Origin of the sequence: Pseudomonas oryzihabitans, assembly GCF_032027545.1 — a bacterium.
Classification (GTDB): domain Bacteria; phylum Pseudomonadota; class Gammaproteobacteria; order Pseudomonadales; family Pseudomonadaceae; genus Chryseomonas; species Chryseomonas oryzihabitans_F.
On record NZ_JAVSJB010000004.1, the window covers coordinates 227233 to 338726 of the forward strand.

Annotated in this window: 103 protein-coding genes, 1 other RNA gene and 6 pseudogenes (2 of these 110 only partly in view); 61 read left to right on the forward strand and 49 right to left on the reverse strand. The window is 66.5% G+C overall.

Features of this window, described 5'->3' with window-relative positions; genetic code table 11:
* A protein-coding gene (locus RND78_RS08380; RefSeq protein WP_312727671.1) for an MFS transporter crosses the window boundary here: on the forward strand, positions 1–773 show its 3' portion. The gene continues 571 nt to the left of window position 1, outside the view; the window shows 773 of its 1344 coding nt (coding positions 572–1344); its start codon lies beyond the left edge, outside the window; the stop codon is at positions 771–773.
* On the opposite strand, the gene RND78_RS08385 is transcribed toward RND78_RS08380, so the two are convergent.
* Complete coding sequence (locus tag RND78_RS08385; protein ID WP_312727674.1) at positions 770–1894, reverse strand: aminopeptidase; 1125 nt, start codon at positions 1892–1894, stop codon at positions 770–772. The genes RND78_RS08380 and RND78_RS08385 overlap by 4 nt on opposite strands.
* Here RND78_RS08385 and RND78_RS08390 point away from each other — a divergent pair.
* Both RND78_RS08390 and RND78_RS08395 read left to right on the forward strand, forming a co-directional pair.
* Positions 1893–2315 (forward strand): hypothetical protein, encoded by a 423-nt coding sequence (locus RND78_RS08390; RefSeq protein WP_312727677.1) that lies wholly within the window; start codon positions 1893–1895, stop codon positions 2313–2315. The two genes, RND78_RS08385 and RND78_RS08390, sit on opposite strands and share 2 nt — an antisense overlap.
* 35 nt (positions 2316–2350) lie before the next feature.
* Positions 2351–2782, forward strand: coding sequence for a hypothetical protein (locus RND78_RS08395; protein WP_312727679.1), 432 nt, complete (start codon positions 2351–2353; stop codon positions 2780–2782).
* A gap of 23 nt (positions 2783–2805) precedes the next feature.
* Here RND78_RS08395 and RND78_RS08400 read toward each other — a convergent pair whose 3' ends face one another.
* Positions 2806–2982: a hypothetical protein gene (locus RND78_RS08400; RefSeq protein ID WP_312727682.1), complete on the reverse strand. Its 177-nt coding sequence runs from the start codon at positions 2980–2982 to the stop codon at positions 2806–2808.
* Positions 2983–3085: 103 nt separating this feature from the next.
* Positions 3086–3316, reverse strand: a complete 231-nt coding sequence (locus tag RND78_RS08405; RefSeq protein WP_059228479.1) for a DUF1161 domain-containing protein — start codon at positions 3314–3316, stop codon at positions 3086–3088.
* 148 nt (positions 3317–3464) lie between these two features.
* Here RND78_RS08405 and RND78_RS08410 point away from each other — a divergent pair, with 148 nt between their 5' ends.
* The gene (locus RND78_RS08410) at positions 3465–4127 is read left to right on the forward strand and encodes a hypothetical protein (protein ID WP_059228482.1); all 663 of its coding nucleotides are present in this window, start codon (positions 3465–3467) and stop codon (positions 4125–4127) included.
* On the opposite strand, the gene RND78_RS08415 is transcribed toward RND78_RS08410, so the two are convergent.
* Both RND78_RS08415 and RND78_RS08420 read right to left on the reverse strand, forming a co-directional pair.
* A non-coding RNA gene (locus RND78_RS08415) (sX9 sRNA) lies at positions 4122–4213 on the reverse strand. The genes RND78_RS08410 and RND78_RS08415 overlap by 6 nt on opposite strands.
* A 61-nt stretch (positions 4214–4274) precedes the next feature.
* Positions 4275–5504: a nucleoside recognition domain-containing protein gene (locus RND78_RS08420; protein WP_312727689.1), complete on the reverse strand. Its 1230-nt coding sequence runs from the start codon at positions 5502–5504 to the stop codon at positions 4275–4277.
* 127 nt (positions 5505–5631) lie between these two features.
* Here RND78_RS08420 and RND78_RS08425 point away from each other — a divergent pair, with 127 nt between their 5' ends.
* From RND78_RS08425 to ubiA, 3 genes are all read left to right on the forward strand, one after another.
* Positions 5632–6201, forward strand: coding sequence for a DUF2780 domain-containing protein (locus RND78_RS08425; protein WP_312727691.1), 570 nt, complete (start codon positions 5632–5634; stop codon positions 6199–6201).
* The gene (locus RND78_RS08430) at positions 6185–6742 is read left to right on the forward strand and encodes a chorismate lyase (protein ID WP_312727692.1); all 558 of its coding nucleotides are present in this window, start codon (positions 6185–6187) and stop codon (positions 6740–6742) included. Before RND78_RS08425 ends, RND78_RS08430 begins: the two co-directional genes overlap by 17 nt.
* A 61-nt stretch (positions 6743–6803) precedes the next feature.
* Positions 6804–7751, forward strand: coding sequence for a 4-hydroxybenzoate octaprenyltransferase (gene ubiA / locus RND78_RS08435; protein ID WP_312727693.1), 948 nt, complete (start codon positions 6804–6806; stop codon positions 7749–7751).
* On the opposite strand, the gene RND78_RS08440 is transcribed toward ubiA, so the two are convergent.
* Together RND78_RS08440 and RND78_RS08445 are read right to left on the reverse strand one after the other, a co-directional pair.
* Complete coding sequence (locus RND78_RS08440) at positions 7736–8716, reverse strand: DMT family transporter (protein WP_312727694.1); 981 nt, start codon at positions 8714–8716, stop codon at positions 7736–7738. The two genes, ubiA and RND78_RS08440, sit on opposite strands and share 16 nt — an antisense overlap.
* A gap of 396 nt (positions 8717–9112) precedes the next feature.
* On the reverse strand, positions 9113–10054 hold the full coding sequence (locus RND78_RS08445; protein WP_312727696.1) for a LysR family transcriptional regulator: 942 nt from the start codon (positions 10052–10054) through the stop codon (positions 9113–9115).
* A 244-nt stretch (positions 10055–10298) separates the two neighbouring features.
* Between RND78_RS08445 and RND78_RS08450 the strand changes: the two genes are divergently transcribed.
* Genes RND78_RS08450 through RND78_RS08465 form a run of 4 tightly spaced genes read left to right on the forward strand, consistent with a single transcriptional unit; the run spans position 10299 to position 15054 of the window.
* Positions 10299–11801, forward strand: coding sequence for an efflux transporter outer membrane subunit (locus RND78_RS08450; protein WP_312727698.1), 1503 nt, complete (start codon positions 10299–10301; stop codon positions 11799–11801).
* Positions 11798–13954 (forward strand): FUSC family protein, encoded by a 2157-nt coding sequence (locus tag RND78_RS08455; RefSeq protein ID WP_312727701.1) that lies wholly within the window; start codon positions 11798–11800, stop codon positions 13952–13954. Before RND78_RS08450 ends, RND78_RS08455 begins: the two co-directional genes overlap by 4 nt.
* Positions 13944–14144 carry a DUF1656 domain-containing protein gene (locus RND78_RS08460; RefSeq protein WP_058761794.1) on the forward strand — a complete coding sequence of 67 codons (201 nt, stop codon included), beginning with the start codon at positions 13944–13946 and terminating at the stop codon, positions 14142–14144. The genes RND78_RS08455 and RND78_RS08460 overlap by 11 nt, the downstream gene beginning before the upstream one ends.
* A 10-nt stretch (positions 14145–14154) precedes the next feature.
* Positions 14155–15054: an HlyD family secretion protein gene (locus RND78_RS08465; protein WP_312727703.1), complete on the forward strand. Its 900-nt coding sequence runs from the start codon at positions 14155–14157 to the stop codon at positions 15052–15054.
* A 323-nt stretch (positions 15055–15377) separates the two neighbouring features.
* Here the strand turns inward: RND78_RS08465 and RND78_RS08470 are convergent, their stop codons facing one another.
* The 3 genes from RND78_RS08470 to RND78_RS08480 are packed head-to-tail and all read right to left on the reverse strand — an operon-like array spanning position 15378 to position 16058.
* A complete protein-coding gene (locus tag RND78_RS08470) occupies positions 15378–15539 on the reverse strand; it encodes a DUF1328 domain-containing protein (RefSeq protein ID WP_007160206.1) in 162 nt (53 codons plus the stop codon).
* A gap of 29 nt (positions 15540–15568) precedes the next feature.
* A complete protein-coding gene (locus RND78_RS08475) occupies positions 15569–15793 on the reverse strand; it encodes a hypothetical protein (protein WP_312727705.1) in 225 nt (74 codons plus the stop codon).
* A 10-nt stretch (positions 15794–15803) separates the two neighbouring features.
* Entirely contained in the window at positions 15804–16058 is a 255-nt protein-coding gene (locus RND78_RS08480; protein ID WP_059228505.1) for a hypothetical protein, read from the reverse strand.
* A 445-nt stretch (positions 16059–16503) separates the two neighbouring features.
* Between RND78_RS08480 and algB the strand changes: the two genes are divergently transcribed.
* Together algB and RND78_RS08490 are read left to right on the forward strand one after the other, a co-directional pair.
* Complete coding sequence (gene algB, locus RND78_RS08485) at positions 16504–17853, forward strand: sigma-54-dependent response regulator transcription factor AlgB (RefSeq protein ID WP_312727707.1); 1350 nt, start codon at positions 16504–16506, stop codon at positions 17851–17853.
* Positions 17850–19640: an ATP-binding protein gene (locus RND78_RS08490; RefSeq protein WP_312727709.1), complete on the forward strand. Its 1791-nt coding sequence runs from the start codon at positions 17850–17852 to the stop codon at positions 19638–19640. The genes algB and RND78_RS08490 overlap by 4 nt, the downstream gene beginning before the upstream one ends.
* A gap of 415 nt (positions 19641–20055) precedes the next feature.
* Here the strand turns inward: RND78_RS08490 and RND78_RS08495 are convergent, their stop codons facing one another.
* From RND78_RS08495 to RND78_RS08505, 3 genes are read right to left on the reverse strand one after another with little or no spacing between them, the layout of a single operon-like run.
* Positions 20056–21528, reverse strand: a complete 1473-nt coding sequence (locus tag RND78_RS08495; protein WP_312727711.1) for an FGGY-family carbohydrate kinase — start codon at positions 21526–21528, stop codon at positions 20056–20058.
* 38 nt (positions 21529–21566) lie between these two features.
* Positions 21567–22523 carry a transketolase C-terminal domain-containing protein gene (locus RND78_RS08500; RefSeq protein ID WP_312727714.1) on the reverse strand — a complete coding sequence of 319 codons (957 nt, stop codon included), beginning with the start codon at positions 22521–22523 and terminating at the stop codon, positions 21567–21569.
* On the reverse strand, positions 22513–23349 hold the full coding sequence (locus RND78_RS08505; protein ID WP_312727717.1) for a transketolase: 837 nt from the start codon (positions 23347–23349) through the stop codon (positions 22513–22515). Before RND78_RS08505 ends, RND78_RS08500 begins: the two co-directional genes overlap by 11 nt.
* Before the next feature lie 338 nt (positions 23350–23687).
* Between RND78_RS08505 and RND78_RS08510 the strand changes: the two genes are divergently transcribed.
* The 6 genes from RND78_RS08510 to RND78_RS08535 all read left to right on the forward strand — a co-directional run bounded on the left by RND78_RS08510 (position 23688) and on the right by RND78_RS08535 (position 30226).
* Positions 23688–24683, forward strand: coding sequence for an ABC transporter permease (locus RND78_RS08510; RefSeq protein ID WP_409457027.1), 996 nt, complete (start codon positions 23688–23690; stop codon positions 24681–24683).
* Between the two features lie 56 nt (positions 24684–24739).
* A complete protein-coding gene (locus tag RND78_RS08515) occupies positions 24740–25672 on the forward strand; it encodes a sugar ABC transporter substrate-binding protein (RefSeq protein WP_312727719.1) in 933 nt (310 codons plus the stop codon).
* A 101-nt stretch (positions 25673–25773) separates the two neighbouring features.
* On the forward strand, positions 25774–27279 hold the full coding sequence (locus RND78_RS08520) for a sugar ABC transporter ATP-binding protein (RefSeq protein WP_312727721.1): 1506 nt from the start codon (positions 25774–25776) through the stop codon (positions 27277–27279).
* A gap of 14 nt (positions 27280–27293) precedes the next feature.
* Positions 27294–28058, forward strand: a complete 765-nt coding sequence (locus tag RND78_RS08525) for an SDR family oxidoreductase (protein ID WP_312727723.1) — start codon at positions 27294–27296, stop codon at positions 28056–28058.
* 242 nt (positions 28059–28300) lie between these two features.
* Positions 28301–29101 (forward strand): SDR family oxidoreductase, encoded by an 801-nt coding sequence (locus RND78_RS08530; protein ID WP_312727726.1) that lies wholly within the window; start codon positions 28301–28303, stop codon positions 29099–29101.
* Between the two features lie 174 nt (positions 29102–29275).
* On the forward strand, positions 29276–30226 hold the full coding sequence (locus RND78_RS08535) for a sugar-binding transcriptional regulator (protein WP_312727729.1): 951 nt from the start codon (positions 29276–29278) through the stop codon (positions 30224–30226).
* 52 nt (positions 30227–30278) lie between these two features.
* Here RND78_RS08535 and RND78_RS28205 read toward each other — a convergent pair whose 3' ends face one another.
* The 3 genes and pseudogenes from RND78_RS28205 to RND78_RS08545 all read right to left on the reverse strand — a co-directional run bounded on the left by RND78_RS28205 (position 30279) and on the right by RND78_RS08545 (position 35477).
* Positions 30279–31151 carry a methyl-accepting chemotaxis protein gene (locus tag RND78_RS28205; RefSeq protein ID WP_409457030.1) on the reverse strand — a complete coding sequence of 291 codons (873 nt, stop codon included), beginning with the start codon at positions 31149–31151 and terminating at the stop codon, positions 30279–30281.
* A pseudogene (locus RND78_RS28210) lies at positions 31134–31910 on the reverse strand (MCP four helix bundle domain-containing protein); the annotation flags it as partial. The gene RND78_RS28205 and the pseudogene RND78_RS28210, both read right to left, overlap by 18 nt.
* 96 nt (positions 31911–32006) lie before the next feature.
* Positions 32007–35477: an acyl-[ACP]--phospholipid O-acyltransferase gene (locus tag RND78_RS08545; protein WP_312727734.1), complete on the reverse strand. Its 3471-nt coding sequence runs from the start codon at positions 35475–35477 to the stop codon at positions 32007–32009.
* A 270-nt stretch (positions 35478–35747) separates the two neighbouring features.
* On the opposite strand from RND78_RS08545, the gene RND78_RS08550 reads away from it, so the two are divergent.
* Entirely contained in the window at positions 35748–35957 is a 210-nt protein-coding gene (locus tag RND78_RS08550; protein WP_007160189.1) for a cold-shock protein, read from the forward strand.
* Positions 35958–36357: 400 nt separating this feature from the next.
* Here the strand turns inward: RND78_RS08550 and pap are convergent, their stop codons facing one another.
* A complete protein-coding gene (pap, locus tag RND78_RS08555; RefSeq protein WP_312727737.1) occupies positions 36358–37842 on the reverse strand; it encodes a polyphosphate:AMP phosphotransferase in 1485 nt (494 codons plus the stop codon).
* A gap of 200 nt (positions 37843–38042) precedes the next feature.
* On the opposite strand from pap, the gene RND78_RS08560 reads away from it, so the two are divergent.
* The 8 genes from RND78_RS08560 to RND78_RS08595 all read left to right on the forward strand — a co-directional run bounded on the left by RND78_RS08560 (position 38043) and on the right by RND78_RS08595 (position 44923).
* Positions 38043–39014 (forward strand): CHAD domain-containing protein, encoded by a 972-nt coding sequence (locus RND78_RS08560; RefSeq protein ID WP_312727740.1) that lies wholly within the window; start codon positions 38043–38045, stop codon positions 39012–39014.
* A 75-nt stretch (positions 39015–39089) separates the two neighbouring features.
* Positions 39090–39353, forward strand: a complete 264-nt coding sequence (locus RND78_RS08565; RefSeq protein WP_059228535.1) for a PepSY domain-containing protein — start codon at positions 39090–39092, stop codon at positions 39351–39353.
* Positions 39354–39458: 105 nt separating this feature from the next.
* Positions 39459–40298, forward strand: coding sequence for an STAS domain-containing protein (locus tag RND78_RS08570; RefSeq protein ID WP_312727749.1), 840 nt, complete (start codon positions 39459–39461; stop codon positions 40296–40298).
* Positions 40299–40310: 12 nt separating this feature from the next.
* Positions 40311–40733, forward strand: a complete 423-nt coding sequence (locus RND78_RS08575) for an STAS domain-containing protein (RefSeq protein ID WP_312728113.1) — start codon at positions 40311–40313, stop codon at positions 40731–40733.
* A gap of 4 nt (positions 40734–40737) precedes the next feature.
* Positions 40738–41091 carry an ATP-binding protein gene (locus tag RND78_RS08580; protein ID WP_312727752.1) on the forward strand — a complete coding sequence of 118 codons (354 nt, stop codon included), beginning with the start codon at positions 40738–40740 and terminating at the stop codon, positions 41089–41091.
* Positions 41082–42068, forward strand: a complete 987-nt coding sequence (locus RND78_RS08585) for a SpoIIE family protein phosphatase (protein ID WP_312727755.1) — start codon at positions 41082–41084, stop codon at positions 42066–42068. The genes RND78_RS08580 and RND78_RS08585 overlap by 10 nt, the downstream gene beginning before the upstream one ends.
* The gene (locus RND78_RS08590; RefSeq protein ID WP_312727757.1) at positions 42061–43818 is read left to right on the forward strand and encodes an ATP-binding protein; all 1758 of its coding nucleotides are present in this window, start codon (positions 42061–42063) and stop codon (positions 43816–43818) included. The genes RND78_RS08585 and RND78_RS08590 overlap by 8 nt, the downstream gene beginning before the upstream one ends.
* Entirely contained in the window at positions 43811–44923 is a 1113-nt protein-coding gene (locus tag RND78_RS08595) for a response regulator (RefSeq protein ID WP_312727760.1), read from the forward strand. Before RND78_RS08590 ends, RND78_RS08595 begins: the two co-directional genes overlap by 8 nt.
* On the opposite strand, the gene RND78_RS08600 is transcribed toward RND78_RS08595, so the two are convergent.
* Complete coding sequence (locus RND78_RS08600) at positions 44920–45537, reverse strand: TetR/AcrR family transcriptional regulator (protein ID WP_312727763.1); 618 nt, start codon at positions 45535–45537, stop codon at positions 44920–44922. The genes RND78_RS08595 and RND78_RS08600 overlap by 4 nt on opposite strands.
* 140 nt (positions 45538–45677) lie before the next feature.
* Here RND78_RS08600 and RND78_RS08605 point away from each other — a divergent pair, with 140 nt between their 5' ends.
* From RND78_RS08605 to RND78_RS08620, 4 genes are all read left to right on the forward strand, one after another.
* Complete coding sequence (locus tag RND78_RS08605; protein WP_312727766.1) at positions 45678–46895, forward strand: serine hydrolase; 1218 nt, start codon at positions 45678–45680, stop codon at positions 46893–46895.
* 101 nt (positions 46896–46996) lie between these two features.
* Entirely contained in the window at positions 46997–48295 is a 1299-nt protein-coding gene (locus RND78_RS08610) for an alginate export family protein (RefSeq protein WP_312727769.1), read from the forward strand.
* Positions 48296–48324: 29 nt separating this feature from the next.
* Positions 48325–49419: a polyamine ABC transporter substrate-binding protein gene (locus tag RND78_RS08615; protein ID WP_312727771.1), complete on the forward strand. Its 1095-nt coding sequence runs from the start codon at positions 48325–48327 to the stop codon at positions 49417–49419.
* Positions 49409–49933 carry a DUF3237 domain-containing protein gene (locus RND78_RS08620; RefSeq protein WP_312727773.1) on the forward strand — a complete coding sequence of 175 codons (525 nt, stop codon included), beginning with the start codon at positions 49409–49411 and terminating at the stop codon, positions 49931–49933. Before RND78_RS08615 ends, RND78_RS08620 begins: the two co-directional genes overlap by 11 nt.
* Before the next feature lie 264 nt (positions 49934–50197).
* Here the strand turns inward: RND78_RS08620 and RND78_RS08625 are convergent, their stop codons facing one another.
* Positions 50198–51295, reverse strand: coding sequence for a hybrid-cluster NAD(P)-dependent oxidoreductase (locus RND78_RS08625; protein WP_312727775.1), 1098 nt, complete (start codon positions 51293–51295; stop codon positions 50198–50200).
* 328 nt (positions 51296–51623) lie between these two features.
* On the opposite strand from RND78_RS08625, the gene gbcA reads away from it, so the two are divergent.
* The 5 genes from gbcA (at position 51624) to RND78_RS08650 (ending at position 57607) form a co-directional block, all read left to right on the forward strand.
* On the forward strand, positions 51624–52916 hold the full coding sequence (gene gbcA, locus RND78_RS08630; protein WP_312727777.1) for a glycine-betaine demethylase subunit GbcA: 1293 nt from the start codon (positions 51624–51626) through the stop codon (positions 52914–52916).
* Between the two features lie 175 nt (positions 52917–53091).
* The gene (locus RND78_RS08635; protein ID WP_312727779.1) at positions 53092–54717 is read left to right on the forward strand and encodes a methyl-accepting chemotaxis protein; all 1626 of its coding nucleotides are present in this window, start codon (positions 53092–53094) and stop codon (positions 54715–54717) included.
* A gap of 113 nt (positions 54718–54830) precedes the next feature.
* On the forward strand, positions 54831–56456 hold the full coding sequence (locus tag RND78_RS08640; protein ID WP_312727780.1) for a methyl-accepting chemotaxis protein: 1626 nt from the start codon (positions 54831–54833) through the stop codon (positions 56454–56456).
* 97 nt (positions 56457–56553) lie between these two features.
* The gene (locus RND78_RS08645) at positions 56554–57186 is read left to right on the forward strand and encodes an HAD hydrolase-like protein (protein ID WP_312727781.1); all 633 of its coding nucleotides are present in this window, start codon (positions 56554–56556) and stop codon (positions 57184–57186) included.
* Positions 57187–57196: 10 nt separating this feature from the next.
* The gene (locus tag RND78_RS08650) at positions 57197–57607 is read left to right on the forward strand and encodes a DUF2141 domain-containing protein (protein WP_312727782.1); all 411 of its coding nucleotides are present in this window, start codon (positions 57197–57199) and stop codon (positions 57605–57607) included.
* A 1109-nt stretch (positions 57608–58716) separates the two neighbouring features.
* Here the strand turns inward: RND78_RS08650 and trpA are convergent.
* Both trpA and trpB read right to left on the reverse strand, forming a co-directional pair.
* Positions 58717–59523: a tryptophan synthase subunit alpha gene (gene trpA, locus RND78_RS08655; protein ID WP_312727784.1), complete on the reverse strand. Its 807-nt coding sequence runs from the start codon at positions 59521–59523 to the stop codon at positions 58717–58719.
* Positions 59520–60728, reverse strand: coding sequence for a tryptophan synthase subunit beta (gene trpB / locus RND78_RS08660; protein WP_312727786.1), 1209 nt, complete (start codon positions 60726–60728; stop codon positions 59520–59522). Before trpB ends, trpA begins: the two co-directional genes overlap by 4 nt.
* Positions 60729–60820: 92 nt before the next feature.
* Between trpB and RND78_RS08665 the strand changes: the two genes are divergently transcribed.
* Positions 60821–61717: a LysR family transcriptional regulator gene (locus RND78_RS08665; RefSeq protein WP_312727789.1), complete on the forward strand. Its 897-nt coding sequence runs from the start codon at positions 60821–60823 to the stop codon at positions 61715–61717.
* A gap of 45 nt (positions 61718–61762) precedes the next feature.
* Here the strand turns inward: RND78_RS08665 and RND78_RS08670 are convergent, their stop codons facing one another.
* A complete protein-coding gene (locus RND78_RS08670) occupies positions 61763–62086 on the reverse strand; it encodes a DUF883 domain-containing protein (RefSeq protein WP_312727792.1) in 324 nt (107 codons plus the stop codon).
* Between the two features lie 219 nt (positions 62087–62305).
* Between RND78_RS08670 and RND78_RS08675 the strand changes: the two genes are divergently transcribed.
* Both RND78_RS08675 and RND78_RS08680 read left to right on the forward strand, forming a co-directional pair.
* Positions 62306–62521 carry a dodecin gene (locus RND78_RS08675; protein WP_007160169.1) on the forward strand — a complete coding sequence of 72 codons (216 nt, stop codon included), beginning with the start codon at positions 62306–62308 and terminating at the stop codon, positions 62519–62521.
* A gap of 37 nt (positions 62522–62558) precedes the next feature.
* On the forward strand, positions 62559–62786 hold the full coding sequence (locus RND78_RS08680; RefSeq protein ID WP_312727795.1) for a DUF1161 domain-containing protein: 228 nt from the start codon (positions 62559–62561) through the stop codon (positions 62784–62786).
* Between the two features lie 85 nt (positions 62787–62871).
* Here RND78_RS08680 and hmpA read toward each other — a convergent pair whose 3' ends face one another.
* Entirely contained in the window at positions 62872–64041 is a 1170-nt protein-coding gene (gene hmpA / locus RND78_RS08685; RefSeq protein ID WP_312727798.1) for an NO-inducible flavohemoprotein, read from the reverse strand.
* A gap of 131 nt (positions 64042–64172) precedes the next feature.
* Between hmpA and norR the strand changes: the two genes are divergently transcribed.
* Positions 64173–65711, forward strand: a complete 1539-nt coding sequence (gene norR / locus RND78_RS08690; protein ID WP_312727801.1) for a nitric oxide reductase transcriptional regulator NorR — start codon at positions 64173–64175, stop codon at positions 65709–65711.
* A 249-nt stretch (positions 65712–65960) separates the two neighbouring features.
* Here norR and RND78_RS28215 read toward each other — a convergent pair whose 3' ends face one another.
* From RND78_RS28215 to RND78_RS28230, 6 genes and pseudogenes are all read right to left on the reverse strand, one after another.
* Positions 65961–66824 carry a methyl-accepting chemotaxis protein gene (locus tag RND78_RS28215; RefSeq protein ID WP_409457031.1) on the reverse strand — a complete coding sequence of 288 codons (864 nt, stop codon included), beginning with the start codon at positions 66822–66824 and terminating at the stop codon, positions 65961–65963.
* Positions 66819–67601 (reverse strand): annotated as a pseudogene (locus RND78_RS28220) (Tar ligand binding domain-containing protein); the annotation flags it as partial. The gene RND78_RS28215 and the pseudogene RND78_RS28220, both read right to left, overlap by 6 nt.
* A 222-nt stretch (positions 67602–67823) precedes the next feature.
* Positions 67824–68747, reverse strand: a complete 924-nt coding sequence (choX, locus tag RND78_RS08700; protein ID WP_312727806.1) for a choline ABC transporter substrate-binding protein — start codon at positions 68745–68747, stop codon at positions 67824–67826.
* Between the two features lie 23 nt (positions 68748–68770).
* The gene (gene betC, locus RND78_RS08705) at positions 68771–70279 is read right to left on the reverse strand and encodes a choline-sulfatase (RefSeq protein WP_312727808.1); all 1509 of its coding nucleotides are present in this window, start codon (positions 70277–70279) and stop codon (positions 68771–68773) included.
* Positions 70280–70398: 119 nt separating this feature from the next.
* Positions 70399–71262 (reverse strand): methyl-accepting chemotaxis protein, encoded by an 864-nt coding sequence (locus RND78_RS28225; protein WP_409457032.1) that lies wholly within the window; start codon positions 71260–71262, stop codon positions 70399–70401.
* Positions 71254–72039: pseudogene (locus tag RND78_RS28230) on the reverse strand (MCP four helix bundle domain-containing protein); the annotation flags it as partial. The pseudogene RND78_RS28230 and the gene RND78_RS28225, both read right to left, overlap by 9 nt.
* Before the next feature lie 160 nt (positions 72040–72199).
* Here RND78_RS28230 and RND78_RS08715 point away from each other — a divergent pair.
* Positions 72200–73135, forward strand: a complete 936-nt coding sequence (locus RND78_RS08715; protein WP_312727813.1) for a choline sulfate utilization transcriptional regulator — start codon at positions 72200–72202, stop codon at positions 73133–73135.
* A 7-nt stretch (positions 73136–73142) separates the two neighbouring features.
* Here the strand turns inward: RND78_RS08715 and RND78_RS08720 are convergent, their stop codons facing one another.
* Together RND78_RS08720 and RND78_RS08725 are read right to left on the reverse strand one after the other, a co-directional pair.
* The gene (locus RND78_RS08720) at positions 73143–73532 is read right to left on the reverse strand and encodes a VOC family protein (RefSeq protein ID WP_312727814.1); all 390 of its coding nucleotides are present in this window, start codon (positions 73530–73532) and stop codon (positions 73143–73145) included.
* Between the two features lie 7 nt (positions 73533–73539).
* A complete protein-coding gene (locus tag RND78_RS08725) occupies positions 73540–74706 on the reverse strand; it encodes a lactonase family protein (RefSeq protein WP_312727817.1) in 1167 nt (388 codons plus the stop codon).
* 137 nt (positions 74707–74843) lie between these two features.
* Here RND78_RS08725 and RND78_RS08730 point away from each other — a divergent pair, with 137 nt between their 5' ends.
* A complete protein-coding gene (locus tag RND78_RS08730; protein ID WP_312727818.1) occupies positions 74844–75860 on the forward strand; it encodes an NAD(P)-dependent alcohol dehydrogenase in 1017 nt (338 codons plus the stop codon).
* Positions 75861–76049: 189 nt separating this feature from the next.
* Here RND78_RS08730 and RND78_RS08735 read toward each other — a convergent pair whose 3' ends face one another.
* The 3 genes from RND78_RS08735 to prlC form a co-directional block, all read right to left on the reverse strand.
* On the reverse strand, positions 76050–76514 hold the full coding sequence (locus tag RND78_RS08735) for an anti-virulence regulator CigR family protein (protein WP_312727819.1): 465 nt from the start codon (positions 76512–76514) through the stop codon (positions 76050–76052).
* 367 nt (positions 76515–76881) lie between these two features.
* On the reverse strand, positions 76882–77154 hold the full coding sequence (locus tag RND78_RS08740; RefSeq protein ID WP_312727820.1) for a YheV family putative zinc ribbon protein: 273 nt from the start codon (positions 77152–77154) through the stop codon (positions 76882–76884).
* Positions 77151–79199, reverse strand: coding sequence for an oligopeptidase A (prlC, locus tag RND78_RS08745; protein WP_312727821.1), 2049 nt, complete (start codon positions 79197–79199; stop codon positions 77151–77153). The genes RND78_RS08740 and prlC overlap by 4 nt, the downstream gene beginning before the upstream one ends.
* Positions 79200–79291: 92 nt before the next feature.
* Here prlC and RND78_RS08750 point away from each other — a divergent pair, with 92 nt between their 5' ends.
* The gene (locus RND78_RS08750) at positions 79292–79849 is read left to right on the forward strand and encodes a gamma carbonic anhydrase family protein (RefSeq protein ID WP_312727822.1); all 558 of its coding nucleotides are present in this window, start codon (positions 79292–79294) and stop codon (positions 79847–79849) included.
* Between the two features lie 123 nt (positions 79850–79972).
* Here RND78_RS08750 and aroE read toward each other — a convergent pair whose 3' ends face one another.
* Both aroE and hemF read right to left on the reverse strand, forming a co-directional pair.
* Complete coding sequence (gene aroE, locus RND78_RS08755; RefSeq protein ID WP_312727824.1) at positions 79973–80788, reverse strand: shikimate dehydrogenase; 816 nt, start codon at positions 80786–80788, stop codon at positions 79973–79975.
* Positions 80789–80793: 5 nt separating this feature from the next.
* Positions 80794–81723, reverse strand: a complete 930-nt coding sequence (hemF, locus tag RND78_RS08760) for an oxygen-dependent coproporphyrinogen oxidase (RefSeq protein WP_312727827.1) — start codon at positions 81721–81723, stop codon at positions 80794–80796.
* A 117-nt stretch (positions 81724–81840) separates the two neighbouring features.
* Here hemF and RND78_RS08765 point away from each other — a divergent pair, with 117 nt between their 5' ends.
* The 4 genes and pseudogenes from RND78_RS08765 to RND78_RS28245 all read left to right on the forward strand — a co-directional run.
* Positions 81841–82818: an NADPH:quinone reductase gene (locus RND78_RS08765; protein WP_312728115.1), complete on the forward strand. Its 978-nt coding sequence runs from the start codon at positions 81841–81843 to the stop codon at positions 82816–82818.
* A 1139-nt stretch (positions 82819–83957) separates the two neighbouring features.
* A pseudogene (locus tag RND78_RS28235) lies at positions 83958–85472 on the forward strand (PAS domain S-box protein); the annotation flags it as partial.
* A gap of 30 nt (positions 85473–85502) precedes the next feature.
* Positions 85503–85910: pseudogene (locus RND78_RS28240) on the forward strand (ATP-binding protein); the annotation flags it as partial.
* Between the two features lie 144 nt (positions 85911–86054).
* Positions 86055–86372 (forward strand): annotated as a pseudogene (locus RND78_RS28245) (response regulator); the annotation flags it as partial.
* Between the two features lie 3 nt (positions 86373–86375).
* Here RND78_RS28245 and RND78_RS08775 read toward each other — a convergent pair.
* From RND78_RS08775 to RND78_RS08785, 3 genes are all read right to left on the reverse strand, one after another.
* Entirely contained in the window at positions 86376–86930 is a 555-nt protein-coding gene (locus RND78_RS08775; protein ID WP_312727829.1) for a Sua5/YciO/YrdC/YwlC family protein, read from the reverse strand.
* A gap of 265 nt (positions 86931–87195) precedes the next feature.
* Positions 87196–88281, reverse strand: coding sequence for a DNA-processing protein DprA (dprA, locus tag RND78_RS08780; RefSeq protein WP_312727830.1), 1086 nt, complete (start codon positions 88279–88281; stop codon positions 87196–87198).
* A 56-nt stretch (positions 88282–88337) separates the two neighbouring features.
* The gene (locus RND78_RS08785; protein ID WP_312727832.1) at positions 88338–89369 is read right to left on the reverse strand and encodes a LysM peptidoglycan-binding domain-containing protein; all 1032 of its coding nucleotides are present in this window, start codon (positions 89367–89369) and stop codon (positions 88338–88340) included.
* Between the two features lie 232 nt (positions 89370–89601).
* On the opposite strand from RND78_RS08785, the gene def reads away from it, so the two are divergent.
* From def to rsmB, 3 genes are read left to right on the forward strand one after another with little or no spacing between them, the layout of a single operon-like run.
* Entirely contained in the window at positions 89602–90108 is a 507-nt protein-coding gene (gene def, locus RND78_RS08790) for a peptide deformylase (RefSeq protein ID WP_007160149.1), read from the forward strand.
* A gap of 58 nt (positions 90109–90166) precedes the next feature.
* Positions 90167–91111, forward strand: coding sequence for a methionyl-tRNA formyltransferase (fmt, locus tag RND78_RS08795; RefSeq protein ID WP_312727834.1), 945 nt, complete (start codon positions 90167–90169; stop codon positions 91109–91111).
* Positions 91108–92409: a 16S rRNA (cytosine(967)-C(5))-methyltransferase RsmB gene (gene rsmB / locus RND78_RS08800; protein WP_312727835.1), complete on the forward strand. Its 1302-nt coding sequence runs from the start codon at positions 91108–91110 to the stop codon at positions 92407–92409. The genes fmt and rsmB overlap by 4 nt, the downstream gene beginning before the upstream one ends.
* Here rsmB and RND78_RS08805 read toward each other — a convergent pair.
* The 3 genes from RND78_RS08805 to RND78_RS08815 are packed head-to-tail and all read right to left on the reverse strand — an operon-like array spanning position 92393 to position 94221.
* Positions 92393–92893, reverse strand: coding sequence for a polymer-forming cytoskeletal protein (locus tag RND78_RS08805; RefSeq protein ID WP_312727836.1), 501 nt, complete (start codon positions 92891–92893; stop codon positions 92393–92395). The genes rsmB and RND78_RS08805 overlap by 17 nt on opposite strands.
* A 16-nt stretch (positions 92894–92909) precedes the next feature.
* Complete coding sequence (locus RND78_RS08810) at positions 92910–93269, reverse strand: hypothetical protein (RefSeq protein WP_312727837.1); 360 nt, start codon at positions 93267–93269, stop codon at positions 92910–92912.
* Entirely contained in the window at positions 93250–94221 is a 972-nt protein-coding gene (locus RND78_RS08815; protein WP_312727839.1) for a M23 family metallopeptidase, read from the reverse strand. Before RND78_RS08815 ends, RND78_RS08810 begins: the two co-directional genes overlap by 20 nt.
* 473 nt (positions 94222–94694) lie before the next feature.
* Between RND78_RS08815 and RND78_RS08820 the strand changes: the two genes are divergently transcribed.
* A complete protein-coding gene (locus RND78_RS08820; RefSeq protein WP_312727841.1) occupies positions 94695–95012 on the forward strand; it encodes a tetratricopeptide repeat protein in 318 nt (105 codons plus the stop codon).
* Here RND78_RS08820 and RND78_RS08825 read toward each other — a convergent pair.
* The 3 genes from RND78_RS08825 to RND78_RS08835 form a co-directional block, all read right to left on the reverse strand.
* Positions 95003–95275: a PilZ domain-containing protein gene (locus RND78_RS08825; RefSeq protein WP_312727843.1), complete on the reverse strand. Its 273-nt coding sequence runs from the start codon at positions 95273–95275 to the stop codon at positions 95003–95005. The genes RND78_RS08820 and RND78_RS08825 overlap by 10 nt on opposite strands.
* 131 nt (positions 95276–95406) lie before the next feature.
* The gene (locus RND78_RS08830) at positions 95407–96294 is read right to left on the reverse strand and encodes a lysophospholipid acyltransferase (protein ID WP_312727845.1); all 888 of its coding nucleotides are present in this window, start codon (positions 96292–96294) and stop codon (positions 95407–95409) included.
* A gap of 114 nt (positions 96295–96408) precedes the next feature.
* Entirely contained in the window at positions 96409–96969 is a 561-nt protein-coding gene (locus RND78_RS08835) for a DNA-3-methyladenine glycosylase I (RefSeq protein ID WP_312727847.1), read from the reverse strand.
* Between the two features lie 290 nt (positions 96970–97259).
* Between RND78_RS08835 and glyQ the strand changes: the two genes are divergently transcribed.
* The 4 genes from glyQ to RND78_RS08855 are packed head-to-tail and all read left to right on the forward strand — an operon-like array spanning position 97260 to position 101577.
* Positions 97260–98225 carry a glycine--tRNA ligase subunit alpha gene (gene glyQ, locus RND78_RS08840; RefSeq protein ID WP_312727848.1) on the forward strand — a complete coding sequence of 322 codons (966 nt, stop codon included), beginning with the start codon at positions 97260–97262 and terminating at the stop codon, positions 98223–98225.
* On the forward strand, positions 98225–100282 hold the full coding sequence (gene glyS, locus RND78_RS08845) for a glycine--tRNA ligase subunit beta (RefSeq protein WP_312728117.1): 2058 nt from the start codon (positions 98225–98227) through the stop codon (positions 100280–100282). Before glyQ ends, glyS begins: the two co-directional genes overlap by 1 nt.
* Before the next feature lie 3 nt (positions 100283–100285).
* Complete coding sequence (gmhB, locus tag RND78_RS08850) at positions 100286–100828, forward strand: D-glycero-beta-D-manno-heptose 1,7-bisphosphate 7-phosphatase (protein ID WP_312727849.1); 543 nt, start codon at positions 100286–100288, stop codon at positions 100826–100828.
* Complete coding sequence (locus RND78_RS08855; protein ID WP_312727851.1) at positions 100828–101577, forward strand: lysophospholipid acyltransferase family protein; 750 nt, start codon at positions 100828–100830, stop codon at positions 101575–101577. Before gmhB ends, RND78_RS08855 begins: the two co-directional genes overlap by 1 nt.
* A gap of 385 nt (positions 101578–101962) precedes the next feature.
* On the opposite strand, the gene gyrB is transcribed toward RND78_RS08855, so the two are convergent.
* The 4 genes from gyrB to dnaA are packed head-to-tail and all read right to left on the reverse strand — an operon-like array spanning position 101963 to position 108101.
* Positions 101963–104383 carry a DNA topoisomerase (ATP-hydrolyzing) subunit B gene (gene gyrB, locus RND78_RS08860; protein ID WP_312727852.1) on the reverse strand — a complete coding sequence of 807 codons (2421 nt, stop codon included), beginning with the start codon at positions 104381–104383 and terminating at the stop codon, positions 101963–101965.
* Positions 104380–105489: a DNA replication/repair protein RecF gene (gene recF, locus RND78_RS08865; protein WP_312727853.1), complete on the reverse strand. Its 1110-nt coding sequence runs from the start codon at positions 105487–105489 to the stop codon at positions 104380–104382. The genes gyrB and recF overlap by 4 nt, the downstream gene beginning before the upstream one ends.
* 10 nt (positions 105490–105499) lie before the next feature.
* A complete protein-coding gene (gene dnaN / locus RND78_RS08870) occupies positions 105500–106603 on the reverse strand; it encodes a DNA polymerase III subunit beta (RefSeq protein WP_058761357.1) in 1104 nt (367 codons plus the stop codon).
* Positions 106604–106631: 28 nt separating this feature from the next.
* A complete protein-coding gene (gene dnaA, locus RND78_RS08875) occupies positions 106632–108101 on the reverse strand; it encodes a chromosomal replication initiator protein DnaA (protein ID WP_312727860.1) in 1470 nt (489 codons plus the stop codon).
* 525 nt (positions 108102–108626) lie between these two features.
* On the opposite strand from dnaA, the gene rpmH reads away from it, so the two are divergent.
* From rpmH to mnmE, 5 genes are all read left to right on the forward strand, one after another.
* Entirely contained in the window at positions 108627–108761 is a 135-nt protein-coding gene (gene rpmH / locus RND78_RS08880; RefSeq protein ID WP_007160134.1) for a 50S ribosomal protein L34, read from the forward strand.
* A 12-nt stretch (positions 108762–108773) separates the two neighbouring features.
* Positions 108774–109175 (forward strand): ribonuclease P protein component, encoded by a 402-nt coding sequence (rnpA, locus tag RND78_RS08885; RefSeq protein ID WP_312728118.1) that lies wholly within the window; start codon positions 108774–108776, stop codon positions 109173–109175.
* Complete coding sequence (gene yidD / locus RND78_RS08890) at positions 109168–109416, forward strand: membrane protein insertion efficiency factor YidD (protein ID WP_058761359.1); 249 nt, start codon at positions 109168–109170, stop codon at positions 109414–109416. The genes rnpA and yidD overlap by 8 nt, the downstream gene beginning before the upstream one ends.
* A gap of 2 nt (positions 109417–109418) precedes the next feature.
* On the forward strand, positions 109419–111134 hold the full coding sequence (yidC, locus tag RND78_RS08895; protein WP_312727863.1) for a membrane protein insertase YidC: 1716 nt from the start codon (positions 109419–109421) through the stop codon (positions 111132–111134).
* Positions 111135–111199: 65 nt separating this feature from the next.
* A protein-coding gene (mnmE, locus tag RND78_RS08900) for a tRNA uridine-5-carboxymethylaminomethyl(34) synthesis GTPase MnmE (RefSeq protein ID WP_312727864.1) crosses the window boundary here: on the forward strand, positions 111200–111494 show its beginning. 1070 nt of this gene lie beyond the right edge of the window; only the first 295 of its 1365 coding nucleotides appear in the window; its start codon is at positions 111200–111202; its stop codon lies beyond the right edge, outside the window.

Consider the following 111494-nt stretch of genomic DNA (forward strand, 5'->3'; position numbering starts at 1 on the left):
TGCCTGACAGCCCTCGCGCGCAACGTCGCCTCGATCCCCTCAGCGTGCTGCTCAACGCCCTGGTGTTCTGCGCCGGCATCGGTGGACTCGAACGCCTCGGCGCCGCGCCGCTGCAAGGGCTGGCCCTGTTGCTGCTGGCGGCCACCAGCCTGGTGCTGCTGGTGCGTCGCGAACGCGGCCTGCCAGCACCGCTGCTGCCGGTCGACCTGCTGGGACTGCCGGCCATGCGCCATGCCGTGCTGGCCTCGGTCTGCTCCTTCGCCGCGCAGATGCTCTGCTTCCTCGCCCTGCCCTTCTACCTGCAGCACCAGCTGGGGTTGGTGCCCCTGCAGATCGCCCTGCTGATGCTGAGCTGGCCGCTCACCGTGGCGGTGTCCGCGCAGGTGGCGGGGCGCCTCGCCGATCGCTATCCGCCGCAGCGCCTGTGCATGCTGGGCGGCCTGGGCATTACCCTGGGCCTGGCGGCCGCCGCCGGCATGCCGCTGGCATACTCCACCGCCCTGCTGATTCCCTGCCTGGTGATCGGTGGTATCGGCTTCGGCTTCTTCCAGGTGCCCAATAACAGGATCATGCTGACTGCCGCCCCGGCAGGGCGCAACGGCGCCACCGGCGGCGTCCAGGCCACCGCTCGCCAGACCGGCATGGCCCTGGGCGCCGCGGCCCTGGCGCTGCTGCTGCATCTGGATGGCAGCCTGGCGCCGCGGCTGGGCCTGACCCTGGCGGCGGCCCTGGGGCTGGTCGCGGCCTGGTCCAACTGGCGAGCGCCGCGCTAGGGCTTCGCCTTGTTCCCGGCTGCCAGCAGCGTCTTGAGCGCCTGCTCGCGCTCGGCCGCTGGGCGCTCGCCCAACAGCTGGACCCGATGGAAGAACGCCGGCCAGTTACCCGGATGTTGGGCATAGAGGGCAGCGAAGGCCGGCACCCACTGCTCGTAGAGACCGTAAGGCACCAGCCGGGCGTTGTTCAGCGGCTGGCTCATCCAGCCATCGAAGCGCCGATCCGCCCGCCAGGCCGGGGTGCCGCGCAGGCGCTGGTAGTCGGCGCGCAATCGCGCGAAACGTTCGGCCTTGGCCACGCGCTTGGCGGCCGGCGAGAGCGGCTGGGCATAGAGCCTGGCCAGGTCCGCGCGGGTGGTCAGCAGCAGGTCGCGGAATTGCTGGTAGCGCGCTTCCCGCCCCGGGTCCGGGGGCGGCAGGCTGCGACTGGCACGCCATTGCCGCAAGCCTTCCTGCTCGACGAAGGTAGCGTAGGACTCGTTGAAGGCCGTATCGCCCGGCAGGTAGAAGCGCTGGTGGGCCAGCTCATGGAAGATGGTCGCCGCCACCTGGTCGTCGTCCCAGCGCAGCATGCTGCTCAGCAGCGGATCGCTGAACCAGCCCAGGGTGGAATAGGCCGGTACGCCGCCGACGTAGGTGTCCTGACCTTGGTGCTGCAGCACCTGCGCCGCGGCGCGGGCCGCGGCCTCCCGATAGTAGCCGCGATAGGCCACGCAACCGGCGATGGGAAAGCAGTGGGTGGTGGGCTGGGTGGAGAATTCGGCGGTGGCGAAGACGTTCCACAGCACGAAAGGCCGATGCAGCTCGACGAAGCTGCGGTAGCTGGCATTGTCCGGCAGCGCCAGCTGGGCACTGGCGAAGCGCCGGGCCGCGGCCGCGGCGGCGAGGCGCTCGCGCAAGGCGGCGGGACGCGCCGGATCTGCGACGACTGTCGCAATGGGCTCGCGATCACGGATCAGCGCCCACTGGCCCTGTACCATCTGACCGTAGTACCCGACCGAGGTACAGCCGCCCAGTCCGATCGCCAGGGACAGCCACGCCAGCCACCGGCCCGCGCGTCGCGCAGGCCGGGTGCCGGATTGGGCGTCGCGCCCTTCCCTGCCTGGAGTTGTAGCCGTCATGCGTAGACTGTGCCTGCTGTTGCCTGTGCTGTTCCTCAGCGCCTGTTCCCTCTGGCCGCTGCCGAAACCCGATCCGGCGCAGGCCTGGATCGATCTGGACAGCGACGGCAAGGCCAAGCTCGAGGCCCTGCGCGCCGACCGCAAGGACCTTGAGGACAAGCGCTATTTCCAGGTCTGGCCGGGGAGCCATGACCTGCAGGTACGCTATCAGTTCGAGGTGCAGCCCACCAACATTGGCGCCCAGGCCGCCACCCCGCTGCCACGCACCTGCCTGGTGACCCTCAACTACAAGCAGTTCGCTGCCGGTGAGCGCTATCGCCTGGAGGCCGGGCAGACCGGCTGGCGGCCCTGGGCGCGGCTCTACGACGAGCGCAACCAGGAGGTGGCACACAGCAATGCCAGTCGCTGTGGCGACGTGTAGACTGGCTTTCTCCTCCCTTTTGCGAGTCGCCGACCATGCGCCTGAGGTTGCTGGCTTCCCTGCTGCTGCTCGGCGGCTGTACCACGCCGCTGCCTCCCGTCGATCCGAACCAGGCCTGGGTCGATCTCCAGCTGCGCGAACCCGCCGTTGGCGCCTCGCTGCTGGCCGAGTCTCAGGATGGCCGGCGCCTGGACGATGGCCGCTACTTCCAGCTCAGCCCGGGCGCCCATAGCCTCAAGGTGAGCTACAGCTACGAACTCTATGGCGGGGGCGGCTTCGGTTCGCGTTTCGGCTGGAACGAGCCACTGAGGTTCCAGTGCTACCTGGACCTGGACTACCCCGACTTCCAGGCCGGCAAACGCTATCGTCTGGAGGGCCAGCATACCTTCGGTCGCGGGGAGATCACCCTCTACGACGGCCAGCGGGAGCTGGTGAGTTCGGAGCGAGGCATCTGCACCCCTACCTGAATCCAGCGCCCTGGTCCTGGCGCTCAGGCCGGTACGCTGAGCCAATCATCCTGGCTGCGATCCAGGGTGCGAACGACCGCAGCACGTGGCTTCTGCTCACGCAGCTGACGACTGAGGCGCAGGAAATCCTCGCGTTCCATCCAGCGCGGAGCGGGCTGGGCAAGGGACAGAGCTTGGCGAATCCGGGCGAACAGCGACATGGCATTACCCTCTTGGCTATATACTGTATGCGCAAACAGTACTAAGCCAAGCGGAACTGTACAAGCATCCAGCTGATGAACGGTCCGCCTTCCGCTCGAAGGCTCAGTCGTTGCGCTGGTAGATGATCTTGTAGGTACCGTTGGCGCAGCTACCCACCACCATGTTGGGATCGCGGACCTCGGCGTTGGGCACCGCTTCCAAGGTATAGGCGGTCACCCCGGCCGACTGGATCTTGACTTCGATGTCGGCCTTGAGCTGTTCGCAGGACAGGGGTTCGGCCAGCACCGAGGTGCTCAGCAGAGCAGTACAGCAGATCAGCGAGAGACGCAGCATGGCGATTTTCCTTGGCGTGATGACCTCCAGGCTTGGACGCCGGCGCTGTGGCGATGTTCTCAGGCCTGTTCATCGGCCAGCGAAGCGGTGGAACCAGCCACCCGAACGGTCTTTCCGATGAGGTTCCTCGTCCGCGAAGTACCCCACCATGTTCCAGTGGTTGAAAGACAATTCCCAGGTTCTCACCCTGTTCGCCCAGTGCTGCACCCTGGCCGTCTGGATTCTCTACGCCCAGTTGCTGCTCAACAACTACAAGCGCCAGCGCCAGCCGCGGCTGATCATCAACCGCGGCGCCGGCAAGGGCGTGGGCGCCCTCTGCCTGCTGTCGAACATGAGCGCCGAACCGGTGTTCATCAACCAGCTCACGGTGATCCTCAAGACCAACAGAGGAACGCTGTTCACCGACGTCACCGATATCCGCGAGAGTGGCCAGGATGACTTCGATCCCGACCTGGTGCTGGGCGAGGCGACCCACCAGGGCCCGCTCAATACCGGTGATTTCACCCATATCGGTACCTTTCAGGGGCTGATCCGCCGCGCCGCCGAGCACAACGGCCTGGCCTTGGAAAACCATCGGCCACCCGAGGGCTGGGTGTTCGAGGGCCTGGAGATCCGCGCCGTGGCCTTCTATGGCTCGGATCATGATCCCATCGGGGTACGCCGGCGCTTTCGTCTGGGCCAGCACGACGGCACCTACTGCGCCCTGATCGCCGAAGACTGGCAGACCCAGCAGCTGACCTCACGCCGGCAGCGACGCATGGTGCAGGATGTGTGGATGCTCGAGCCGGAGCACAAGGACCAGAGCGGCTAAGAAAACGTAGCGAGCGGTTGTCAGACGGGTGCGCGCGGCGCGCAGGAAACGCACCGAGCTCGCGCACGAGTGTACGAGTGGTACATGAGGATTCCGAGCACTGCACGCGCCCGTTTGGCGAACGCGCAGTAGTTTTATTAGCTGCTCTCAGCCGAAGAACCAGTAGCAGACCAGGATCGAGGCCGTCACCCCGGTGAATTCCGCCAGCAGGGCGCAGCCCACCGCGTGGCGAGCACGCTGGATGCCCACCGCGCCGAAGTACACCGCCAGCACATAGAAGGTGGTTTCGGTACTGCCCTGGATGGTGGCCGCCACCAGCGCCGGGAAGCTGTCCACGCCGTGGGTCTGCATGGTCTCGATCAGCAGGGCGCGGGCGGCGCTGCCGGAGAAGGGCTTGACCAGGGCGGTGGGCAGGGCCTCGACGAAACGAGTGTCCCAGCCGAGATAGGTCACTGCGTGGCGGATGCCTTCGAGGATGGCCTCCAGGGCACCGGAGGCACGCAGCACCCCTACCGCGCAGAGCATGGCCACCAGATAGGGCAAGAGCGACTTGGCGACGTCGAAGCCTTCCTTGGCGCCTTCGACGAAGGCCTCGTAGACCTGCACCTTGCGCAGCGCGCCGAGGATCATGAAGGCCAGGATGATGCCGAACAGGGTGAGGTTGCCGAGCAGCGACGACAGCCCGGCCAGCGCCGTGGCGGTCAGGGTGAAGAGAAAGGCGACGAAGGCGCCGAAGGCCAGGGCGCCGCCGCCGATCCAGGCCAGCACCACCGGGTCCCAGAGCTTCAGGCGCTGCATGAAGGCCACCGACAGCAGCCCCACCAGGTTGGCGCAGGTGTGCGCCAGCAGGATCGGCAGGAACACCAGGGTCGGGTCCGGCGCGCCTTGCTGGGCGCGGTACATGAAGACGGTGACCGGCAGCAAGGTCAGCGAGGAGGCGTTGAGCACCAGGAACAGGATCTGCGCATTGCTCGCCGTGGTGCTGCTCGGGTTGAGCTCCTGCAGGGCGCGCATGGCCTTGAGGCCGATGGGGGTGGCGGCGTTGTCCAGGCCCAGGCCGTTGGCGGCGAAGTTGAGGGTGATCAGCCCCAGCGCCGGATGGCCGCGCGGCACCTCGGGCATCAGGCGGGCGAACAGCGGGCCGAGCAGCCGCGCCAGGGCGTCCACCAGGCCGGCCTTCTCGGCGATGCGCAGGATGCCGAGCCAGAGCGTCAGGGTGCCGAACAGGAGCACCATGACCTCCACCGACAGCTTGGCCATGGCGAACAGGCTCTCCACCATGGCGGCGAAGACCCCGGCGTTGCCGGCTACCAGCCACTGCCCGAAGGCGCTGATCCCGGCGACGATGAAGAAGCCCAGCCACAACCCGTTGAGCATCGGTGTTCTCCCGGCAAAACGGCGATGATAACCGCAGCGTCGGGTCCGCGCAGGGACGCCGTTCAGTCTGCGGTCATCGCCGCCGGGTTATCCTGTGACCTTTCAAGAAAATCGCTGGAGTCCGCTCATGCGTCTGCCCCTTCTCGCCCTGCCGCTGGTGCTCGCCGCCAGCCCGGTGTTCGCCTTCAATCTCAACGACGCCGTCAACGCCTACAACAGTGCCAATGGCAACAACAACGCCAAGGCCACCGCCGCCGCGGCCGCCACGCCCCAGGCCCAGGGCCTACTGCAGGCCCTGACTACCCAGCTCAACGTCACCCCGCAACAGGCGGTGGGCGGCACCGGCGCCCTGCTCGGCCTGGCCAAGAACCAGCTGGTGGGCAACGACTACAGCCAGCTGGCCAAGGCGGTGCCGGGGCTGGACCAGCTCGCCGGCGCCAACGCCGCGGGCGGTCTGGCGCAACTCGGCGGCCTGGGCAATCTGCTCGGCGGCGGTGGCCAGGATGCCAAGCAGAGTCCGCTGGGTAGCCTGCTGGGTTCGGTCGACAGCCGCCAGGACGTCGACAAGACCTTCAACGCCCTGGGCATGAACAGCGGCATGACCACCCAGTTCGCCCAGGTGATCCTGGGTTACCTCGGCAAGCAAGGCACCCAGCCCTCCCTGCTGAGCACCCTGGGCAATGTCTGGGGCCTGTGACGGCGCACCACGCTGGCTGACCCGCGCGGCGGCCAGCACGGAGCCGGACTGTGCCGAGGCGCCACTGGGCTGGCTCTACGCCGACCGGGGCTCCCTCACCGAACGGCTCACCGCCCTCAGCGACGACCACTTCGCCGTCGAGGTGATCGCCGAGGGCTGGCAAGCGCTGCGCCCGGACGAGTGCCAGGCCTTGGACGTTCCCCTGGCCAGCCCTGGCTGGGTCCGCGAGGTCTGGCTACGCGGCAAGGGGGAAGCCTGGGTGTTCGCCCGCAGCGTGGCGGCGCGCGAGGCCCTGGAGGCGGCCGACTTCGACCTGGCGGCGCTGGGCGATCGCCCGCTCGGCCACTGGCTGTTCCAGGCGCCGGCCTTCGTCCGCGGGCCGCTGGAGGCCTGTCGCTATCCCCAGGCCTGGCTGCCCGAGAATACCGAGTCCACGGCCTGCTGGGCCCGCCGCTCGGTGTTCCGCCGCGCGCCCTTGGCGATCCTGGTGAGCGAGGTATTCCTGCCGGCGTTCTGGCCCCACGCCGAACACGAGTCCTGATCGCTCCATCGCCGCGGCAGGGCCCTTATAATCGCCGGGCCCTTCGCCATGCAGCCGTCCGATGAAAAAGAAAGCTTCCCGCCCCCGTGATCGCCGCCCTGTCGCACCGCGCACCCCCGAACCCAGCGCCCGGGTCATCGCCACGCGCCCGCGCAGCGAACGTATCCGCGACTTCGTCCAGCTCACCCGGCTGGACAAGCCCATCGGCATCTACCTGCTGCTCTGGCCGACCCTCTGGGCATTGTGGATCGCCGCCGAAGGCGTGCCGAGCCTGAAGAACCTGGTGATCTTCGTGCTCGGCGTGGTGCTGATGAGATCGGCCGGCTGTGTGATCAACGACTTCGCCGATCGCCACTTCGACGGCCACGTCGCCCGCACCAAGCAGCGCCCCCTGGCCACCGGCCGGGTCACGCCCAAGGAGGCGCTGATCCTCTTCGCCGCCCTGGTGCTGGTCAGCTTCGGCCTGGTGCTCTGCACCAACGCCACCACCGTCTGGCTGTCCTTCGGCGCCCTCGGCGTGGCGGCGCTCTACCCCTTCATGAAGAGATACACCTACTACCCCCAGGCGGTACTGGGCGCGGCCTTTTCCTGGGGCATGCCCATGGCCTTCACCGCCGAGACCGGCCAGTTACCGGCAGCCGCCTGGCTGCTGTTCGTCGCCAACGTGATCTGGACGGTGGGCTACGACACCTACTACGCCATGGCCGATCGCGAGGACGATCTGAAGATCGGGGTGAAATCCACCGCCATCCTGTTCGGCGACGCCGACCGGGTGATCATCGCCACCCTGCAGGGCCTGACCCTGCTCTGCCTGGCGCTGGCCGGCGGCCGCTTCGGCCTGGGCCTGCCCTTCTACCTGGGCCTGGTCGCGGCGGCGGGCTGCTTCGCCTGGGAGTTCCACGCCACCCGCCATCGTGAGCCGCTGGTGTGCTTCAAGGCCTTCCTGCACAACCACTGGGCGGGCCTGGCGATCCTCTTGGGGATCATCGCCGACTACGGGCTGCGCTGAGCCGGAGTGCCCTCGGCGGCGTCGGCCACCACCTCCGGCAGCGCCTCGGGCTGTGGCGCCGGTACCGGCTTGGCCTTGGCGCTCTTGCGGCTCTGCTGCCAGGCCACCGCCAGGCCACTGGCGCAGATGATGAGGATGCCGACCAGCGCGCCGCCGTCCGGCACGTGGCCGAAGACGAAGTAGCCGATGATGCCGGCGGTGACGATCTGGCCATAGCTGAAGGGCGCCAGCAGTGCCGGCGGCGCATAGCGGAAGGCCTGGGTCAGCAGCAGGTGGCCGGACATGCCGAAGAAGCCGAGCAGCGCCAGCATGAAGCCATGGGTCAGTGTAGGGATCTCCCAGAAGAAGGGCACCACGCTGCTCAGCACCAGGGTATTGATGATGCCGGTGAGGAAGTTGCTGGTGGTGGGGCTATCGATGCCGCTGAGCAGCCGCGTCAGCAACTGGTAGAGGCCGAAGCACACCGCCGAGCAGACCGGCAGGAGCACTGCCGGGGTGAACAGCTGGCCGCCCGGCCGGACGATGATCAACACCCCGACGAAGCCGGCCAGTACCGCGGCCCACTGACTGCGGGTGACCCTTTCCTTGAGCAGCGGCACCGACAGCGCCGTTACCATCAGCGGGGCGAGGAAGTTGACCGCCGTGGCCTCGGCCATTGGCAGATAGCGCAGCCCGGTGGTGAAGAACAGGCTGCAGCCGATCAGGCACAGTGCCCGCAGCACCTGCAATCCGGGTCTCTTGGTACGGATCACCGCCAGGCCCGAGCGGGGAATGAAGATGCCCATCATCAGCAGGGTGTGGGAGAGGTAGCGCGCCCAGACCACCATGACCACCGGATAGAAACCGGACAGGTACTTGGAGAGGGCATCGTGGGAAGCGAACAGCCAGACCGCCAGGCAGATCAGGGCGATACCCTTGAGCGGCTGGTCGGCGAATCTCAGAGTGGGTCCTGCTGGGGCGCTCATTGGACTCCCGTGGCGCTTTGAGTCTGTTCAACGCCTGCTGCGCGTCGGCCAAACGGCGTTGAAAATGTCTTCGGAATGCTCATTTACCCTTTGTAAACTCCGCTTCCTCAGCCATTTTTGCCCTGTTTGCCTCTAGCTCGCGAGATTTGAACAAACTCTGACGGCGGTCCGCGACCGCCTGCATGATCCGGCCGTCCTGCACGGCGGTCCGTCGGCGAGACCGCCGACTCGGGACATGGACCTCGACGACCGCGGAGCGTGCCGGGAGGAAGCCGTCCTGTCGCCCCTAGGACCGCGATACCGGGCGATATTTCAATAGCTTACTAACTATGACCGCGGCCTAACCGCCGTCTCCCCGAGCTTAGTCCAACCGCCCCGCGAAGCTCAATGCGATTGTCAGACAAGTCCGCTGGCGGCGCGCACCACGGCTTCGTCCGCCGCCAGCGCCTGGGGGATCTGCTCGCGCAGGTAAGCGACCCAGGTCTTGATCTTGGCATCCAGGTATTGCCGCGAGGCATAGAGGGCGTAGGCGTTGAGGCGTTGCAGGCGATAGGCCGGCAGCACCCGTACCAGGCTGCCGTCGCGCAGGCCGTCCACCGCCGAATAGATCGGCAGCACGCCGATGCCCAGGCCCTGGCGCAGGGCCTCGGTCATGGCGTCGCCCACATTGACCTGGAAGGGCGTCTCGCCGAGGCGGAAGGTTTCCAGTCCGTTGGGCCCCTCGAAGTTCCAGCGGTCGAAGGACACCACCGGGCTGATGAATCTCAGGCAGGCATGGTTGGCCAGTTCCGCCGGGGTCTGCGGTTGGCCGTGCTCCGCCAGGTAGGCGGGCGAGGCGCAGAGGATGCTGTAGGTCTGGCCGATCTGCTGGGAGACGAAGCCGGAGTCGGGCAACTCGGCGGCGACCACGATGGCCAGGTCGAAGCCCTCTTCCAAGAGATCCGGAATGCGATTGGCCATGGTCAGGTCGAAGCGCACCTCGGGATGCAGCTTGCGATAGCCCGCGACGGTACGGATCACGTAGTGCTGGCCGATACCGGTCATGCTGTGCACCCGCAGCCGGCCTTCCGGCCGGGCCTGGGCATGGCCCGCCTCGGCCTCGGCCTCCTCGACGTAGGCGAGGATCTGCTCGCAGCGTGCCAGGTAGCGCTGGCCGGCCTCGGTCAGCGCGATGCGTCTTGTCGTCCGGTGCAGCAAGCGCGTGCGCAGGTGGGTTTCCAGGTGGGCCACCGCCCGGGAGACGTGGGCCGTGGTGGTCTGCAGCGTCTGGGCCGCACCGGTGAAGCTGCCGCTTTCCACCACGGCGACGAAAACGCGCATGTTGTGCAGGGTGTCCATGCCGCCTCGACAGTCTGACGAAAGTGCCATTCTCCACATTATTTCAGTATGTGAAACAAAGATTCGCTGGCTGATGCCCTAATCGGCCCACCGAGAATTTTATAGAATCGTTAGCATCCTAATGGTAATCCCGCCCGGCCGTTCGCCTGCGGGATGCCCGCTTCGCGCTCCAGCCCATTCCGCCGTCCTGCTCGCGCCACCGGCGCCACCCCAGGGACGGCCTCGTTGCAAACGGACCCCCCACGTGCCGCCTTCCCCTTGCAGAGGATGGCCCGCGCTGGCGGTGGTCGCTCTGGCGACCCTGCTGGCCGGGTGCATCAGTACCGGTCATAACGCGCCCCAGGCGCAGCGTCTCGACGATCAGGCCCTGGCCACCGATGCCGCCATCCAGGCCGCCGCACGCCAGGCGGCCTGGCCCGAGCGCCAATGGTGGCGCGCCTATGGCGATGCCCAGCTGGATGCCTGGATCGCCAGCGCCCTGGCCGACAACCCCCGCTTGGCCACCGCCGCCGCCCGGGTGCGCCGCGCCGAATCCCTGGCCGGCCTGGCGGAATCCCGCGAAGCCTTGCAGGTAGAGGCCAAGGGCGCCTTCAAGCGCTACAGCTGGCCCACCGACGGCTTCTACGGTCCCGGTGAGCTGGCCGACCGCACGACCTGGAACAACAACGCCGAGCTGGGGCTGAGCTACGCCCTGGACTTCTGGGGCCGCGAGCGCGATGCCAGCACCCAGGCCCTGGACCAGGCCCACCAGGCCGCCGCCGAGGTACGCGCCGCCGAACTGGAGCTGGCCGGCAACATCGTCCGTACCTACATCGGCTTCGCCCTGCACCACGACCAGCGCGACATCCTCGCCGCCACCCTGGAACAACAGCGCCAGCTGGCCGCCCTGGCCCAACGGCAACTGGACGGCGGCCTCGGCACCCAGTTCGAGGTGAGCCAGGCCCGCGCCCTGCTACCCGAGACCGAGCGCCAGCTGGAAGCCCTGGACGAGACCCTGGCGCTGGATCGCAACCAGCTCGCCGCCCTGGCCGGCAAGGGCCCGGGTGCCGGCGCCGCCCTGCAACGCCCACGCCTGACCCTGGGCGCGGCGCCGCGGCTGCCCAGCGCCCTGCCGCTGGAACTGGTCGGCAAGCGCCCCGACGTGGTCGCGCGCCGCTGGCAGATCGCCGCAGCGGCCAAGGGCGTGGACGTCGCCCGCGCCAGCTTCTATCCCAACGTCGACCTGGTGGCCAACGTCGGCCAGTTCCTCACCCTGGGCCGCCTCAGCGAGATGCTGACCCACGCCAAGACCGGCTCCTTCATAGGTCCCGCGTTCTCCTTGCCTATCTACGACGGCGGTGCCCTGCGCAGTCGCCTCGGCGCGGAATCGGCGGCCTACGACCTGGCCGTCAGCGCCTACAACCAGACCCTGGTGGACGCGCTCAAGGATGTCTCCGATGCCCTGATCAAGGCCGACTCGACCGCCAGGCAGGCCACCCTCGCCGACCAGGCCAGCGAGGAGGCCCGGCGCACCTACGACATCGCCCGCGAGGCCTTCCGCCGCGGCCTGACCGACTACCTGCACGTGCTCGATGCCCAGACCCGGCTGTTCGCCCAGCAGCGCGTCACCGCCCAGGTGCACGCCCGGCGCCTGGCCGCCCAGGCCGATGCCCTGGTCGCCCTCGGCGGTGGCGCGGCGCTGGAGCCTAGTCCCGCCGACCAGGACCTGGTACCGGCCCGCGTGGCCGTCGAACGGGCGGCTCGATGAGCGCCAGCGCCGCCACCGCCTCGCCGCTACGCCAGGCCCTGGGCGCCTGGGCGCGCAGCGACGGCAGCCTCTGGCTGTACCAGGCCAAGGTGCTGCTCGCCGCCAGCCTGACCCTCTGGCTGGCCATGCGCCTGCAGCTGCCGCACCCCAGCTCGGCGGTGATCACCGTGTTCATCGTCATGCAGCCGCAGAGCGGCCAGGTGCTGGCCAAGAGTTTCTACCGGGTGCTGGGTACCCTGCTGGGACTGGCGGTGATGCTGGTGCTGATCGCCTTGTTCGCCCAGGAGCGGGTACCCTTCCTGATCTTCCTGGCGCTGTGGATAGGTCTCTGCGTGGCCGGCTCGGCGCGCTACCGCGACTTTCGCAGCTACGCCTGCATGCTGGCCGGCTACACCGCCGCCCTGATCGGTATTCCCGCGGCGCTGAACGCCGATACCGCCTTCATGTCGGCAGTGATGCGGGTGCTGGCCATCACCCTGGGGGTGCTCTGCAGCGGCGCGGTGAGCGCGGCGGTCTTTCCGCAGACCAGCACCACGGCCATGCGCACGGCGCTCCATCGGCGCATGGGCGTCTTCTCCGGCCTGGCCGCCGATGTGCTGCGCGGCCGCCTCGACCGCGCCACCCTGGAAGCCGCCGGGGTGCGCCTGGCCGCCGAAGCGGTAGGGCTGGAGAGCCTGCGCAGCGCCACCGCCTTCGAAGACCCGCACATGCGCATGCGCAGCGGGCGTTTGGCGCGCCTCAATGCCGAGTTCATGGGCCTCACCACCCGCCTGCATGCCCTGAGCCGGCTGCTGATGCGCCTGCGCGAACGCGAGGCCGAGGTGCCTTTGCAGGCGCTGGAACGCCTCTGGACGCCGCTGCTCGAATGCTTCGAGGAATGGCGCGGTCAGTCCCTCAGCGATCGCGCGGCACCGGCGGCGGCCGCACGGCTGGAGGCCCTGCACCAGGCCCTGCGCCCCCGCATCCGCGCCCTGCGCGCCGAACTGCCACCGCTGAGCGAGCTGGACCGGCGGGATTTCGAGACCGCGGTGGAGCTGCTCTTCCGCTTCACCGGCCAATGGCATGCCTATCTGCAGACCCATGTCTCCCTGGCGGCGCCGCGGCATAGTCGCGAACAGTGGAAGCCGCGCTTCGTGGCCAAGGCCAATGCCTTCGGCGCGGCGGTCACCGGGATTCGCAGCGCCTTCCTGGTGCTGGTGCTCGGCGCCTTCTGGATCGCCAGTGCCTATCCCAGCGGCGGCATGCTAGCGCTCAACGCGGCGGCCGTCTCGGCGCTGGCCTCGGCCTCGCCCGATCCCAAGCGCACCGCCCTGCAGATGGCCGTCGGCGCCAGCGGCGGGGTGCTGCTGGGCTTCTTCCTGACCTTCTTCGTCTTTCCCTGGATCGCCGGCCTGCCACTGTTGCTGCTGGCCCTGGCGCCGGTGTTCATGCTCGGCACCTGGCTCTCCTTGCGCCCGGGCTGGCTGGGCTACGGCCTGGGCTGCCTGGTGTTCTTCTGCTTTACCTCGATCCCCGACAATCCGCCGGTCTACGATGCCTACGCCTTCATCAACAACGGCATCGCCGTGGTGCTGTCGATGGTGATCACCGCGGCGGTCTCGGCGGTATTGCTGCCGCCCAACAGTCCCTGGCTGTGGCGGCGCCTCGAGCGCGACCTGCGCCAGCAGCTGGTACGGGCAGTGAGTGCACCGCTGCCCCATTTGGCCCCGACCTTCGAGGGCCAGACCCGCGACCTGCTCAACCAGGCCTATGGCGTCAGCGCCGGCCGGGGCGAGGCCCAGCGACGGCTGATCGGTTGGGCCTTCAGCGTGCTGGAGATCGGCCACGCGGTGATCGAGCTGCGCCAGCTGCAGGCGCGGCTGCCCGCGGCGCCGCACTATGCCGAGCACAGCCCCTGGCGCCAGGCCATCCGTGTGCTCGGTCGCGCCCTGGTGCGGCTCTTCCTCAAGCCCGACGCGGAGAACCTGCGCCGCGCCCTGGCGGCGGTGGAAGCGGCCCTCACCGCCGTGAGCGCAGTGACCGAAGCGCCAGAATTGCCCTACGACGAATCGCCCCTGCGCCAGGTGCAGAGCGACCTGAATTTCATCCGCAGCGCCCTGCTCGATCCCCAGGGGCCCCTGGCCCGCTACCAGGAGACCACCCATGCCGCGTGAAATCGCCTTCCACGGCCTCTACCTGCCCACCGTGACGGTGCTGTTCCTGGTCGCCGCCCTGCTCGCCTGGGCGCTGGACCGGGTGCTCGCCGCGGTGGGGCTCTATCGCCTCGTCTGGCATCCGGCGCTGCTGCGCCTGGCCCTCTTCACCTGCCTCTACTGCGCCCTGGCGCTGTGCGTCTATCGCTAGGACTTTTGCCATGATCCTCAAGAAACTCTTCGGCGTGCTCTTTACCCTGCTGGTGGTCGCCCTGGCCTTGATCCTCGGCCGGCTGCTCTGGGTGCACTACATGAACGATCCCTGGACCCGCGACGGCCGGGTGCGCGCCGAGGTCATCACCATCGCCCCCGACGTCGCCGGGCTGGTCACCGAGATCGCCGTGCGCGACAACCAGTGGGTGAACAAGGGTGACCTGCTGCTGCAGATCGATCCGGAACACTACGAGATCGCCGTCCACCAGGCCGAAGCCACGGTCGCCGCGCGCAAGGCCACCCTGGCCATGCGCCAGCAGAATGCCCGTCGCCGCGCCGACATCGACAGCCTGGTGGTTTCCCGCGAGAACCGCGAGGATGCCAGCGCCGCCGCCCTGGCCGCCGAGGCGGATCTGCGCCAGGCCCAGGCCCAGTTGGAAGCGGCGCGCCTCAACCTCAAGCGCACCCGGGTACTGGCGCCGGTCGACGGCTACGTCACCAACCTGTCGGTGTTCAAGGGCGACTATGCCGCCGCCGGCGCACCCAAACTGGCCGTCATCGATGCCCATTCGTTCTGGGTCTATGGCTACTTCGAGGAAACCAAGCTGCCCCATGTGCAGGTGGGCGCCGCCGCCGAGATGCGCCTGATGAGTGGCCAGGTCCTGCATGGTCACGTGGAAAGCATCGCCCGTGGTATCTACGACCGTGACAACCCGCAAAGCCGTGAACTCACCGCCGACGTCAATCCCACCTTCAACTGGGTGCGCCTGGCCCAGCGGGTACCAGTGCGCATCGCCCTCGATCCCCTGGAGGATGGGGTGCTGCTGGCCGCCGGGACCACCTGCACGGTGGTACTGGAAGACGTCCGCGGCGAGCGTTCCTGGTGGGATGCCTTCTGGCAGGGCTGAGCGGTTTTCCAGCGCGCGGTGCCTTCCGAGCGCCTAAAACGACGACACCCCTGACGTCGGCAGACCTCGGCAATGGCCCAAGTCGGTCGAATTCAGGGGTGTAGTCGTATCCAGCCCAGTCCGCTACGAGTGCGAAGGTACTCCCTGTACCCTTGGAACGCGCCCTTACTGCAGAGCGTCCCGACCTTGTGGCCCTTGCGTCTCTTCGGGTGAGACGACTTCGAGGTTGTCAATTGAACCGGCTTAAAGCTGCAGTTCGATGACAGCGCCTCGGCTACCGGTCGTCACGACCGGTAGCCTGTCCAGCCTTCAGGAAGCTGGCGTCAGGGACGCCGACGACCCATGAAGAAGGACACCACGAACAGCACCAGGAACAGCACGAAGAGGATCTTGGCGATACTGGTGGCGGTACCGGCAATGCCACCGAAACCCAGGACGCCTGCGATGATGGCGATGATCAGGAAAGTGATAGCCCAGCTCAGCATGGTGTTTCTCCTATTTATTGCAAGTGCACTCAGCGGACGACAGCACCTGTCCAGCGAGCAGTGGTTGTAGTAGCGATATCCTGGGTGTCCAGACTCGCCATCCGTGGTTCCACATCGGTTACTTCAAGATCTATACCGTTGAGGTTGTGCGTCTGGTTGAGCGCGCGACCCATCATCAAGGCGCTGAGCAACATCCCGACACTCACGACCGCGGCTGCGATGAACAACGAAATCAACAGCAGCATCCAGGCCATGGCCATCTCCTCAGAACACCCAGCGGGTCTGCTTTACCAGACGGTCACCGTTGGACTGTGCGGGGATGGCCTTGAGTTCCCCACGACCTTGGCTCGCCAGCGGTTTGGCTGCAGGGACCATGGCCTGGGCGGCGATGCGGGTGGAGTCGATGAGTGCCTGCTCGCGGCTGACGTCCTGCCCCTGGGGAGCGGCGACGGCGGCGCTGGCGAAGCAAGCGAAGAGCGCAGTACCTACCAAGTGCTTGCGAAGGGTCTGGCTGATCATCGGGTCTCTCCTGCATTCCGTGGGCCCTCGTGGGGCCGGCTTGCAAGGGAGATTGCAGACTGCGTGCCAGCTTTTTAGAAATAAAATATTACTTATAAATCAATAACTTAATACTTTTCGACGAGTACTAGGAACTTGCACCTTGCAAGGTGCAACGCCTGGAGCATTGCGTTTTGCATGATGCTTGACGGCCACGGCTGGCCTGTCAGCACCCGGAATCAGCTATCACGAGGGAAGGCGTGGGCGAGAAGCGGCCATTTTTTGCCTTGAACGCTCTTTCGGTAGCGTTCCTGGCGCAAGGATTGCGTTCTGCACGACCGCTCCTAGCGTGCGCTCTCGATCTCCACCGGTCCTACGGATTGCAACTTGCACGATGTATCATGGACTAACTGCCAGCTCTGTCCTTTCGCGCGTGTCGGCCTGCGGGCCCGGAGTCTTTCCCGTCATGGAACAAACCAGCGGTCGCATCCTGCTCGTGGACGACGAAGCCGCCATCCTGCGTACCTTCCGCTTCTGCCTGGAGGACGCCGGCTACAGCGTCGCCACCGCCAACAGCGCCGCCCAGGCCGAAGCCCTGTTGCTGCGGCAGGTCTACGACCTCTGCTTCCTCGACTTGCGCCTGGGCGCGGACAATGGCCTGGACGTGCTCCAGCAGATGCGCATCCAGGCACCCTGGATGCGGGTGGTGATCGTCACCGCCCACTCGGCCATCGACACCGCCGTGGATGCCATGCAGGCCGGGGCCGCCGACTACCTGGTGAAACCCTGCAGCCCGGACCAACTGCGCATGGCCGCGGCCAAGCAGCTGGAATTCCGCCAGCTCTCGGCGCGCCTGGAGGCCCTCGAAGGCGAGGTGCGCAAGTCCAGCGCCGGCCTCGACTCGCGTAGCCCGGCGATGATGAGCATCCTCGAGACCGCGCGGCAGGTCGCCACCACCGACGCCAACGTACTGATCCTTGGCGAATCCGGTTCCGGCAAGGGCGAACTGGCCCGCGCCATCCATGCCTGGAGCCGCCGCGCCAAGAAGACCTTCGTCACCATCAACTGCCCGTCGCTGTCCGCGGACCTGATGGAAAGCGAAATGTTCGGCCATACCCGCGGTGCCTTCACCGGCGCCAGCGAGAGCACCCTGGGCCGGGTCAGCCAGGCCGACGGCGGCACCCTCTTCCTCGACGAGATCGGCGACTTTCCCCTGGCCCTGCAGCCCAAGCTGCTGCGCTTCATCCAGGACAAGGAATACGAGCGCGTCGGCGATCCGGTGACCCGCCGCGCCGACGTGCGCATCCTCGCCGCCACCAATCGCAACCTGGAGCAGATGGTGGCGGAAAACGAATTCCGCGAAGACCTGCTCTACCGCCTCAACGTCATAGTGCTCACCCTGCCGCCACTGCGCGAGCGCAAGGAAGACATCGTCGACCTGGCCGAGCGCTTCCTCGCCCGCTTCGTCAAGGACTACAACCGTCCCGCCCACGGCTTCAGCGAGGCGGCGCTGGAAGCCCTGCGCAGCTACGGCTGGCCGGGCAACGTGCGTGAGCTGCGCAACGTCATCGAGCGGGCCAGCATCATCTGCGGCCAGGACCTGGTGGACGTCAACCACCTGGGCCTGGGCGACGGTCCGACCCCCAACGGTGCTGCCAGCGCGCCGCGGGTCGGCGAGGCGCTGAGCCTGGAGGCCCTGGAACGCGCCCACATCGCCGCGGTGATGGCCACCAGCGAAACCCTCGACCAGGCCGCCAAGACCCTGGGCATCGATGCCTCCACGCTGTATCGGAAACGCAAGCAGTACGGGCTATGAAACTGCCGATCAAGCTGCACACCCGCCTGTTCCTCAGTATTTCCGCCCTCATCGCCGTGGCCCTTATCGGACTATTGGTGGGACTGGTGAGCGTCCTGCACCTGGCCCGCGAGCAGAGCGTGCAGACGCGCAGCAACCTGGACTTCATCAACCTGACGCTGAACATGCGCCAGGAACTGAGCAACAGCCTGTTCCAGATGCTCGACGGGGCGCCCGATCCCCAGTCGCTGATGGCGGCCCAGCAGCGCTTCGAACGGTACCTGCAGCTGGTCGAAGGCCAGATGCGCAAACCCGAGCAGCGCGTCATCCTGGAGGACGTCAAGCAGCGCTACCAGCGCTTCGCCAACTATCTGCGCTCACCGCCCACGAGCTATGGCGAGTTGCGTGCCGACCGGGGTTTCCAGGAGACCCTCAACGCGCTGCGCACCCGCATCTACGATCTGCAGCGCAGCTACGTGGTCACCCTGGAGCGCATGCAGGACGAAGCCCACGACCGGGCGGTGATCATCGCCCTGCTGCTGGCGCTGATCGGCGTGGCCATCCTGGTCACCGGGGTGGTGACCGCCAACGGCATCGCCAAGCGCTTCACCGGCCCCATCGACGGCCTGGCCAAGGCCGCCGAACGCATCAGCCAGGGCAACTTCGACGTCCAGCTGCCCACTTCGCAGATCGCCGAGTTCACCCTGCTCAGTCGGCGCTTCGGCAACATGGCCCAGGCCCTGCACCGTCTCAGCCAGACCAACGTCGAAGCCCTGGTGGCCGGTCAGCGACGCCTGCAGGCAGTGCTCGACAGCATCGACTATGGCCTGGTGATCCTCGATCCCCAGGGCAATATCGAACACGCCAACCCGGTGGCCTGTCGCCAGCTCGGCTGGAACGAGAATCACCTGGGCGAATCCCTGATCGCGGCCCTGGAACGCCCGGAGATCGAGGCGAGCCTGCAGCGCGTGCTCGCCGGCGGCGCCCTGAATGCGGCGCCCGAAGACCTGGAGATCCGCGTCGACGACGAGGTGCGGCTGCTGGCCTGGAGTCTGACCCCGGTCAACCACGCCGATGGCCGCAGCGTCGGTGCGTTGATGGTGCTGCGCGACGTCACCGAACAGCGCGCCTTCGACCGGGTACGCAACGAATTCGTCCTGCGCGCCTCCCATGAGCTGCGCACCCCGGTCACCGGCATGCACATGGCCTTCGGGCTGTTGCGCGAAAGACTCAAGGTGGCGCCCGAGTCCCGCGAGGCCTATCTGCTGCAGACGGTGGACGAGGAAACCCATCGCCTGGTGCAGCTGATCAACGACCTGCTGGACTATTCCCGTCACCAGAGCGGTCTGCAGCGCCCGGAAAAGCTGCCGATCGAGATCGGCGACCTGCTCGAAGAGGCCCGCGCCCGCCATGCCGACGAGGCCCGCGAGCGCGAGGTCGAGTTGACGGTGGAGTTGCTGCACACCCCGCTGCCGCGGGTCAGCCTGGACCCCAGGCAACTCGGACGGGTGTTCGACAACCTGCTGAGCAACGCCCTGCGCCACACCCCGGCGGGGGGCCGTATCGTCATCCAGGCACTGCGTCAGAACGACCAGCTGCTGATGGCGGTGCAGGACAACGGCGAAGGCATCGCCTATGCCCAGCAGGGCCGGGTGTTCGAGCCTTTCGTGCAGATCGGCAGCCAGAAGGGCGGCGCCGGCCTGGGCCTGGCACTCTGCAAGGAAATCATCCGCCAGCACGGCGGCCGCATCGGCGTGGTGTCCCGCCCGAGCCAGGGCACCCAGATCTTCATGACCCTGCCGACCTGAGCCAGGCGGCACGCCGGTTGATTGCGATCTTGCTTGGGCTGATGGCGATCAACGCCCGCACAGACAGCCCCCTCTCCCCCTAGGAGAGGGTTGGGGAGAGGGAGTCTCTTGCCTCGATGTCCCGGTGGAAAAGGCTGCGCCGTTTTCCACGCTACAGGGCTGAAGACGAACATCCGCTCGAAGCGCCCCCTCTCCCTCCGAGAGAGGGCTGGGGTGAGGGAAACCCTCGCGGCGAACTCCCCGTGGAAAAGGCTACGCCGCTTTCCACGCTACGGTGCGGAGCCCGGCGGAATCGCGGCCATGGCGGTCCGCCGATGCGGCCGCTCCTACAGAAACGGGAATGCACTGTAGGAGCGGCCCATGGCCGCGATTGGGTTACGCATCAGCGGTCGCGCTAAAGACCGTTGCGCCTTGTTTACAGCAGCGTCCGCGCCAGCGCCTGGCGCCAGCCGGCGTACAGCTCGGGCATGGCCTTGGCACGCGGCTCGTAGCGGCGCCGAGGGCGGTCGAGATCGGCCAGGGCCGCCGCGTCCTGCCACCAACCCAGCGCATGGCCGGCCAGGTGGGCGGCGCCCAGGGCCGAAACCTCCGGCGACAGGCTGCAGATCACCGGGCGCTGGAGCAGATCGGCCTGGAACTGCAGCAACCATTCGTTGCGCGTGGCGCCACCGTCCACCCAGAGCTCGTCCAGGGGCGTCGGGCTGTCCTGCTGCATGGCGTCGAAGACATCGCGAATCTGGTAGGCGATGGCCTCCAGCGCCGCTCGCATCAGGTGCGCCCGGCCGCAGCTCTCGGTGAGACCGCAGAACAGTCCACGCGCCTCGGCCCGCCAGTGCGGCGCCCCGAGACCGCCCAGCGCCGGGACGAAGTAGACGCCACCGTTGTCCGGCAGCGCCGCGGCCTCGGCGGCCAGGGCCTCCAGCTCGCCAGCGTCGCCCAGCAGCCGCGCCGTCCAGCCCACGGCGGCGCCGGTGTGGACGATGTTGCCTTCCAGGGCATAGGTCGGGGTATCACCCAGACGCCAGGCCAGGGTGGTGGCCAGGCCGTGGGCGGACACCACCGGCGCGGCGATGGGGGTCATCAGCGAAGAGCCGGTGCCCAGGGTGGCCTTGACCTTGCCCGGGACGAAACCGCCCTGGCCGAACAGGGCCGCGTGGGAGTCGCCGAGCATGGCCAGGATCGGCAGACCGCCCGGCAAGGCGCCCTGGGCACGCGTCTCGCCGAAGCAGCCGGCGCTGGGCCGGATCTCCGGCAGCGCCGCGCGGGGAATGTCGAACAGCTTGAGCAGTTGCTCGTCCCAGGCGCCACCGCGCAGGTCGAGCAGCTGGGTACGGGCGGCATTGGCCGCATCGATGAGGAAATGGGCGCCGCCGCTGAGCTGCCAGAGCAGCCAGCTGTCCACGGTGCCCAGGCAGATCTCGCCAGCCGCGGCACGGGCCGTACCGTTGGGAATGTGGTCGAGCAGCCAGCGCCATTTCCCGGCGGAGAACATCGGGTCCAGCGCCAGGCCGCTGCGCTCGCGGATCAGCTCGCCGTGGCCGGCGGCATGCAGGGCCTCGCACTGCGGCTGGGATCTCTTGCACTGCCAGCTCACCAGCGGACCGAGCAACTGGCCGCTGCTGCGCTCCCAGGCCAGGGCGGATTCACGCTGGTTGCTGATGGCGATGGCCGCCAGGGGCGCATCCACCAGGGCCAGGCAGTCGCCGATGGCGCCCTGCAGGGCCTGCCAGATCGCCAGGGGGTCCTGCTCGGCATAACCCGCCTGCGGATGCTGGACGCTGAGCGGCCGGGAACCACGGGCCACGACGCGGCCGGCGCGATCCACCAGGATCGCCTTGGCATTGGTGGTGCCCTCGTCGAGGGCGAGGATCAGCGGTTCGGCGGCCATGGCAGCTCCTGTTGTTCTTGTAGTCCTGCGCTTGCGGCTCAGCGCAGCCGCTGTACCGCGGCGACGATACCAGCGGCATCGATGCCGTGCTTGGCGCGGGTCGGCCCGCGGGCCCCGGCGGACGCATACTCGCCGTCGGCAATGCCCAGGCGAATCAGCGGCACGCCCAGGGCAGCCTCGGCCATGACCTCGGCGACCAGGCTGCCCAGGCCGCCGTTGGCATTGTGCTCTTCCACCGTGACCACTCCACCGCGGGCGGCGCAGAGGGCTTCCAGCAGGGCCTCGCGCTGCAGCGGACGGATCGACGACAGGTTGATCACCTGGGCGCTGATGCCCTGCTCGGCCAGCAACCGGGCGGCGTCGACGGCCTCGTGGACCACCGACCCCAGGGCCACCAGGCTGACGTCGTGACCCTGGCGCAGCACATCGACCTGGCCAGGGACGAAGCGGTAGTCGGGGCCGTGCAAGTCGGGCAGCGCCTTGCCGTCGAGGCGGACATAGACCGGGCCGTCATGGGCCAGGGCGTGCTCGACGATCTGCCGGCATTCGCTGCCATCGGCCGGCGCGTAGATTTCCACATGGCCGAAGCCGCGCATCACGGCGATGTCGTCCAGGCTGTGGTGGGTGCTGGCCAGGGGACCGTAGCTGGCGCCGGCATTGAGACCGAACATCTTGACGTTGGACCTGTTGTAGCAGACGTCCACCTTGACCTGCTCGTTGGCCCGGGAGATCAGGAAGGGCGCGGCGTTGCAGGTCACCGCCACCTTGCCAGCGAGGCCCAGGCCGGCGGCCACCCCGACCAGGGTCTGTTCGGCGATGCCGACGTTGACCAGGCGCTCGGGGAAGCGTTTGACGAAGGGGCCGATCTTGGCCGTGGAGGTGGAGTCGCTGACCACCGGCACCAGGTCGACGCCGGCGTCCACCGCGGCGATGAAGGCCTCGACCATGACGCTGGCGAGATGGGCTTCGCCCGGGGTCTGGGTATCAGTGGCCATGGTCGAGCTCCTCCAGCGCAGCGGCGATCTCGTCGCCCTTGGGCACCCGGTGGTGCCATTCGGGTTTGCCCTCGATGAAGGAAACCCCCTTGCCTTTCACGGTGTTGGCGATCAGCACCTGGGGCTGGCCACGGTGTTCGCGTAGCGCCTCCAGAGTCTCTACCAGCTGGGCGACGTCGTTGCCATCGCACTCGACGACATGGAAGCCGAAGGCGCGCCACTTCTCGGCCAGGGGTTCCAGCGGCAGGATCTCGGCGGTGAGGCCAGCCAGCTGCAGGCGGTTGTGGTCGACGATCACCGTGAGGTTGTCCAGTCGGTACTTGGCGGCGGTGAGGGCCGACTCCCAGTTGGAGCCTTCGCCCAGCTCGCCGTCGCCGGTCAGCACATAGACGCGGCGCGGGCTGCCATCACGCTGGGCGGCCAGGGCGATGCCGGTGGCCACGGGCAGGCCGTGGCCGAGGGCGCCGGTGTTGAGTTCGATGCCGGGGGTCTTCTGCCGCACCGGATGGCCCGGCAGGTGGGAGTCGAAGTGCTGGTAGGTGTCGAGCCATTCCGGCGGAAAGTAGCCGGCTTCCGCCAGGCAGCAGTAGAGTCCGCCGACGCCGTGGCCCTTGCTCTGGATGTAGATGTCGCGCTGGGGATCGGCGAGGCGTTGCGGGGCGACGTCGAGCAGGCGGAAGTAGAGGGTGGCGAGGATGTCGGTCTCCGACAGATCGGCCCCGGTGTGGCCGCCCGCAGGCGAAGCGGCGTTGAGCTGGATGACGCGCCGGCGGATCAGCCGGGCCTTCTCGCGAATCTGCGCGACGTCGTACTGGAACGGATTCATCAGGCGACCCCCTCGGGTTATCCGAAGCTGCGATGGAGCAGACGCCTGCCGAGGTTTCAGTGGGCGTCTTATGAATATTTATTCGTCACTGAAAATATATTTATCATTTAGACCCCATTCCGGGAGGTCGTCAATAGCCATCGACAGACCTCTTTCGGCTGATCGAGCGGGTAGGATGGGCGGCTGGCAAAGGGATTGCCGAGCGCATCTCCTTCCAGAGGACGTAGCGAAAAGGCGCTTGACTTCCATTCGGAACAGGCGGAGTCTGAATTAAAAATCAGGCACGCATAAATATTCAAGCGGGCCGCACACAAGAACAATAACCGCAGGAGAAGCTCGTGGACGCCAAAGCCCCGACCGCCTCGCCACCCGCCAAGCCCCTCACTCGCCTGGCCTTGCGCCTACCGCGTAACGTCGGCGGCCCGCTGATTGGCCTGGCGCTGTTGATCGCCGTGTTCTCCTTTGCCTCGGAGTACTTCTTCTCCGTCCGCAACGCCCTCAACATCCTCGACCAGGTGACCGTGCTCGGCATCCTCGCCATCGGCATGACCCTGGTCATCGTCATCGGTGGCATCGACCTTTCGGTGGGCTCGGTGCTGGCTTTCTCCATGATGCTGCTGGGTTGGCTCTACCAGGACATCGGCTGGTCCCTGGGGCTGGCGATTCCGGCCGCCATCCTCGGCGGCCTGGTCTGCGGCCTGGTCTCGGGATTGCTCATCGCCCGGGCGCGGCTACCCGCCTTCATCGCCACCCTGACCATGATGTCGGTGGCCCGGGGCCTGGCCAACATCCTTACCGACGGGCGCCAGATCGTCGGCTTCCCGGACTGGTTCACCAGCCTGGCCACGGTGCGCCACTTCGGCTTTCTATCCGTTACCGTCGGACTCTTCCTGTTGATGCTGTTGGTGGCCTGGGTCTTCCTGCGCTTTCGCGCGGGTGGCCGCAATCTCTACGCCATGGGCGGCAGCGCCGAGGTGGCGCGGCTGTCGGGCATCAAGGTGCGCACCCTCACGATCTGGATCTACGCCCTGAGCGGCGCCCTGGCAGGCCTCGCCGCGGTGGCCATGGCGGCGCGCCTGGACTCGTCCCAGCCCAGCGCCGGCCTGTCCCTGGAGCTGGATGCCATCGCCGCGGTGGTGATCGGCGGCGCCAGCCTCAGTGGGGGCGTCGGCAGCGTCGGCGGCACCCTGGTGGGCGTGCTCATCATCGGTGTGCTGCGCAACGGCCTGAACCTGCTGGGGGTCTCTCCCTTCGTGCAGCAGGTGATCATCGGCATCGTCATCGCCCTGGCCGTCACCCTGGATACCCTGCGCCGCCGTAACGGGCAGCGCTGAGTTCGACCCGCTTCGCGTAGACACCGCAGTACAACAATAACAACGGAGTGATTTCCATGCTGACCCCCAAGAAGCTGTTGCTCGGTACCCTGCTCGCCGCCATCACCTGCGCCGGTTCGGTCTCGGTCCAGGCCAAGGAAATGACCGTAGGCCTGGCCGTGGCCAACCTGCAGGCCGACTTCTTCAACCAGATCAAGCAGGCCGTCGAGGCCGAGGGCAAGGCCAAGGGCATCAAGGTGATCACCGTGGACGCCCAGGGCAACTCGGCGACCCAGGTCAACCAGATCCAGGACCTCATCACCCGCCAGGTCGACGCCCTGATCTACATCCCGGCCGGCGCCACCGCCGCCGGTGTCCCGGTCAAGGCGGCCAAGGCCGCCGGCATCCCGGTGGTGGCGGTGGACCGCAACGCCCCTGACGCCCCCGGCGACACCTTCATCGCCAGCGACAGCGTCGCCGCCGCCCGCACCCTGGCCGAGTACGTCGGCAAGGTCACCGGCGGCAAGGGTCGCGTTGCCATCCTCCAGGGCCAGATCGGCACCACCCCGGAGAACGACCGCGCCAAGGGCTTCGCCGAAGGCCTGGCCACCTTTCCCGAGCTGAAGGTGGTCGCCCAACAGCCCGCCGAATGGGCCCAGGACAAGGGCTTCGCCGTGGCCCAGGACATGCTCCAGCGCGATCCCAACATCACTGTCTTCTTCGGCCGTGCCGACGCCATGGCCCTGGGCGCCGCCCAGGCGGTCAAGGTGGCCAACCTCGATCATCCGGTGACCATCGTCGGCTTCGACGGCGACGTGGCCGGCCTCAAGGCCGTGGCTGCCGGCACCCTGTCCGCCACCATGACCCAGCAGACCCGCAAGATGGGCCGCCTGGCGCTGGAATCGGCGGTGGCGCTCAAGGAAGGCAAGCAACTGCCCAAGGAGCAGCTACAGGAGGCGATCCTGACCACCAAGGACAATGTCGCCCCCTTCATCGAGAACCATCCGTAAAGGTCCGACTGGCTAGCGGCGAGTAGTGCCCGCCGCGTCCACCACGCCTTCGGTGCCTCCCGAGCGCAGGCACCGCTTCTGCTCCCCCCTCGGAGGCCCCAATGTCCGCCGTCATGCCCCTGGAACAGCCCGCCGCCCTCAGCCTGAGAAACATCGGCAAGAAATACGCCGGCATCGAGGTACTGAGCGGGGTGGACGTCGACATCCAGCCCGGTGAGGTCCTGGCCCTGCTCGGCGAGAACGGTGCCGGCAAGTCCACCCTGTCCTCCATCATCGCCGGCCTGGTGCCGCCCGAGGCGGGGGGTCGCATGACCTGGCTGGGCCAGGACTACGCCCCGGCTTCCCCCGGCGCCGCCCTGGCGGCGGGCATCGGCCTGATCCACCAGGAAATCCGCCTGCTGCCGGAGCTGACCATCGCCGAGAACATGTTCGTCGGCCGCCTGCCCATGCGCGGCGGCCGCATCGATCGCACCTTCATGGAAACCGAGGCCCAGCGCCAGTTGGATCGTCTGGGGCTGAAGGTGCCCGCCACGCGCACCGTGGCGGGCCTGAGCGTGGCCGCTCAGCAACTGGTGGAGATCGCCAAGGCGCTCACCCTCAAGGCGCGCCTCCTGATCCTCGACGAGCCCACCGCGGCCCTCGGCGGGGAAGAAACCGAATTGCTGTTCGCCCAGGTCGAGCGACTCAAGGCCGAGGGCGTCTCCTTCATCTACATCAGCCATCGCCTGGAAGAGATCGCGCGGATCGCCGACCGGGTGCTGGTGCTGCGCGACGGCCGCCAGATCGCCCTGCACGCCACCGCCCAGGTACCGGTGCGGCAACTGGTGGAAGAGATGGTCGGCCGCAGCGTGGAACGCATCTTCCCGGCCATGGCCGCCCCCGCCGCCCGCGAGGTGCTCAGGGTCCGGGGCCTCAACTGTCGCGAGATGCCGCTCAAGGACATCGACTTCAGCGTGCGCGCGGGCGAAGTGTTCGGCGTGGCCGGGGTGGTTGGCGCGGGGCGTACCGAGCTGGTCCGCGCCATCGCCGGTGCCGCCGAGCAGGTCACCGGCGAACTGGTGCTGGAGGGCCAGGCCTGTCGCTTCGCCAGTCCCTACGACGCCATCCACGCCGGCATCGTGCTGGTCCCCGAGGATCGCAAGCAGCAGGGCGTGGTGGTCGACCACGCCATCGAGGAAAACCTCATCTATGGCAACACCGACCTGCTCGCCGCCGGCGGCTGGGTCTCCCCCGGCGGCCTGCGTGCCTTCGCCCGCAAGGCGGTCGCGCGCCTGGGCGTGAAGGGGCAGCCGGAACAGGCCATCGCCGCCCTCTCGGGTGGCAACCAGCAGAAGGTGATCATCGCCAAGTGGCTGGCGCGCAATCCCAAGGTCTTCATCCTCGACGAGCCCACCCGCGGCATCGACGTCGGCGCCCGCGCCGCCATCTACCAGGTGATCGCCGAACTGGCGGCCACCGGCATGGCGGTGATCGTGGTCAGCTCGGATCTCGACGAGGTCCTCGGCCTGTCGCATCGGGTCATGGTGATGAGCCGTGGCCAACAGATGGGCATTCTCGAACGTGAACAGGCCACCCCGGTGGCCGTGATGGAATTGGCTACCGCCTGACTAGGAGTTCTCTCATGCGTCTCTTCGATCTCGGCGGCCAGACCGCCTTCGTCACCGGTGCCGGCAGCGGCATCGGCCAGGCCATCGCCGTCGGGCTCGCCGAGGCCGGCGCCAACGTGGCCTGCTTCGACCTGCCCGGGAGCCGCGATCTGGCCGGTACCGTCGAGCGTATCCAGGCCCACGGCCGTCGTGCCCTGGCCCTGGAAGGCTCGGTGACCAGTGCCGCCGACCTGGCCGCCGCCGTGGTCCGTACCGAGGCCGAACTCGGCCCGCTGAGCCTGGCGGTCAACAGCGCCGGCATCGCCAACGCCCAACCCGCCGAGGAGCTGGAATTGGAGCGCTGGCAGCGCATGCTCGACATCAACCTCACCGGGGTGATGCTCAGCTGCCAGGCCCAGGCAAGGGTCATGCTGCCACGCGGGCGCGGCGCCATCGTCAACATCGCCTCCATGTCCGGCAGCATCGTCAACCGCGGTCTCTTGCAGGCCCACTACAACACCTCCAAGGCCGGGGTCATCCACCTGACCAAGAGCCTGGCGATGGAGTGGGCCGAGCGCGGCATCCGGGTCAACTGCATCAGCCCCGGCTACACCGCCACCCCCATGAACACCCGTCCGGAGGTGGCCGACCAGGTGAAGATCTTCGAGCAGACCACCCCGCTGGGCCGCATGGCCGAGGTGGAAGAGATGGTCGGCCCGGCGATCTTCCTCTGCAGCCCGGCCGCCTCCTTCTGTACCGGGGTGGATCTCATCGTCGATGGCGGCTTCGTCTGCTGGTAACACCTTTCACGATCTGCTGCGCGTCGGCCAAACGGCGTTGAAACGACCCTGGAAGGCCAGCCCCGTCGGAATGCTCATTTACCACGCGTAAACCCGAGCGCGGGTCCGATCCGCTTCCTCAGGTCTTTGATTCGCTGGCGCTCACCCTTCGGGCCAGCCGTTGGCTGTTACTCCCGTTGGTCGTTGCGCCTTGTTTGGCTCTAGCTCGCGAGATCGTGGCCTATAGCCCTAGGAGGTTTCACGTGGAACGTCGCTTCGCAGGTCAAACCGTAGTCATCACCGGCGGCTGCCGCGGCATCGGCGAGGGGATCGCCGAGCGCTTCGGGCGCGAGGGCGCCAACCTGGTACTGGTCTCCAACGCCGAGCGGGTGCATGACACCGCGGCGCGCCTGGCCACCGCCACCGGCGCCGAGGTGCTGCCGCTGGTGGTGGACATCACCGACGAGGCGGCGGTGGCCGACCTCTATGCCCAGGCCGAGGCGCGCTTCGGCCGCGTCGATGTCTCGGTGCAGAACGCCGGCATCATTACCATCGATACCTTCGATCGCATGCCGCGAGCGGACTTCGACCGCATCCTCCAAGTCAACACCACCGGCGTCTGGCTGTGCTGTCGCGAGGCGGCCAAGCGCATGGTGGCGGCCGGCCGGGGTGGACGCCTGATCAACACCAGCTCCGGCCAGGGTCGCCAGGGCTTCATCTACACGCCCCATTACGCGGCGAGCAAGATGGGCGTCATCGGCATCACCCAGAGCCTGGCCCACGAACTGGCGCGTCACGGCATCACGGTCAACGCCTTCTGCCCCGGCATCATCGAAAGCGAGATGTGGGACTACAACGACCGCGTCTGGGGCGAGATCCTCTCCACCCCCGAGAAAGGCTACGGCCAGGGCGAGCTGATGGCCGAGTGGGTCGGCAACATTCCCCTGAAGCGCGCCGGCACCCCTGCCGACGTCGCCGGCCTGGTGGCCTTCCTCGCGTCGGCGGACGCGGCCTACATCACCGGCCAGGCGATCAATGTGGATGGTGGCCTGATCATGTCCTGAGCGCCCCCTGGGCGTTCAGCCCGCAAAAGCCTTGGCGTCCAACGAGAGGCTGAGGGAAAATAGCGAGAAAATGCGCCCTTCTAACAGGTAAGTGCCTGCTTCTCGGCAGCTCGCCATGGCCAGGCCGGCCCGGCGAACCTGGGCGCAACCTAGCCGCTGGTACCGGGAATCTGGATGAGTAACCTCGAAGAACAACGCCTGCTGACCAAGATCGCCTCCCTCTACTACGAAGAAGGACTCAAGCAGTCGCAGATCTCCGAACAGCTCGACCTGTCGCAGTCCTTCGTCAGCCGCGCCCTGAGCCGGGCGCTCAAGGAAGGCATAGTGCGTATCTCGGTGCAGCGACCGCGCAACTTCCATCTGGAGCTGGAGCGCCAGCTGCAGCAGCGCTACGGTATTCGTCAGGCCATCGTGGTGGAGCCCACCGGTGACGACGAAGAGGCCATCAAGCAGGCCATCGGCTCGGCCGCCGCCCATTACCTGGAAACCAGCGTCACCGAGCAGGACCACATCGGCATCTCCTCCTGGAGTTCTACCATCCGCGCCATGGTCGGCCACATGCATCGCGGCAGCAGTCGCCAGGGCGCGACCGAAGTGGTGCAACTGCTCGGCGGGGTCGGCAACAAGGGCGCCTTCGAGGCCACCCTGCTGACCCAGCAACTGGCTAACCTGCTCGGCTGCCCAGCCTATCTGCTGCCTTCCCAGAGCATCGAGCAGTCTCCAGAGAGTCGCCAACGCATCCTGCAGCTGGACGAGGTCCGCGAAGTCACCGAACGCTTCGCCCGGCTCACCGTGGCCCTGGTCGGCATCGGCGAACTGGAGCCTTCGCAGCTGCTGCGCAACAGCGGCAACTACCACGGCGAAGCCATGCTGGAAGTGCTCGCCGCCCGTGGCGCGGTGGGTGACATCTGCCTGAGGTACTTCGACGCCCAGGGCCGCCCGGTGCTGGACGAGAGCGAGGAAACCGTGGTGTCGGTGGACCTGCCGCAACTGCTCGAGATCGACCGCGTGGTCGGCCTCGCCGGAGGCCTGCGTAAGGTCAATGCCATCCGCGGCGCCCTGCAGGGCGGCTACCTGGATGTCCTGGTGATCGACCTGCGCACCGCCCTGGCCCTGGTGCCCTGAGCGCACCGCGCAGTTGATTCGACCCGGGAAGCCGCGGCCTCCCGGACTCGGCTCAGAGGTGGAATTGCCGCACCGTGCCGTGCAGATCCCCGGCCAGGCGGGCCAGGTCGTTGCTGGCGGCGGCGGTCTGCCCGGCTCCGGCGGCGTTCTGGGTGGAAAGATCGCGGATGCTGGTGAGATTGCGATCCACCTCGCGCGCCACCTGGGCCTGCTCCTCGGTGGCGGCGGAGATGCTCAGGTTGCGCTCGGTGATCTGCACGATGTTGCGCCCGATCTCGCCCAGGGCTTCGCCAGCCGCGGCCGCCACCTCCAGGCAGGCGCCGGCCTGTTGGTTGCTGGTCGCCATGGCGCTCACCGCCTTGCCCGCCCCGCCCTGGATAGCGCCGATCATGTCTTCGATCTCGCCAGTGGACTGCTGGGTGCGCGCCGCCAGGGCCCGTACCTCGTCGGCGACCACGGCGAAACCGCGACCCGCCTCGCCGGCACGCGCGGCTTCGATGGCGGCGTTGAGCGCCAGCAGGTTGGTCTGTTCGGCGATGCCACGGATGACGTCGAGCACGCCACTGATGCGCTGCACCTGGCCGGCCAGGCCGTCGATCTCGGCGCCGCTGCTGGTGACCGCGGCGTGCAACGCCTGGATGGTCTGCAGGGTCTCCTCGACACGCCGCTGACCGACGTCGGCGGAGGTCCGGGAATCCTGGGCGGCGGCGCTGGCAGCGGCGGCATTGCGTGCCACCTCCTCTACCGCCGCGGTCATCTGGTTGACCGCCGTGGCAGCCTGGGCCAATTCATCGTTCTGTCGCTGGATGCCGCGCAGCCCCACCTCGGTCACCGTCGACATCTCTTCGGAGGTGGCGGCCAGGGTGGTGGAGGACAGATTCAGCCGCTCCAGGGTAGCGCGCAGGTTGTCCTGCATCCGGGCCATGGCGGCCAGCAGGCGACCGGGCTCGTCGCGACCGTCCTGCTCTATCGGCCGGCTGAGATCGTTGGCGGCGATGCGCTCGGCCACCGCCAGCGCCTTGGCCAGTGGCCCGGTGAGGCTGCGGGTGAAGCGCCAGGCCAGCAACAGGGTACCGGCCAGGGCCGCCAGCATCGCCGCCACGGTGATGCCGATGGCGGTGCGGTAGCTGTCCATGGACGCTGCCGCGAGGCGGGTGACCTTGCCATCGACCAGGCCGGCGAGCTCGTTGACGGTCGCGCCCAGTGCGTTACCGCTGCGCGCCATTTCGCCATCCTGCCCGGTGAGCTTGAGCAACTCGGCATCGTTCTGGTCGTCCAGTGCCTTGAGATAACGGCTCTGGTTGTTCAGGTAGGTGGCCAGCTGGCTCGTCAGCCGGGCGTAGACTTCACGGCCCTTGTCGGTGACCAGCAGCGTCTCGAACTGGCGCACATGCTTTTCCAGGATGACCCTGGCCTCGTCGAGGTTCCTGTGCACCGCCTGGGTTTCGGCGTTCGAGGTGGCCAGCATCAGCCCCTGGTTATACATCCGCACGGTCAGCAGGTCGGCGCGGATCTCGCCGATGGTGCGTACGCTGGGAATCACGTTGCCGACGATCTGCTCTTCGCCCTCCTTGATGACGCGGCTCTGGCCGAGGGAAAACAGGCCGAAGCCGCTCACCAGCAAGGCGAAGAAGCCAAAGGCGACCAGGGCGCGCGGGGCGATGTTGAGGGAGCGAAGCTTCACCGGAGACTCCTCGGAAAAATGAATAGCCCCCTCATGATCGGCAGGACAGCGTCAGGCTTTAGCGCTCTTCTGACGACAGTCCTGCAATGTATCGCCTCAGCTAGACACCTCCGCCGCCAGTCGCTCCTGTGCCAGGCGCTTCGCACCGGCCACGTCGGCCTTGCCGGTACCCAGCTTCGGCAGCTCCTCCACCGCCAGCCAGGCCGAGGGTAACAGCAGCCCGCTCACGCCCTGGGCCAGCAGGGTCTTCTCTACCGCGGCGCCGTCCAGGCTGCCGGTGTGCAGCACCACGATACGCTCGCCCTTCCTGGCATCCGGCAGATTGACCGCCAGCAGCTCGATCTCCGGATCGGCCACCGCCCGCGCCAGGGCCTGCTCCACGGCGCCCAGGCTGACCATCTCACCGCCGATCTTGGCGAAGCGCGAGTAGCGATCGACGATGGTGAGGAAGCCGTCTTCGTCCAGCCGCCCCTGGTCGCCGGTCACGTACCAGCGTTCGCCGTCCAGCTCGCGGATGACCTTGGCGGTGCGTTCGGGATCGTTCAGATAGCCCTGCATCAGCTGCGGTCCACCGATCAGCACCATGCCGGCCTCCCCCGTGGGCAGCTCGACGAAGGTCTGGGGATCGACGATCTTCAGGCCGGTCCCCGGCAGCGGCATGCCCACGGTGCCCAGCTTGCCGCCGCGCTGCACCTGCAGGTAGCTGACGTCCAGGGCATCGGGCAGGTTGACCGAGGCCACTGGCGCCGTCTCGGTGGCGCCGTAGCCTTCGTAGATGTCCTGGTTGAACTTGAGCTTGAAGGCCTCGCGCACCGCCGGGTCCAGGCGCTCGGCACCGGCCACCACGATGCGCAGGCTCTCCAGCATCAGCGGATGCACCTTCTGGTTGCGCACGAACAGCCGCAGGAAGGTCGAGGTGCCGCAAAGCACCGTGGCGCGATGGGTGGCCACCGCCTTGGCGATGCCGGCCACGTCGGTGGGATCGGCCTGGCAGACCACCGGCAGGCCTTCGATCAACGGCAGGAACTGGGTCACGGTGAGACCGAAGGCGTGGAACAGTGGCAAGGACGCCATGAAGACATCGTCGTCCTGGGTGTTGAGCACGTCCGAGGTCTGCTTGAGGTTGGCCATGAGGTTGCGATGGCTGAGCATCACCCCCTTGGGCGTGCCCTCGCTGCCACTGGAGAAGAGGATGGCAGCGGTGGCCTCGGGATCATGGGCGCGACTCACCAGCACCTGCAGCATGGCGGTGGGCAGCAGCCGTACCGCCAGCCAGGTGGCCACCAGCTCGGCCTTGCCGATGCCGGCTCTCAGGCTTTCCAGATCGACGATCTCGCGGCCGGCGAGCAACTCGTCCACCGGCAGACCGCGCTTGCGCAAGCGCTCGAGAAAGCGCGTGGAGGTGTAGATGGTGCGGATGCCGGCCTGGTCCAGCCCGGAGCGCAAGGCCTCGGGGGTAGCGGTGTAGTTGAGGTTGACCAGGGTCTTGCCGGCCAGCAGCACCGCCATGTTGGCCAGCATCCCGCCGCTGCTGGTGGGCAGCAGCAGGCCGAGGTTTTGCGCAGGGCTCTTACGCATCCGCCGCGCCAGGCAGGCGGCGCCGGTGAGCGCCTGGGCGGCCTTGAGCGGCGCGCCCAGGTCATCCACCAAAGCCAGGCCACCGGGCCGCCGCTTGACGCTGGCGACCCAGGCATCGGCCAGGGACGGCAGCCCTTGCATGTAGCGCTCCCAGGAGCGGATCGATAGCTCGAAGATGCGTCGCTTGAGCACATCGGCCGGGGTGTCCTTGGCCAACGGCTTGCCGAAGGCCACTACCACTTCGCGGTGCAGCGGACTGTCGCGCAGCTCCTTGAGCTTGCTCGACGAACGCGAGAACTGGCTGCCCCAGAGCCCGCGCAGGTAGAAAGGCACGATCTGCACCTCGGGACCGACCTGCTGGCAGGCCTTCTCGTAGCCGCGGCGGAATTCGCCGAGCTGGCCGGTACGGCTGATCGCCCCTTCCGGGAACAGGCAGACCACCTCGCCGGCCTTCAGCAAATCGGCCACCTGCTCCAGCGCCGCACCGGCGCTGCTGCCCTGGGCGATGGGCAGGCAACCCATGGCCTTGAGGAAGGGCTTGAGATACCAACGCTCGTAGATCGACTTGAGCATCACGAAGCGCACCGGGCGCGGGCTGGCGATCTGCACCATGGCCCAGTCCACCCAGCTGATGTGATTGCCGAGCAGCAGCACGCCGCCCTGGGCCGGCAGGTTCTGCAGCCCCTGCACCTGGATGCGGTAGTGACGGGTGACCATCAGCCCGAGCAGGAAGCGCACCAGACTCTGCGGCAGTTTCCAGACGGTATAGGCGCCGCCGACCAGCGCCACGGCGGCGATCAGCAACAGCAGCCAGCGGCTGTCCAGGCCGAGCAGGGCGATCACCGCGGTGAGCACCAGGAAGCTCAGCATGCAGACGTTCTGCACCCAGTTGTTGGCCGCCAGTACCGTGCCGAGCTGGTCCTCGCGGGCATGGAACTGGATCAGGGCGTTGAGCGGCACGATGAACAGGCCGCCCATCAAGCCGATGAAGATGAAGTTGAGCGCATGCAGCCAGGCCGAGCTGGGCGCCGGCAGCCACCACAGGCCGAGGGCGATGCCCAGGGCGCCGACCGGGATCAACCCGGTCTCGATGCGCCCGCGCGACGCGCGACTGGCCAGCGCCGAGCCGATGGCGATGCCGATCCCGGCGCAGGCCAGGATGCCCTGCAGCACAAGCACGTTGTCGATGCCCAGGTGGTCCTTGGCGTAGGCCGGAAAGCTCGCCAGCAGCACCTGGCCTACCGACCAGAACACCGCGAGGCCGATGATCGACAGGCGGATCACCGGATTCTCGCCGATCACCGCCAGGTTGCGCCGGGTACTGCGCAGGCGCACATAGGCATGCCAGTCGAAGGGCTCGCGCGGCTTGGGCTCTTCGAGGATCGGCAGGCGATAGAGCAGCGCCACCTCGGCCAGGCTGCACAGCACCAGCAACCAGCCCAGCGGGCCGATGTCCTGCAGGATGGCGTGGGGCGTGGCATGGCCCTCGCCCAGGTGCAGCTGGAAGAAGGCGGTGAAAACCACGGTGCCGGCGAGGATGGCGATGATGGAGTTGGCCTGCACCAGGCCGTTGCCCTCGGCCAGTCGCTGCTTGCCGAACAGCGCCTTGATGTAGCCGTACTTGGCCGGTGAGTAGAAGGTCGCCTGGGTGGCCAGCAAGAGCGTCATGGCGAAGGCCAGCTCGAACAGCCCGGCGTAGTAGGCCAGCGTGATGCCGAGGGTGATGGCCACCGCCGCCCAGGCCCCGAGGCGCAGCACCCGCACCTTGGCGAAGCGATCGGCCACATGGCCGGAGGGACTGAACAGCAGGATGAAGGGCAGCAGCATCATGCCGTTGACCAGGGACGTCAGCACTACCTGGGTGGAGCCGTCATAGACCTTGAACACGGTATTCTGGATGACGATCTTGTGGCCAAGATCGACGAACGCGTTGAGAAAGACAGCGATCAGATAGGGCCAGGCCCCCTTGATCCGGTGCAGCTTGTCCATGCTTTACCTCTATCGATCGAGAGAATCCGTAGCCTGAGTGAGACGCTCTGGCAGTGCAAGCCACCGGTAGCCGGTCGTCAAATATGCAAATCAGGGCTATACAAGCTCGTGAAAGCGCGTATGGTGTAGGCACTGCTACTGCAATAGTTACTCGATACCTGCTTGATGTTGCTTCATTTTCATCTCCTGGCTCGTCTCACTCTCGCATTACAGTCCCGTTAGCGAATGTCTCGCTGACGTGGTTGTTCCCCCTACATCCTGGAGATACTCATGTCCAATCGTGAAAATGGCACCGTCAAGTGGTTCAACGATGAGAAAGGCTACGGCTTCATCACCCCGGAAAGCGGCGCCGACCTGTTCGTGCACTACCGCTCCATCGAAAGCGCCGGCTTCAAGAGCCTGAGCGAAGGCCAGAAGGTCACTTTCGTGGCTGTCAAAGGCCAGAAGGGTATGCAAGCTGACCAGGTTCAAGTCGTCTAACGACTGATCCGGTTGCAGAAAGGCCCCGCTTCGGCGGGGCTTTTTCGTTTCTGGGATTTAATGTATCAGCAGGCTTTACCGCGCTTCACGCCATCCCTTCTCCTGGGCACCCCAAGATGCAGGCGCGCCAAACGCCCCTTCCAGCAGGGCGAACGCAATCGTCGCGCAAGGGGTCGAGCGGCATGGATGCCGCGAGAGTCGCGAGGGCCAGGGACGGCCCTTCGCGGCGTGCCCCTGGAGCGGCGATGGAGGGAGCGAACCCCGGCGAAGCCGGGGCCGGATGGAGGGGCAAGCGCTTTTGGTTACTTTTGCCGCGACTGGCAAAAGTGACTCGCCCGAGGGGGCGAAACAAGAGGTAGCCGCAAACCTCGATAATCAGCCAAATAGCCCTGGCACTGGTTTACCCCTTGTCATACGCTCTTTCCAACGCCTCATTGAGCGTCCGCAACACCTTCACCCGCGCGAACCTCTTGTCGTTGGCCTCCACCAGCGTCCAGGGCGCGACGGTGGTACTGGTCTGCACCACCATGTCGTTCACCGCCTGGCTGTAGAGATCCCACTTGTCGCGATTGCGCCAGTCCTCCTCGGTGATCTTGAATCTCTTGAAGGGCGTCTCCTCGCGGGCCTTGAAGCGTTCCAGCTGGGTGTCCTGGTCGATGGCCAGCCAGAACTTGGCCAGCACGATGCCGGCGTCGCTGAGCTGCTCTTCGAATTCGTTGATCTCGCCATAGGCGCGCTGCCAGTCGGCCACCGGGGTCAGCTCCTCTACCCGCTCCACCAGCACCCGGCCGTACCAGGACCTGTCGAAGATGGTGAAGTCACCCTGCCGCGGAATGTGCCGCCAGAAGCGCCAGAGATAGGGCTGGGCCAGTTCCTCGTCGCTGGGTGCGGCGACCGGGACGATACGGTACTGGCGTGGGTCCAGGGCACCGGTGACGCGGCGGATGGCGCTGCCCTTGCCGGCGGCGTCGTTGCCCTCGAAGGCCGCCACCAGGGCGTGCCGACGATACTTCTTGTCGCGCAGCAGCTTGGCCAGGCGGGCCTGCTGGGCGAGCAGCTGGTCCTCGTAGTCGGCCTTGTCCAGGCGCTGGCTCAGGTCCAGCGCCGCCAGCACACCCTCCCCGTCCACCGGGGGCGGACTCACGGCAGCGGCCTTGCGTGGTTTGCGCGGCTTGCTGGCCAGGGCGCGCTGCAGCGCCTTGAGCAGCACGGTACCCACGGTCAGGCTGCGAAAGCGCTCGTCGAAGCCGGGCACCACGTGCCAGGGCGCGTAGTCGTGATGGGTGCGGCGCAATACCCGCTCGCCCTGCTTGACGAAGCGGTCATAGACCTTGGCCTGGCGCCAGTCCAGCGGGCTGAGCTTCCAACCCAGGCGCGGATCGTTCTTGAGGTGCTTGAGCCGCTGCTTGAGCTGGGGCTTGGAGAGGTGGAACCAAAACTTGAGGATCAGCGCGCCTTCGTCGGCGAGCATCCGCTCGAAACGCTCGGCCTGGTCGATGGCGGCGTCCAGCTCGAGCCTGGACAGCTCCTTGTTGACCCGGGCGTGCAGCATCTGGCTGTACCAGTTGCCGAAGAACACCCCGATGCGTCCCTTGCCCGGCAGGCGCTGCCAGTAGCGCCAGGCCGGCGGGTGCTGGCGCTCCTCGGCGGTGGGCTGGAGGAAGGTCTCGACGCGGATCAGGCGCGGGTCCATCCATTCGTTGAGCAGCTTGACGGTCTCGCCCTTGCCGGCGCCTTCGATGCCGTTGATCAGCACGATCACCGGGAAACGTCCCTGCGCCTTGAGCTCGTACTGGGCGGCGAGCAATGCCTCGCGCAACTTCGGCAGCTTGGCCTCGTAGGTGGCCTCGTCGAGCAGGTGTTCGTTCTCGGCGGCTTCGAACATCCGGATCTCCTCGCTAGCGTGGTGGGGGCAACTATAGCCCTTCTGACCCATTGCGCGGCAGGCGGTGCCAGGAGTGGAGTTGCATGACGGCAATATGACGATTAAATGAAATTTGGCATCAACCGCTGTTGTAGAGGTCTTCCTTACCGTTACGCTCCCGCGCCAGCGGGCGCTGCAGTCCACCTATTGAGGAGAGTTCGATGGCCTTTCGTTTCGATGCGCGGCAACCGGCAGACGAAGAAGTACGCCGTGTGGTGACGGATCGTCTGGTTCAGGCTGAGGCGTCGCTGGCGAGCGGTACCCCCAAGGGGGTGCACGAAACCCGCAAGCGACTCAAGGAATTGCGCGCCCTGCTGCGCCTGTTGCAGGCCGCGCTGGGCAAGCGCGCCTTCGCCAGCCGCAATCGACGCCTGCGTGACCTGGGCCGCGAACTGTCGTCGCTGCGCGACAGCGCCGCCCTGGTGGAAAGCTGGGACAAGCTCGGCGAGACCGATCGCAAGAGATTCGCCTCGCCGGCCATGAAGCGGGTGCGCCAGCGCCTGCAGGAACGCGCCGACCAGCAGACCGCCGCGGCCAGCAGCCATCCCGAGCTGCTCGCCGAGCTCGTCGCCCTGCGCCAGGATGTACCCGGCTGGAAACTCGCCGGCCAAGGCTTCGGTCTTTTCATCCGCGGCCTGGAAGACAACTACAAGGCCGGTCGCCAGGCGCTCAAGACCGCTCGCGACAAGCCCACCGACGAGACCCTGCACGATTGGCGCAAGCGGGTGAAGGACCACTGGTACCACACCCAGCTGCTCGCCGCCGCCTGGCCGACGGAGTTCAAGACCCGCCAGAAGAGCCTCAAGCGGCTCTCCGAGTACCTGGGCGACGACCACGACCTGGCGGTGATGCAGCAACTGCTGGACAGCGAGCCCACGCTGTTCGGTGCCAGCAACACCCGCCAGGCCATCGCCGAGAGCCTCGCCCGCCAGCGGGAGGTGCTGCAGACCAAGGCCTTCACCCTCGGCCGCCGGCTGTACCTCGACAAACCCACGGCGCTGGCCGAGCGTTGGCGCGATCTCTGGCGCCTGGCCAGCCGGCCCCACAGCCCGCGCAAGAGCAAGAGCAAGGCCAAGGACAGGACCGCGCCGCTGGGGCTGCTGCCGCACCTGGTGGACCAGGCCGATACCTGAGGCCTGGGTACTACGGGATTTGTCGCGCGTCGTGGTGGTCGAAGCGGGGACATACCACCACGACGAGGTCTCGCGATGAAATCCAAGCTGCTCGCTTCCCTGTTTGCCTGTTCCGTCCTGGCCAGCGGTGCGGCCCTGGCCGACCAGCCCGGTGCCGACTGGATGCCGATGAACGAGGTCAAGACCAAGCTCATGGAACAGGGCTACACCTCGATCACCAAGATCGAAGCCGATGACGGCCAATGGGAAGGCGAGGGCCTGAAGAAGGACGGCATGAAGTATGACTTCCATGCCGACGCCAAGACCGGCAAGATCACCAAGGAAAAGATGGACATGTGATCACCTGGAGACCGGGTCTCGGTGCCCGGTCTCCCGCGCCCCTCCGCCTCTCGCTACGCCAGATCGCCCCCTCCCGGGTCGCCTGCCTTCTCCCTAGGAATTCCCATGTACAGTACCGCTTTGGTCGAGCTGCTGCGCACCCATGAGCGCACCCTGCTCGACGCCTGGATCGGGGCCCAGCGCGCCGCCGGCATGCGCGTCGACCTGCTCGACGAAACCACCATCCTGGCCAATTCCGCCGAATTGCTGCGGCGCATCACCGTGGCCAGCGCCCAGGGCATCGGCGACCTGCGCGAGCCTCATTGGCAACCGGTGCGCGCCCTGCTGGAGCGCTTCTCCTTCGACCAGAGCCGCGCGGGCCTCACGCCCGCGCAGACCGCCACCTTCGTCTTCTCGCTGAAGGAACCGCTGTTCACCCTGATCCAGAACGAATGCGACGATCCCCTCGCCGAGATGTGGGCCGCTACCCGACTGATCGACGCCCTGGGCCTCTACAGCATCGAGAGCTACGTGAGCGGCCGCGAGACGGTGATCCGCGAGCAGCAGGAGAGCCTACTGGAGTTGTCGACCCCGGTGGTGGAGCTGTGGGACGGCATCCTCGCCATCCCGCTGATCGGCGCCCTGGACAGCAACCGCACCCAGGTGGTGATGGAGTCGCTGCTGGAGAAGATCGTCCAGACCGAGTCGGACATCGCCATCATCGACATCACTGGCGTCCCCACGGTGGACACCATGGTCGCCCAGCACCTGCTCAAGACCGTGACCGCCGCGCGGCTGATGGGCGCCCAGTGCATCATCAGCGGCATCCGTCCGCAGATCGCCGCCACCATCGTCCACCTCGGCGTGGACCTGGGCGACGTCATCACCAAGGCTTCCCTGGCCGATGCCTTCCGCCTGGCGTTGCGCCAGCAGGGCGTGCGCCTGGCCGCGCCGGCCAAGGGCTGAGGACCAGACATGATCGACAGGATTCCGATCCTCAAGCTGGGCCCCTTCCTGCTGCTGAGCATCCAGGTCGACATGCACGACCAACTGGCGCTGGACCTGCAGGAAGACCTCACCGAGCAGATCGTCCGCCACAAGGCCAAGGGCGTGCTCATCGACATCTCGGCGTTGGAGATCGTCGACTCCTTCATTGGCCGGATGCTGTCCCACATCGCCCAGGTCTCGCGCATCCTCGATGCCAAGGTCATCGTGGTCGGCATGCAGCCGGCGGTGGCCATCACCCTGGTGGAGCTGGGGCTGTCGCTGGAGGGCATCGCCACGGCGCTGAACATGGAAAAGGGCATGCGCCGACTCGAGGCCATGGTGGCCGCGGATGAACTGCCGGGGAAGTCAGAGGGTGGCGAAGATGCAGACGCTTCCACTCCGCCAGGAGACTGACATCGTGCTGATCCGTCAGCAGGTGCGCAAGGTCGCCGAAGCCATTCGCCTGGGCCTGATCTCCCAGACCAAGATCGTCACCGCGGCCAGCGAGATCGCGCGCAACGGCCTGGTCTACGGCCTGGGGGGTGAGTGCCTGATCGAGGAAACGGTGCGCGCCGGCAAGCCGGCGATCCGCCTGGTGATCCGCGACAACGGTCCGGGTATCGCCGACCTCGACCGTGCCATGGTCGACGGCTACACCTCGGGCAAGGGCCTGGGGCTGGGGCTGTCCGGCTCGCGCCGGCTGGTGGACGACTTCCGCATCGAAAGCCAGCCCGGCCAGGGCACCACCGTGGAGCTGTGGAAATGGCGTTGAGCGGCCAACCGTGCAGCCTGGTCCTGCCGGTGAGTACCGCGGTGCACGTGGATGCTGCCCGGCGCGCCCTGGTGCGCCTGGCCAGCAGCGTCACCCAGGACGAAACCCTACTCGGCCGCCTGACCATCGTCGCCCAGGAGCTGGGCTACAACCTGGTCCGCCATGCCGGCCATGGCGAGCTGTGCGCCACCCTGGGCGACGCCGGCGTGCTCGATGTGCTGGCGGTGGATCGCGGCCCGGGCATGCAGGACGTCGCCCGCTGCCTGACCGATCACTACAGCACGGCGGCCACCCTGGGCGCCGGGCTGGGCGCGATCCGCCGTCAGTCCGACGTCTTCGACATCCATTCGCGCCCGGGCCAGGGCACCGTGGTGCTGGCCCGCTTCCACCTGGCCGGCACCCCGAGTACCCGGCTGCAACTCGGCGCCCTCTGTAGCCCGCACCCTGAGGAGCAGGTCTGTGGCGACAGCTGGGCGGTGAGTGGGCGGCGCCTGCTAGTGTGCGACGGCCTCGGCCACGGCCAGCAGGCTGCGGCGGCCAGTCGTCGCGCCCGCGAGCTGTTCCTGCGCCAGGCCGCCCATCTGCCGTTGCAGCAGCTGATGGAGAATCTGCACCAGGCGCTGATGGACACCCGTGGCGCCGCCCTGGCCCTGGCCGAACTGGATGCCGACCAGGGCCAGGTGAGCTTCTGTGGCATCGGCAACATCGCCGGGCGCCTGTTCGGCAACAGTGCGCGCAGCCTGGTGTCCAACAATGGCACCCTGGGTTACCGGATCGGCCGCATCCAGACCTTCACCTACCCCTGGACGCCGGGCACCCTGCTGGTGCTCAACTCCGATGGCCTGACGTCCAAGGTGAACCTGGGCGAGCACTCGGGCCTCGGCGGTCGTCATCCGGCACTGATCGCCGCGCTGCTGCACCGCGACTTCCGTCGTCCCAACGATGACGCCACCGTTCTGGTACTCAAGCATGTCTGATGCCCCGCCCCTGCTGACCCTCACGCTGCGCAGCGAGCAGGACGTGGTGCATTGCCGCCAGGCGGCCAAGCGACTCGCCGCCGCCCTGGACTGGCCATTACTGGAGCAGATCCGCCTGGCCACCGCCGTCTCCGAGCTGGCCCGCAACATCCACCAGTATGCCGGCCACGGCCGCTTCGAATTCGCCCTGCTGGCCGACGCGGGCCAGCTGCTGCGTGGCCTGCAGGTCCGAGCCCTCGACCAGGGCCCCGGCATCGCCGCGATCGAGGCCATCCGCGACGGCAGCTATCGCTCCGCGACCGGCATGGGCATCGGCCTGCGCGGCGCCCAGCGGCTGTTCGACGACTTCGACCTGCACACCTCCCCCGCCGGCACCCGGATCACCGCCTGCAAGTACCAGGCGCCCCGGCCGTCACCCGACCCGGCCGCCCTCGCCGCCCTGGTCAGCGAACTGCAGGGCGCGCCGGCCCCCGATCCCTACCAGCAGATTCGCCTGCAGAGCGAGGAATTGCTGGTGACCAACACCGAGCTGCAATTCAAGCAATCGGAGCTGGAGGCCACCAACAAGGAGCTGGAGGACACCAACCAGGGCGTGGTGGCGCTCTACTCCGAGCTGGAGAAGGCGACCCAGGAACTCAAGGAGGCGAGCGAGGCCAAGGCGCGCTTCTTCTCCAACATGACCCATGAATTCCGCACGCCGATCAACATCATCGAGAACGTCGCCAAGTTGCTGGCCAGCGGCGTGGACGGCGCCCTCAACGCCGAGCAGCAGCGCCAGGTGCGCTTCATCAGCGACGCGGCGCTGGAGCTGGCCAACCTGGTCGGCGAACTGCTCGCCCTGGCCGAGGTGCAATCCGGACGCCTGACCATCGTGCCCCAGCCCTTCCTGCTGGGGCACTTCATGGAGCGCCTCGCCCAGTTCGCCGCGGCCTTGGCGCCGCGCTATCCCCAGGTCAGCTGCGAGATCGTGCCGGCACCGGACGCCGTGACGCTGGAGACCGACGAGACGCGGCTGTTCCAGATCCTGCGCAACCTGATCTCCAACGCCTTCAAGTACACCCCCCAGGGCCGGGTACGCATCCAGGTGTTCCAGCCCGACGACGACCACCTGGAATTCCTGGTGGAAGACAGTGGCGTGGGCATCGCCGCCGCGGATCGACAGAAGATCTTCGAGGAATTCGAGCGTATCCGCTCGCCGCACCTGACCCACATCGAGGGCACCGGACTCGGCCTACCCCTGGCCCAGCGTCTGGCGGTGCTGCTCAGGGGCGAGCTGTCCCTGGACAGCGAGGTCGGCCGTGGCAGCCGCTTCATCCTGCGCCTGCCGCGCCGCTACCTGACCTCCGGCGCCGCCGCGGAGCCGCTCGACCTGAGCGGCCTCACGGTACTGGTGATCGAGGACAACGAAGGCGATCGCTACCTGATCCGGCGTACCCTCGAGGTCGCCAACCCGGTGCTGCTGGAAGCCGACAGCGCGCGCAGCAGCCTGGATCGCCTTAACGCGGTGCGGCCCGACATCATCATCCTCGACCTCGACCTGCCCGACATCAACGGCGAGGACCTGCTCGCCAGCATGGACTGGAGCATGCATCGCCGGGTGCTGATCAACACCGCCCAACCGCTGGACGACACCAGGCGCGAGCGGCTGCTGGAGAGCTGCCACGCCATCCTGTCCAAGCACCAGCCCGACCATGCCGAGCGTCTGCTCGCGGAGGTGTATAGCCTGGCGCGGAGTCTGAGCCATGAGTAGCGCCGCGCAGCGCATCGTCATCATCGACGACACCGAGGCCAATCGCTACGTGCTGCGCAAGATCCTGGAAAGCCAGACGCAGTACCAGGTCTGCGAAGCGGCCAGCGGCACGGCCGGCCTGGCGCTGATCGACGACGACGTGCAACTGGTGATCATCGACGTCAACCTGCCGGACATGACCGGCTTCGAACTGATCCAGGCCATCGAGCGCCAGCGCGGTCGTGGTCGCCTGCCGGCCCTCATCAACATCTCGGCCACCTTCGTCTCCGGCCAGGACAAGGCGCGCGGCTTCAACACCGGTGCCCAGGCCTACCTCACCCATCCGATAAACCCGGACGAGGTACTGGCCACCGTCGCCGCCCTGCTCAAGGCCAGCTCCCAGGTCGGGCACATGGAGCAGCAGCGCAACTCGGCCATCGCCCGCAGCGAGAACCTGCAGGCGGAGAAGGTCATGCTCGAACGCTTCATGAGGTCGCTCAACCACGACCTGCGCTCGCCCCTCACCGCCGCCACCATGGTGGTGAACCTGATGCAGCGCAGTCCGGCGCGGCGGACCGACGACCTGCTGCAGACCCTGCACGACAACCTGCAGCGCATGAACCAGATGATCACCGACGTACTCGACATCACCCACATGAGCCTGGGCGGCGGCGTGCGCCTGAGCGGCGAGCCGCTGCTGCTCGGTCCCCTGCTGACGGACGCGGCGGCCAATCTGCGCCTGCAGTTCGCCAATCCCCTCCATCTGCGCCTGGACACCCCGGAGCTGGAAGTGCGCTGGGATAGATACGCCTTCCTGCGCATCCTCGACAACCTGGTGCTCAATGCCGCCAAGCACGGCCAGGCCGGCACGCCGATCTGGGTGCACCAGCGCCTGACCGATGACGGCGTAGTGCTGGAGCTGCGCAACCGCGGCCAGTTCCCTGACGACGTCCTGGCCAACCTGGCGACGCCCTACTTCATCTCCACCCGCAGCGAAAAGCGCGGCTGGGGCCTGGGGCTGCCCATCGTCAAGGCGCTCAGCGAGAGTTTCGGCGGCGAGGCGCGCTTCGCCAACGGCGAGGGGGAAGTGGTCATTACCCTGAGATTGCCGCTGCGCCTGAGCTAGGCTCTGGGCAGCATGCCTTCCAGGATCAACCGACTGGTGCGGCGCACCTGTTGGCGGTGGGCGGCCAGGTCCAGCGGTGACTGGTTGACCAGGCGCAGCAGTTGCAGATGGGAATAGTCGTTGAGCAGGAAGGCCGCCAGCTCGATGTCCAGATCCTCGCGCAGCTTCCCCAGGCGTTGCAGCTCGCGCAGGATCAGGGCGATCTCCCGTTGCAGGCGGCTATTGAGCGCCTGGTACTTGGTCGCCACGCCCTCGTCACCGCCACGCAGTACCGCCGGCAGCAGCTGGCGCCACAACTCGGGCGGCATGGCGTCGAGGGCATAGCCCACGAGGCGGCTTTCCAGGTCGCACAGGGCGTCCAGCGGATCGGCATAGCTCGCCAGACGCTCACGACTCTCCTGTATGGCGCGGCCGTCCGCCTGGACCAGCAACTCCAGGAGGATCTCCTGCTTGGAGCCGAAGTAGTTGAACACCGTCGGCGGCGAAACCTGCGCCTCGCGGGCGATCTGCTCGATGGTGGTTTCCTGGAAACCCTGACCGACGAAGAGTTGCAGGGCGGCGTCGCTGATCTGCTGGCGGCGCCTGGCTTTCTGTTGGCTACGTAATTGCGACATGGTCCGCCCCGTTGGCTGAAGCCGGCATTCTAACGAATCAGACAATGATCAGAGGCAAAAATCTTTCACGATAAAATATTTTATTGACTAAAAAATTTAACCGAGACAAATTGGCTTCGTCCCTCGCAAGGAGAAGCCAGATGGACTCGTCTAGCCCACAAACCGCCGTCCTTGAGCTGATGCAGGGCTTTCCGCCGCCATCGGCGCAGCGGGTGACATGGAACAATTGGCTACGCCCGCCGTTCAACCGCTGGGGTCTCCAGCATCTCGACCAGTTGCGTCCGACCCTCGCCGTGCGGGCCGGCCAGGGCCCCGTGGCGTCCTTGGCCGCAGGTCCCGACCAGTTGCTGGACTATCGTTTCCAGGGTGTCCAGGGCGATTCGCTCGACCTGGCGCAGCATCTGCAAGACAGCTACACCGACGCCTTCCTGGTGCTCAAGGGCGATCGGATCCTCTGCGAGCGCTATTTCAACGGCCAGACGCCGGACAGCCGCCACATCATGTTCTCGGTCACCAAGTCCATGATCGGCACCCTGGCGGAACAGGCGCTGCTCCAAGGCGTGCTGTCGGCCGAGGCTCTGGCCGGCGATATCATCCCGGAGCTGGCCGGTAGCGCCTTCGCCGATGCCAGCGTGCGGCAGTTGCTGGACATGACGGTGGGCATCGCCTACGACGAGGTCTACGACGACCCGGCTTCCGCCAGTTCGCGCTATGGCTACGCCTGCGGCTTCGAGCCGGCGCCCGCCGGGCACGAGCAGCACGCCTCGCTCTACGAATACCTGCCCAGCCTGCAGAAGCGCGGCGAGCACGGTGCCGCCTTCCACTATGTCACCGCCTGCACCGAGGTACTGGCCTGGACCCTGGAGCGCGCCGGTGGTCGCTCCTGCGCCGCCCTGCTGGAAGACCTCTGGCTGCAGCTCGGCTGCCGCCGCGATGGCTTCTTCGTCGCCGACCCCTGGGGCCGGGCAGTGGCCGGCGCCGGTTTCGCCGCGACCCTGCAGGACATGGGCCGCTTCGGCCGACTGCTCGCCCATCGCGGCGCCCTGCCCGATGGCCGGGCCCTGCTCGACCCGGCGGTGATCGACGCCCTGTCCGCGGGCGGCGACGCAGCCCTCTATGCCAAGGACCTCGAGTTCGCCGAATGGACCCCCGGCGCCTCCTATCGCAGCCAGTGGTACGTGTTCCGTGAGGATCGCCCGGCACTGATGGCCGGCGGCATCCATGGCCAGTACCTCTATGTCGATCCGGCGACGCGCCTGGTGGTGGTCAAGCAGTCCTCCCTACCCAGTGCCAATACCGCAGCCGATATCGACACGGTGCGCCTGCTGCGCAGCCTTGGCGAGCACTTCGCTGATTAAAACCAAAGAACGATTTCCGCCGACCCCCTGGTCCGGCGGCTTGGCGCCCACTGGTGCCTTAACTGCCCTGCGACAAAAAAAGCAAACGACAGGAGCGATACATGAAGAAGAGATACGGTGCCCTCGCGCTGATTCTGCCTTTGGGCGGACAATCCCTAGCCGTTGCCGGCGAGACCTATCGATACGGTGACCTCGAGGTCACGCCGTCCCTCACCGCGGGCGCGGCCTCCATCAATGTGCGCGGTGCCCAGTTCGGCCAGGGGCAGCCCGACACCGGTGCCACCCGCCTGGACTGGCAGGAGTTCTTCCTCAAGCCGGGAGTCAACCTCGGTTATCAGGCGAACGAGGACCTGCGCTGGATAGCTGGCCTCTCGGCCGTCGGGGCGGCCACCCGGGGCGATGGCGATCCGGCCGGCTTCACCCGCAGTGGCGACCAGCGCCTGCACCTCGAAGAGTCCTTCGTCGGCGTCCAGACCGGGGACTGGCGCCTCACCGTGGGTCGGCAGAACTACCTGGTGGGCAGCGGCTTCATCGTCCAGGATGGCCGCGCCGACCTGGGCCGCGACGGCGCCTACTGGCTCGCCCCGCGCACCGCCTTCGACCGCGCTGGCGTGCTGGGCTGGAGTCACGATGCCTGGAAGGCGCAAGGCTTCACCCTGGGCGTGGCCGACGCCCTGGGCGGCGACTACCGGCTGAACGGCGGCAATCTCGACTACGACACCGGCCATGGCGTCGTCGGCGCCATGGCTTTCGGCGTCAGCGCCAAGACCCGCAACGCGATCCCGCGCGATGGCATGCGCGTCTACAACCTGCGCTGGCTCAACGCCTCGCCAGCCGGCTTGCCGGATCTCGCCCTCAGCGGCGAATACGCCTGGCAACGTGGCTCGGGCAATGGCCTGACCTACGACGGCAATGCCTGGTACGCCCAGGCCCAATATCAGTTCAAGGACCTACCGCTGCAGCCACAGCTCACCTACCGCTATGCGCACTTCTCCGGCGACCCTAATCCCAGCGATACCCGCCTATCCGGCTGGGACCCGTTGACCAAGGGCTACACCGACTGGGGTACCTGGCTAATCGGTGACGTGGTGGGCAACTACCTGCTGTTCAACAGCAACGAGAACGTGCACAGCCTGCACCTCAAGACGCGGCTCAACGAGAGCTGGGCGGTGGGCGCGCTGTACCACGCCTTCAGCCTGGACCAGAAGAACTTCCAGGGCCGGCCCGTCAGCGATCGCCGCTTCGCCGACGAGACCACCCTGTACCTGGAGTGGACGCCCACGCCGTCGCTCTATGCCGCCGTCGCCTACAACTGGGTCCAGGCCAAGCAGGCGGCGCGCGAGGTCCTGGGCGACGAGCGTTTCAGCGCCCTGGAAAGCTACGTCACCTACAAATTCTGAGCCGCTCCCCGCGCGCCTTCGGAGGCCGTATGCGTCATCTCACCCTGCTGTTGCTGTTGCTCTGCACCCTGCTCCGCCTTGATCCGGCTTTGGCCGAACAACGCGAGGTGCGTGTCTACAACTGGATCGAGTACCTGCCCAAGGACGTCATCAAGGACTTCGAGCAGCAGACCGGCATCCATGTCCAGTACGACGTCTTCGACAACGTCCAGACCATGGAGTCCAAGTTGCTCACCGGCAACTCCGGCTACGACGTGGTCTTCCCCTCTGCCAGCCAGCTGGGCAAGCTGATCAAGGCCAAGGCGCTGGAGCCGCTGGATCGGGCGCAGCTGCCGAACTGGAAGAATCTCGATCCGGCCTTCATGCAGCGGCTGGCGGTGAACGATGCCGACAACCGCTATGCGGTGCCCTATCTCTGGGGCACCACCCTGATCGGCTACAACGTCGCCAAGATCCACGAGATATTCGGGCCCGAGGTGCAATTCGACAGCTGGGACTTCATCTTCAAGCCGGAAAACCTCGCCAAGTTGAAGCAGTGCGGCGTCGCCTTCCTCGACGCCCCGGAAGAGATCCTACCCATCGCCCTGCACTACCTGGGCCTGCCGCCCAACAGCAGCAAGCGCGAGGACTATGCCAAGGCCCAGGCGCTGATGCTGAGCATCCGCCCCGATGTGCTGTACTTCAGCTCCTCCAAGTTTCCCGTCGACCTGGCCAACGGCGACATCTGCGTGGCGGTGGGCTGGTCCGGCGCCTTCACCCAGGCGCGCAACATGGCCAAGGCTGCCGGCAAGGGCATCGAGATCGCCATGAGCCTGCCCCGGGGCGGCACCCTGCAATGGGCGGATGTCATCGCCATTCCCCAGGGCGTGCGTCATCCCGCTGAAGCCCATGCCTTCATCGACTTCCTGCTACGTCCCGAGGTCATCGCGCGGATCAGTAACGCCTTGGAATACCCCAACCCGAACCTGCCGTCGCAGCCACTGATCGACGCCCGCCTGCGCAACGATCCGAACGTCTTCGTTCCAGCCGCGCGCCAGGCAGAGCTCTTCGTGCAGGAACCCGCGGATCTGGCGCTGGATCGGCTGAGAACCCGCACCTGGACGACCATCCGCAATGGCCAGTGAACCCCTTACCCGGCTGAGCGCCGCGCCTAGTCTAGCCCTGGAACGCTGCCTGACCCTGTTGGTGCGGATCGGCGAAGGCCAGTTGCTCGGCCGGTTGCCGGGCGCCGCCGGGGTGCGCATCAACTATCCGATCCTCGGCGGCTGCTTCGCGGTATTCGAGAGCGGTCGCCCGAGCGCCGAGGGTGAAGTGCTGCCGGGCGGCGAGGATCGCTTCCTGGAATGCGCCGACGGCCTTGGTCGGCTGGATGCCCGCTACAGCCTGAGGACCACCGGGGGCGTGCTGATCAACCTGCGCAACCGCGGCTGGCTGAACGTGACGCCAGCAGGACGCAAGCGGATGGACGAGGGCGACTGGCCGCTGCCGGAGGCGGAGTACCGCTGCCAGGGCACGCCGGAGTTCGAGGTAGGCGATGGGCCGCTGGGCTGGCTGGCGCGGGAAGCGTTCATCGCCCAGTGCCGCTATCCGGGGCAGAACGAAGTCCGGGTGGACGTCTATCGGATGCCGTCCAGGTAGCCGGGGCTAGGCGCAGTTCCTGGAAAGCGCTGACGCGGTTTTCCAGGCTACGGCTACGCGGCCAGATCGCGGCCATGGCGGTCCGCCGATGCGGCAGCTCCTACAGGACATCGAACCGCTGTAGGAGCGGCCCATGGCCGCGATCAACGCGTAGTCGCGTAGGGCGGACAACGGCGTAGCCTTGTCCGCCGAAACCAACCTCAGGCACCTGTGGAGACCGCTGTGCGGATTTCCAGGCTACGAAGCTCCACGGGCATCACGGCCTCAGAACTCGATCTGCACATCCCCCTGCGGGATGCTGCAGCAGGACAGGATGTAGCCTTCGGCTTCGTCTTCCTCGGTGATGCCGCCGTTGTGGTCCATGACCACCTCACCGCTCTTCTTGAGCACCTTGCAGGTGCCGCAGATGCCCATGCCGCAGGCCTTGGGAATGTGCAGACCAAGCTTGGCGGCGGCGCCGTGGATGGTCTCGCCGGGGCCGATGTTGACGCTCTTGCCGCTCTCGGTGAAGGAGATCAGGCACTGGGCTTCCAGCGGAACAGGTGGCAGATCGGCCGCGGCCTCGGCCTGCTCGGCAGCCTCGACCTTGGCTTCCGGCGGCGTCGCGCCGAAGGATTCCTCATGGTAGCGGGCCATGTCGAAGCCCAGCTCGCGGAGCATGGTCTTGACCGCGTTCATGTAGGGCGTGGGGCCGCAACAGAATATCTCGCGCTCGCGGAAGTCCGGGGCCATCAGCTCCAGCATGCGGCGGTCGAAATAGCCGCGGTAGCCGGCCCAGGACTCGCCGTGCTCGGTGCGCTCGCACACCAGGTTGAGCACGAAGTTGTCGATCCGCGACGCCATGTGCTCCAGCTCGTGGCGGTAGATGATGTCGCGCGGGGTGCGGGCGCTGTGCACGAAGACCATGTCGACGTTGGCGTTGGTATCGTAGAACCAGCGCGCCATGGACATCACCGGAGTGATGCCCACGCCGCCGGACAGGTAGAGCACCTTGTCGGCGGGGAAGTCGATGGCGTTGAACAGCCCCACCGGGCCGTGCACGGCCAGGGTGTCATTGACCCTCAGGTGGTCGTGCAACCAGTTGGATACCTGGCCACCCGGCACGCGCTTGACGGTGATGGAGAAGCTATAGGGCACCGAGGGCGAGCTGGAGATGGTGTAGGAGCGCATCACCTGCTGGCCGTTGATCTCCAGCTCCAGGGTGACGAACTGCCCGGGCTTGAAGAAGTACATCAGCGGGATTTCCGCGGTGAAGCAGAAGGTGCGCACGTCCCAGGTTTCCTGGATCACCTTGACGCAGCGCACGGGGTGGCGGCCATTGGTCCAGGTCTGGGTAGTAACGGGGTTGATGAAGGTATTCATGGCGCACCTCGACTGCCGCTCGGGCTATTGGCGGCGATTCTGTGAGGGCCCCACGACCGTCACTTTCCCAATCGCGACATCCACATGCCGATGGCGACCGGCCCAGCAATGACAAGGGCTGGGGCGTCGTGAACAGCGTCGGCCATGTCGCCCATGAGCAAGGCCTCCTCCCGGCTCCGGCCCCACACTCCGCCCCAAGCCGAACCTGAACAGCGCGCGACGGGCGAAGCACCGGGTCATTCGGCGGCCCCGCTCCGTCAGCCAACAGCCTTGCAATACCGTGACCAACCACTTTTCGCCACCCGCCGGGTGGCCACGAGGATGTACGATGGACGTCAGCACCTTGAGTTTGGGCGACCCTCTCGATCCGGCCCGCAAGGCCACGGCCGAGATGCTGCGCACCCGCGAGCGCACCTACTCCCTGCCCCAGCCGTTCTACAACGACGAGCGCCTGTTCCAGATCGACATGCAGGAGATCTTCGGCAAGGAATGGCTGATCGCCGGCATGACCTGCGAGATCCCCACCAAGGGCAACTTCATCACCCTGCAACTCGGTGACAATCCGATCCTGGTGGTCCGCGGCGCCGAAGGCAAGGTCCACGCCTTCCACAACGTTTGCCGCCACCGTGGTTCGCGCCTGTGCGTGAGCGACAAGGGCAAGGTCGCCAAGCTGGTCTGCCCCTACCACCAGTGGACCTACGAGCTGGACGGCCGCCTGCTGTTCGCCGGCAGCGAGATGGGCGCCGACTTCAACATGGCCGACTTCAACCTCAAGCCGGTCCACGTCAAGACCGCGGGGGGCTACATCTTCATCTCCCTGGCCGATGAACCGCCGGCCATCGACGAGTTCCTGCGTACGCTCGAGCACTACATGGAGCCGTACGACATGGAGAACACCAAGGTCGCGGTGCGTACCGACCTGGTCGAGCAGGCCAACTGGAAGCTGGTGCTGGAGAACAACCGCGAGTGCTACCACTGCAGCGGCTCCCACCCCGAATTGCTGAACACCCTGCTGGAATGGGACGACGTCACCGATCCCCGCGCCTCCCAGGCGTTCAAGGACCAGGTCGCGGCCTGTACCACGCGCTGGGACGCCGACAAGATCCCCTACGCCCATGCCAGCTTCGGCCTGCGCAACCGCATCGTGCGCATGCCGCTGCTCGCCGGCACCGTGTCCATGACCATGGACGGCAAGCAGGGCTGCCAGAAGCTCATGGGTCGCATCACCGATCCGGACCTGGGCTCCATGCGCATCCTGCACCTGCCGCACTCCTGGAACCACTGCATGGGCGATCACATCATCGTCTTCACCGTCTGGCCGCTGGGTCCGACCGAGACCGTGGTGACCACCAAGTGGCTGGTGCACAAGGATGCCGTGGAAGGCGTCGACTACGATCCGGTCAACCTGCGCAAGGTCTGGGACGCCACCAACGACCAGGACCGTCGCCTGGCCGAGGAAAACCAGCGCGGCATCAACTCCAGGGCCTACCAACCGGGCCCTTACTCAAAGACATACGAATTCGGCGTGATCAACTTCATCGACTGGTACAGCGAGCGCCTGCTCGACAACCTCGGTGAAGAGGCGCCGGCAGCGCATCTGCGCCAAGTGAGCGGCGACTGACGACAGCGGCGCTTGCCCCGCCCCCTGGAGCCGCAACGGCTCCAGGGGCCTGTCAGTAAACCGACTTTTGCGGAGTGCGGTTTTTTGACGCACCCTATTCCAGAGCCCTTCCTGCAAAACATCACATAAAGTTGTGAGCCTGATCACATTTTGAATCATCTTTCACAGGCTCATCATGACTCTCCGTTCACTGTCCATCGCTACCCGCAATCTGCTGTGTTTTGGCATCCTCGCGGCGCTCGTCGCTGCCCTCGGCCTGTTCGGCTGGTCCCAGCTGGCCCAGATCCGCCAGTTGGGACACCAGGTGGAGCAGCGCCACATCCCGATCCTGATCGAGACGGATAACCTGGGCCTGCTGCTGGCGCGGACCCGCATCGAGACCCTGCGCCTGCTGGCCATGCCCGATGCCGACATCCTGGCCAGCACCCGCAAGAAGCTGGATGGCCTGAGCACCGAGACCCAGGCCACCTTCGAGCGCTATCAGCAAGGGGTGCTGTCAGCGCAGAGCCGACAGGCGCTGGACGATCTGCGCCAGGTGCACCGCGAATACATGCAGGGCGTGCGACAACTGGCTGACCTGGCCGGCGCCGGCCAGCTGGCTGAGGCGCGCCAGGTGGTCCAGCAGAGCATGGCCCAGCTGGGTGCTCGGATGAACGCCAGCATCGAGACGCTGCGCAACGCGGTTCAGCAGGATATCGATACCGCCAGTAAAGAAGCCGATGCCGCCTATGGACGCTCCACCACCGTGACCTGGCTGGCGCTCCTGCTGGCCATGGCGCTCACCGGCCTGCTGGCCTGGCGCCTGACCCGCAGTATCGCCATCCCTATCGCCCAGGCGGTGGCTGCCGCCCGCACCATCGCCGCAGGCGATCTGACCCAGGCGCTGGACAGCCGCGGCAGCGACGAGGCGGCCCAGCTGCTGCAGGCCATGCAGCAGATGCAGAGCCAGTTGCGCGAGACTTTTGCGCATATCGGTGACTCCGCCAGCCAGCTGGCCTCCGCTGCCGAGGAGATGACCGCGGTGATGCAGGAAAGCGCCACCGGCCTGCAGCAGCAGAACAGCGAGATCGAGATGGCGGCCGCCGCCGTGACCGAGATGAGCCAGGCGGTGGAAGAGGTCGCCGGCAATGCCAGCTCGACCTCCACCGAATCGCGCCAGGCTGCCCAGACCGCCCGCCAAGGCCAGCGCCAGCTGGGCGAGACCCTCGGCGCCATCGAAACCCTCACCGAGCAGGTCCTTGGCGCCAGTGCCCAGGCCCGTGACCTGGAATCCCAGACCCGCGATATCAGCCAGGTGCTGGACGTGATCCGTGCGGTGGCCGAACAGACCAACCTGCTGGCGCTCAACGCCGCCATCGAGGCTGCGCGTGCCGGCGAGGCGGGTCGCGGCTTCGCCGTGGTGGCCGACGAAGTCCGCGCCCTGGCCCAGCGCACCGGAGACTCGACCAGCGAAATCGAAAAGATGATCGACAACATCCAGCAGGGTACCGGCCAGACCGTCGATGCCCTACTCAGCAGCGCCGACCAGGCCCGTCAGACCCGTGAGCAGGCCCAGGCGGCCAATGCCGGCCTGGTGGCCATCGCCGAGGCGGTCTCCGGCATCGACGAGCGCAACCTGGTGATCGCCAGTGCCGCCGAGCAGCAGGCCCAGGTGGCCCGTGAGGTGGACCGCAACCTGGTGCGCATCCGCGACCTATCGGTACAGACCGCAGCCGGCGCGGAGCAGACCCGCGCCGCCAGCCAGCAGTTGGCGGACCTGGCGGTCAGCCTCAGCGGGCGGGTCCAGCGCTTCCAGTTCTGACCGTCGCCCAGCGCCAACAAGCAGTCACTTGTCATTTTTTGCGACGAGTGACCGTCAAGTCACGTGGGCGACAGCCGCTATAGGAGGCCTCACTTTCCACCGGGGCTGTCGCCATGACCTTCCGATCCTTTTCCATCGCCATCCGCAGCCTACTCTGCTTCGGCCTCCTCGCCGTGCTCGTCGCCAGCCTGGGGGTATTCGGCCTGCTGCAGCTGTCGCAGATCCGTACCCAGGGTCTCGAGATCGAGACCAACAACGTGCCCAGCATCGTCGAGGCCGACAACCTCGCCCTGCAACTGGCCCGTACCCGGGTCGAGGTGTTGCGCCTGCTGGCGATCCCGGACGCCGCGACCGTCGCCGCCACGCGCAAGAAGATCGACGGCATCAATGCCGACATCGAAGCCGGTTTCGGTCGCTATGAAAAGCTCCTTAGCGCTGATCGCGAGCGCCAGGCCTTCGATGCCCTGCGTCAGATCCATCGCGACTATGTCCGCTACACCGGCCAGCTCGCCGACCTGATCAGTGCCGGCAAGCTCGACGAGGCACGCAGCCTGATCCAGAGCAACATGGCCCAGCTCGGTACCCAGATGAACGAGCGTACCGAAGCCCTGCGCAAGATCAACCAGGAAGACATCAAGGCCGCCTCCCAACGCTCCGGTGACACCTATGCCGAAGCCAAGTCGATCACCTGGATCGTCATCGCGCTGGCCCTGGGCCTGACCGTACTGCTGGCCTGGCGCCTGACCCTGAGCATGACCCGCCCCATCGCCCAGGCCGTCGACGCCGCCAAGACCATCGCCAGTGGCGACCTGACCCAGGCCCTGGATACCCGCGGCCACGACGAAGCCGCCCAGCTGCTGCAGGCCATGCAGCAGATGCAGACCAACCTGCGCGATACCCTGGCGCACCTGGGCCACTCCGCCGTGCAGCTGGCCTCGGCCGCCGAGGAGATGACCGCGGTGATGCAGGAAAGCGCTACCGGTCTGCAGCAGCAGAACAGCGAGATCGAGATGGCGGCCACCGCCGTCACCGAGATGAGCCAGGCGGTGGACGAGGTGGCCGGCAACGCCACCTCCACCTCCTCCGAATCGCGCCAGGCCGCCGATACCGCCCGCCAGGGGCAGCGCCAGCTGGGCGATACCCTGGGCGCCATCGAGGTGCTGACCGAAAACGTGTTGGGCGCCAGCGAACAGGCCCGCCAGCTGGCCGAGCAGACCCGCAACATCAGCCAGGTGCTGGACGTCATCCGCTCGGTGGCCGAGCAGACCAACCTGCTGGCGCTCAACGCCGCCATCGAGGCGGCTCGCGCTGGCGATGCCGGTCGCGGCTTCGCCGTGGTGGCCGACGAGGTGCGGGCCCTGGCCCATCGCACCGGCGAGTCCACCCGCGAGATCGAAGGCATGATCGGCAGCATCCAGCAGGGCACCGGCCAGACCGTCGACGCGCTGCTGACCAGCGCCGACCAGGCCCGTCAGACCCGTGAGCAGGCGCAATCCGCCAACGCTGCCCTGGCCGCCATTGCCCAGTCGGTCTCCGGCATCGACGAGCGCAACCTGGTGATCGCCAGTGCCGCCGAGGAACAGGCCCAGGTGGCCCGTGAAGTGGACCGCAACCTGGTACGCATCCGCGACCTCTCGGTGCAGACCGCGGCCGGTGCCGAGCAGACCCGCGCCGCCAGCCAGCAGCTCTCCGAGCTGGCGGTGGAACTCAACGGCCAGATTCGCCGCTTCCGCGTGTGATCCACCCGGCAGGGGCGCCCGCCCCTGCCCTTGCTGCGGTAGCAAAAGCCCGAGGCGCCCGCTACGCTGGCGCCTTCGCCAGCCGCGTCCTCCTTGCATGAGCTACCGCTACGTCATCTTCGACTTCGACGGCACCCTGGCGGACAGCCTGCCCTTCCTGCTGAGCTGCCTCGGCGAGCTGGCACGCCACCACGGCTTTCGCGAACCGGCTGCGGACGAACTGCCCCGGCTGCGCGCCGCCTCTCTCCCCGGCCTGCTGGACAGCCTGCGCATCCCCTGGTGGAAAGTACCCCGCATCGCGCGCCATTATCGTCGCCTGCTGGCCCAGCGCGGCGACACTGTCGCGCCCTTCCCTGAGATTCCGGTCGCCCTCGAACAGCTGAGCGTCGCCGGTCTGCACCTGGGCCTGGCGACCTCCAATTCCGCCACCAGCGTGCACCAGGTGCTGCCCGAGGCGGCGCGGCTGTTCAGCGATGGCGAATACGATATTCCCCTGCTCGGCAAGGCCCGACGCCTGACCCGCCTGCTCCGGCGGCAGGGTATCGCCGCGCGCGATTCGCTCTATGTCGGCGATGAGTTGCGCGATCTCGAAGCCGCGCGGCGCGCCGGTCTCGCCTGTGCGGCCGTGGCCTGGGGCTATGGTTGCCCGGCAACGCTACGCGCCCAGGCGCCGGATCTCTTCTTCGAACGACCGGCCGACCTGCTGCGGCTGACGTCCTCCCCCTCCTGAAGGAAAGCCTATGAAGTCTCTGTTGCTGGTGTCTGGTCTCTGCCTGAGCGGTCTGCTGCAGGCGGCCGAATTGCAGGTGCGGGTGGCAACGGTGGATGGCTCCGGTGGCCATCTGCTGCTGGCCGTGTTCGCCAGCGACGAGGCCTGGAAGGAACACAAGGCGCCGGTCGCCCAGGCCCATATCGCTGCCCAGCCCGGGGCCCAGGACTATCGCTTCGAGCTGCCACCGGGGCGCTATGCCGTCTCGGTGATCCACGACAGCAACGACAACCAGCAGCTGGATACCAACTTCATCGGCATGCCCACCGAACAATACGGCTACAGCAACAATCCCCCGTTGCGCATGCGTATGGCCACCTACGAGGAATGCGCCTTCGTCCTACCGGCGGAAGGCCTGCGGCAGCAGGTGACCCTGCGTTAGCCATTCCCGTCGTGCACAGGCTTCCAAACAGAAAACCCACAGAGTTATCCACAACCTGGTTTAGCGGCGAAAGCTCTCTTGACCACTGAGCAAGCGTGGATAACTCCTTACAAAATCAAGAAAAAATCCTTGACGTACTATTACCCCAGATATTGATCAAAATTTGATCAATACGCTGCAAGGCCCATGGCGACTGGCCTCCAGCCTTGAGCGAACATCCTATCCACAGCCCTATGCAGTTCTATTGTGGGTTGTGGAAAAACGCAAAAGCAGCACTGATCATTTTTTGTACGATCCTCTACAGGCCTTGCCAGGCCTGGCATCGGCAGCAGGTCCCACATCTTTTCCACAAGCCCGCACACAGTAGATGTGGGCAAACCGCCTCATCTGCCGAGGACGGAGCGCCCTGGAACCGGCAGCGGAAATCGATCATTTTTTGCACAGATTCCCAGGCAGGCACCCGAGAAGACTTGCCGACAACTTGCCCCAGGCTTATCCACAGCCTTTACCTCTCAGGCAAGGACGAAAAACCGAGTCAGAACTCGGTGACGCGACTTTCGCGATAATCGATCAACAACTCGAAAGCTGACAAAAGCCTTCTATGCCAAGGCCTTGCTCCGATGGCGAACAGACTGTTCACAGGGTTATGCACAGGCCTGCTGGAGTACAGACACAATGAAGACCGCCTGAGAGGCAATGCCGATCGGTTGGGCCTTCGCCTAGCGAGTCGGCAAGGCATGGGTGGCTATGTGCTGACGGATGAAGCTTGGATCTGGCTTTAGGCCTGCTAGCGCGCCCTGGGCCGCTCCTACGGTTACGCCGGAGGCTGTAGGAGCGGCCCAGGGCCGCGATAAGACTGTTGCTCCTACAAAAAGCACGCTGTACCTGTAGGAACGGCCGCAACGGCGGACCGCCATGGCCGCGATAGGTAGAGGTCCTGAACAGCCTGGCATTGCCCCATGCCGATCAGTAAAAAAAGCCGCGTTCTCGTGAAGAGAACGCGGCGTTTTTGGTGGTCATCAGGGTAGCTGGAAGCTCAGTGCAGACTGCGATCGATGCTTAACTGACTGGCATCACGCCTGAGCGATCCTTTTTGTTGCGGCTACACCTCAGCGAGCGGTACGTACGCTTTCCGACAGCTGCCGGCAGAGACCCAGCACGCCATCGATGGCCGCGCCGCTGGAGTCGGCCTTGGCGATCTGGTCCACCAGGGCCGAACCCACCACCACGCCATCGGCGAGCTGGGCGATGACGCGCGCCTGCTCTGGCGTACGGATACCAAAACCCACCGCGAGAGGCAGGTCGGTGAAGCGGCGCAGGCGCGCTACCGCAGCCTCGACGTGCTCGGTGGTGGCCGAGCCGGCCCCGGTCACGCCAGCGACGGAGACGTAGTAGACGAAACCCGAGCTGGTGTTGAGTACCCGCGGCAGGCGGGCGTCGTCGGTGGTCGGGGTGGTCAGGCGGATGAAGTCGATGCCCGCGGCCTGGGCCGGCAGCGCCAACTCGGCGTCGTGCTCCGGCGGCAGGTCGACCACGATCAGGCCGTCCACGCCGGCTTCCGCGGCCTCGGCCAGGAAACGCTCCACGCCATAACGATGAATGGGGTTGTAGTAGCCCATCAGCACCAGCGGCGTCTCCCCTTCCTCACGACGGAAGTCGCGCACCATCTCCAGGGTCTTGGCCAGGTTCTGCCCGGCATGCAGGGCGCGCAGGGCGGCGGCCTGGATGGCCGGGCCATCGGCCATGGGATCGGTGAAGGGCATGCCCAGCTCGATCACGTCGGCGCCCGCGGCCGGCAGGCCCTTGAGGATCGCCAGGGAAGTGGCGTAGTCCGGATCGCCGGCGGTGGTGTAGGTGACCAGGGCCGCGCGGCCCTCGGCCTTCAACGCGGCGAAACGGGTTTCCAGGCGGCTCATAGCGCGTCTCCCAGGTGGCTCATCACGGTTTGCATGTCCTTGTCGCCGCGGCCCGAGAGGCAGATCACCATGAGGTGGTCCTTGGGCAGGTGCGGAGCGCGCTTATAGGCTTCGGCCAGGGCATGGGCGGATTCCAGCGCCGGGATGATGCCTTCCAGACGGCAGGTCTGGTGGAAGGCCTTGAGGGCCTCGTCATCGTTGATCGGCACGTACTCGACCCGCTGCACGTCGTGCAGGTGGGCGTGCTCCGGGCCGATGCCGGGATAGTCCAAGCCGGCGGAAATGGAGTGGGCATCGATGATCTGGCCATCGTCGTCCTGCAACAGGAAGGTCCGATTGCCGTGCAGCACGCCGGGCACGCCACCGTTGAGGCTGGCGGCATGCTTGCTGGTGGTAACGCCATGACCACCGGCTTCGACGCCAACGATGGCCACGTCTGGATCGTCGAGGAATTCATGGAACAGGCCCATGGCGTTGGAGCCACCGCCGACGCAGGCGATCAGGCTGTCGGGCAGGCGTCCTTCCTTCTCCAGGATCTGGGCGCGGGTCTCGCGACCGATCACCGCCTGGAAGTCACGGACCATGGCCGGATAGGGATGCGGACCGGCCACGGTACCGATCAGGTAGAAGGTGTCGGCGACGTTGGTCACCCAGTCGCGCAGGGCCTCGTTCATGGCGTCCTTGAGGGTGCCGGTGCCGGCGGTGACCGGGATCACCTCGGCGCCCAGTAGCTTCATGCGGAAGACGTTGGCCTGCTGGCGATCGATGTCGGTACTGCCCATGTAGATGACGCAGGGCAGGCCGAAACGCGCGGCCACGGTAGCGGTAGCCACCCCGTGCATGCCGGCGCCGGTCTCGGCGATGATGCGGGTCTTGCCCATGCGCTTGGCCAGGAGGATCTGGCCGATGCAGTTGTTGATCTTGTGCGCGCCGGTGTGGTTCAGCTCTTCGCGCTTGAGGTAGATCTTGGCGCCACCGAAGTGCTCGGTGAGGCGCTCGGCGAAATACAGCGGATTGGGTCGGCCGACGTAGTCACGCTGGAAGTAGGCCAGCTCTTCGAGGAACGCCGGGTCGTGCATGGCGGTCTCGTATTCGCGCTGCAGATCGAGGATCAGCGGCATCAGGGTCTCGGCGACATAGCGGCCGCCGAACTGGCCGAACATGCCTTGGGCGTCGGGGCCCTGGCGATAAGCGAACTGGTTCATGAGGTTCTCCTGCGAAGATGGCTCCACCTTACTCGCTTGAGCGCTGGCGATAAATCGATAAGATCGCGATGATCCGTCAGGAAATCTCACAGATGAGCGATTCTCGCGAGTTACCGCCGTTGAATGCCCTGCGGGCCTTCGAGGCCACAGCACGCCTGGGTGGCATGAGCCGCGCCGGTGATGAGCTGCACGTGACCCATGGCGCCGTGAGTCGGCAGATACGTGTGCTGGAGGAACAGCTCGGGGTCGCCTTGTTCCGCCGTGAAGGACGGGGGCTGGCACTGACCGAGGCCGGCCAGCGACTGCGCGAGGTGAGCGCCGAGACCTTCGCCCGGCTGCGCGAGGTGTGCGCGGAACTCAAGGCCGGCAGTCGCCAGGGACCCTTCGTGCTGGGGTGCCCGGGCAGCCTGGTTGCCCGCTGGTTCATCCCGCGGCTGGATCGCCTCAACCGGGATCTACCCGAGCTGCGGCTGCACCTGTCGACCCGCACCGATGATACCGAGCTGCACGCCGCCGGCCAGGACGCCACCCTGCTGTTCGCCGAGAGCGATCCTCCCGCGGAAGTCCGCGCCTATCACCTGGCACCCGAGCGCATAGGGCCGGTGCTGAGCCCCTACTGTCCGGCCTATCTGCGGCTGAAGGAAGGCAAGCTGTCGGCGCTGCGAGCGGAGCGGTTGTTGCACACCCTGTCGCGCCCCCAGGCCTGGCCGCAATGGTTCGCCTTGCAGGGCGTGGCCACGCCAGAGCTGAAGTACGGGCAGGGCTTCGAGCACCTCTATTACCTGCTGGAGGCAGCCCTGTCGGGACTGGGGGTGGCGATCGCGCCGGAACCCCTGGTGGTGGCTGATCTCAAGGCAGGGCGGCTGGTGGCGCCTTGGGGTTTTGCAGACACTGGCGCGGAGCTGGCGTTGTGGGCGCCTGGCCGGCTGGTGGATGAGCGGGTGGAGCGCTTGGCGGCCTGGCTCGAGGCGGAGCTGGCCGAAAGCTGAATTGCCAGGCGGAAGGCATCCAGGAGGATGCCCTCGCTGAGGCTATCAGTGATCGCCGCGCAGCAGTGCCCAACCGACCAGGATGGTCACGCCAGCGGCGATGCCGACGGTGGCCCAGGGATGCTCACGCGCGACGCCGGTGGCAGCGCGACCGTACTGGCGGGTCAGGCGGCGCACGTCGTCGTAGACCTCTTCCAGGGAATCACCGGAATGATTCAGCGCCTCGCGGGCGGTGTTCTTGAAGGAATGCAGGCTGCTCCGGGATTCGCGGGCCGCAGTCTTCTTCAGGGATGCCAGCGAGTCGAGCAGGCTGCTGATTTCATTCTCGATGCTGGCGATGGACGCCTGGTAATCGGTGTTACGGGCCATGACAACCTCCTGAGGTGGACGGATTCAGGAAATGTGACTGCCAAGCCGCTTGAAAGTGCAGCAAAGCCTTGCGCGAGAGCCCGGGCAGTGAACTTATCGGGGCTTTTCGCGGCCTGAAACGACAGCGGCACCTTTCCCGGCGAGTCGACCGCGACACCGGTCAATGCGTTGCCAACCGTAGGTTGCAACGCCCGTCATTGCTGACTCAGGAGATTGTTCATGTCCGATCACCACACCTACAAGAAGCTGGAAATCGTCGGCTCCTCCACCACCAGCGTCGAAGACGCCATCAACAACGCCCTGGCCGAGACCGCCAAGTCGGTGAAGAACCTCGAATGGTTCGAAGTCGGCGAGATTCGTGGTCATATCCAGGACGCCAAGGTGGCGCATTATCAGGTCACCCTGAAGATCGGCTTCCGTATCGAAGCCAGCTGAGCCGTAATCCCTCTCCCCCCGCAAAAGGACAGGCAAGATGCGTAGACTCGTGATGACCCTCGGTTTGTTGGCCCTGAGCGGCGGCGCTTTCGCCGCAGGCACCTCGTGCGACACGGTCAAGGCCGATATCGATGCCAAGCTGCAAGCCAAGCACGTGGCGAACTATAGCCTCGAGGTGGTGGACAAGGGCAGTGCCACGGCAGCCGCCAAGGTCGTGGGCAGCTGTGAGGCCGGTAGCAAGGACATCGTCTACCAGCGCCGCTAGATCCGGCTGGAGGCGCTGCCGCCCGGTGGCGCTTTTCGTCTGCCGGTGAAACGCCCGCTACCTCCTGGTCGCGGGCGTTTCCTTTTCAGAGATCCGTGGCAGGTCCGAAGAACTCGTGGCGGATCTGCCCTCGCGGTACCCCCAGCTCGAGCAGATCGCGGCGCACCTGGGCCATGAACGGCTGCGGGCCCAGGACATAGGCGTCCAGGTCACGCTCCTTGGGCAGCCAGCGCTGCAGGCGCAGCAGATCCAGGCGCGATGCCAGGGCCTCGCCCGCCACCGGCTGGCTGTAGCAGAAATACAGCTGCAGCTGCGGGTGGTGGGCGGCGAGCTCTTCCAGCCAGTGACCGAAGGCCTGCGCCCCGGGATGGCGCGTGCAGTGGATGACCTGGATCGGCCGCCCACTGGGCAGCGCCGCCGAGACCATCGGCAGCAAGGGTGTGATACCCACGCCGCCGGCGATCAGCAGCAGCGGCTTGGTCGACTCCTGCAGGACGAACTCCCCGGCTGGCGCGAAGACCTGCAGCACAGTGCCTTCATGGGCCTCGCTGTGCAGGAAGCGCGAGACCAGGCCACCCGGCTGGTGCTTGACGCTGATTCGATAGCCCTGACCACTGCTGGCCGCCGAGATCGAATAGTTGCGGCGGTATTCGACGCCCTCCAGGGTGATGCTCAACCCCAGGTACTGGCCGGGTTGGGCGATGCTGGTCGGCAGGCCGTCCACCGGCTCCAGGTAGAAGGAGCTGATTTCCTCGCTTTCCGGTTCGATCCGCGCGATGCGGAACGGCCGGGCGCCGCGCCAGCCACCGGCGGCCTCGGCCTGGGCCGCGTATTTGCGCTCCTCGGCCCCGATCAGGATATTGGCCAGCTGGCCATAGGCAGCGGCCCAGGCGTCGATCACCGCGTCGCTGGCGACTTCGGCCCCGAGCACCTCGCGGATGCTCTGCAGCAGGGCGATACCGACCAACGGATAGTGATCCGGCTGGACCTGCAGCGAGACGTGCTTGTTGACGATCTGCTCGACCAGCGGCTCCAGGGTATCCAGTCGCTCGATGTTCCGGGCATACATCAGGACCGCCCGCGCCAGCGCCCGGGCCTGGGCACCGCTGGCCTGGTGGGCGCCATTGAACAACGGGCGGATCTCGGGATTGTCGCCGAGCAGCTTGTCGTAGAAATGCCGGGTCAGGTCCTCACCACCCGTTTCCAGCAGCGGGATGGTGGCCTTGATGATGGCTCTTTGGTCGGATGACGGCATGGCAGGAATCTCCAAACAGGACTGCCCTGCTCTTTTCATGAGTCATGCCAGGTGAAAAGTCGCGCCAATACAGGCTTTTACCGGAGTGCCAGGTCATAATGACCAGGTCCCCGTGACTCCCTGAGGTCAAATTGACTATCCCTACCCTGCTCGAAGTGATGATCCCGCTGGTCGCCGATCTGGCCCGCGACCTGCCCGATCAGCAGCGCTATGCCACCCTGCTGGCGGCGCTGCGCAAGATCCTGCCCTTCGATGCCGTAGCCCTGCTGCGCCTGGAAGGCGAGGTACTGGTGCCCCTGGCGGTACACGGCCTCAATGCCGATACCCTGGGCCGACGCTTCAAGGTCGCCGAGCATCCGCGCCTGGCGTTGCTGCTGGCGAGTCGCACCCCTACCCGCTTCGCCGCCGACTGCGACCTGCCCGATCCCTATGACGGCCTGGTGGAAGGCCTGCATGGGCAGTTGGTGGTCCATGACTGCCTGGGCTGTCCGCTCTATGTGCAGGACCAGCTCTGGGGTCTGCTGACCCTGGATTCGCTGCAGGCGCAGAATGCCCAGCCCCAGGATCTCACCACCCTCGCCGCCTTCGCCGGCCTGGCGGCGGCCACCGTGGCGGCGGCCGAGCGCATCCGCCAGCTCTCCGTACGCCTGGTCAGCGAGCACGAACTGGCCCTGGCCTACCAGCAATCGGTGGGGCACCAGCGACCCCGGGAACTGATTGGCCAGAGTCCGGCCAGCCAGCGCCTGCGCCAGGAGATCGAGACGGTGGCGGCCAGCGACCTGACGGTACTCATCACCGGCGAGACCGGCGTTGGCAAGGAGCTGGTGGCCGAGGCGGTCCACGCCCGCTCGCGGCGCCAGCAGCGGCCGCTGATCAGCCTCAATTGCGCGGCCCTGCCCGAGGCCCTGGTGGAAAGCGAGCTGTTCGGCCATGCCCGGGGCGCCTTTTCCGGCGCGGTCAGCGAGCGCCGTGGCCGCTTCGAGCTGGCCGATGGCGGCACCCTGTTCCTCGACGAAGTGGGCGAGTTGTCTCTCGCCGCCCAGGCCAAGCTGCTGCGGGTGCTGCAGAGCGGTCAACTGCAACGCCTGGGCACGGATCGCGAACTCATCGTCGATGTGCGCATCGTGGCGGCGACCAATCGCGACCTGGCCGAGGCGGTGCGCGCCGGGCGCTTCCGCGCCGATCTCTATCACCGCCTGAGCGTCTATCCGCTGCTGGTACCACCGCTGCGCGAGCGTGGCCGCGACGTGCTGCTGCTGGCCGGCTTCTACCTGGAGCAGAATCGCGCGCGCCTGGGGCTGCGCGGCCTGCGGCTGGCCCCGGCGGCGCAGCGGACGCTGCTGGCCTACGCCTGGCCGGGCAACGTTCGCGAGCTGTCCCACCTGATCAGCCGGGCAGCGCTCAAGGCCAACGCCGAAACCTCGGAAGTCGGCGGCATCCTGACCCTGGACAACGATCAGCTCGGCCTGCCGGTGGCCGCCGCGGCCCTGCCCGTGGCCGACGAGCAGGACAGCGGCACCACCTTGCGCGATGCCACCGACGCCTTCCAGCGCCAGACCATCACCCTGGCCCTGGAACAGCACCAGCAGAACTGGACGCTGACCGCCGCGGCCCTGGGGCTTGACCGCGCCAACCTCGCCCGGCTGGCGAAGCGGCTGGGGCTGAGATGAGGACTTGAAGCCTGTGCAAAGTCTCGCGAGCTGTAGCCAAACAAGGCGCAACGACCAAAGGGAGTAACAGCCAATGGCTGGCCCGCAGGGTGAGCGCCAGCGAATCAAAGGGCTGAGGAAGCGGATCGGACCCGCGCTCGGGTTTACGAGGGGTAAATGAGCATTGCGTCGGGGCCCCCAGGCGGGACTGGCCTTCCAGGGCCTTTTCAACGCCGTTTGGCCGACGCGCAGCAGATTTTGAACAGGCTCTTAGAGGCGGAACCGCGCTACCAGTCCGGTAAAGACATCGGTCACCTGCAGCAGCTCCTTGCTGGCCTGTCGCGTCTGCTGGGCAACCGTCGCGGTCTGGTTCGACAGTTGCTGGATGTTGTTCAGGTTGCGATCCACTTCGTGCGCCACCTGCGCCTGCTCCTCCGCAGCGCTGGCGATGACCAGATTGCGCTCGTTGATGTCACTCACCATCTGGGTGATTTGTGCCAGGGCCTGGTCCGCCAACCGCGCGGCGCCCTGAGTATCCTGGATCAGTCCCTGGCTATCGCCCATGGCACGGACCGCCTGCACGGCGCTCTGCTGCACGCCGCCGATCATCCGCTCGATCTCCCCGGTGGACGCCTGGGTCCGGGCGGCCAGGGCCCGGACTTCATCGGCCACCACGGCGAAGCCCCGGCCCTGATCACCGGCCCGGGCCGCCTCGATGGCCGCGTTCAGGGCCAGGAGATTGGTCTGCTCGGCGATACTGCGGATGACGTCCACCACGCTGCCGATGCTGTCCACCTGCCCGGCGAGTTGCTCGACCGTGGCACTGGACGACCCCAGGCCCTGACTCAGGCCGTCGATGGCCCCGACAGCCTCCTGCACCCGAGCCCGCCCGGTCTCGGCACCCTGATTGGCGTTGCGCGTGGCTTCGGAGGTGGACACCGCATTGCGGGCGACCTCTTCCACCGCAGTGGTCATCTCGGTCACAGCCGTGGCTGCCTGCTGGATTTCATCATGCTGCCGCTCCAGTCCCTGGACGCTCTCGTCGGTGACTCTATCGAGGCCGCCAGCCGCCGTCGCCAGGCGTTTGGCGGCGCCGGTGATTTCCTGCAGGGTGAGCTTGAGCTGCTCCTGCATGCGCTCCAGCGCCTGCAGCAATTGCCCTGGTTCATCACGGCGGGAACTGCGGATCACCCCGCTCAGATCGCCTTCGGCGATGCGGCGCGCGGTCGTCACGGCGACGCCGATGGGCGCCGTGATGGAGCGGGTGATCAGCAGTCCCAGACCGATCGCCACGACGAAGGCGATGCCGATCCCGGTATAGAGCTCGGACTTGACGCTGTCGGCGGTGATGGCCGCCTGCTCGGCACCGGCACCGATCTGCTGATTCTTGAGTGCGCTCAGCTTGTCGAAGGTGTCCATCACTTGCAGATAGAGGGGAAAGAACTCGTTACGCAGGATGTCGGGCACCCCCGCCAGGTCGCTCGCGGCCAGTGCCGCGAGGACCTTCGCCGAACTGGCCTGGTAGGCCGACCACTGGGCTTCGAGCGGTGCACCCAGCGCGCGCTCGTCCCCCTGCAGCGGCAGGGCGCGATAGCTGGCGATGGTCTGTTCGCTGGTCCGCCGGTAGCTTTCCAGCTCGGTCAAGGTCTCCGCGATCTCGCTCTTGGGCGCCCCGCCAAAGGTCATCGACAGCACCACGTAGACGTCGCGGTTGTGGGAAATGGCCGCGGCCTTGGCCTCGGCGACCTTGGCATAGGACATCAGGTCGTGGGCGAACACCTGCTGCAGGTCGTTGGACAGCCGCGTAGTCCCCAGACTACCCAACCCCCCGATGACCAGGGTGATGAGCGCACAACTGACGAAGGCGATCTGTAGCTTCAGACCCAACCGCAGATGGGAAAACCATTCCATTGGAAAGCCTCGCGACCGCCCGAGCGGCAAGGGAGATGAAAGCTCGATGGTTAATCTTGCCTAATTAGTTAACACCTTTAATTAGGAACCGATTCGAGTCCCAGCTCAAGCCGGTTCGCCACCCAAATGCCTACGTCCATCGGCTTGTCCTAGAGCGCTTGGCGTGGATTTTCAGGCTACGGCGAACCTGCCATGGCAAGCGTCACCTGTCGAAGGCCATCATCAGAGGACGCCCTGGACCGCCGCCAGGCCGGGCTTGCCGTCACGGGTGGTCACGCCCTGCAGCCAGGGTTCCAACACCTGGGAATGGGCCCGCAGCCAGGCCTTGGCCGCCGCCGGATAGCTGCCGCCCTTGTCCCGCGCGGCACTCATGATGGCGTTTTCCATGTCCAGGGTGAATTTCATGTTCGTCAGCAACCGTGCCGGATTGGGGCACTGCTCGGCGTAGCCCTTGCGCGTCAGGGTATTCACCGTGCCGGCGGTACCGAAGTATTTCTCGCCGCCGCTGAGGTACTTGATCGGGTAGTCGACGTTCATGGGATGGGGTGTCCAGCCGAGGAACACGATCCACTTGTCACGCTTCACCGCCCGCCCGACCTGGGACAGCATGGCCTGTTCGCTGGATTCCACCAGCTGCCAGCCGCCCAGGCCGTATTCACCGCCCTGGATGATCTTCTGCAGGGACTGGTTGGCCGGGGCGCCGGCGCCGATGCCGTAGATCTTCTTGTCGAACTGGTCGGCGTGCTTGGCGAGGTCGGCGAAGGTCTTCACCCCAGCCTCCCAGACGTAGGTGGGCACCGCCAGGGTGAACTCGGTACCGCTGAGGTTCTGCGCCAGCTCGGTCACCTGGCCGCTCTTCACGAACTGGTCGTAGTGCGCCTGCTGCGCGGGCATCCAGTTGCCGAGGAAGGCGTCCACCTGGCCGTTGGCCAGGCCGCCATAGATGATGGGGACGGCCAGGGTCTCGACCTTGCTGCCATAGCCCAGGGCTTGCAGCACCACTCCGGTAAGGGCGTTGGTGGCAGCGATGTCGCTCCAGCCCGGATCGGCGAGGCGGACGGTGGCGCAGGCCTGGTCCTCGGCCTGGGCCGCCAGGCTGGTCAGGGCAAGGCCCAGGGTTAGGGTCGCGATTATTCCTTGTTGCATGGCCGTTCTCCATCCAGTGAGGTTCAGGGTTGCGGGTAGCGAGCGCGGCGCTCCAGGTCGTCGAGATCGATATGGTTGCGCATGTACTGCTGGGTGGCATCGACGAAGGGCTGGTGATCCCAGCTGGTCCGCACGCCCTGCGCCAGGGCCGTCGCGACGAAGCGCCGGCGCCGCTGGCTGGCCAGCACCTCCTCGTGCAGGCGCGGCAGATCCCAGCGCTGGCGGACTTCCTGCCGGAAGGCGGCGAGCAGCTCGGCGTAATCGGCGCTGCCGGCCAGGTTCTCCTGCTCCAGCGGATCGTTCTGCAGATCGAACAGCAGCGGCGGGTCCTGTTCGCAGTGGATGTACTTGTAGGCGCCGCGGCGGATCATCAGCAGCGGACTCACGGTCCCCTCGGCCAGGTATTCACCGATGACCTCGTCGTGCCCGCCGCGTCCTTCCAGGTGCGGCAGCAGCGAGCGCCCGTCCAGTGGCAGGTCCTCGGGCAGGCTCCCGCCGGCCAGCTCGACGAAGGTCGGCAGCAGATCCATCGTCGACACCGAAGCCGACACCCGCGCCGGCGCGAAGCGCGCCGGGGCATGGATCAGCAAGGGCACCCGCGCGGCCATCTCGAACCAGTGCATCTTGTACCAGAGCCCACGCTCCCCGAGCATGTCGCCATGGTCGCCGGAGAAGACGATCACGGTATCCTCGGCGAGACCGCACTCCTCCAGGGTCTTGAGCAGGTGGCCGACCTGGGCGTCGACGTAGCTGCAGGCACCGTAGTAGGCCTGGCGGGCGTCGCGGATCTTGGCTGCGGGCAGGGGCTTGTCCCAGAGGTCGATCACCTTGAGCAGCCGCTGGCTGTGGGGGTCCTGCTCGGCCTGGGGGATAACGTCGTCGGGCAGGGGGATGTCGATCCCTGCGTACAGATCCCAGAATTCCCGCGGGATGGTGTAGGGATCGTGGGGATGGGTCAGGGACACGGTCAGGCAGAAGGGCTGGTCGTCACCGCGGCGCACATGATCGTAGAGGTACTGGCGCGCCTTGAAGACCACCTCCTCGTCGAAGTCCAGCTGGTTGGTGCGCACGCAGGGCCCGGCCTGCAGCACCGAGGACATGTTGTGGTACCAGCTCGGGCGCACGTCCGGTGCGTCCCAGTTCACCGCCCAGCCGTAGTCGGCGGGATAGATGTCGCTGGTCAGACGCTCTTCGTAGCCGTGCAGCTGATCCGGGCCGCAGAAGTGCATCTTGCCCGACAGCGCCGTGCGATAGCCGAGGCGACGCAGGTGATGGGCATAGGTGGGAATGTCGGCGGCGAAATCGGCGGCGTTGTCGTAGGCGCCGATCTTCGACGGCAACTGGCCGCTTACCAAAGTGAAGCGCGAGGGGGCGCATAGCGGGCTGTTGCAATAGGCCGAATCGAACACCACGGCGCGCTCGGCCAGACGCTGCAGATTCGGCAGCTTGATCGGCGAGTCGGCGTCGTACAGCGGCAGGATGGGCGCCGCCATCTGGTCGGCCATGAGGAAGAGGATGTTGGGCTGCTGCACGAAAGATCTCCTGCCGGATCAAGTTGACTTATGGGTCCCATGATCGGCAGGAGGTATAGCGCGGTAAAGGTCAGCCAAGCTGATGTTTCGGATAAGCCTGGCTTATCCGAATTCTGCCATTACAGTTGGAAGCGAGCGACTAGCTGGTTGAAGGAGGTGGCCAGCCGCGAGAGGTCCTGGCTGGAGGCACTGGTCTGGTTGGCACCGGCAGCGGTCTGGGTCGAGAGGTCCTGGATGTTGCTCAGGTTGCGATCCACCTCGCGGGCCACCTGGGCCTGCTCTTCGGCCGCACTGGCAATCACCAGGTTGCGCTCGTTGATACTGGCCACGGCCTGGGTGATACGCGCCAGTGCCTCGCCGGCGGCCTGGGCCAGGCGCTGGGTGTCCTGGGCGCGGACCTGACTGCCGTCCATGGCGCGTACCGCCTGGTCGGCGGTCTGCTGGACGCCGCCGATCAGGCTTTCGATCTCGCCGGTAGAGGCCTGGGTCCGCGCCGCTAGCGCCCGTACCTCGTCGGCCACCACGGCGAAGCCACGCCCCTGCTCGCCGGCCCGGGCCGCTTCGATGGCGGCGTTGAGCGCCAGCAGGTTGGTCTGCTCGGCGATGCTGCGGATCACATCCACCATCTTGCCGATGTCCCGTACCTGATCGGCCAGTTGCTGCACGGTCTGGCTGGAGGTACCCAGTTCCGCGGTCATCGTATCGATGGCGCCCACCGCCTGTTGGACCTGGCCACGGCCCGCTTCGGCTGCTTCACTGGTGGACTGCGAGGCGGTGGACGTGGATGAGGCATTGCGCGCCACCTCTTCCACGGCGCTGGTCATCTGGTTCACCGCGGTAGCGGCCTGCTGGATCTCATCGTTCTGCCGGACCAGGCCACGGGAACTCTCATCGGTCACCGCCGTGAGTTCTTCGGCGGCCGAGGCGAGCTGATCGGAAGCCCCGGCGATTTCCTGCAGGGTCTCCTTCAGATTGCGTTGCATACCTGCCAGGGCATCGAGCAACTGACCCGGTTCGTCGCGGCGGTGATTGACGATGGTCTGGGTCAGGTCGCCCGCGGCGATGCGGCGGGCACAGGCCACGGCCTGGCCGATGGGGCCGGTGATGGAACGGGTGATGAGTAGGCCCAGGGCGATGGCCACGATGAAGGCCACCAGGATGCCGGAATAGAGCATCAGGTTGGCCTGGTAGGCCCTGGTGTCAGCGTCCTGGGCGCCCTCGCCGATCTGGCGATTGTTGGAATCCACCATGATCTTGAGCTCATCCAGCACCTTCTCATAGTTGGTCTGAACCTCACTATTGAGCAGGTCGCGGACCCGGTTCATGTCACCCTGCTGCAGGGCGGCCAGGGTGCGTTGGACGCTGGCTTGGTACAGCGGCCAATCCTTGTCCATCTGGTCGCCAGCCGCGCGTTCGTCGTCCTCCAGCGGGGTGGCGCGATAGATGGCGAAGGCCTTTTCGCTGGCCAACTGGTTGGTCCTCAGGTTCTCGCGTACCCGATCCATCTGGTTGGCGTCGGCACCGATGGCGGTCAGGGAGACCAGGCGATAGAGATCGCGATTCTGTGCCACGGCATAGGTGGTGGCGGCATTGGTATTGCTCACCGAGACCAGGTTGTTGGAAAAGGCCAGCTTCAGGGCATCGGACAGGCTGGAAATGCCCCGGCTGCCAAGAAAGCCGACGATCAGGGTGATACAGGCGCAGGCGACGAAGGCGGTCAGCAACTTGACCGCCAGCCTGGCATTAGCGAAACCATTCATAGCAAGCTCCAGAAACGGATAGCTGTTCAAGTAGGTACAAACAAAAGGTCCTTAGAAGACTTTTTTGTGAATTTGCTCACATTTCTTGTGATCAGGAAGACGCTATCGCTGTGATCAGTTTTTCCTATCGGCTGCTGCATGGGGAAATTTAGCCGCGCCTATGAATACGCTTTCGCTGGACAGCCTGCGGGTTTTCGCCACCGTGGCCCGCCACCTGAGCTTTACCCTCGCCGCCACGGAGCTGGGTACCACCCAGCCGGCGGTAAGCCAGCAGATCAAACGGCTGGAGGCGCAGCTGGACACCCGGCTGTTCGACCGTATCCACCGCGGCATCGCCTTGACCGCAGCTGGCCAGTTGCTCCAGCAGCACGTAGAGACAGGGCTCGCCAATATCGATGAGGGGTTGCGCGCCATCACCGCCCAGCCGGCCCACGAGGTGCTGCAGGTGGCGACCGACTTCGCCTTCGCCGCCTACTGGCTATTGCCGCGCCTACCGCGCTTTCATGCCCGGCATCCCCAGCTGGACGTCAGCCTGATCACCAGTGACCGCCTGCCGGCGGTGGGTGCCGAGGTGGATGTGGCCCTGACCTTCGGCGATGGCCGCTTCAAGCACGGCGAGGCTTGGCCGTTGTTTCGCGAGGAAGTCTTTCCGGTCTGCAGTCCGCGCCTGGTGGCGGATCAGGCGCTACCCGTGCCGCAGGCTCAGCTGTCGGGTTGGCCACTGCTGCATCTGAAGGCGGCGCCCAACAGTCGCTGGTATGACTGGCCGGCCCTGCTGGCGGCCCTCGACTGCCCATCGCCGACCACTAACCCGAACGGCGCCGTACTCAGTTTCGACAACTACACCCTGGTGATCCAGGCCGCCATCGCCGGGCAGGGCGTGGCCATCGGCTGGCGCCACCTGGTGGACGAGCTGCTCGCCCAGAACCTGCTGTGCCGCCCCTGCCTGGGCGCGGCGACCTCGATCTATGGCTATTACGCGGTCCTGCCCGAGCGCAAGCGGCGCCAACGATTGGTGCAGCGCTTTCTCGACTGGCTGCTGGAAGAGCTGGAGACCCCGCGCGAGTCGTTGGCCGGCGCACGGCTGGCGACCTGAGAGGTACTCAGCGCTCGTAGACTTCCAGCGGCAGGTCGTCGGGGTCGGCGAAGAAGGTGAATCTCTTGCCGGTCAGTTCGTCGGTGCGGATCGGCTCGGTGACCACCCCATGCGCCTGCAGGTGGGCGACGGTGGCGTCCAGGTCGGCCACGGCGAAGGCCAGGTGACGCAGCCCCTGGGCCTCGGGACGCGAGGGCCTGGGCGGCGCATCGGGAAAGGAGAACAGCTCCAGTTGGGCATGCTCGCCCACCGCCAGGTCCAGCTTCCAGGAGCGCCGGGCCTCGCGATAGGTCTCGGCGATCACCGGCAGGCCAAGGATCTCGGTGTAGAAGTGGCGGGAACGCTCGTAGTCGGCGCAGATCAGTGCCACGTGGTGCAGACGGTCGAAGAGGGTCATCAGCTTCTCAGGGTACCGCGACGAATTTGAGGTCGGCCGGCGCCCCCACGTCCAGGCTCTGCAATTCATCGCCGAGCTTGCCGCTGTCGGGGTCGCGGGCGAAGACCTTGAGTTGGTTGGATTTCTGGTTGGCCACCAGCAGGAAACGGCCGGACGGATCGATGGCGAATTCCCGCGGCGCCAGGCCATTGACCGGATGACGCTCGACGAAGGTCAGGGTGCCATCGGGATTCACCGCGAACACCGCCAGCTGGTTGTCGGTGCCGCGACTGGCCACATAGAGGAAGCGACCGTCGCCGGACAGGTGAAGGGCGCCGGCATCGCGCTCGCCGGTGAATTCCTGGGGCGTCAGGCTGTAGGTCTGCAACTGGCGCAGCATGCCGTCCTGGTGGGCGAAGGCCATCACCTGGCCGGCCAGTTCCAGGGTCAGGTAGGCGTAGCGGCCATCGGCGCTGAACACCAGGTGGCGCGGCCCGCTGCCTTCCGGCACCGGCACGAAGGGCGTCTCGGCGGCCACCAGCGGTCGTTCCGGCTGCTGGGGCAGGTAGCGATAGACGAAGACCTTGTCCGCGCCCAGGTCCGGGGCGAAGACGAAGCGGCCATCCGGGGTGGTCACCGCCGCGTGCACGTGGCTGGACTGCTGGCGTTCATGCTGCTCGCTGGGCTGGTGGAATTCGATCTGCGCCACCGGGCTGAGTACCCCGCCCTCCTGGATCGGCAGCACCGCCAGGGAGCCTTCCGGCAGGCTGGAATAGTTGGCCACGAAGAGGTACTTGCCGTCATTGCTGAGGCTGGAATGAGTGGGCTCGTCGCCCAGGCTCTTGACCTGGCTGACCTGCTGCAACCGGCCATTGCCCGGCTCGAAGCGATAGGAGGTGACCCGGCCGATGGTGTCGCCGGTCGAGCCCCGGCCGTTCTCGTTGACCGCGAACAGGGTACGACCGTCCCGCGACAGGGTGAGGAAGGACGGATTGGACGCCTTGACGATGCGCAGCGGGCCGTCGATCTGGCCGTTGCGGCTGTTGAAGCGGTAGACGTACAGCCCCTGGCTGCTGCCCCCGGTGTAGCTGCCGACCAGCAGGTTGAACAAGCCGGGCTCGGCGCGGGCGGACGTCCCTTGCCCCATGAGCAAGGCGAACAGGGCCAGTGGCAGCAGACGGGGCAGGCTTCTCATGGGAAATCCTTGGCGAGCGATTGGCGTTGAGACCGATGGAAGGCGGCGCGGTTTCTTGTCCGCTGGGGAGCACGGTGGGCCGCGCGTGGTCGCTATTCTACTGAAAACTGGACTGGCACTGTGCCAGGGAGGTTTCCATGCGTGTCTACACCCTGTCCCACCCCACCGGTCCCGCTGCCCTCGTTCAGGTGGAACGTCCCATTCCAGAGCCTGCCCGCGGCCAGGTGCTGGTCCGCATGAAGGCGGCCTCGCTCAACTACCGCGATCTGCTGGTCGCCGAGGGCCGCTATGGTCGCGCGGAACTGCCACGTGACCTGGTACCGCTCTCCGACGGGGCCGGCGAGGTGGTCGCCGTCGGCGAGGCGGTGACCCGGGTGGCGGTCGGTGACCGGGTCGCCGGTCTCTTCATGCAGGGCTGGCTGGCCGGTGCCCTGGCTCCCGAATATGCCGGGACCGCCTTGGGTGGAGTGATCGACGGCGTGCTGGCCGACTACGTGCTGTTCGACCAGCACGGCCTGGTACGGCTGCCCGACCACCTGAGCTATGCCCAGGGCGCCACCCTGCCGTGTGCCGCGGTCACCGCCTGGCATGCACTCTTCGCCAGCGCCCGTCCGCTCACTGCCGGCCAGCAGGTGCTGCTGTTGGGGACCGGCGGGGTGTCCATGTTCGCCCTGCAGTTCGCGCGAGCCGCGGGCGCCCAGATCATCCTCACCTCTTCCAGCGATGCCAAGCTGGCCCGGGCGCAAGCCCTGGGCGCCCATGCCACGATCAACTACCGCACCCATCCGGAGTGGCAGGACGAGGTACTGCGGCTGACCGGAGGGCTGGGCGTCGACCATGTGGTCGAGGTCGGTGGCGCAGGTACCCTGCAACGTTCGGTGCGAGCCACCCGACCAGGAGGCGCAGTGCACCTGATCGGCGTGCTCAGCGCAGGCGACTTCAATCCCATCGCCGTGATGCAGCGCGGCCTGGTCCTGGACGGCATCTTCGTCGGCTCGCGGGAAATGTTCGAAGCGATGAATCGCCTGCTCGCCGCGCAACGCCTCGAACCCCTCATCGATCGAATCTTCGCCTTCGACGAGGCGGCGGCGGCCTATCGCTATCTGGCGGCCCAGGAACACATCGGCAAGGTCGTGATCAGCCTGGAATCCTAGCGTGGTGTTTCAGACGTTCGCGCAGGAAGTGGCGGGTGATTTTTTAGCCGGTTCGGCGCCACGATGGGCCAGGCGCCGCGACGAGTCATAGCAGGGCTATGGCGAGGAGTGGCAACGCCGTACAGGAGATCCGCCTCTGCGGCGAAAAAGCGCCGCCAAGACTGTGTAGATAACGTCTGGAACACCACACTAGTCCAACACACCTTGCAGAATGGCATAGACCAGGCCGGTGCCGACGGCGATCAGCACCACGTCGGTACCCAGCTGACGCCATTGGTAGCCGGGATAGTCCGGCAGTTGCTTGACGATGCCGGGCGGCAAGGGCCGGCCATAGCCCGGCGGTAGCGGACGCCCCTGCTCCAGGCGCAGCCCCGGCGGCAACTCGCCGCCCGGGCCGATCTGGCCGCGCAGTGCCCGGATGCGGTCCCGCGCCGGACCAAGATCACCCGGCCCGCCCGCTGCCGGGCCGACACCGGGTCGTCCCGGTGGACGCCGATCGGGACCATGATCCTGGCCAGGTGGCTTGCCCGCGTCCTGCCAGGCCGGGCCACGAGGACCATGATCGTCGGGCCCATCCGGGCCGCCTCCCGGAGGAGCTGCCAGGGCCAGGTTGCTGAACAGGCAGAGCGTCGCGATGGACAGCAGGGTACGCATGGCGTCTCCTTAAGCGATGATCGAAGCGATTCGGGTATGCGTTGGATCGCGAATCGTACCGAAGACTCCCGGGTCATTTCCGGACCTCAGGCTTGTGGATAAATCCGGGATAAAATCGGTATAAGTCGCCGGAAAAAATCGAATCTCGTCCGATAACTACGAAAAAATCCTTTTATATCAATAGATTAAAAAGATGATCGGCTGGCTATCGAATTACGCTTTTGTGGATAACCTTTAGGACCCCCCACCCCTGGGTAGCATTTTCCAGACCTCCACCAAGGCTCCAATAGACGAAACTCGACCCGCGAAGACAGAAAAACCGCGCCGGATGCTTCACCCGACGCGGTCTTCCGGAGCGGGCCGCAGGCTAGTCCGGCTTCTTCAGCTTGGGATTGGGAAAGAACTGTACGGCCTGTACCTTGGGGTCGGGCTTCCTGGGCTTCAGCGCACTGATGTTGACTCGCGTCGGTAATTCCTTGGGGACCGAATTGCCGCGTTCGTCCAGGGTGTCGCTGTAGCCGCAGGACACACACTCGCGATGGGGCGTGCCCTCCTGGGTCCACATCTTCAGGGTGTCCTGCGCCTGGCACGCCGGACATACGGCCCCGGCGATGAACCTCTTGCGGATCGGCTCGCTCACGCCGCTTCCTCGCTCAGCCCGGAATGGCGGAGCAGGGCGTCGATGCTGGGCTCACGACCGCGGAAGTCGACGAACAGCACCATGGGCGCCTGGGAGCCGCCGCGGGCCAGGATGGCTTCGCGGAAGGCACGCCCGGTTTCCGGGTTGAACACGCCTTCTTCCTCGAACTTGGCGAAGGCATCGGCGGAGAGCACCTCAGCCCATTTGTAGCTGTAGTAACCCGCCGCGTAACCGCCGGCGAAGATGTGCGCGAAGCTGTTGGGGAAGCGGTTGTAGGCCGGCGGACGCACCACCGAGATCTCGTCGCGGATGCCTTCCAGCACGTCACGCACACTGCGACCATCGCCATGGGTGGCGTGCAGCTCGAAGTCGAACAGCGAGAATTCCAGCTGGCGCAGCATCATCAGGCCGGACTGAAAGTTCTTCGCCGCCAGCATCTTGTCCAGCAGCTCCTGGGGCAAGGGCTCGCCGGTTTCGTAGTGGCCGGAGATCAGCGCCAGGCCCTCGGGCTCCCAGCACCAGTTCTCCATGAACTGGCTGGGCAGCTCCACCGCATCCCAGGCCACGCCGTTGATACCGGAAACGCTGGCATGCTCGACGCGGGTCAGCAGGTGGTGCAGGCCATGGCCGAATTCGTGGAAGAGGGTGGTCACCTCGTCATGGGTGAGCAGCGCCGGCTTGCCGGGGCTGGCCGGGGTGAAGTTGCACACCAGGTAGGCCACCGGATCGATCAGCCGGCCCTGGGCATCGCGGCGCTTGTCACGGGCACCGTCCATCCAGGCACCGCCACGCTTGTTGGCGCGGGCATAGAGATCGAAGTAGAAGCGGCCGATGGAGGTACCGTTTTCCTTGATCTCGAACAGGCGGACATCCGGGTGCCACTTCTCGAAGTCGCGCAACTCGGCGATCTCGATGCCATAGAGCTTCTGCACCGTGGCGAACAGGCCGGACAGCACCTTGTCCACCGGGAACCAGGCACGCACCTCTTCCTGGGACAGCGAATAGCGCTGCTGACGCAGCTTCTCGGCGAAGTAGCCGGTGTCCCAGCTCTGCAGATCCTGCACGCCCTGTTCGGCGGCGAAGGCGCGCAGTTCTTCCAGGTCGCGCTGGGCGAAAGGCTTGGAGCGCACGGCGAGATCACGCAGGAAGCCCAGCACCTGGTCGCTGCTCTCGGCCATCTTGGTGGCCAGGGACAGCTCGGCGTAGTTGGCATAACCCAGCAGCTGAGCCAGTTCCTGGCGCAGGTCGAGCAGTTCTTCCATCACCGGGCCGTTGTCGAACTGGCCGGCGTTGGGGCCCTGTTCGGAGGCGCGGGTGGCATAGGCAGCATAGACCTCTTCGCGCAGGGCACGGTCGTCGGCGTAGGTCATCACCGCGTAGTAGCTGGGGAATTCCAGGGTCACCAGCCAGCCGTCCAGCTCCTTGGCCTGGGCGGCGGCCTGCAGTTGCGCCTTGGCCGACTCGGGCAGCCCGGCCAGGGCCGCTTCGTCGGTGAGGTGCTTGGTCCAGGCCTGGGTGGCGTCGAGCAACTGGTTGGAGAACTTGCTGCCCAGCTCGGACTTGCGCGCCTGGATGGCGGCGTAGCGCTGCTGCTCGGCCGGCGGCAGGTCGATGCCGGACAGGCGGAAGTCGCGCAGAGCGTGTTCCAGGGTGGTCTGCTGGCCGACGTCGAAGCCCTTGACTTCCTCGCTCTCGGACAGGCGGCTGTAGGCCTGGAAGAGGTCCTTGTTCTGGCCGATTTCGGTGGAATAGGCCGACAGCTTGGGCAGGCAGGCCTCGTAGGCAGCGCGTAGCTCAGGGCTGTTGCACACGGCATTGAGGTGGCCGATGGGGCTCCAAGCCTGGCCCAGCCGATCGTTCAGCTCGTCCATCGCCAGCACCAGGCCAGCCCAGGTAGGGTGCTCTTTCTGAGTCTCCAGCAGCTTGGCCAGCGCGGCGCGGTTCTCGGCGAGGACGGTGTCGATGGCTGGCTCGACGTGCTCGGGCTTGATGGCGGAAAAGGGCGGCAGGTCGTAGGACTGAAGCAGCGGATTGCTGGCGCTCACGGCGTTCCCCTCGGGGCGATGGCTTTGACAGGTCTATATGGAGCCCATCCTAATAGGTCTCAAGACCCTTCCGACGAGAAAAGGTATCTATCGTGACCATAAGGACCTTCCAGGGTAAAACCCCGCAACTGGGCGCACGCGCCTTCGTCGATGCCACCGCCGTGGTGATCGGCGACGTCGAGCTCGGCGCGGACAGCTCAGTATGGCCGCTGACGGTGATCCGCGGCGACATGCATCGCATCCGGATCGGCGCCCGCACCAGCATCCAGGACGGCAGCGTGCTGCACATCACCCACGCCGGGCCCTTCAATCCGGATGGCTATCCCTTGCTGATCGGCGCCGACGTCACCGTCGGCCACCAGGTGACCCTGCACGGCTGCAGCATCGGCGACCGGGTACTGGTGGGCATGGGCAGCATCGTCATGGATGGCGCGGTGGTGGAAGACGAGGTGGTGATCGGTGCCGGCAGCCTGGTCCCACCGGGCAAGCGCCTGGAAAGTGGCCATCTCTACGTCGGCCGCCCGGTCAAGCAGATCCGCCCGCTGGAGGAAAAGGAACGCGCCTTCTTCAGCTACAGCGCCGGCAACTACGTGAAGCTCAAGGACCAGCACCTGGCCGAGGGGTATGGGGAGGAGGGGCCTAGCCTTTGATCGCGGCCATGGGCCGCTCCTACAGTTGCGTCCGAGCCTGTAGGAGCGGCCCATGACCGCGATTGGAGTCCCAGAACCGTCTCGGCCACAAACGCCCTTGCGGTCGCCGAGCCAGCTATCCCATCACCCCAACTGCCGCCGCAGCTCCGCCAGCACCGGGGCGCTGTCAGGACGTATGCCGCGCCAGAGTTCGAAGGCCTCGGCAGCCTGTTCCACCAGCATGCCCAGGCCGTCCAGGCTGTGGAAGGCACCTTCGTCCAGGGCCCAGCGGTTGAAGGGGGTGAGGTCCTTGCCGTACATCATGTCGTAGGTCACCGTCTGCGGGCCGATCACCGCTTCCGACAGCGGCGGACGTCCTCCGCCGAGGCTGGCCGAGGTGCCGTTGATGATGACGTCGAAGGACTCGCGCAGGGTGGAGAAGGCCGCCACCTCGATGACGCCTAGCTCGACGAATTCCCGCGCCAGTTGCACCGCCTTGAGCTCGGTGCGATTGGCCAGCACCAATTGCCCCGGCTTACAGGCCAACAGCGGCTCCAGCACACCCCGTACGGCGCCGCCGGCGCCCAGCACCAGGATCCGCCGGCCTTCCAGCTGCAGGCCGGCATTGACGGTGAGATCCCGTACCAGGCCGGCGCCGTCGGTGTTGTCGCCCAGCAGGCGGCCATCCGCCTGGCGCTTCAAGGTGTTCACCGCCCCGGCGCGGCGCGCACGCGCGGTGAGTTCGTCGCACAGCCGGTAGGCCTCTTCCTTGAAGGGCACCGTGACGTTGGCACCCAGGCCACTCTGGAAGAAGCTGCGGGCGCTTTCGGTGAAGCCATCCAGGGGCGCCAGCAGGGGGCCGTAATGCAGCCGCTGGCCGGTCTGGTCGGCGAACAGGCTGTGGATCAGCGGCGACTTGCTGTGGGCGATGGGGTTGCCGAAGACGGCGTAGCGATCCATGGAGACTATCCTGCGGGCGTGGGTGCGAGGGCGAGCCAGTCGCGGTCGGTGAGGAAGAAATCGGTCAGGCGCGCCTCGGGCGAACCGGGCGCGGGCTTCCAGTCGTAGCCCCAGCGCACCTCGGGCGGTAGCGACATGAGGATGGACTCGGTACGCCCGCCGGATTGCAGGCCGAACAGGGTGCCGCGGTCGTAGACCAGGTTGAATTCCACGTAGCGCCCGCGGCGATAGGCCTGGAATTCGCGCTCGGCCTGGCCATAGGGCTGGTGGCGACGGCGCTGGACGATGGGCAGGTAGGCCTCGACGAAGGCATCGCCGATGGCGCGCTGGAAGGCGAAGCAGGTGGCGAAGTCCCATTCGTTGAGATCGTCGAAGAACAGGCCACCGATGCCCCGCGGTTCGCCGCGGTGCTTGAGGTGGAAGTAGCGGTCGCACCAGGCCTTGTAGCGCGGATAGACGTCGGCGCCGAAGGGCGCGCAGGCGTCATGGCAGACCTGGTGCCAATGCACGCAGTCGGCTTCGTCGCCGTAGTAGGGAGTGAGGTCGAGGCCACCGCCGAACCACCAGACCGGTGCCTCGCCGGGCTTCTCGGCGAAAAAGAAGCGCACATTGGCGTGGGCGGTGGGGATATGGGGATTGTGCGGGTGCATGACCAGGGACACGCCCATGGCCTCGAAGCTGCGCCCGGCCAGTTCCGGGCGATGGGCGCTGGCGGAGGGGGGCAGGCTGTCGCCATGCACGTGGGAGAAGTTCACGCCGCCCTTTTCCAGCACGGCGCCCTCGGCGATCACCCGGGTGCGACCACCGCCGCCGGTCGGCCGGGTCCAGGCGTCCTCGACGAAAAGCGCCGCGCCATCCTCGGCTTCCAGTGCGGCGCAGATGCGCTCCTGCAGGTCGAGCAGATAGGCCTTGACGGCCTCCAGGGACGGATTCATCGCAAGCATTTTCCACAGCGGCGGGGAGGGCAGAGCATAACACCCGTATCCATGCGGTTGACGCGGCGCGCGGTTGCGGCTTGGATGAAGGACCACGCCAACCAGGAAAACGACAACATGGCCCAGCGCATCCAGTTCAGCCGCACCGGTGGTCCCGAAGTACTCGAACTCGTGGATGTCGAACCCGCCGCACCCGGCCCCGACGAGGTGCGGGTGCGCAACCACGCCATCGGCCTCAACTTCATCGAGACCTACTACCGCAGCGGCCTCTATCCGCCGCCCTCGCTACCTTCGGGCCTGGGTACCGAGGGTGCCGGGGTGGTGGAGGCGGTGGGCAGCGCCGTCAGCCGGTTCAAGGCCGGCGACCGCGTGGCCTATGCCACCGGTCCGCTGGGCGCCTATGGCGAGGTCCATGTGCTGCCCGAGCGCCATCTGGTGCACCTGCCGGAGGCGGTGTCCTTCGAGCAGGGCGCCGCGGCCATGCTCAAGGGGCTGACCGTGCAGTACCTGTTGCGCCAGACCTATCCGCTGCAGGCCGGCGACACGGTACTGTTCCACGCCGCGGCCGGCGGCGTCGGCTCCCTGGCCTGCCAGTGGGCCAAGGCCCTGGGCGTGCGCCTGATCGGCACCGCCGGCTCGCCGGAAAAGCTGGAGAAGGCCAAGGCCCTGGGGGCCTGGGCGGTGATCGACTACCGCCAGGAAGACGTGCCGGCGCGGGTCCGCGAATTGACCGACGGCGCCAAGGTACCGGTGGTCTACGACGGCGTCGGCAAGGATACCTGGGAGATGTCGCTGGACTGCCTGGCCCCGCGTGGTCTCATGGTCAGCTTCGGCAACGCCTCCGGCGCGGTCACCGGGGTCAACCTGGGGATCCTGTCGCAGAAGGGTTCGCTCTACGTCACCCGGCCGACCCTGGCCACCTACGCCGCCTCGCCCGAGGCGCTGCAGGACATGGCCGACCAGTTGTTCGAGCTGATCACCGATGGCCGCATCCAGGTGGACATCGGCCGACGCTACCCGCTGGCCGAGGTGCAGGAGGCGCACCGGGCGCTGTCGGGGCGGGAGACCAGCGGCTCGACCATCCTCCTGCCCTGACCCGGTAGTAGGCCGTCATTGGCGACCCCGCAGGAGGAAATCGTGACGGCCATTAAGTTTCCGCTAGCAAAGCGGCACGTCAGGGGTAAACGTCGGTCTATCTCGGACAGTCGAGTCGCTTCGAACTCGACGCCTTGCCACGACTCGGCCGGATCGCTGCTCTTGCCATGCCTATTTCCAGCCCCCTCGCCAGCCTGCTCGACACCGCCACGGACACGGCGCTGATCACCCTGACCGCCGAGGGTCGGATCGCGCAGTGGTGTCCGGAGGTCGCCCGACTGCTCGGCTGGACGGTCGAGGACAAGCTCGGTGAAGCCATCGTCGGCCTGCTGGTGCCAGAGCCGCCCGCCGACCAGTGGCTGGCGCTGCTGGAGCGCTGCCAAGCCCAGGGCCTGCGTCATCGGGATGGCCAGTTGGTCCGTCTCGACCTGCACCTGGTGCCCCTGCGGCGGGCGACCGTCACCGTGGGCTGGTTGCTGCACGTCTGGCAAGCGCCACCGAGTCGGAGCCGCTTCGCCACCTGGCGGGGCGCCGAACGGGATCTGCCGCAACGCCTGCAGGCCTTGGGCGAGTGGTCACGCCGGCTCAGCGGTACCCCGGATCTGGCCGCCCTGCGTCTCTGCGCCACCCAGGCGCTACGCGAGCTGGCCAACGATCCCCAGGCGCGACTGCTGCTGGGTGCCGAGACCGGGGATCTGCCCCCGGATGGTCTGCGGCTCGGGCTTGGCCCGGCGGCGCAACCCCTGGGCTATCTGCAACTGGGCAGTGCCGCGGTGGACGCCGATACCCGCCTGCTGCTCGACCAGTTGGCCCTGCTGCTCGCCGCCCTGGTCGAACGCCAGCGCCAGCAGGAGCAGGTCCGCCAGCTCGAGCAACGCCTGTCGCTGGAGCAAGGCCTGCTGGCCAGTGTGCTGCAACAGGCGCCCCTCGGTATCTCCATCACCGAGGCGGGCAGCGAGAAGGCAGTGATGCTCAACGACCGCGTCAGCGTGCTGCTCGGCAAATGCCCGGAAGGGGAGACGCTGGACCAGCGCTACCAGGCGGTGGGAGCCCTGCACGACAACGGCCAGCCCTATGCGGTGGACGACTATCCCACCGTGCGGGTGCTGCGCAGTGGCCAAGCGGTACCGCCCGAGTTGATGCGCTATCGCCGCCCGGACGGCAGTATCCGCCTGCTGGAGGTGTCCAGCGCGCCCGTGCGCTCGGCCAGCGGCGAGGTGATCGCCTCGGTCACCCTGTTCGACGACGTCCAGCAGCGGGTCGACGCGGAAAACGCCCTGCGCGAACACAGCGCGCGCCTGGCCAGCCTGATCAACCAGGCAACCGTGGGCATCTGCCAGACCGACGCCCACGGCCGCCTGCTGCTGGCCAACCGGCGCTATTGCGAGCTGCTTGGCCGTAACGAGGTCGGGGTGCTGGAGCAGACCCTGCAGGCCCAGACCCATCCGGACGACCGTGCCGCCCTCGAACACAGCCTCGACGTGCTGCGCCAGCGTGGCGAGAGCTTCAAGCTGGACCAGCGCTTCGAGCGCCCGGACGGCTCGGTGGTCTGGGTCAGCCTGCACGGCTCGCCCCTGCAATCGGAGGTCGGCCAGCCGCTGTCGGTGAGCCTGGTGGTGGTCGACCTCACTCAGCGCAAGCGAGCCGAGGCCGCGCTGCACCTATCCAACCAGCGCTTCCGCAACGCCGTGGAAGCGGTACAGGGGGTGGTCTGGACGACCAATGCCAATGGCCACCTCCTGGGTGAGCAACACGCCTGGAGCACCCTCACCGGGCAGAGCTACGCCCAGTACCAGCAGGAAGGCTGGGTCGACGCCGTGCATCCCGACGACGCCCCTCGCACCCTGCGGCGCTGGCGCCTGGCCGTGCAGCAGCAGCTGGATTTCCATGACGAACACCGGCTGCGCTGCCGCGACGGCCAGTGGCGCACCTTCAGCGTCCGCGCCCTGCCGGTGCGCGAGGGCGGGGTGGTGCGCGAATGGGTGGGCGTCCACACCGACGTCAGCGAGATCCGCATGGCCGAGCACCGCCTGCGTCGTTTGGCCGAGTTGCTGGAGCAGCGCGTCCACGAGCGCACGGTGGAGCGTGATCGCATGTGGCGGGTGGCCGACGACCTGCTCGGGGTGATCCAGGGCCAGCGCTGGCTGAGCCGCAACCCGGCCTGGGGTCGTGCCCTGGGCTGGGACGACGAGGAACTGCGGCATCAGCCGCCCACGGCGCTGGAACATCCCGACGACGCTCCGGTGTTCCCCCGGCTGGCCGCCTTGCGCCAGGGCGAGGTGCTCAGCGACCTGCCCGGTCGCCTGCGTACCCGCGACGGTCACTGGCGGCACATGATGTGGAAGGCCACCGCCGATCACGACGGCCGCATCTACGTCTTCGGCCGCGACATCACCACCGAGCACGAGGCTTCCCTGGCCCTGCAGAATGCCGAGGCGGCGCTGCGCCAGGCGCAGAAGATGGAAGCCATCGGCCATCTCACTGGCGGTATCGCCCACGACTTCAACAACCTGCTCACCGGTATCAGCGGCTCCCTGGAATTGCTCAGGCGGCGCCTGGACCAGGGCCGGCACGACAACCTGCAGCGCTACCTGGACACCGCCGAGCAATCCGCCACCCGCGCCGCAGCCTTGACCCATCGGCTGCTGGCCTTCGCCCGCCGGCAGACCCTGGACCCGCGTCCGGTGGACGTCAACGCCCTGATCCTGTCCCTGGAAGAGCTGTTCCAGCGCACCCTGGGCGAGCGCATCAGCCTGCGCAGCAGCCTCGCGCCCCATCTGCCGCCGGCCCGGACCGACACCAACCAGTTGGAGAACGCCCTGCTGAACCTGGTGATCAACGCTCGCGACGCCATGCCCGAAGGCGGTCGCCTGGCCCTGGAAACCGCCCTCGAGCACCTCGACGAGCTGGCCGCCGAGCACGAGCTACCCGCTGGCGACTACGTGCGCCTGACCATCGCCGACACCGGCAGCGGCATGCCGGCCGAGGTGGTGGACCGCGCCTTCGATCCCTTCTTCACCACCAAGCCCATCGGCCAGGGCACCGGCCTGGGCCTGTCCATGCTCTATGGCTTCATCAAGCAGTCGGGCGGTCACGTCAGCCTGGAGAGCGCCCTTGGCGCCGGCACCCGTGTCAACCTCTGGCTACCCTGCGCCGAGCCGGTCAGCCAGGCACCGGCCGACGAACCCCAGGCAGCCGTCGCCCAGAGTCGTGGCGAACGCCTGCTGCTGGTGGAAGACGACGCCTCGGTGCGGCTGCTACTGCGGGAGATGCTCAGCGAGTTGGGCTATCGCGTGCGCACGGCGGCCACCGCCTCGGCGGCACTCGCGCTGGTCGACGGTGACCTGCGCTACGACCTGCTGATCACCGACGTCGGCCTGCCCGATCTGGATGGCGGCGAACTGGCGGCCCGGCTGCGCGAGCGCTGGCCCAGCCTGCCGGTCCTGTTCGTCAGTGGCCATGCCGAGCGCCCGACCCCGAACGGCGAGCCGTCGCTGGCCAAGCCGTTCCAGATCGACGCTCTGGCGCGACTGCTGCGCCAATTGCTGGACTGACTGCTAAGGCCGGAACACCTCGCCCGTGACCAGGTCGCGGATGACGCTGGGATTCTTGCGCCCACCCAATTCACCGGTGAGGATGCCGTCCAGGGTACCCGGGAAGTACTGCTGGACGCGCAACCGCGAGCGCGCCGCCGGCCGACCGGCCGGATTGGCCGAGGTGGAGATCAGCGGCCCGGTGAGGGCGCAGAGTTCGCCCACCAGCGGATGCTCGGAGACCCGCAGCGCCACCGTGGCGTGGGCCCCGGTGACCCAGCCGGGCAGGCGGTTGTGATGGGGTACCAGCCAGGTATTCGGTCCCGGCCAGGTGCTGGCCAGCTTGGCCAGGGATTCCTCCGGCAGGTCGTGGAGCAGGAAGTCGAACTGACGGATGTTGTCGGCGACCAGGATCAGTCCCTTCTCCAGCGGCCGCCGCTTGAGCATCAGCAGGCGATAGACCGCGGCCTGGTCCCAGGGATCGCAACCCAGGCCCCAGACGGCCTCGGTGGGATAGGCCAGCACCCCCCCCTCGCGTACGATCCGCGCCGCCTGTCGCACTCGCCAGCTGTTGTGCATCGCCTTGCCTCCGCCAAATCCCTGAAGTCTACCCGAGCGCCGCCGCGATGCTAGTCGTCCGCTCAGAGCCTGTGCAAAGTCTCGCGGGCTAGAGCCAAACAAGGCCCAGGCGGCCCCGCGAAAATACCTGAGGAAGCGGATCGGACCCGCGCTCGGGTGTACAAGTGGTAAATGAGCATTCCCACGGGGCCGCCTAGGCGGGGCTGGCCTTCCAGGCCATTTTCAACGCCGTTTGGCCGACGCGCAGCGGACTTTGAACGGGCTCTCAGCCGAGGCGCGTCCAGCTGCCGTGCAGCGCTGCCACCCGGCCCTCCAGCTCCAGCTCGGTCAGGCGCGCCAGTACCTCGGGCAGCGGCTGGCCGCTGAGCTGCGCCAGCTCCTCGCTGTTCAGCGGACCGGCGGCGAGATGGCGCAGCAGGGGATCGTCCGCGACGGGGGCCGGCGCCGCGGTCACCGGCAGGGCTTGCCAGCCACGCAGGGCGTCGAGGATGTGCTCCACGCTCTCCACCAGTTGCGCGCCCTCACGGATCAGCTGATGACAGCCGCGCGCGCCCGGATGATGGATGGAGCCGGGCAGGGCGAATACCTCGCGGCCCTGTTCGGCAGCCAGCCGCGCGGTGATCAAGGAGCCGCTGGACGGACTGGCCTCCACCACCAGGGTGCCCAGGCTGAGGCCGCTGATGATGCGATTGCGCCGGGGAAAGTTGGCCGCCTGGGGCGTGCAGTCCAGCGGCAGTTCGGAGACCAGGGCTCCGCCTGCGGCCAACAGGCGCCGGGCCAGGCCCAGGTGGCGCCGGGGATAGAGCTGCAGCAGACCAGTCCCCAAGACGGCCACGGTGGCGCCCCCGGCGTCGAGTGCCCCCTGGTGCGCCGCGCCATCGATGCCCAGCGCCAGCCCACTGGTCACGCAGAAGCCGGCAGCGGCCAGGCTGTGGGCGAAGCGCCGGGCGTTGTCCAGGCCCTGGGCGCTGGCCTGGCGGCTGCCGACCAGGGCCAGTTGGGGTTGCTCCAGCGCGGCGAGTCGTCCCTCGACGAACAGCAGCGGCGGCGGATCGGCGATCTCGCCGAGCAACGCCGGATAGCGGTCTTCGCCCAGGCAGAGTAGATGACGCCCGGGCGCCTCGAGCCAGGCCAGGGCCCGGGCGGCGCGTTCACGGGTTCCGGCACTGCGGCGGGCGTCGGCGGCCACCGCCGGGAGGCCTAGGGCACGCCAGGCGGATGCCGGGGCACTGAGGGCCGCGGCAGCGCTGCCGAAGGCGTCCAGCAGCAGGCGCTGGCGCACGGCGCCGATTTCCGGCAGGGCATGCAGACGGAGCCGAGCTTCCTGCTCGGCGGGGGAGAGGCTGGCCATGGGATCGTCCTTGAAGGTCGGCGGCCGCCCTCCTGGCGACCGGGGTTGAGCAGGTTCTAAGGGTTGCGCACCTTATCCATCAGCTCCAACTGGCGGGTGGCGGTCAGGATCAGGCCGTAGCTGATCTTGTCGTAGGTGCGGAACACCATGAGCAGGCCGGCGCGCTCGTCGGGGATCTTCACCGACTCGCCAGTGATGCGGTCACGTACCGTCTCGCCGGTCTTGTACACTGCCAGCACGTTGCCCTCGGTAAGGCCATCGCGGGCACCCTTGTTGAGGGTCACCACGTCGAACTGGCCGACCTGGGTGACGCCGCGAGGCACATCGAGGATCAACCCGGCGATGTCGCGCGCCGGGGCGCTGGGCATGAAGGTGGAGTTCACCAGCCGCTCTTCGGTAGGGAAGAGTCGGTCGCCGAGGCGCACCTCCTGATTGGTGCGCGTCAGCTTGAGGGTACTGATGTCACCCTCCTGGGCGACCAGGTCGGCGCTGCCGATGAAGTCGCCATTGATGCCGAGGAAGGCGCCGGTCTTGGGATCGACGTAGGTCTTGCCCTGGCGGTAGATGCCGAAGGCCGAGACACCCGGCTGCAGCTTGCCGCGCACGTAGATGCGATCGCCGGCGCCACTCACCACGCGCTCGGCGTTGCCGGCCACCACATAGGGCGCCGTCTGGAACTGTTCCGCCGCATCGAAGGCGCGGTTCTGCAGCAGGAAGCTGTTCACCGCTTCCAGCGGAATGGTCGGGATGGCTTCGGCGATGGGTGTGCTGCGCACCGTGGGCGACAGCTTGACCGTGCCGCGCGAGGCCCCGCGGTTGAGCTGCAGGCGCGGTTGGCCGTCGACGTAACTCAGCACCAGGGTATCGCCGGGATAGATGAGATGGGGATTCTTGATCTGCGGGTTGGCCTGCCAGATCTCGGGCCATTCCCAGGGTTTGCTCAGGAACTTGCCGGAGATGTCCCAGAGCGTATCGCCGCGCACCACCGTGTAGCTTTCTGGATGATCCTGGCGCAGGGTTACAGCTGCATACGCCGACTGCAGGGCGCCCGCTGCAACCACCAGCAGGGCGAACAAAGATTTCCTCATGCGCCGAATCCCTTTACACTCTGAGCCTTGAAGAACCGTCTTCACGCAAACGTCGGGGAATCGCCCCTGTCGTGCCCTGATCGCCACCTTCATCGGCGCCGGGCAGCGCAGTCGCCAAAGCCCCGTCGACCGACGTCATCCGCCCTCCGGGTCCAGCCCGAGCCTGGTGGATGCAACGCTGCCGCATCTTAGCAGCGCCCCTTGACTGTATTCCACAAGTGCCCTCAACGCCATGGCGATCCTAGACATCCTCGAATTTCCCGATCCCCGCCTGCGCACCGTCGCCAAGCCCATCGACACGGTCGACGACGCCCTGCGCCAGACCATCGACGACATGTTCGAGACCATGTACGAAGCGCCCGGCATCGGCCTCGCCGCCACCCAGGTCAACGTCCATCGTCGCCTGGTAGTGATCGACGTCAGCGAAGACAAGAGCGAACCGCTGGTCTTCATCAACCCGGAAGCCGAACCTCTCACCCAGGAGCTGGGCGAGTATCAGGAAGGCTGCCTGTCGATTCCCGGTTTCTACGAGAAGGTCTGCCGCCCCGAACGCGTCCGGGTGAAAGCCCTGGATCGCGACGGCAAGCCCTTCGAGCTGGAGTGCGACGGCCTCCTGGCGGTGTGCATCCAGCACGAGATCGACCACCTCGACGGCAAGCTGTTCGTCGACTACCTGTCGCCGCTCAAGCGCGACCGCATCAAGAAGAAGCTCGAAAAGCAGCAGCGCCACAAGGCCTGATCGCCCTGGCGGACGGCATGACCGGCGTCCGCCGCTCGCCCTTTCCGCCAGGTCCGCCATGTCCAGATCCCTTCGCCTCGTCTTCGCCGGAACCCCGGAATTCGCCGCCGTGCACCTGCAGGCGCTAATCGACGCCGGCTATCCCATCGCCGCCGTCTACACCCAACCGGACCGCCCCGCCGGGCGCGGCCAGAAGCTGGCCATGAGTCCGGTCAAGCAGCTGGCGCTGGCCCACGGCATCCCCGTGCAGCAGCCGCCGACCCTGCGCGATCCTGCCGCCCAGGCCACCCTGGCGGCGCTTGAGCCCGACCTGCTGGTGGTGGTGGCCTACGGCCTGATCCTGCCCCAGGTGGTGCTGGACATCCCCCGCCTGGGCTGCATCAACAGCCATGCCTCGCTGCTGCCGCGCTGGCGCGGCGCGGCGCCCATCCAGCGCGCGCTGGAAGCCGGCGATGCCGAATCCGGGGTCACCGTGATGCGCATGGAAGCCGGCCTGGATACCGGGCCGATGCTGAGCAAGGTCATCACGCCCCTCACTGCCGAAGACACCGGCGGCAGCCTGCATGACCGCCTGGCCGCCCTGGGCGCGGCCGCTGTGGTCCAGGCCCTGCCGGGGCTGGCCGATGGCAGCCTGGCAGGCGAGGTGCAGGACGACAACCTGGCCACCTATGCCCACAAGCTGAACAAGGACGAGGCGCGGCTCGACTGGGAACGTCCGGCCGCGGAACTGGAACGCCGCATCCGGGCCTTCGATCCCTGGCCGCTGTGCCACACCGCCCTGGCCGGCGAACCGCTCAAGGTCTGGTCCGCGGAACTGGCCGAAGGGCAGGGCGTCCCTGGCATGGTGCTGGATGCCGATCGCCACGGCCTGCTGGTGGCCTGCGGCGAAGGCGCCCTGCGCCTGACCCGGCTGCAATTGCCCGGTGGCAAGCCGCTGGGCTTCGCCGACCTCTACAACGCCCGCCGCGAGCGCTTCGCCCCCGGCCAGGTGCTGGGCCTATGAATCCGCGGCTGGCGGCGACCCGCGCCCTGGCGGCGGTCCTCGCCGGTCGTGCCTCCCTGGGCAGCAGCCTGCCCGAGCAACTGGCCAAGGTCGAACCGCGCGACCGCGCCCTGGCCCAGGACCTGGCCTTCGGTACCGCCCGCTGGCAACCGCGGCTGTCACTGCTGGCGGAGAAGTTGCTGCAGAAGCCGTTCAAGCCCGGCGACCGGGATCTCGAAGCCCTGCTGCTGATCGGTCTCTACCAGCTGTTCCACACCCGCATCCCGGCCCACGCCGCCATCGGCGAAACGGTGGGCTGCGTCGACAAGCTGAAGAAATCCTCGGCCAAGGGCCTGCTCAACGCCGTGCTGCGTCGTGCCCAGCGCGAATACGACAGCCTGCTGCCGGCCCTGGAGCATGATCCCGCTGCGCGCCTGGCCCATCCGCGCTGGCTGCAAAAGACGCTAAAGGCGCGCTGGCCGGAACAGTGGGAAGCCATCGCCACCGCCAATAACCTGCATCCGCCACTGATCCTGCGGGTCAATCGGCGCCAGGGCAGTCGCGATGCCTATCTGGCCGACTTGGCCGCCGCCGGCATCGAGGCCGTGCCCTGCGCCTTCAGTGCCGATGGCATCCGCCTGCTAGAGCCCCAGGACGTCACTGCCCTGCCGGGCTTCGCCGTGGGTCGCTTGAGCGTGCAGGACGAAGCCGCCCAGCTGGCCGCCGAGCTGCTGGAGCTGGCGCCCGGCCAGCGAGTGCTGGACGCCTGCGCCGCGCCCGGCGGCAAGACCTGCCATCTGCTGGAGCGCGAACCGGAACTGGCCGAGGTAGTGGCGCTGGACGCCGATGCCAGCCGCCTGGAGCGGGTCCAGCAGAATCTCGCCCGGCTGGGGCTCACCGCCCGTACCCTGGCCGCCGATGGCCGCGCCGTGGCCGATTGGTGGGACGGCACGCCCTTCCAGCGCATCCTGCTGGACGCGCCCTGCAGCGCCACTGGGGTGATCCGCCGTCATCCGGACATCAAGCTGACCCGCCAGGCCAGCGACATCGCGCCCCTGGTGCAACTGCAGGCCGAATTGCTGGACGCCCTCTGGCCGACGCTGGAGGTGGGCGGCATCCTGGTCTACGCCACCTGTTCGGTATTGCCCGACGAGAACAGCGACAATCTCGCCGCCTTCCTCGCCCGCACCCCCGGCGCCCGCGAGCTGGACATCCCCGCGCCCTGGGGCCTGGCCCAGCCCCATGGCCGCCAGCTGCTGCCGCAGCCCGAAGGCCACGACGGCTTCTACTACGCCAAGCTGATCAAGATTGCTCGCTAAGCGCCGGCGGTAGTGGCGGCTCACTCGCGTCCGATGGACCTTTCTTCGCCTGGGCAGCCGGCTGCGGCAACTGCGCCGGCGTTTCCGGCTTGGGCAGTTCCAACACCGCTGCCTCTTCGTCGAGGCGTCGCAGAATGCCATCCACCACCGCGCCATTCTCCATGCTCAGCTGGCGGTAGGTGATGTTGCCGCGTACCCGGGCATTGGAATGCAGTTCGAGCAGGTGCTCGACCCGCAGATCGCCGACGATGGTGCCGTCGATCAGGGCGTCATAGCTGCTCACGTTGCCTTCCACCACGCCGTTGGCGCTGATCGCCAGCAGGCTGGTGGTGCCGGCCTTGAAGCTGATGCTGCCCCGAACCCGGCCATCCACCTTCAGGCCCTCGCTGAATTCCAGATCACCCTGGATCGACAGGTTGTCGGCGATGAGGCTGGAAAAGCCATTCACCGCGGGGCGGGGGGCCGCCTTCTTTCTGTTGAACATCCGTGCTGCTCTCCGACTAGGGTTTCTGATTCTGGCGGCGGAAGAAGGCCAGCTCCGCGCTCAGACGCTCGATCTGCGTTAGCAAGGCGGCGTTGCGCTCGGTCAACTGGCGCTCGGTGGCCGTGCCCAGCTGCAGATCCAGCGCCCGCTGCGCCAGGCTGTCGCTCAACCGCCGATTCTCGACCTGTAACTGCTGCAGTTCGGCCTGGTGCGCCAGCTGGAGCCGGTAGCCGACGGCCAGCAGTACCAGGGGCAGCAACAGGAGCAGGCCGAGTCCCAGCCGCGCCAGCAGGCGCCGCCGTGGGCCCAGCTCCAGGCGCACCTCGCCACGCAGCAGGTCCCGGCTCGACGACCGACTAGTCGCGCGCCGGGCCATCGCTGTCACGCTCCAGCTGGCCTAGGGCGAGAAAGCGCTGGGGATCGACGAACTGACCGTCGCGCAGGATCTCGAAATGCAGGTGCGGCCCGGTGGAGCGCCCGGTGGAGCCGACGGCGCCCAGGAGCTGTCCGGGCGTGACCACCTGGCCTTCCTTGACGAAAGTGCGACTCAGGTGGGCATAGCGGGTAACCAGGCCATTGCCGTGGTCGACCTCAACCCGATAGCCATAGCCGCCCAGGGCGCCCGTGGCCTGGACCCGGCCGCCCGCAGCGGCCCGTACCTGGGTACCGGTGGGCGCGGCGAAGTCGACGCCGGAATGGAAGGCCAGGTGACCATTGAACGGATCGACCCGATTGCCGAACAAGGAGCCTAGGCGTGCCTGGTCCACCGGCCGCTGGGAGGGAACCGCCATCAACGCGGCATTGCGACTGGCCACCCGGTTCAGCAGCAGATCCAGCTGCTGGCGCAGGCACAGCGCTACCTGCTCGCTGGTGCCGAGCATCCGCATGTGCAGGCCCTCGCCGGCCGCGCTGGCATTGCAGGAGCGGGGAGGCAGCCAGGCGCCGCCTTGGGCGCCGTGGGCCTGGGGCTCCGCGAGTAGCGCGGGCAACAGCGAGGGATCGACCGCCGTCACCTGGTCGCGCAAGGTCTGGTTCTGTTCCAGCATGCGCTGCAAGGCCTGGGTGTCGGCTTCCAGGGATTGCAGTCGGCCGACCAGCGTCCCCATCCGCTCCAGGGCCGGTGGCTCGCTCGTGGCACTCACTGGCAACGCGACCGGCGCAACCGCCGGGTCGTCCATCGGTAGTCGCCCGCCGAACCAGCAGCCTAGGGCAAAGGTCGCCAGGCAGCTCGCTACCAGCAGTAACAGCGAACCCCGCGCACGCTGCGGATAGACGACGCAAGCGCCATCGCGCACGAGTTTGCGGCTGGAGGAAGAAAAGAGTTTCATCTAGATCCTGCGGCCATCCTGAACGCCGAAAGATCGAACAGCTTAAGGTGAAAGCCATCACACATTGCCAGGAAATGGACTATTCCGGACCAACTCGACCGTCCACCGGATATATGGCACCTGGACGCCGGCTCGCCAGTCCGCCACCGCGCCAGGCAGAATGTCCGGCCTAAGAGCCTGTTCAACGTCTCGCGAGCTAGAGACAAACAAGGCGCAACGACCAACGGGAGTACCAACGGGAGTAACAGCCAACGGCTGGCCCGTAGGGTGAGCGCCAGCGAATCAAATGGCTGAGGAAGCGGATCGGACCCGCGCTCGGGTTTACGAGTGGTAAATGCGCATTTCGACGGGGCCGCCCAGGTGGGGCTGGCCTTCCAGGCCATTTTTGACGCCGTTTGGCCGACGCGCAGCAGACTTTGAACAGGCTCTAAGGGCTCGCATCAACCTTCCTCATCTGCCTATCGGAACCCGCCATGCTCGAATCCCTGGAAAACATGCTCGCCCGTGGCCAAGACAATGCCCTGCTTAGATTCGGCCTGGGCAAGGGCTATCTGGATGCCGGAGAGCCAGGGCGGGCTGTCACGCACCTGGCACGCTGCGTGGAATTCGATCCGGCGTATTCGGCGGCGTGGAAACTGCTGGGCAAGGCCCACGAAGGCCTGGGCGATCTGACCGCGGCCGAGGCGGCCTGGACCCAGGGGCTGAATGCCGCCCAGGCCAAGGGCGACAAGCAAGCCGAAAAGGAAATGACGGTGTTCCTCAGGCGCCTGGCGCGCCGTATTCAGTCCTGATCGCGCAGGAATCTGAGACCCGCGCCCTGACCATCGGTGCGCATGACTTCCATGGTCACCTTGGGCGCCTCCATCGGCAAGTCGAGCACCTGTCCGATGACCCGGGTACCCCGCGCCAGTCGGGCCAGCTCGGGATGCACCACATAGACGCCGCCGTCGGACAGGTCGCGCGTCTCGCCCACGATCTCGCCATCCGGATAGGCGATCCAGAGCCGGCACTTGAGAGGGGTACGGGTATGCTGGCGTTGGTCGCGCGAATTCATCGCCTGACTCCCTGGCTAGGCGCTTCCTTGGATCGTCGCAGCTTCCGGCAAAGCCCGGCGGCTGTCAGCCCCGCACCGACCGAACGGTCCCGGCGGGCAGCCGAGCGATCAGTCGGCCTGCCGCCAGCAACTCAGTACCACTTCGCCTCGCCATCCGGGCGATTCTTGAACCTCTTCATGCTCCACATGTACTGGGTGGGGTAGCGGCGTACGTAGCCGGCCAGCATCTCACTCATGGCCGCGACCGACACTTCCGGGTCCGGGTCGTACATGGCCAGGGGCGCCGCCTCCAGAATCACCTTGTAGCCGCTGCCATCCTCCAGGCGCACCGCGTGGAAGAACACCCCACGCGCCTTGCCGCGGGCCAGTAGCGAGGGGACGAACTTGCTGGTCAGGGCCGTGGTACCCAGGAAGGGCACGAAGAGGCCGGCGCTGCGACTCGGCTCGGGATCGGCCGGGATGCCCACGGCGCCGCCGCGACGGACTTCCTTGATCACGCTGATGATGCCTTCCGGCGTGGACGGCGCCACCCGGTTGCCCAGCTGTACCCGCTGGCGCTTGAGCAACTCGTCAACCGCCTTCAGCTTGGGCGGCCGGTAGAAGATGATCGGCTTGGCGTGGGAGCAGTAGAAGTGGTTGAGCAACTCCCAGTTGCCCAGGTGGCTGGTGATGCCCACCACGCCATCGCCCGAGGCCAGGGCTTCCTGCAGCACGTCCATTCCTTCCACCTCGCGCACCAGGCGCAACGAGCGCTGGGGCGACCAGATCCAGGCGCAGGCGCTCTCGGTCAGGGTCTTGCCAATGCCGCGCAGGCACTCGCGCGACAGCCGTTCCAGGCCGGCGGGATCGAGTTCGGGAAAACAGCGGGCGAGGTTGATGCGGGTGACCTTGCTGGCGCGGGTCGGCAGCTTCCACATGCACCAGCCGATGAATCCACCCAAGCGCTGCACCAGGGGCCAGGGCAGCAGCGCGAAAAGGCGCAGGAAGGCGATCATCAGCGCGCCTTTGAATCTTTCCAAAAGATCGGCTCCTGTCTGAATACTCCGACAGTTTACCGTCTCCAGGCCGCGGAAATGTTAAGAAAACGTAAGGTTCGCCAAGGTTGACGACTATACATTCAGCTATTCATGCGCCTATGCCGACGAGTGGGCCAGTTCTGCATGACGGTCGCAATCGAGGGTGTGGTCCATTACCAGTCCCATGGCCTGCATGAAGGCATAGCAGATGGTCGGGCCGACGAAGGTGAAACCGGCTTTCCTGAGCGCCTTGCTCATGGCCTCGGCCTCCGCGGTGATGGCCGGGACCTCGCTGCGATCGCGGAAATGGTTGATCTTCGGCACGCCGCCGACGAAAGACCACAGCCAGCCAGCGGGATCTTCCAGCCGCAGCCAGGCCTGGGCGTTCTGCCGGGCGGCGCGCAGCTTGGCGCGATTGCGGATGATGCCCGGGTCCTGCATGAGGTCTTCGATCTCCGCATCGCTGAGCTGGGCCAGCCGCGTGGGATCGAAGCCGTGCAGCACCTCACGATAGCGTTCGCGCTTCTTGAGGATGGTGATCCACGACAGGCCCGCCTGGAAGCCTTCCAGCAAGATGAATTCGAAGAGCACCGCTGAATCGTGCTGGGGGGTGCCCCATTCGCGGTCGTGGTAGTCGATGTACAGCGGATCGGCGGTGCACCAGAAACAACGCGGCATGACGACGGCTCGGTCGAGGAGGGAGGCCTCACCTTAGCGCAATTGCCCGGCAGAGGAGACGACAGGCCCACCGGACCTCGTAGGAGCGGCCCATGGCCGCGATACGTGCCTAACCTGGTAGCGTGGATTTTCTCGGTTAATACCCTGTGATCGCGGCCGTGGGCCGCTCCTACGACCAGCGGCCCCTGCAGGTGCCAAATACCGCCGGGGAGGCCTACGAGCCCATGCGGTCACCCCCGGCTTTCGGCTATACTCCCCGGCTTTTCGTCGCAGCCGAACGGGTATTTTTCGTGAGCCAGTCCAAGCCCACCGTGCGCACCTTCCAAGACTTGATCCTGGCCTTGCAGCAATACTGGGCCGAGCAGGGCTGCGTGGTACTCCAGCCCTATGATATGGAAGTCGGCGCCGGTACCTTCCACACCGCCACCTTCCTGCGCGCCATCGGTCCCGAGACCTGGAACGCCGCCTATGTGCAGCCCAGCCGCCGTCCCACCGATGGCCGCTACGGCGAGAACCCCAACCGCCTGCAGCACTACTACCAGTTCCAGGTGGTCCTGAAGCCCAATCCGGACAACTTCCAGGAACTCTACCTGGGCTCCCTGGCCGCCATCGGCCTGGACCCGCTGGTGCACGACGTGCGCTTCGTCGAGGACAACTGGGAATCGCCCACCCTGGGCGCCTGGGGTCTGGGCTGGGAGGTCTGGCTCAACGGCATGGAAGTCACCCAGTTCACCTACTTCCAGCAGGCGGGGGGCCTGGAGTGCTATCCGGTGACCGGCGAGATCACCTATGGCCTGGAGCGCCTGGCCATGTACCTGCAGGGCGTGGACTCGGTCTATGACCTGATCTGGGCCGACGGCCCCTTCGGTACCGTCACCTACGGCGACGTCTTCCACCAGAACGAAGTGGAGCAGAGCACCTACAACTTCGAGCACGCCAACGTGGCCAAACTGTTCGAGCTGTTCGACTTCTATGAGTCCGAGGCCAATCGCCTGATCGCCCTGGACCTGCCGCTGCCCACCTACGAGATGGTGCTCAAGGCCTCCCACACCTTCAACCTGCTGGACGCCCGCCGCGCCATCTCGGTGACCGAACGCCAGCGCTACATCCTACGTGTACGTACCCTGGCGCGTAGCGTCGCCCAGGGCTACTTCAAGGCCCGTGCCCGCCTGGGCTTCCCCCTGGCCACGCCCGCGCTGCGTGACGAGGTCCTGGGTCGCGACGATGTCCAGGCGCTGCTCAAGGAGGGCGAATGATGAGTACCCATCTGGATTTCCTGGTCGAACTGGGCACCGAAGAGCTGCCGCCCAAGGCGCTCAAGACCCTGGGCGACAGCTTCCTCGCCGGCATCGAGAAGGGCCTCAAGCAGGCCGGCCTCGGCTACACCAGCGCCCGCGCCTATGCCGCGCCACGTCGCCTGGCGGTGCTGGTCGAAGCGCTCGAGACCCAGCAGCCCGAGCGTAGCGTCAACCTGGACGGTCCGCCGCTCCAAGCCGCCTTTGGCGCCGATGGCCAGCCAACCCAGGCCGCCCTGGGCTTCGCGCGCAAGTGTGGCGTCGACATCAGCGCCATCGATCGCAGCGGTCCCAAGCTGAGATTTTCCCAGAACATCCCCGGCCAGCCGGCGGCCACCCTGCTGCCCGGCATCGTCGAGGCGTCGCTGGCCGAGCTGCCGATTCCCAAGCGCATGCGCTGGGCCGCCCGTCGCGAGGAATTCGTCCGGCCGACCCAGTGGCTGGTGATGCTGCTGGGTGACGAGGTCATCGACTGCGAGATCCTCACCCGCCGTGCCGGCCGTGACTCCCGCGGCCATCGCTTCCATCACCCCGACGCCGTACGCATCAGCGCCCCGGCCAACTACGCCGCCGACCTGCGCGCCGCCCATGTCCTGGCCGACTTCGCCGAGCGCCGCCAGCTGATCGAGTCCCGCGTGGCCGAACTGGCCACGGCGGAGCAGGGCAGTGCCGTGGTGCCGCCGGCGTTGCTGGACGAGGTGACCGCCCTGGTGGAATGGCCGGTGCCGCTGGTCTGCGCCTTCGAGGAACGCTTTCTCGAGGTGCCCCAGGAAGCCCTGATCACCACCATGCAGGACAACCAGAAGTACTTCTGCCTGCTGGACGCCCAGGGCAAGCTGCTGCCGCGCTTCATCACCGTGGCCAACCTGGAAAGCAAGGATCCTGCGCAGATCGTCAGCGGCAACGAGAAGGTGGTGCGCCCCCGTCTCACCGACGCCGAATTCTTCTTCAAGCAGGACCAGAAGCAGCCACTAGAAAGCTTCAACGAGCGCCTCAAGAACGTGGTCTTCCAGGCTCAGCTCGGCAGCGTCTACGACAAGGCCCAGCGCGTCGCCGCCCTGGCCGCCTTCATCGCCGAGCGCATCGGCGGTGATGCCGAGCGCGCCCGCCGTGCCGGCATCCTGGCCAAGTGCGACCTGGCCACCGAGATGGTCGGCGAATTCCCCGAGATGCAGGGCATCGCCGGCTACTACTACGCCAGGAAGGGCGGCGAGGCCGATGACGTGGCCCTGGCGCTCAACGAGCAGTACATGCCGCGCGGTGCTGGCGCCGAACTGCCGCAGACCTTGACCGGTGCCGCCGTGGCCCTGGCCGACAAGCTCGACACCCTGGTCGGCATCTTCGGCATCGGCATGCTGCCCACCGGCAGCAAGGACCCCTTCGCCCTGCGCCGCCAGGCCCTGGGCGTGCTGCGCATCCTCATCGAGAAGCAGCTGGAGCTGGATCTGCCGGCCGCCGTCGCCTTCGCCATCGCCGGCTACGCCGAGAGGGTCAAGGCCGCCGGGCTGCAGGAACAGGTACTGGACTTCATCTTCGATCGCCTGCGGGCGCGTTACGAAGACGAAGGCATCGACACCGCCGCCTATCTCGCGGTGCGGGCCCTGCGTCCAGCCTCGGCGCTGGACTTCGACCAGCGTGTCCAGGCCGTACAGGCCTTCCGGCGCCTGCCCGAAGCCGAAGCCCTGGCCGCCGCCAACAAGCGCGTCTCCAACCTGCTCGGCAAGTTCGAAGGCCAGGTCGCGGCTCAGGCCGATGCCGCCCTGTTCGAGACCGACGCCGAGCGCACCCTCGCCGCCGCCATAGCCGATGCCGAGCGGGATGCCGCGCCCCTGGCCGAAGCCCGTCGCTATCGCGAAGCCTTGGAGCGTCTGGCCAGCCTGCGGGCGCCGGTGGATGCCTTCTTCGACGAGGTCCTGGTCAACGCCGAGGACGAGCGCGTCCGCGCCAATCGCTATGCGCTGCTCGCCCACCTGCGTGGCCTGTTCCTCGGCATCGCCGACATCTCGGTGCTGGGCTGAGGCATGAAGTTGATCGTGCTGGACCGCGACGGCGTCATCAATGTCGATTCCGATGACTACGTACGCAGCGCCGAGCAGTGGCAACCGCTGCCCGGCAGCCTCGCGGCCATCGCCCGGCTGAAGCGGGCCGGCTGGCAGGTGGCGGTGGCCACCAACCAGTCCGGTCTGGCGCGCGGTTACTTCACGGCAGACGACCTGGCGGCCATGCACGAGAAGCTACAGCGTCTGCTGGCGGAGGAGGGCGGTCAGGTCGATCTGATCCTGCACTGTCCCCATGGTCCGGAAGCGGCGTGCGACTGCCGCAAGCCCCTGCCCGGCCTGTTTCGCGCCATCGCCGCCCATTATGGTCGCGCCGACCTGGCCGGCGTGCCGGTGGTGGGCGACAGCCTGCGCGATCTGGAAGCCGGCCTGGCCCTGGGTTGCACGCCCTACCTGGTACGTACCGGCAAGGGCGAGCGTAGCCTGGCCAAGCCTTTGCCATCGGGCACCCGGGTCTTCGCCGACCTGGCCGCCGTGGCCGATCACCTGCTGGAGGAAACGCCCTGATGCGGCTCTTGCGTACCCTGCTGTTCTACCTACTGCTGGGCACCAGCGGCATCCTATGGTCCTGCGTCAGCCTACTGATCGCCCCCTTCCTGGCCTATCGCGCCCGCTATCGACTGGTGGTCAAGGCCTGGACCGGCTTCGCCGTCTGGCTGGCCAAGGTGATCTGTGGCATCCGCTACGAAATCGAAGGCCTGGAGAACGTCCCCGCACAGCCCTGCGTGATCGTAGCCAACCACCAGAGTACCTGGGAGACCTTCTTCCTTTCTGCCCAGTTCGAGCCCACCTCCCAGGTGATCAAGCGCGAACTGCTGCGGATTCCCTTCTTCGGCTGGGCCTTTTCCCTGCTCAAGCCCATCGCCATCGACCGCGACAACGGCAAGCTGGCCCTGCAGCAGTTGACCGAGCAGGGCGGGCGTTACCTGGCCCAGGGCTGCTGGGTGCTGATCTTTCCCCAGGGCACCCGCATCGATCACGGTCAGATGGGCAAGTTCTCCCGCGGCGGCGCAGCCCTGGCCTGCAGCCTCAACGTGCCCATCCTGCCCATCGCCCACGATGCCGGTGCCTACTGGCCGAATCGCTCCTGGATCAAGTCGCCGGGGATCATCAAGGTCCGCATCGGTCCGCTGCTCTATCCCCAGGGTCAGGATCCGCGCGCCATTGTCGACCTCAATGCACGCTGCTTCGCCTTCATCGAACAGGCCCTCGCCTCCAAGCCCGACGCCAGCCAGGCGCAGCGCTGCATCGCCTGACCGCCAGGCCCCCGTGGCCTGGCGCTTCCCCCGGTTTTCCTCCGTTTGCCCACAGACTTATCCACAGCCTCTCCCTGTCTCAGCAGAGTCATGGTGGGCGGCTGCCTACTCTGAACGGATGGCGTTCCACAAGTACCTACAAGCTTATTCCCAGGCTTATCCACAGGACAGCTCGTTATAGCCTGTGCCTCTATGCCGCATGGCACGGCCTCTTTACCCGCTTTCGGCAGACTCGCCAAAAGACACTGAGCAAAACTATCCACAAAACATCTAGCTATAAGATGAGCGGCGCTTCGGCCTGGGAACGAAAGGGCCGCCCTCTCTGGCCAGAATGTTTTCCACAAAAAAGCCCCGCATGGCGGGGCTTGTGCATAACCGTTGTCGATCAGACGTCGAGGTTGGACACCGCCAGAGCATTGCTCTCGATGAAATCGCGGCGCGGCTCCACATGATCGCCCATGAGGGTATTGAAGATCTGATCGGCCGCCACGGCGTCCTCGATGGTTACCTGCAGCATACGACGCACGTTCGGATCCATGGTGGTTTCCCACAGCTGGTCCGGATTCATTTCGCCCAGCCCCTTATAGCGCTGGATATTGAATCTCTTGCTGGTTTCGTTCATCAGCCATTCCCAGGCTTCCTTGAAGGTGCTCACCGGGCGGCGGCGTTCGCCGCGCTTGGCATAGGCACCTTCTTCCAGCAGGTTGTCCAGCTGGGCAGCCAGCTCGGTTACCAGGCGGTAATCGTTGCTGCCGAAGAAATCCCGGTTGAAGGTGACGTAGCTGGACAGCCCATGGGCGCGGGTCTCGACCTCCGGCAGCCACAGGCTACGTTCGCGATCCTCGCGCAGACTGAGGGTGTAGGTAGTGCCATTGCGTTCGGCAGCCTTCAGGCGCGTCTCGAGAGTGGCTAGCCACTCACGCATGGCGGCCTCGTCGCCCAACTGCTCCACGCCCACGCGGGGCAGGTACAACAGGTGTTCACTGACATCGGCCGGATACAGCCGCGACAGCCGCTTGAAGGTCTTCATCACCTGGCGATAGCTGTTCACCAGCTTCTCGAGTTCCACACCGGACAGCCCCGGGGCGTTCTCGTTGACGTGCAGGCTGGCTTCCTCGAGGGCGGTCTGGGTCAGGTATTCCTCCATCGCCTCGTCGTCCTTGATGTACTGCTCCTGCTTGCCACGCTTCACCTTGTACAGCGGCGGCTGGGCGATGTAGATGTAGCCCCGCTCGATCAGCAGCGGCATCTGGCGGAAAAAGAAGGTCAGCAGCAGGGTACGGATGTGCGAGCCGTCGACGTCAGCATCGGTCATGATGATGATGTTGTGGTAACGCAGCTTGTCGATGTTGAACTCTTCGCGACCGATGCCACAGCCCAGCGCGGTGATCAGGGTGCCCACCTCCTGGGAGGAAAGCATCTTGTCGAAGCGCGCCTTCTCCACGTTGAGGATCTTGCCCTTGAGCGGCAGGATCGCCTGGGTGCGCCGGTTGCGGCCCTGCTTGGCCGAACCACCGGCGGAGTCACCCTCCACGATGTAGAGTTCGGACAGCGCCGGGTCCTTCTCCTGGCAGTCCGCCAGCTTGCCCGGCAGGCCGGCGATGTCCAGGGCGCCCTTGCGGCGGGTCATCTCGCGCGCCTTGCGCGCCGCTTCCCGGGCGCGGGCCGCGTCGATCATCTTGCCGACCACCGCCTTGGCTTCGTTGGGATTCTCCAGCAGGAAGTCGGAGAAGTGCTTGCCCATCTCCTGTTCCACCGCGGTCTTCACCTCGGAGGAGACCAGCTTGTCCTTGGTCTGGGAGGAGAACTTGGGATCCGGCACCTTGACCGAGATGATGGCAGTCAGGCCTTCGCGGGCATCGTCGCCGGTGGTGGCCACCTTGAACTTCTTCGCCAGGCCCTCGGCCTCGATGTAGTTGTTCAGGTTACGCGTCAGCGCCGAGCGGAAGCCGGCCAGGTGGGTACCGCCATCACGCTGCGGAATGTTGTTGGTGAAGCAGAGGATGTTCTCGTTGAAGCTGTCGTTCCACTGCAGCGCCACTTCCACGCCGACGCCATCGTCTTCGCGCTGCACCTGGAAGTGGAACACCTGGTTCACCGCACTCTTGTTGGTGTTCAGGTAATCGACGAAGGCACGTAGACCGCCTTCGTACTTGAATAGCTCTTCCTTGCCGGTGCGCTCGTCACGCAAGAGGATGCCCACGCCGGAGTTGAGGAAGGACAGCTCGCGGATCCGCTTGGCCAGGATGTCCCAGCTGAACTGGATGTTGTTGAAGGTCTCGGCCGACGGCTTGAAGTGCACCTGCGTACCGGTGCTGTCGGTCTCGCCGATCACCGCCAGCGGCGCCTGGGGCACGCCATGCACATAAACCTGCTCCCACACCTGGCCGGCGCGGCGAATGGTCAGCCGCAGCTCCTTGGACAGGGCATTCACCACCGAGACGCCCACGCCGTGTAGGCCACCGGACACCTTGTAGGTGTTGTCGTCGAACTTACCGCCGGCGTGCAGCACGGTCATGATGACCTCGGCCGCCGAGACGCCTTCTTCCTTGTGGATATCCACCGGGATGCCGCGACCGTTGTCGCGCACGGTGATGGACTCGTCCATGTGGATGGTGATGCTGATCTCGCTGCAGAAGCCCGCCAGCGCCTCGTCGATGGAGTTGTCCACCACCTCGAAGACCATGTGGTGCAGGCCGGTGCCGTCATCGGTGTCGCCGATGTACATGCCGGGGCGCTTGCGCACGGCATCCAGTCCCTTCAGCACCTTGATGCTGGAAGAGTCGTAGGTATTGGTCTCGCTCATGCTTGGCTCCCGCTAGTGTGGGTCTGCTTGATATGGCCGTGTTCCACGTGGAACACGCTGACCTCTGTCTCCGGCCGCCAGGCGGCCTGTAGCGTCTCGCGCTCGACACAGGTGATGAAGACTTGGCACTCCAGTGCCTCCAGCAGCCGGCACAAGGCCAGCCGGTGTCCCTCGTCCAGTTCCGAGGGCAGGTCGTCGATGAGATAGACGCACTGGCCTCGCTTGACCTGGTTGACCAGCCGGCCCTGAGCGATGCGCAGTGCGCACACCACCAGCTTCTGCTGGCCGCGCGACAGGATGTCCGCCGCATTGTGATTGCCGATACGAATCCGCAGGTCGGCCCGCTGAGGACCTGCCTGGGTATGCCCCAGTTGCAGATCCCGCGCCAGGCTGTCCGCCAGCACCTCGCGCAGATCGCGCTCGCGGTCCCAGCCGCGGTAGTAACTCAGGGTCAGGCCATCGAGCTGGATCAGCTCGGCCAGCACCGCAGTGAATTCCGGCTTCAAGCGCTGGATATAGGCCTGGCGAAAACCATCGATTTCGGTGCTGGCCAGGGCCAGCTCCTGATCCCAGGCAGCCTGGGCCGCAGGGTCGATTTTACCACGTCTGAGCCAGTGATTTCGCTGCCTGAGCGCCTTTTGCAGGCGTTGCCACAGCGGCAGGAAACGCGGTTCCTCGTGGAACACGCCCCAGTCGAGAAATTGCCGCCGGATCTTGGGACTACCTTCGAGCAGCCGAAAGCCGTCCGGGTTGATCAGCTGCAGCGGCAGCACCTCAGCCAGTTGCGCCGCACTGCGGGCATTCTCACCGTTGATGCGGATCTGGTAGTCGCCGCCGCGCTCGCGCTGGATGCCCAGGTTGCAGTCCTGGCCGCCGGGTAGGCGCACCTGGCCGAACACCGTGCAACTGGCCTGCTCGTGCTGGATGACCGGCGCCAGCTTGGTGCTACGAAAGGAGCGGGCCAGGCCCAGGAGGTGGATGGCCTCCAGCAGGCTGGTCTTGCCGCTGCCGTTGGCACCGTGCAGCAGGTTCACCCGTGGCGAGGGCTGAAGCGCGACCGCCTGCAGATTGCGCAGGCGGTCGGCGTTGAAGCGGATCAGCGTCATCGAGTGGCGATCAGAGGCGCATCGGCATCACGACATAGGAGGAATCGTCGTTGCCCGCCTCCTGCAACAGCGCACTGCTGCTGGAATCGGACAGGGTAATGCGTACCTGGTCGGTGGTCATCACACCGAGCACATCGAGCAGGTAGCTGACGTTGAAGCCGATCTCGAGGCTGCCGCCGTCGTAGTCGACCTGCAGTTCTTCCTCGGCCTCTTCCTGCTCCGGGTTGTTGGCCTGGATCTTCATGAAGCCGTTTTCCAGCTGCAGGCGAATGCCCCGGTACTTTTCGTTGGAGAGAATGGCAGTGCGGCTGAAGGCCTCGCGCAGGTGCTGGCGCTCACCGAGCACCAGCTTGTCGCCATGGCGCGGCAAGACACGCTCATAGTCGGGAAACTTGCCGTCCACCAGCTTGGAGGTGAAGGTGAAGTCGCCGGTGGTGGCACGGATATGGTGCTGACCCAGGACCACATTGACCGGCTCTTCCGGTTCGGTGAGCAGGCGCGACAATTCCAGGATGCCCTTGCGCGGCACGATGACCTGGTGCTTCTCGGCCTGCTCGACATCGGCCTCCAGCATGCACATGGCCAGGCGGTGACCATCGGTGGCCACGGCGCGCAACCGACCGGTGCTGGCTTCCAGCAGCATGCCATTGAGGTAGTAGCGGACGTCCTGCTGCGCCATGGCGAAGCCGGTGCGCTCGATCAGGCGCCGCAGGCGGCCCTGGGGAATGCTGAACTTCAGCGAACCCGGACCTTCCTCCACGGTGGGGAAGTCATTGGCCGGCAGGGTCGACAGGGTGAAGCGGCTGCGCCCGGAACGGATCAGCAGCTTCTGCTCCTCGGTGCGGATGTCGATCAGCGCATCGGGTTGCAGACTCTTGCAGATGTCCATCAGCTTGCGCGCCGGCACGGTGATCTCGCCGGCCTCGGCGGCTTCTTCCAATTCGACCCGGCCCACCAGCTCGACTTCCAGGTCGGTGCCGGTAAGGGACAGCCGCTGGCCTTCCACGACCAGGAGTACGTTGGACAGCACCGGCAGCGTTTGCCGACGTTCCACGACACCGGCCACCAGCTGCAGCGGTTTCAACAGGGCTTCGCGTTGAATGGTGAAATGCATGGTCAGGTCCTTGCCAGGGCCGCGTCCGTCAGGTGGTCAGGGTACGCAGCAGGTTCTTGTAATCCTCGCGAATATCCGCGTCGGATTCCCGAAGTTCGGCGATCTTGCGACAGGCGTGCAGCACCGTCGTGTGATCGCGTCCGCCAAAGGCGTCGCCGATTTCCGGCAGGCTATGGTTGGTCAATTCCTTGGACAGCGCCATGGCCACCTGCCGCGGCCGGGCTACCGAGCGCGAGCGGCGTTTCGACAGCAGATCGGCGATCTTGATCTTGTAGTACTCGGCCGCGGTGCGCTGGATGTTGTCGATGCTGACCAGCTTGTCCTGCAGCGCCAAGAGATCCTTGAGCGATTCGCGGATCAGCTCGATGGTGATGTCGCGGCCCATGAAATGAGCGTGGGCGATCACCCGCTTGAGCGCGCCTTCCAGTTCGCGAACGTTGGAGCGGATGCGCTGGGCGATGAAGAAGGCCGCATCGTGGGGCAGGTCGACCTTGGCCTGGTCGGCCTTCTTCATCAGGATCGCCACCCGCGTTTCCAGCTCCGGCGGCTCCACGGCCACGGTGAGACCCCAGCCGAAGCGCGACTTGAGCCGCTCCTCCAGGCCATCGATCTCCTTGGGATAGCGGTCGCTGGTGAGGATCACCTGTTGTCCACCTTCGAGCAGGGCATTGAAGGTGTGGAAAAACTCTTCCTGCGAACGTTCCTTGCGGGCAAAGAACTGGATGTCGTCGATCAGCAGCGCGTCCACCGAACGGTAGAAGCGCTTGAATTCGTTGATGGCGTTGAGTTGCAGCGCCTTGACCATGTCGGCGACGAAGCGCTCCGAATGCAGGTAGACGATCTTGGCGTTCGGATTGCGCTTGAGCAAGTGGTTGCCCACCGCGTGCATCAGGTGGGTCTTACCCAGGCCAACGCCGCCATAAAGGAAGAGCGGGTTGTAGCCATGCTTGGGATTGTCGGCCACCTGCCAGGCCGCGGCGCGAGCCAGCTGGTTGGATTTACCCTCGACGAAGTTCTCGAAGGTGAAGGTACGGTTGAGATAGCTGGTGTGCTTGAGCGCACCTTCCACCTGCACGGTACGTTCGGTCCTGACCGCTGGCTCGTCGGCCTCGGCCAGTTCGGCTGTAACGTCTTCCAGGGCGACGCCTGCAGTGACGATATCCGACTGGATCGGCTGCGGCGCCTGCACCGGCGGCGGCAGCGGCGTGCTCGGGCTGCTGGGCGCCTGCGCCGGACGCGGCTTGTTGCTGCGCTTGCTGCCGATCAATAAGGACAACACCGGTGCGATGCCGTCGTCGGCATGCTCCTCGAGCAGTTCGAGGACCCGACTCAGATACTTTTCGTTGACCCAATCGAGCACGAAGCGGTTGGGCGCGAACACCCGCAGCTCATCCCCTTCCGCTTCCACCTGCAGTGGCCGGATCCAGGTATTGAATTGTTGCGAGGGCAATTCATCGCGCAGCACATCCACGCAACGTTGCCAGAGTTCGACCGACACAGCGTCTCCCGGGACTTTCGCGGCCCGTGCGGGCCATGAGCAAACGCCCATTGTATCCCTCCCCACCCAGGTTATCCACACGCCCAGGTACTTTCCCCTGGGATAGCCGCTTCGTCATCCATCGCCACTACGGCGACCGTCAGCACTGTGGATAACGCCGCCTGACCACTCTGGACAGCTGGGGGGTTTTCGCTGTGGATAATTCCCCTGTGTGTAAAAGGCTGCCTTATCCACACCCTCTGCCCAGGCTGACAACGGCTGCCCCACCTGTTGACAACAGACTTGCCTGTCGCCTTCGCTCCAGCAGCGGTCAGCGCTGGCGCGATCTATCCACAGAAAAGGGCTTCACCATACATATTCACTTCAACAGTCCTTTAAAACCTTCTGACCTGTTGATTTTGTTTACCCCCTGGTCCGTCAGCCGGCATTGGTTGGAAATTGACCTGCACCGTGGCTTTCTCTAGAATCCCCGGTCTCTTTGCGCGGGGCGCTCATGCCTTGCCGCTTACACCTAGGTAAAAGTCCATGAAACGCACCTTCCAACCCAGCACCCTGAAGCGCGCCCGTGTCCACGGTTTCCGTGCTCGTATGGCAACCAAGAACGGCCGTCAGGTTCTGTCCCGTCGCCGTGCCAAAGGCCGCAAGCGTCTGGCAATCTGATTGCCCGGTCAGGTGGTGAGTCAGGGTTTCGGTCGGGACAGGCGCTTACTGAGCTCCCAACAGTTCCAGACGGTCTTTGACTCTCCCACCCACAAGGCATCCGGCAAGCACCTGCTGCTGCTCGCCCATGCCAATGGGCTCGACCACTCCCGCCTGGGACTGGTGATCGGCAAGAAAAGCGTCAAGCTTTCCGTCGAGCGCAATCGCATCAAGCGGGTCATCCGTGATTCCTTCCGTCTGAATCAGGACCGCCTCGGCAGTTTCGATCTGGTCTTCGTCGCTCGAAAAGGGCTCGGCGAAGTCGGCAATCCCGAATTGCACGATCAGCTGCTGCAACTGTGGAAACGCCTCAATCGCCAGGCGAGCAAGGCCGTTGCCCATCCAACCGACAGTCCCGACGGTGCTCATGCGTAAACCGGCCCTGCTGCTGATTCGCTTCTACCGTTACGCCATCAGTCCCATGATGGCCAGTCGCTGTCGTTTCTATCCGACCTGTTCCGGTTACGCCCTCGAAGCCATCGAGAGCCACGGCCTGCTGCGTGGTGGCTGGCTGACCACACGGCGTCTGTGCCGGTGCCATCCCTGGCATCCAGGCGGATACGATCCCGTTCCTCCCGCAAAGAACCCAGCCCCGACCTCTTCGATGGCCGAGTAAACATGGATATCAAGCGCCCGCTACTCATTGCCGCCCTGGCAATCGTGTCCTACACCCTGGTTTTCCAGTGGAACAAGGATTACGGCCAGGCCGAATTGCCCACGGCCAAGACGCAGACCAGTGTCCTGCCGGGCGATACCCCTAACGTGCCCACCGACGTGCCGGCCGATGCCAAGGCTGCCGCACCGGTGGATAACTCGGCCGCCAAGCCGAGTACCGCGCTCATCAAGGTGCGTACCGACGTCCTCGATCTGGCCATCGATCCCCGCGGCGGCGACATCGTCCAGCTCGGACTGGTGCAGTACCCGCGTCGCCAGGACCACCCCGATGTGCCCTTTGCGCTGTTCGACAACGGCAACGAGCGCCTCTACCTGGCCCAGAGCGGCCTGACCGGCACCGACGGTCCCGACGCCAACAGCGCCGGTCGTCCGCTCTACACCTCGGCGCAGTCCAGCTACGTACTCGCCGATGGCCAGCAACAGCTGGTGGTGGATCTCAAGTACCAGGCCAACGGGGTCGACTACACCAAGAGATTCACCTTCCATCGTGGGCTGAAGGTCGACTGCTCGGATGCCGAGAAGGCGCAGAAGAAGATCACCTGCATCAACCCGGACGCCTACCAGATCCAGGTCGGCTATCTGGTCGACAACCAGAGCGCCAAGGCCTGGAACGGCGTGCTCTACGCTCAGCTCAAGCGTGACAACAGCGGCGATCCCTCGGCCACCACCGCCACCGGCGTGTCCACCTACCTGGGCGCCGCGGTCGGCACTCCCGCCGAGCCCTACCGCAAGGTGTCCATGAGCGACATGGACAAGCACCGCCTGCAGGAAACCGTGCAGGGTGGCTGGGTCGGCTGGCTGCAGCACTACTTCGTCACCGCCTGGGTGCCGAACCAGGACCAGCAGGACCAGCTCTATACCCGCAAGGACGGCCAGGGCAACTACATTGTCGGCTTCACCGGTCCGCAATTCAGCGTACCGGCGGGTGGCAAGGGCGAGACCTCGGTCACCCTCTACGCCGGCCCGAAGATCCAGGAACACCTGAAGGCCCTGTCCCACGGCCTGGAACTGACCGTCGACTACGGCTTCCTGTGGTTCATCGCCCAGCCGATCTTCTGGCTGCTGCAACATATCCACAGCATCCTGGGTAACTGGGGCTGGTCGATCATCGTCCTGACCATCATCATCAAGCTGCTGTTCTTCCCGCTGTCCGCTGCCAGCTACCGCTCCATGGCGCGCATGCGTGCCGTCGGCCCGCGACTGCAGGCGCTGAAGGAACAGCATGGCGACGATCGCCAGAAGATGTCCCAGGCGATGATGGAGCTGTACCGCAAGGAGAAGATCAATCCGTTGGGTGGCTGCCTGCCCATCGTGGTGCAGATGCCGGTGTTCCTGGCGCTGTACTGGGTGCTGCTGGAAAGCGTCGAGATGCGCCAGTCGCCCTGGATGTTCTGGATCACCGACCTGTCGGCCAAGGATCCCTACTTCATCCTGCCGATCATCATGGGCGCCACCATGCTGGTGCAGCAGATGCTGAACCCGGCACCGCCGGATCCCATGCAGGCACGGGTGATGAAGATGATGCCCATCGTCTTCACCTTCTTCTTCCTGTGGTTCCCGGCCGGTCTGGTGCTGTACTGGATCGTCAACAACTGCCTGTCGATCTTGCAGCAGTGGTACATTACCCGGAGGATCGAGGCGGCCAGCAAGAAGGCCTGATCTCGCTCACCTAGTAGCCACACGACGCCCCTTGATTGGGGCGTCGTGCTTTCTGGAGGATCGTCATGGCTCTGCCTTCCGACAGCATCGCGGCCATCGCCACCGCCACCGGTCGTGGCGGCGTCGGCATCGTCCGCGTCTCCGGCCCCCTGGCCGCCCCTTTGGCCCGGGCGATCTGCGGCCGGGACCTGCCCCCGCGGCACGCCCACTACGGCAACTTCCTCGCCGCCGACGGCAGCGTGCTGGACACCGGCATCGCCCTGTTCTTTCCCGGGCCGAATTCCTTCACCGGCGAGGACGTGCTGGAGCTGCAGGGTCACGGCGGCCCGGTGATCCTCGACCTGCTCTTGCGCCGCACCC

Bases quoted from the DNA above. Each gene is read 5' to 3' on its own strand.
- RND78_RS08390 (WP_312727677.1), top strand. From the start codon at position 1,893: ATGCGTAGACTGTGCCTGCTGTTGCCTGTGCTGTTCCTCAGCGCCTGT.
- RND78_RS08385 (WP_312727674.1), bottom strand. From the start codon at position 1,894: ATGACGGCTACAACTCCAGGCAGGGAAGGGCGCGACGCCCAATCCGGC.
- RND78_RS08395 (WP_312727679.1), top strand. From the start codon at position 2,351: ATGCGCCTGAGGTTGCTGGCTTCCCTGCTGCTGCTCGGCGGCTGTACC.
- RND78_RS08400 (WP_312727682.1), bottom strand. From the start codon at position 2,982: ATGTCGCTGTTCGCCCGGATTCGCCAAGCTCTGTCCCTTGCCCAGCCC.
- RND78_RS08405 (WP_059228479.1), bottom strand. From the start codon at position 3,316: ATGCTGCGTCTCTCGCTGATCTGCTGTACTGCTCTGCTGAGCACCTCG.
- RND78_RS08410 (WP_059228482.1), top strand. From the start codon at position 3,465: ATGTTCCAGTGGTTGAAAGACAATTCCCAGGTTCTCACCCTGTTCGCC.
- RND78_RS08420 (WP_312727689.1), bottom strand. From the start codon at position 5,504: ATGCTCAACGGGTTGTGGCTGGGCTTCTTCATCGTCGCCGGGATCAGC.
- RND78_RS08425 (WP_312727691.1), top strand. From the start codon at position 5,632: ATGCGTCTGCCCCTTCTCGCCCTGCCGCTGGTGCTCGCCGCCAGCCCG.
- RND78_RS08430 (WP_312727692.1), top strand. From the start codon at position 6,185: ATGTCTGGGGCCTGTGACGGCGCACCACGCTGGCTGACCCGCGCGGCG.
- ubiA (WP_312727693.1), top strand. From the start codon at position 6,804: ATGAAAAAGAAAGCTTCCCGCCCCCGTGATCGCCGCCCTGTCGCACCG.
- RND78_RS08440 (WP_312727694.1), bottom strand. From the start codon at position 8,716: ATGAGCGCCCCAGCAGGACCCACTCTGAGATTCGCCGACCAGCCGCTC.
- RND78_RS08445 (WP_312727696.1), bottom strand. From the start codon at position 10,054: ATGGACACCCTGCACAACATGCGCGTTTTCGTCGCCGTGGTGGAAAGC.
- RND78_RS08455 (WP_312727701.1), top strand. From the start codon at position 11,798: ATGAGCGCCAGCGCCGCCACCGCCTCGCCGCTACGCCAGGCCCTGGGC.
- RND78_RS08460 (WP_058761794.1), top strand. From the start codon at position 13,944: ATGCCGCGTGAAATCGCCTTCCACGGCCTCTACCTGCCCACCGTGACG.
- RND78_RS08465 (WP_312727703.1), top strand. From the start codon at position 14,155: ATGATCCTCAAGAAACTCTTCGGCGTGCTCTTTACCCTGCTGGTGGTC.
- RND78_RS08470 (WP_007160206.1), bottom strand. From the start codon at position 15,539: ATGCTGAGCTGGGCTATCACTTTCCTGATCATCGCCATCATCGCAGGC.
- RND78_RS08475 (WP_312727705.1), bottom strand. From the start codon at position 15,793: ATGGCCTGGATGCTGCTGTTGATTTCGTTGTTCATCGCAGCCGCGGTC.
- RND78_RS08480 (WP_059228505.1), bottom strand. From the start codon at position 16,058: ATGATCAGCCAGACCCTTCGCAAGCACTTGGTAGGTACTGCGCTCTTC.
- algB (WP_312727707.1), top strand. From the start codon at position 16,504: ATGGAACAAACCAGCGGTCGCATCCTGCTCGTGGACGACGAAGCCGCC.
- RND78_RS08490 (WP_312727709.1), top strand. From the start codon at position 17,850: ATGAAACTGCCGATCAAGCTGCACACCCGCCTGTTCCTCAGTATTTCC.
- RND78_RS08495 (WP_312727711.1), bottom strand. From the start codon at position 21,528: ATGGCCGCCGAACCGCTGATCCTCGCCCTCGACGAGGGCACCACCAAT.
- RND78_RS08500 (WP_312727714.1), bottom strand. From the start codon at position 22,523: ATGGCCACTGATACCCAGACCCCGGGCGAAGCCCATCTCGCCAGCGTC.
- RND78_RS08505 (WP_312727717.1), bottom strand. From the start codon at position 23,349: ATGAATCCGTTCCAGTACGACGTCGCGCAGATTCGCGAGAAGGCCCGG.
- RND78_RS08515 (WP_312727719.1), top strand. From the start codon at position 24,740: ATGCTGACCCCCAAGAAGCTGTTGCTCGGTACCCTGCTCGCCGCCATC.
- RND78_RS08520 (WP_312727721.1), top strand. From the start codon at position 25,774: ATGTCCGCCGTCATGCCCCTGGAACAGCCCGCCGCCCTCAGCCTGAGA.
- RND78_RS08525 (WP_312727723.1), top strand. From the start codon at position 27,294: ATGCGTCTCTTCGATCTCGGCGGCCAGACCGCCTTCGTCACCGGTGCC.
- RND78_RS08535 (WP_312727729.1), top strand. From the start codon at position 29,276: ATGAGTAACCTCGAAGAACAACGCCTGCTGACCAAGATCGCCTCCCTC.
- RND78_RS28205 (WP_409457030.1), bottom strand. From the start codon at position 31,151: ATGGCCCGGATGCAGGACAACCTGCGCGCTACCCTGGAGCGGCTGAAT.
- RND78_RS08545 (WP_312727734.1), bottom strand. From the start codon at position 35,477: ATGGACAAGCTGCACCGGATCAAGGGGGCCTGGCCCTATCTGATCGCT.
- RND78_RS08550 (WP_007160189.1), top strand. From the start codon at position 35,748: ATGTCCAATCGTGAAAATGGCACCGTCAAGTGGTTCAACGATGAGAAA.
- pap (WP_312727737.1), bottom strand. From the start codon at position 37,842: ATGTTCGAAGCCGCCGAGAACGAACACCTGCTCGACGAGGCCACCTAC.
- RND78_RS08560 (WP_312727740.1), top strand. From the start codon at position 38,043: ATGGCCTTTCGTTTCGATGCGCGGCAACCGGCAGACGAAGAAGTACGC.
- RND78_RS08565 (WP_059228535.1), top strand. From the start codon at position 39,090: ATGAAATCCAAGCTGCTCGCTTCCCTGTTTGCCTGTTCCGTCCTGGCC.
- RND78_RS08570 (WP_312727749.1), top strand. From the start codon at position 39,459: ATGTACAGTACCGCTTTGGTCGAGCTGCTGCGCACCCATGAGCGCACC.
- RND78_RS08585 (WP_312727755.1), top strand. From the start codon at position 41,082: ATGGCGTTGAGCGGCCAACCGTGCAGCCTGGTCCTGCCGGTGAGTACC.
- RND78_RS08590 (WP_312727757.1), top strand. From the start codon at position 42,061: ATGTCTGATGCCCCGCCCCTGCTGACCCTCACGCTGCGCAGCGAGCAG.
- RND78_RS08595 (WP_312727760.1), top strand. From the start codon at position 43,811: ATGAGTAGCGCCGCGCAGCGCATCGTCATCATCGACGACACCGAGGCC.
- RND78_RS08600 (WP_312727763.1), bottom strand. From the start codon at position 45,537: ATGTCGCAATTACGTAGCCAACAGAAAGCCAGGCGCCGCCAGCAGATC.
- RND78_RS08605 (WP_312727766.1), top strand. From the start codon at position 45,678: ATGGACTCGTCTAGCCCACAAACCGCCGTCCTTGAGCTGATGCAGGGC.
- RND78_RS08610 (WP_312727769.1), top strand. From the start codon at position 46,997: ATGAAGAAGAGATACGGTGCCCTCGCGCTGATTCTGCCTTTGGGCGGA.
- RND78_RS08615 (WP_312727771.1), top strand. From the start codon at position 48,325: ATGCGTCATCTCACCCTGCTGTTGCTGTTGCTCTGCACCCTGCTCCGC.
- RND78_RS08620 (WP_312727773.1), top strand. From the start codon at position 49,409: ATGGCCAGTGAACCCCTTACCCGGCTGAGCGCCGCGCCTAGTCTAGCC.
- RND78_RS08625 (WP_312727775.1), bottom strand. From the start codon at position 51,295: ATGAATACCTTCATCAACCCCGTTACTACCCAGACCTGGACCAATGGC.
- gbcA (WP_312727777.1), top strand. From the start codon at position 51,624: ATGGACGTCAGCACCTTGAGTTTGGGCGACCCTCTCGATCCGGCCCGC.
- RND78_RS08635 (WP_312727779.1), top strand. From the start codon at position 53,092: ATGACTCTCCGTTCACTGTCCATCGCTACCCGCAATCTGCTGTGTTTT.
- RND78_RS08640 (WP_312727780.1), top strand. From the start codon at position 54,831: ATGACCTTCCGATCCTTTTCCATCGCCATCCGCAGCCTACTCTGCTTC.
- RND78_RS08645 (WP_312727781.1), top strand. From the start codon at position 56,554: ATGAGCTACCGCTACGTCATCTTCGACTTCGACGGCACCCTGGCGGAC.
- RND78_RS08650 (WP_312727782.1), top strand. From the start codon at position 57,197: ATGAAGTCTCTGTTGCTGGTGTCTGGTCTCTGCCTGAGCGGTCTGCTG.
- trpA (WP_312727784.1), bottom strand. From the start codon at position 59,523: ATGAGCCGCCTGGAAACCCGTTTCGCCGCGTTGAAGGCCGAGGGCCGC.
- trpB (WP_312727786.1), bottom strand. From the start codon at position 60,728: ATGAACCAGTTCGCTTATCGCCAGGGCCCCGACGCCCAAGGCATGTTC.
- RND78_RS08665 (WP_312727789.1), top strand. From the start codon at position 60,821: ATGAGCGATTCTCGCGAGTTACCGCCGTTGAATGCCCTGCGGGCCTTC.
- RND78_RS08670 (WP_312727792.1), bottom strand. From the start codon at position 62,086: ATGGCCCGTAACACCGATTACCAGGCGTCCATCGCCAGCATCGAGAAT.
- RND78_RS08675 (WP_007160169.1), top strand. From the start codon at position 62,306: ATGTCCGATCACCACACCTACAAGAAGCTGGAAATCGTCGGCTCCTCC.
- RND78_RS08680 (WP_312727795.1), top strand. From the start codon at position 62,559: ATGCGTAGACTCGTGATGACCCTCGGTTTGTTGGCCCTGAGCGGCGGC.
- hmpA (WP_312727798.1), bottom strand. From the start codon at position 64,041: ATGCCGTCATCCGACCAAAGAGCCATCATCAAGGCCACCATCCCGCTG.
- RND78_RS28215 (WP_409457031.1), bottom strand. From the start codon at position 66,824: ATGCAGGAGCAGCTCAAGCTCACCCTGCAGGAAATCACCGGCGCCGCC.
- choX (WP_312727806.1), bottom strand. From the start codon at position 68,747: ATGCAACAAGGAATAATCGCGACCCTAACCCTGGGCCTTGCCCTGACC.
- RND78_RS28225 (WP_409457032.1), bottom strand. From the start codon at position 71,262: ATGCAACGCAATCTGAAGGAGACCCTGCAGGAAATCGCCGGGGCTTCC.
- RND78_RS08715 (WP_312727813.1), top strand. From the start codon at position 72,200: ATGAATACGCTTTCGCTGGACAGCCTGCGGGTTTTCGCCACCGTGGCC.
- RND78_RS08720 (WP_312727814.1), bottom strand. From the start codon at position 73,532: ATGACCCTCTTCGACCGTCTGCACCACGTGGCACTGATCTGCGCCGAC.
- RND78_RS08725 (WP_312727817.1), bottom strand. From the start codon at position 74,706: ATGAGAAGCCTGCCCCGTCTGCTGCCACTGGCCCTGTTCGCCTTGCTC.
- RND78_RS08730 (WP_312727818.1), top strand. From the start codon at position 74,844: ATGCGTGTCTACACCCTGTCCCACCCCACCGGTCCCGCTGCCCTCGTT.
- RND78_RS08735 (WP_312727819.1), bottom strand. From the start codon at position 76,514: ATGCGTACCCTGCTGTCCATCGCGACGCTCTGCCTGTTCAGCAACCTG.
- aroE (WP_312727824.1), bottom strand. From the start codon at position 80,788: ATGGATCGCTACGCCGTCTTCGGCAACCCCATCGCCCACAGCAAGTCG.
- hemF (WP_312727827.1), bottom strand. From the start codon at position 81,723: ATGAATCCGTCCCTGGAGGCCGTCAAGGCCTATCTGCTCGACCTGCAG.
- RND78_RS08765 (WP_312728115.1), top strand. From the start codon at position 81,841: ATGGCCCAGCGCATCCAGTTCAGCCGCACCGGTGGTCCCGAAGTACTC.
- RND78_RS08775 (WP_312727829.1), bottom strand. From the start codon at position 86,930: ATGCACAACAGCTGGCGAGTGCGACAGGCGGCGCGGATCGTACGCGAG.
- dprA (WP_312727830.1), bottom strand. From the start codon at position 88,281: ATGGCCAGCCTCTCCCCCGCCGAGCAGGAAGCTCGGCTCCGTCTGCAT.
- RND78_RS08785 (WP_312727832.1), bottom strand. From the start codon at position 89,369: ATGAGGAAATCTTTGTTCGCCCTGCTGGTGGTTGCAGCGGGCGCCCTG.
- def (WP_007160149.1), top strand. From the start codon at position 89,602: ATGGCGATCCTAGACATCCTCGAATTTCCCGATCCCCGCCTGCGCACC.
- fmt (WP_312727834.1), top strand. From the start codon at position 90,167: ATGTCCAGATCCCTTCGCCTCGTCTTCGCCGGAACCCCGGAATTCGCC.
- rsmB (WP_312727835.1), top strand. From the start codon at position 91,108: ATGAATCCGCGGCTGGCGGCGACCCGCGCCCTGGCGGCGGTCCTCGCC.
- RND78_RS08805 (WP_312727836.1), bottom strand. From the start codon at position 92,893: ATGTTCAACAGAAAGAAGGCGGCCCCCCGCCCCGCGGTGAATGGCTTT.
- RND78_RS08810 (WP_312727837.1), bottom strand. From the start codon at position 93,269: ATGGCCCGGCGCGCGACTAGTCGGTCGTCGAGCCGGGACCTGCTGCGT.
- RND78_RS08815 (WP_312727839.1), bottom strand. From the start codon at position 94,221: ATGAAACTCTTTTCTTCCTCCAGCCGCAAACTCGTGCGCGATGGCGCT.
- RND78_RS08820 (WP_312727841.1), top strand. From the start codon at position 94,695: ATGCTCGAATCCCTGGAAAACATGCTCGCCCGTGGCCAAGACAATGCC.
- RND78_RS08825 (WP_312727843.1), bottom strand. From the start codon at position 95,275: ATGAATTCGCGCGACCAACGCCAGCATACCCGTACCCCTCTCAAGTGC.
- RND78_RS08835 (WP_312727847.1), bottom strand. From the start codon at position 96,969: ATGCCGCGTTGTTTCTGGTGCACCGCCGATCCGCTGTACATCGACTAC.
- glyS (WP_312728117.1), top strand. From the start codon at position 98,225: ATGAGTACCCATCTGGATTTCCTGGTCGAACTGGGCACCGAAGAGCTG.
- gmhB (WP_312727849.1), top strand. From the start codon at position 100,286: ATGAAGTTGATCGTGCTGGACCGCGACGGCGTCATCAATGTCGATTCC.
- RND78_RS08855 (WP_312727851.1), top strand. From the start codon at position 100,828: ATGCGGCTCTTGCGTACCCTGCTGTTCTACCTACTGCTGGGCACCAGC.
- gyrB (WP_312727852.1), bottom strand. From the start codon at position 104,383: ATGAGCGAGACCAATACCTACGACTCTTCCAGCATCAAGGTGCTGAAG.
- recF (WP_312727853.1), bottom strand. From the start codon at position 105,489: ATGACGCTGATCCGCTTCAACGCCGACCGCCTGCGCAATCTGCAGGCG.
- dnaN (WP_058761357.1), bottom strand. From the start codon at position 106,603: ATGCATTTCACCATTCAACGCGAAGCCCTGTTGAAACCGCTGCAGCTG.
- rpmH (WP_007160134.1), top strand. From the start codon at position 108,627: ATGAAACGCACCTTCCAACCCAGCACCCTGAAGCGCGCCCGTGTCCAC.
- yidD (WP_058761359.1), top strand. From the start codon at position 109,168: ATGCGTAAACCGGCCCTGCTGCTGATTCGCTTCTACCGTTACGCCATC.
- yidC (WP_312727863.1), top strand. From the start codon at position 109,419: ATGGATATCAAGCGCCCGCTACTCATTGCCGCCCTGGCAATCGTGTCC.